We start from the raw sequence: 115343 nt of genomic DNA on the forward strand, positions 1-115343 counted from the left end.
CGGTGACCGAGCCCATGAGCCAGCCGACGAGCAGGATGGCCGATCCGGAGAGGAGGGATTTGGTGGCGGCCCAGGTCACCTCGCCGGCGACGATATCGGCGATGCTCACCGGGGTGGCGAGCATGGCGTGGAAGGTTTGTTGACGGGTCATGCGGGTGAAGCTGTTGTAGATGGACTCGAAGGTGGCGGCATACATGGAGTTGGAGGCGAGGATGCCGGCGGTGAGGTAGACCGCATAGGGGATTTCGCCCATGGTTTCCACGTAGCGACCCAGACCGTAGCCCATGCCGAGGAGATAGAGGAACGGTTCTCCGAGGTTGCCGACGATGGAGGTGGCGATGTTCTTGCGCCACACCAGGAAATGGCGTCGCCAGACGTGCACGAAGAGCGGGGAGGGGAGGATGGTGTGTCTCATGGGGGGTGCATCATGCCACGAACCGGCCCGAATGGGAACCGTGTACCGGCGGAGGTGACACGTTCTCTGGCGGTCATGGTCCGGATCCACGGCGCCGGGTGTCAAAATGCTTGCCAAAACGGATCGGGTGGGGTAGAATGTCATTTCCGGTCGGCGATTAACGATAAGACGCGATACCGATCCGAACCGGCGCGCGGAGGAGTTCCAGAGCGGTTGAATGGGACGGTCTCGAAAATCGTTGTGGGGGTAACCCCACCCAGGGTTCGAATCCCTGCTCCTCCGCCATTTAGTTTTATCTAAAATTCTTCGGTTATCGATTCTCCGGCATCCTCTGCCAAAAACTCACAATGAATTCAAAGGTTACCCAACGGTTTCGGAGAACATACCGCATCCGTTCCCGCCCTCCCATGGCCATTCCTGGCTGTCAGGCGACATGAGAAACTGACCCCCTGGCGACACGAAGAATTGACCCCCTTCCCTGGGAAGGAGGAGAGATGACATTAACCTAAAGATTCGGTTTCAATCCTTGGAAACGCGAGCAATCCTTTTTCAACTTCCAGGATGTGATTCGCACGCTGCACGACGTGGGCGGGGCGACCATCGTGCTGATCGGCGAGGAGGATCACCGCGCGCGAGCTGGCGATCCACGCCTCGACCGGTGAGGTGGCGGTGCGGGAGACCTCGGCGCGCAGGTATCTGACACGGTTGAGCAAGGCGGGATATCTGCGGCTGGAGACGGATGGTCGCTATCGGTTTCTGCCGGGCGCGGATACCGGGCCGCTGGCGCCGATGACCATGCGCACCAAGTTCGTGTTTGACCCGAACGTAACGAAATATGCGGTCCGGGCAGCGATGCCATGCGGATGGTGGGAGATGAACGGGCGGAATCTTTTGGTGGCGCGCGCCAGTTGGGGCGAGGCGATCCCGGAATGGCTGTCGCCACAACGGGATCGCCGAACACTTCTCCCCATTCGCCCACGCCACGATTACGGGTCACCAGCATGCTGCCTCGCTCGTAGCGTTTTGAAACCAATTGAAAAAACAAATAAGCTGCATTGGCTTCCAAAGGCAGATAGCCCCGTTCATCCACGATCAGCAGTTTCGGTTTGGCAAACGGGCTCATTTTTTCTTCCAGTCGTCCTGCCAGGTGCGCCTTGGCCAAAGTCGCCACCAAGAACGGCGCCGTGGTGAACAACACTGAATAACCCCGTTCAATCGCTTCCCGACCCAGGGCTACCGCCAAATGAGTTTTGCCAACACCTGGAGAACCCGGCAGTAACACCGCATCGCCATTGCCGACCCAACGGCAGGCCGTCAGTTCGCGGGTTTGTTTGGGTTCCAGGGCAGGCTGAATTTCAAAGTCAAAACCGTCCAATGTCCGCACGAATGGAAATTTTGCCATGCTGACGCTGTGAAATGGGTTCAAGTTTGACCCAAAATATTCGAAAATAACCTGATCAGAAAGCGCAAGCTTAAAAAATTTGCATATTTTACAGTCTTTGCTTGTTTCTTTTTTGGCCATAGAATAAACTTCCAAAACACCTTCACTTACAAGATTCTATAGGGATGCATCATTATGAATATCAAGATTTTTTTATTGGCAGGCTCCTTGTTGCTGGCTTCTCAGTCCGCCCATGCCGAAAACGTGCCACGCAATCTGCCCTATCCGAAGGGGACGCCCAACGCGGAAGAGGTCGCCAAACAGGTCTACTACGTCAATCATTTTTACGCCGTCAAAAATTTCTCCATCGAAAAGGGACAGAATGGCAGCATCACCGTGATCGCCTCCCGTGGCATGGGTGAGGAGCCGATGATCAACACGGTTGAACGGTATCTGAACAACGAATACAGCGATGGCGAGACCAAGGCCAAGGATCTGGCCATTTTCCGCTCCGGAAAACTTAATGGAACCGGGATGTTGATCGTGGATTTCGTGGATGACGCCAAAAGCCAGGCCTACTCCATCTGGTTGCCGGCCCTGCGCAAAATCCGCCGTTTTGCCCAACCGGCGTTCGACGATGCCTGGGGCGGCACGGATTTCACCTTCGAGGATGTTACGCTGCGTAAGCCGCACCACGAAACCCATGAACTGCTGGGCAAGGAGAGCTTCAACGACTGCCTGATGGCCATGGAGTTGACCCCTGCCCAGGCCAAGGGCAATCTGGCCAATCTGCATAAACCGGCTTGCAATCACAAGGGGCGCGAGGTCTACAAGCTCAAAAGCACCACCCAATTCAAAAACTGGTGGTACGACTACCGCATCAGTTATGTAGATACCCAGAGCTTCGCCGACTATCGCACCGAGTTCTTCAAGGAGAACAAAAAAATCAAGGTGATCGACCGCGACTGGGCCCCCATGGGACTCTCCGACCTGCGCGCCTTGAAGTGGCGTTACTGGTATGGACGCAATTTCGTCACCAATCACGAAACCATGGCCAGCATTCCGGATGATGTGGCGCAGTGGAACACTGCCAAGGAAGAGGGGCTCTGGAGTGAGCAGACCTTGAGCAAAATCAATCGATAATTCAGGCGTTCACTCTTAGGGAAGCAAGGAAGTCCACCATGAAGAAAACTCTGACTCTCTCCATGTTTTGCGCCATCCCCATGGTGACGATGGATGTTTCTGCCGGAGACGCAACCGGTGCGAACCTCTCCAAATGGGAAGTTTCCGGCTATCTCAAGAATGAAACCGCCGTTTTTCAAAAAAGCGGCCCGGTGATCGGCGAACGCAGCAGCGTTTCCGATACCCGTGAACACAATTCCGCCGAGGTCTCCAAGTTCGAGAACAGCCTGGTGATGTTCGTCAACGGAGAGTTGCTGCCCAACGCCAAACTGCATGCTCAGTTCGATGCGGTCTACGACTCCGAGGCGGTTGACGGGTATCGGGGGCATAAAAACTACTCGCAACAGGATGCGCTGCGCGAGCTGTACATCGACTCCAAGCTGGGCAATCAATTCGATCTGCGCGTTGGCAAGCAACAACTGGTGTGGGGTACTGCGGATGGGATCAAACTGCTGGACATCATCAATCCCACCGACTGGCGCGAATTCAACCAGAACACCATGGATGAGTCGCGCATGACGGTCTGGATGGCCAAGGGAGATCTCAGCCTCACCTCCAAGGATAATCTCCAGTTTGTCGTTTCCCAACGCCACGAGAGCCGCATTCCGGGTCTGAACGCCAACGGCGACGCGGGTCAACCCTTCATCATGAAGGGGGTGGATTCGATCACAGGACCGGTCAACGGCTTCCGCAACATCGTGCCGGAAATGGGGGCCATCTCCAATTCGTTTTACAACCTGGCTGATATCCAGGGCAAATTCGGAGGTGCCAAGCTCAGCCAAATCACCAACATGACCGTCAACGATTTTGCCAACACCAATAATGCCATGGGCAGTGGGACCACCGGGGCCAACGTACTCAACGGCATGGTCTACGGTCCAGCTGCGCAAGGGGGCATCAGCGGCAAGACCAACCTGATCGACGGTGGAACCGCCAATTGGGATCCCAATCATCCCAATTCGGTGTTCGAGTACATGTCCAACGCCACGTTTGCCACCTTCGACGCCTTTGTCAATGCCAAGACCGCCTATGTGCGCGACTATCCCGATGAGGTCGCCCCCAATCTCGGCCTGCGCTACAAGAGCACCCTGGGACGGGATTTCAACTACTCGCTCAATTATCTGTGGCACTACGATCCCAATCCCTACATCGAGATGAGGTGGAAAGGCGCCAACGACGAAACTCTGACCCCGGTCACGGTCGCGGGAGTGGGTGCCAATGGTCCGACCACCACCGTCACCCTGCCCGGATATGGCGGTGCGGCAGGCAAAGCCCCCACCCTGCTTTTCACCGAGAAGCTCAATCGCATCCACAGCATGGGCGCGGCCTTCGACACCACGTTTGACACTGCGGCCCTGGGTCCGGTGGTCGGACGGGGTGAATTTCTCTACCAGAAGGATACCAAGGTGTCGGTCATCGATCGCACCAAACTCGGCTATGGTGATCTGGTGGGCGGCATGCGCATGGAAGATGCCGACATGTTCAAATATGTTCTGGGCGCGGACTTCTCGTTTTTCACCAACCTGATGCTCAACGTACAGTTCATCCAGTTCATCAATCTGGACTATGTGGATGAGGGGGGCAATAACGGTGCCAATTCGGGACGTTACACCGCAGATCAGGCCTCCTTGCACCTGAGCAACGGCTTGCGCAAGGGCGCAAAATACCGGGAGTTTGTCTCCCTGTTCCTCTCCAAGCCGTTCGGTGCCGAACAGCAGGGCCGAGTCAACAACATCACCATTGCCGAAGAGAGTGGTGGCTACTGGAACCGGTTTGATGTCGAATACGGCTTTACCAATGCCGTCATCGGTACCGCAGAGGTCAACAACTACTGGGGCAATGCCGATACGATGTTCGGTCAGTTCAAGAACAGCAGCAACGTTCAGGTCGGCTTGAAGTACCTTTTCTGACATGATGTCACCCTGAGGCGCCCTTAGGGAGTTGCAGGGTCGGAGGGCGATGGGGGGCTCCCCCCATCGCGCCTGTTTCCATCCCATTCGCAAATGGGGCCGGGTGTCCGACGGCCCCTTTATGTCGATTTCCTCTTCAAAACAGGAGACTACATGTCCAAATCGATCAGCCGCCATTACGCCGAATTCGCCATGGCCCATCGACGCTCGATCTTTTGGGGTGTGCTGCTGGTCACCTTGTTTCTGGCGCCCATGATCCAGTATCTGGACATTCGCAACGATCCGGATACCTTGCTGCCTTTCAGCAACCGGTATGTTTCAACCAATCTGTACGCTGAATCCCATTTCGGCATGGGCAACCTGATGGTGGTAGGCATCGAGATGAAACAGGGGGATATTTACCAACCCTGGCTGATCAATACGGTGCAGGAGATCCACCACAAGCTGGAAAAACTGCCCAACTCCCGGACGAACAACTTTCTCTCCCTGGCAGCCCAGAAAGTGAAATTCATGGGCGCGGATGCCAATGGCTTGGTCTTCAAACGGCTGATCCCGACCTCCGGTATCGATACCAAGGATGCCAAACTCGCGGAAGAACAGCTGGCTTTTCTGAAAACCGGTCTGGAAGAGAACCCGGTGATGGCACCCATGCTGCTCTATCAGGAGGATGCCAACGGCAAACGGTGCGTCTACGGTCAAAGCGGTTGCACCACACGTGGCACCTTCGTCATCGCCGATTACGACGACGGCGTCAAAGAGCACTATCTCTCCTGGGTGCGCACGCTGCTCAAAGAGCTGGAACCCTATACCCACGATGACCGGATTCGCATCCTGGTGGCCGGCGAACCCTATTTCCTCTCCTACATGCTGCTCGACTTGGTGGATCACTGGTGGTTGTACGCACTCTCCCTGGTGATCGTCGTTCTCATGCTGCTCCGGGAGTGTCGCAGTTGGCATGGCGCCCTCTTCCCGATGTATGGCGTGCTGACCACGATTGTCTGGACCATGGGGGTCATGGGACTTTCCGGATTCCTGCTGACCACGATGATGGTCTTGACGCCGATGTTGCTCCTGGCCATCGGCATGGGTCACGCGGTCCAGGTGACCCGACGTTACATGCAGGAGCATGACGAGTGGGGGGATACCGAAGAGGCCGGGATCCGGGCGATCGAACACACCCTGATCCCTGCGGCGCTGTGCGTGGTGACCGGGGTGGCCGGTTTTGCGACCCTCGGACTGGTCGATATCTCGTTTTACAAGGACTATGCCTACTTCGGCATCTTTGGCCTGATCACCCTTCTGTTGACCACCACGACCTTGATTCCTCTGATGCTGGTCATGTTCCCCATGCGTGCAACCGGTATCAGCCAGTCGGAAAAAGAGTACAACTGGCGCAAGGAGCGCCACATCGCCAGCACCCTGACCAACTTCCTCACCAGAGGCACCCGTTGGATCCCAATCGGCGTGGTGGCAGCACTGCTGCTGCTGTCGGTTCACTATACCGGTATTCTGCACGGCACCCGGGATGACCTCATGCCTGGGGTGGAAAAGGGGATCAACTACGCCCACGCCGCTTTCAAGGAGGATTCACGGGTTATCCGGGAGATCAACCGGCTGGGCGAGATCATGCCCGGTGTGATTTCGCTCAACATTCCGATTCGCGGCAAGGATCCCCTCAAACCCCGTTGCGGACAGGATGGCGCCGCTCCCCCCAACTGCCATGACCCGGAGACCATGGGCGAACAGGGGATCTTCAACGACGCAGATGTCATGGCAGATCTGGCGCGCATGGAAGAGTGGATGCGCAAGCACCCCTCCATCGGTTTTACCGGCTCCTATGCCCAATATCTCAAACTCGTGAACATGTTGTTGTCCACGGAACCGGGCGAAAAGGCCAATATGGCCCATTTCGCCATTCCGGATACCGCCTACCTGAAGGCTGCGGATCCGAATGATACGCGCAATCCCAACGAAATGATCGCGTTGTACAATGGCCTGTTGGCAATGATGACCAGTCAGGGTGACCTGGATTCATTCGTGGACTCGAAAAGTTGGAACGAAGGGGTTTTATTGGGCTTTGTGAATACCATGGATCCGGCCTTGACCCACAAGGTGGTCCTGGATATTCAGACCTACATCGAAGCGCACAAAAACGATGTCGGCTTCCGCAAGGTCAACTTCGGCCTGCGCAACGGCGACACCTCCGGGGATACCAACGAACTGTCGCAACCCGGTCCCCAATATCTGGCTCCCGGAATCGGTGGCTTCCTGGGTGCCACCGAAGCCACCCGGGAGGTCAGCATGGAAAACTGGCTGCTCTCTCCCCTGGAGACCGGCGTGGTCATTTTTCTGATCACCGGCCTGATGTTCCGGAACTGGGCGATCTCGTTGTTGTTGACGGTGATGCTCGGCATCACCTTGTTCACCCAGTACGGACTGGCGGGTTATTTTACCGCCATGCGCAACTGGTCGGGCAATCTCCATTTCGGTAATCTGGTGACCCTGAGCATTGCCATGGGATTGGGGGTGGATTATTCAATCTACATGGTCTCAAGACTCAAGGAAGAGATGGAAATGTCCGGTGGTGAGTGGCGAGAGGCGCTGTTCAACACCCTGGCCTCTTCCGGGTCGGCGGTCATTGTGTCGGTGATGGTGCTGCTCGGGAGTCTGATCCCCCTGTTGGGTACTGAACTCGGCAACACCTGGGGTCTCGGGATTTATATTGGCGAGGCACTGGTGGTGGATGTGTTCACCTCGTTGACCGTGCTGCCTTTGCTGGTCTACTGGCTGAAACCAAATTATATCTTTCAACCTGAGTAACTTGCGAAATGGGGGGATGACCGTTCAGGTCAGGTAACCATTCAGGCTCCCACTATTTCGGGGGTCAGGGGATGGTTGCCGCCCCCAGCGGGGGTGCCGGGTGGAGCCTCACGACTTTGCCGTTACCTTGTGCGCCCGTTTACAAAAGGGCCTCGTCGCTGTTTCACGTGGGTAGCCACCCGGGAATATAAATGGACGAACGACCTTTGGGTGGGGTGGAGCCCCTGGTTACCATCGGCAAGGCGGGCCGCCGGCGGAGCCGGTTTTTGGCGGCCTGCCTTGCCGTTCGGGGGTCCGGGGGCTGAGGGCCACTCGCAAAGGTGGAGCGCCCACTTTATGCTTCCCGGGTTCCATTTGATTTCTATTGCCACAAATCAACCCACGTGAAACAGCGAAGAGCCTTAAATTTCCTGCTCGATCGGGGGGCGTTTGTCGCGAGGTTCTGCAAGGGTTGGGGAAGGCTGCCAGTTCTTGGCCAACTCCTGGGCCTTGGCGAGTTGGTCCGGGTGCATGCGTTTGGTCAGAGTTTCACGCAGTTTGATGGCTTCCTTGTCGCCACGACTGGCCGCCAGATTCAACCACATGTGGGCGTTGACATCGTCCCTGGCAACGCCCTGGCCAAGGGCATACAGGTGTCCAAGCCGGGTCTGCGCCGAGGTCTTGCCCTGATCGGCGGCCATGCGGAACCATTTGGCCGCTTCCTTGAAGTCCTTGTTGACCCCCTTGCCATGCAGGTAGATGATGCCAAGATTGGATTGAGCGGTTGCGTGGCCCTTGTTGGCGGCCAGGCGCAATAACCTTTCCGCCTCCTTGAAGTCCTGGGCAACCCCTTTGCCCTGCAGGTACATCACGCCAAGGTTGGACTGGGCCGCAGCATGGCCCTGCTCTGCCGACAATCGGAACAAACGCAGCGCCTCCTGATAATTCTGCACCACCCCTCTACCAATATAATGCAGCACACCCAGGGTGCATTGGGCCGTGGCATTGCCTTTTTCCGCGGCGCGCCGCAGGTTGGTCAGGTTATCCTCCGCATGGAGGGGAGAGATCAGCAGACCGAGCAGTCCAAGTACCGGAAGCAGTTTAAGAACTGTAGAAAGTTTCAATAGCATGGTAACACCTGGATGGCGGATCGCGGAGGTGTGGGGAGTGGAGGATTGTCCGGTTTATCAATAAACTGAAAAAAATACCGTTCGATATTTCTTCTGGCAATGGGCGGCTTTGATGGTTATCATTTAGTGAGTATAAACATACAGCCAGCTTTGACCAGTGGTCAATTGTATAGAATAAGCCATGGAAATTCAAATGATGTCAACAGGTTTCTTATAGGATATCCTGCAAAATTGAAATTATTCGTCGCTTGCATCTTAAATGGGAGGCTAAGTTAATGTTTGAGCAGGTTGTTCCGGTCAACAAAGATCGTCATGCTGGGAAAAGAGTTCGCATCATCAATGATTTCAAGTTTGCATCCAACTTCCATTTGGCATATCTGACGACCCACGAATTTGTCCGCGCCGCCCCCCTCTACCCGGTGCTCTTCCTGGAAGACAAGGCCAGCGATGAATTCCGCCCCGTGGCCCTGTTGGGGCTGGACGCGGGTGAGAATCTGTTTGTTGACAGTCAGGGCAACTGGGCTGCTCCCTACATTCCGGCCATCATTCGTCGCTATCCTTTTGCCCTGAGCAAATCGGCTGAAGAGGATCGCTATATCGTGTGTGTGGACGAAGCCAGCAGCTTGCTGAGCGATACCGAAGGAGCGCCCATGTTCGATGAGGCGGGCAATCCGACCCAGGTCATCGAAAACGTCAAACGCTATCTGGGCGAGTTGCAGATGATGGACCAGGTTACCCATGAGTTCAGTCGGTTTCTGGTGCACAACAATCTTTTGACCCCCATGAACATGCGCGTCAATGTGGCCAACCAGGTACGCAACATCACCGGCTGCTACGTGATCAATGAGGACCGTTTGAACAATTTTTCCGATCAGAAATTTTTGGAGCTGCGTCAGAAAGGCTATTTGACTCCGATCTATGCCCATCTGATGTCCCTGTTGCAAATCGAGCGTCTGGCCAGCCTGAAGAAACCAGCCGTTGTGGATGTGCCGCCAGTCGGGGCAACCATCCAGTAATGCGGTTGAGAGGCTTCTATGCGAACGACGGCCAGAAATGGAGCATGCACATGGCAATAATGAACGATAAAATGGAATCTGGCGGCAGGTGCATGCTGCTTGCCGCGTCCGCGTTGGCACTCATGGTAGGCACTGCCCCCATGAGCTGGGCTCAGACCGCCACCGGGTCTCAGGCAACCGCGCCGAGGGGCGTGATCTCGATGGGCCTTTCGGAGTTCGTCGCCAGGCTGCGCGCCAGCAACAAAACCATTCTTTCCAAAAAGAGCGAGGCGGATGTCGCCGCCACGGGCATCGATCGCGCCGCCGGCGCCTTCCAGCCCATTGGCAGCGCTTCCGTCATGCGCGGCATGAGTCGGCAAAAGAACACCTTTGAAGAAGAGTTGACCCGGCAGGGGCTGGGCGTTTATGAGCGCGAAGGCAATGATTTCAGCGTGGGCGTGACCCAACTCGTGCCCATGACGGGTGCCAAGCTGGAGGGAAAGGTTTCTCTTTCTCGCTCATTGACCAACACGGATCGTCTGGATCCCTTGCGTCCGTCGGACGCCTACAACAACCGCAGTGTGGCGAGCTTATCTCTCACCCAGCCTCTGGCCCGGGATGCGGGTGGCGAGGTCACCGAGGCGCGACTCAATGTGGCGCGTTTGGACACCACCGCGGCTGAATTGACCCAACGCGACACCGAAACCAGCGTCGTGGCCGAGGCGATCGTCGCTTATTACGAACTGGTGGCGGCCCAACTGCGCGTCACGTCCGAGGCCGAGAAGATCCGCACGGGGGAGCGACTCCTGAACGAAGCCCAGAACCTGCACCGCATGGGGCGCTTGTCCGAATCGGACATATCGGAAGTGGAAAATGCGTTGGCCCGTTACAAGGCATCCCACAGCGAGGCTTTGCAAAATCAAAAGGAACGGGAAAACCGTTTGCGCACGATGCTCCTGCTGGATGATGCCAAGCAAGGCATTCGGGCCAGCGATGCGCTGCCCACGGTCGAGAACAAACCGGTGGATGCGGATGCCACATTGCGGATCGCCCTGGAACGACGCGAAGATTTCCAGATGCGCAAGGTTCAGGTGGAGCGGGAGGGCATCCAACTGGCCTACTCCAAGAACCAGACTCTGCCCCGTATCGATTTGGTGGGCAGTTACGGTCTGAACGGCCTGGAGTATACGGCCAACAGTGCCCTGGCGGCCAATCGCATGTCCGACTACCCCAGTTGGACCCTTGGGTTGCAGTTCAGTGCGCCCCTGGGCTCCAACCGCCAGGCCGAATCCGATCTGAAGGCGGCGCAATTGCGTCGCGAAGAGGCTCTGTTGAACCTCAAGGCCGTTGAGGTGCAGATCGCCAATGATATCGACACCACGCTCGGCATGCGCAAGAGCATGGCGGAGCGCTGGAATTTGTGGGACCAGGTGCAAAAACGCGAAACCCGGCAACTGGCGGTGGAGAGGAGCAAATTTGCCGAAGGTCGCAGCGACATGCGCGAGATTCTGCTGCGCGAAGAGCGCGTGGTCAATGCGGGTCTGTCGTTGCGGGAGCAGCAGGTTGGTTTCGCCCGTGCTCAAACCTTGTTTGAGGCGGCTCAGGGAACCCTGATGGATCGTTTTCGATGAATGGTCTTTGAGGCTCGCCGTCCATGTCGCGTTCTTTGTTTACGGGGGATGTCCGGCACTCCTGGTGGACCACGGTTCTGGTCCGTTCGGTGGTACTGGTCGGTTTGGTGGGCGTGGTCGTTTTTGGGGGACGTGGCGGTTTGGCCGTCGCGGCGACTGCCGTTCAGGTGTCCGCCCCTGGCGTCACCCAGGCGCTGCGCGACATCAAGCTGAGCATGGCGGTGGCGGGTCGTATCGAGAACCTGATGGTCAAGGAGGGGCATCGCGTTCGTCAGGGTGACTTGCTGTTGCATCTGGATCGCCGACTCGAAGAGCTGGAAGTGCAACGGCGCAAGTTGCTGTTGGCGGATACGGCACGTCTCAATGACCTGCGTGACAAGGAGAGAACCCTGACCGCACAGGTCAAATCCTTGCGGAGTCTGAGTGGTTCAGGGAGCGTTTCGCGCAAGCAGTTGGAAGACGAGGAGATCGCCCTGGGGGCCATCATCTCCGAACGCAAGTCGCTGGAGGCGGCCAAACAGCGGGAGAAGGTCGAGTTGGACCTGGCGGCTGAAGCCTTTGAACGCCGACATCTGCGCGCGCCGATGGATGGGGTGGTCACAAAAATTCTGTTGCACGTCGGAGAGAGCGTGGCGGCCAACGAACCGGTCATGCATCTGGTGGATGTCAGTCGCGTGCGTTTCATGGGCACGGTTCCGGCCCAGTTCGGGGCCGAGCTGCGCGAGGATCGGCAGGTCACCATCAAGCTCGATCTCAATGATGCGGATGAAAAGCCTCTGTTGCGCGAGGCGGTCGTGGTGTTCGTCTCGCCCATCACCGATGCTGCCAGTGGCCTGGTTGAGGTGATCGCCGAATTCGACAACCGGGACGGATCGGTAAAGCCCGGCATTTCCGGGCGCATGCTGTTTTAAGGGGGTGTGTTGGACAAGGTGGCGGACCTCCTTGAAGAGGACTCCTCTCCCGCGCAAACCGGCGCTGTGTTGGCGGCTCTCGCGGGATTCGAAGGTAAGGCTGAAGCCTTCTGGTCCTTGTACCTGCAGGCGGTGGGGCAGGTGTTGGCCGCGCGACGTGTCTTGCTGCTCAGTTCGGCGCTGGGTCATCCATGGCGGGCGCGGCTGCAGTGGCCGGTTCAAGGTGGCGAGCTGCCCGGAGATCCGGATTGGACGCTGCGTTTGTTGGCCGGCATGCGCGGCGGTGCCATCGTCATCGACCGTAGTGCGGACAAACGGCTCTCCCTGGCCATGCAACCGGCCGGGATATCCGCTGGCGAGGGCCAGGTGTTGGCGGTGGTGGTTCTTGGGGTGGCCGTCGCTGGATGGGATGAATCCGTCCTGGATCAGTGGGCCCACCTGGCCGCGGCGATTCCAGCCCAGTACGTGCGGCAATCCTCGGCGCGGGCCCAGATGTCGGAACCTGCCGCGACTGGTGCACCGGCCATCCTGGATGAGGATGGAAGCCGGGATGCGTCCGACGTGCCCGCCCTGGAGAAGGCCGGGCGTCTGCACGACATCTTGCGCCTTGGCATCAAACTGAGCCAGGAGACGGCCTTCTTTCAGGCGGTTCTGGTGTTGTGCAATGCGTTGGCCTTGCGTCACGGGTGTGAGCGCGTCTCGTTGGGCTGGTTGACGGGTTCTGGCATTCGTTTGGTCGCCATGAGCCATGTCGAACATTTCGACGCCCATTCCACGGCGACCAATCTGCTTGAGGCGGTGCTGGAAGAGGCCATGGAGCAGGAGTCCCTGCTGGTTTATCCGGCTCCTGCGGATTCCCATGCCGTGGTGCGTGCCCACCAGGTTTACGCGGAGAGTCTGGGACAATCGTTTCTGACCACGGTTCCCCTGGCGAGCGGTGAGAAGCTGCATGCCGTGGTTTGCCTGGAACGAAAAAGTTCCGCCTTGAGCGAGGCCGACCTTTGGGAACTGGCGCTCATCGGGGAAGCCGTCACGCCATGGCTGACCGAGTTGCGGGCCAGGGATCGCTGGTTTCTGGCCCGCTGGTGGGACGACATCCGTGGGCAGGTGAAAGTGGTGTCCGGTCCGCGTCACATGGCGTGGAAGGTCGCGGGTCTCGGCGCGCTGCTGAGCGTGGCCGTGCTGTCGTGGGTGCCGTGGGCGTACCGGGTGGATGCCACCTTAAGCATACGCAGTCAGGGTCTTTTGTTCATGCCCGCGCCGTTCGATGGTTATCTGCGCCAGGTCCATGTGGATATTGGCGATCAGGTGGAGGCAGGGACGACCCTCGTGCAACTGGACACGCGGGATCTGCTGATCGAGGAGTCGATGGCGGAGGCCGACCTGGTACGCTATACCCGCGAGGCCGAGAAGGCCCAGGCGGGTCGGCTCTTGGCCGAGATGCAAATTGCGCTGGCGCGCCAACAGCAATCGGCGGCCAGACTGGAATTGATTCGTTACCAATTGAACAATGCTCAGGTCAAGGCTCCTTATGCTGGCGTGGTGATTGAGGGGGAGCTCAAGAAAAATCTGGGCGCGCCGGTGCGCAAGGGTGACCTGCTGCTCAAACTGGCCCAGACGACGGAAACCTACCTCGAACTCGAGATTGATCAAGCCAATATCCACGAGGTGACGGTCGGCATGACGGGCGAGTTCGCGCTGGTCGGACGTCCGGATGAGCGGTATCAAATCACCGTCGGTCGCATTGATCCGGCGGCCATTACCAAAGAGGGCAAGACGGTCTATCTGGCGCGCGCCTCGGTCCGGGGCGAGCTTAAGCCCAGTTGGCGGCCAGGCATGGGTGGTTCGGCCAAGCTTGAGGCCGGCAATCGCCCGTTGATCTGGGTCATGACGCAACGCACGGTGCGTTTCCTGCGCGAGTTTTTCTGGCTATGAATCTGGAAGATGCGGGCGGAAGAATTTTCAGCGATGCGTGGCACCGGGTCGCTGGTGTGCATGTGCAGTTGCGCGCCAGCGTCGGGGCGCACCGTCAGTTCTTCCGGGGTGAGCCATGGGTGATTCTGCGCGACAAGTTCAGCAACAACTGGTTTCGCATCTCACCGGACGCCTATGCCTTTTTGTGTCGCCTGGACCATGGGCGTTCGGTTGACGAGGCCTGGAACGAATCGCTGGCCGCCGATCCAAAACGGGCATTGACTCAGGAAGAGGTGGTGCAGCTTCTGGGTCAGTTGAACCTGTCGAACCTGTTGCAATATGACCGCAGCGATTCGGCAGCCAGTCTGTTTGAGCGCATGAGCAAGCGCAAAAAGGGCGAGACCAGGGCTCTCCTGATGGGTTTTTTGTCGATCAAGATACCGCTCTACGATCCGGATCGCATGCTTGAAAAGGCCATGCCTTGGATACGGCGGATTTATAGTCCGGTTGGTCTGGTGTTCTATCTTGTGCTGTTGCTGGCCGGTGGCAAGGCCTTGATGGAAGAGTCATCCCGTTTGTTTGAGCAAGGCTCCGGCATGCTGGCGCCATCCAACCTTGGTTTGTTGTACATAGGCTTTTTGATCTCCAAAATGCTGCATGAGTTCAGTCACGCGGCTGTATGCAAATATTTTGGTGGTGAGGTGCACAGGCTGGGCGTGATGCTGTTGATTTTTGCTCCCATGCCCTATGTGGATGCAACCGCCGCCTGGGGCTTCAGACAACGCTCACAGCGCATCCTGGTGGGTTTGGCGGGTGTGGTGGCCGAGTTGGCTTTTGCTGCTGGTGCGGCGCTGGTCTGGGCCAATACCGCACCCGGTACCCTCAATGCACTGGCCTACAACGTGATCTTTGTCGCCAGTGTCTCCACCTTGTTGTTCAACATGAATCCATTGATGCGCTTTGACGGTTACCACATCCTGGTCGATGCGCTGGAGGTGCCCAATCTCTATCAGCGCTCCCGTGAACAACTGCGCTATTTGGGCGAACGTTTCATTTTACAGTTGCCTCATGCCCAGCCAGCCGCGCGCACCGCCACGGAGAGCTGGCTTTTGCCCACCTTTGGTCTGCTCAGCATGGTCTATTGGCTGTTGCTGATGTTCAACATCATGCTGTTCATTGCAGGCGAATATTTTGAGTTGGGCGTGGTTCTGGCGATCCTTTTGTTTTTCATGTCACTGCTGCTGCCGCTGTTCAAATTTGTCAAATATCTGATGATCAGCCCGAATCTGGGTCATTACCGTTCCCATGCCGTGGGGGTTTCGGTGGGGATCGCGGTTGTCGCCACAGGGGTGTTGGGTCTGCTGCCGGCACCGGATCGTATCCGGGTGATGGGGGTGGTACAAGCCGGCCAGTCGCGTCAGTTGCATGTGGAGAGCGAAGGTTTTTTTACCGAGCTGCTCGCACATCCGGGCGCGGTTGTGCAGCAAGGGCAGCCGCTGTTGCGTCTGAGCAATCCGGATCTGGACCTGGAGATTCGGGTGGCCAGGATGCAACTCATGCAACTCAAAGCCCAGGAGATTCAGGCGATTGCCGGAGCGGTGGCCGATTTGACCCCCATCCATCGACAAAAACAGACGGCAGAAAAGACCCTGGCCACCTTGCAGGGGCGCAAGGAGGGGCTTCTGGTGGTGGCACCGGTGAGCGGAATCTGGAGTGCCAGCGAACTGGATGCCAGTCGTGGTCAATGGCTTGGACGTGGCGCGTCTGCGGGCACCATCGTGAACCAGGATTCCTGGCGATTTGTGGCTGTCCTGCCCCAGGTGGCCAGCCATGCATTCGAGGACACTATCCAATACACCGAGGTACGGTTGCGCGGACAGGAGGAGATCAACCTTCAGGCTCAGGCCACGGTGGTCATGCCGTTTGAACAGGGTCAGTTGCCTTCGCGGGCGTTGGGGATGGCCGGTGGTGGTGAAATCGCCGTCTCCAATACCGATTCCAGTGGGTTGACTGCGGCGGAGTCCTTTTTTCGCATTGAGTCCGTTCTGTCCGTGGATCCACAGAGCCATGTCCGTTTGGCTCATGGTCGTGTGGGCACGATGCGTTTGACACTCTCGGATCGTCCGTTGTTTGCGCAGTGGGAGCGCAAGTTGCGCCAACTGTTTCAGCGCAGGTTTCACGTATGAACCGGCTTCCACAGCCGTCTCCCCTGCGACAACCGCTGCCTTCGGTGGCGACTTTGCCATGGATCTCCCGAAAGAGAGATTCGCAGGAAGGGGGTGAGGGGATTCTTCCCCCATCAGGCACGTTTCTGGAGCGTTCGGCATCTCTTCGGCCTTTGGCAGCCAGGGCCGAAGGGTTGGATGCCTTGGCCCACCAGCTGATGGGCTATTGGCGTCGCTGGCGTTCGCCGGTGGGGGAACTGGCGCGACAGAGCCGGGAGGCTCTGGTGGCCTGTGAAGCCTTGTCTGACCTCACGGACGATGCGTTGCGCGAGCAACTTGATGCGTTGCGCGCTCGATTGCGTCTGGATCCCGCCGAAGGCAAGGGTTTCCTCATTCAGACCTTGGGATGTGTGGGTCAGATGGCGTTCCGTCATCTGGGTCTCAAACCGTATCCGGTCCAATTCATGGGCGCGTTGGCCATGCACCGTGGCCTGCTGGCCGAGATGGCCACCGGCGAAGGCAAGACCCTCACCGTTGGTCTGGCTGGCGTGCTTGCCGGTTTTTCCGGTCGTGCCTGTCACATCATCACGGCCAACGATTATTTGGCTCATCGGGATGCCGAAGAGATGGTGCGGCTGTATCGCGCCTGCGGCCTGAGCGTCTCCTCCATCGTCTCGACACAAGAACCGGTTGAACGAGCGATCCATTATGCCTCTGATGTGGTGTATCTCACGGCCAAGGAGTTGCTGGCGGACTATTTGCGGGATGAAATCGGTTCCGGCTCTTGGGAGCAACGCTCGCAGGCGGCTTTCATGGCCTGGCTCAAGGGCGCGGCAGGAATGCAACCTCCGGGACGTGTCCTGGTCCGTGGTGTTCACACAGCCATTGTCGATGAGGCCGACAGTATCCTGATCGACGAGGCCGTCACCCCGCTGATTCTCGCGGCACACCGCGAAAGCCGTGGTCTGGCGGATGCGGTGATGAGTGTCTCAAGGTTGGCCGATACCCTGATAGAGGGCGAGGATTATTCGAGCGACATCCAGGGCAAGAGTGTGCACCTGCATCAGTCGGCCCTGGATCGATTGACCCTGCTCGTCCGGGAGATTCCCGTTGTCTGGCGTCCGACGCCGAGGCGTGAAGAGCTGTTGCGTCAGGCGATCTTTGTGCGTCTGTTTTTCAAGCCGGGCCATCACTATGTGGTGCAGGAGGGCAAGGTCGTCCTGCTCGACGAATTCACGGGACGCATGACGCCCGGACGTTCGCTGACGGCGGGTCTGCACCAGGCCATCGAGGCCCATGAGGGGCTGGTGATCACGGACCCCAACGAGTCCCTGACACAGATGAGCTTTCAGGCGTTTTTCAGTCGGTTTCGCAAGCTTTCCGGCTGTACCGGTACAGCCTGGGAGGCGGCGGCAGAGTTGTGGCGTGTTTATGGATTGCTGGTGGTGCGCATCCCGGAGCATCGTTGCCGGCAGACGGTTTATCGCCCCCCTGTGATCACCCGGACCCGATCGGACAAGTGGCAGGCTGTGTTGGACGGGGTACTCAAAGAGCATGGGTTGGGTCGTCCGGTGCTGGTGGGTGTGCGCAGCGTCCATGCCAGCGAGGCATTGGCGGAGCGTTTGCGAAATGCCGGCTGTTCGGTGCGGGTACTCAACGCGCTGACCCATGAGCAGGAGGCGGACATTGTCAGCCAGGCGGGTCAAGCCGGGGTGATCACCATTGCCACCAACATGGCGGGTCGCGGTACGGATATTCGCCTGGGGGATGGCGTTGTCGAGCGTGGCGGTTTGCATGTGATCGTGGCGGAGATCAACGATTCGTTGCGGGTGGATCGACAGCTTGCGGGTCGTTGTGGTCGTCAGGGCGATCCTGGCAGTGTTTCGATCCATCTGAGTCTGGATGACGACCTGGCTGTGCGTCTTTTGCCGGACAGTGTTCGCGGCCTTTTTTCCCTGCTGGCTGGGCGTTTTGTGCATGGGCTGGGTTTCGTGGCGCAGCGCGCGTTTCGCTGGGCTCAATCCCGTGTCGAAGCCGAGGCGTTCGCCCGTCGCTGGTCGGTGCTCAAGTCCGATGAGTGGATGCGTTCCGCCTTGCCGTTCGAAGGGCGAGGAAGGAGCTCCGCATGACCCCTATGGAGCCTTGGCCCTGGTCGTTTTCTGCGGCGCATCGTGCCGATTTTGTCGCCGGGCTTCGTTCCGTATTGAAACAGGTGGAGGGGCTGGCCGTGGTCGGTTGGGAGACCTCCTGTCGTCTGAGTCCATCTGGACTCCGGCCAGATCGCCTGTTGCTGGGTTTCTCGCCAGCCGGTGTCGCCCCCCGACGTTTGCAGGCACTGCCCGCTGCCTTGGGCATGCCAGCCTCTCTGGCCGATTCGTTCATGGCGGCACAGGGAGAGGCCCGCCACATTCTCCTGGCCATTGAACTGGGTTCGGGAGATTTGGAGATCAAGGCCTATCTCTCCTTTGAATCCCGCCTGGGCACTGTTGAATCGGCGGATGAGGGGAGTCGATCTCCGGCCATGCGGGGCTACAAATGGCATCCCCGCGATCCGAACCGTACACGCATCAATGACTATTGGCGCATCTCCACAACGCCTCAGACGTTGTTGTCGATTTTGGAGCAAGGGGAGGGCGTCCTGCCCGCCGCCATTCCGGCTTATGCCGTGGCGGCCTTTGCGGTTCGGAACGCACTGGCGTCCCGTCCTTATTGGCATGCATGTGATTTTCTGACGGCAACCGAACAGGCGAGCGAACGTTCCTCCTGCAGCGTGCGTTTTTATGAGACCGGGCTGCAGGTGGCCGACTTGCAACCGGCCCTGAAACGTTTGCAAGAAACCTGGCTGTTCTCCGATGACCAACGTTGCATTGAGCGTCTGGAACACCGTCTCCTGGGCTGGATTCAGGTCGGTGTCGATGGATTGAGAGAACCTTTCGTAACCTTGTACTGTGAAGCATCCCGGGCCGATGCCCGCCACGCACTTTCACTCTGGGACTGACCGAAATGGGCAAAAGATTATACAAGCGTTCTTCTGACCGTCGCTTTGCCTTGAAAAAGACACGGGTTCAACTGGAACGGCTGGAAGATCGGATCCTGATGTCGGCAGACCCTTTGCTGCGGCTTAAAACCACACAGGACCAGCCTTTGACCGCTGAGAATGTGCCGTTTGATTTGCTGCAGATTCAGGCCGGTGACTCAAGCTTCGACCTGGGCAGCCTGATCGTTAGCAACAAGGCGACGATGATCGACCTGACCAAAGGGAGTTCCCAGAATAGCGGGCTCACCCCGATCAACGCCGATCTTATGAAACTCTCCAAGAGTCTTGGCAGTCTCGTGCTGGACCTTGGAGACAATGCCAACAACGTCACGCTGACGCAAGCCGAAGAGGGCATGCTGCGGATCAGTGGCGACAACATCATGGATTTGCTTTTTGCCGCGCCAACGGAGCTGGTCGGTTTGCGCGGTGGCAGTGGTGTGGACAAGGTTTTGATCGAGAACCTCGATCTGGGCAACGCCGATCTGGTGATCGAGGCCGAATCGATTGAGCTGGAGGCCGGTTTCACCCTCAGAACGCAAGGGGATGCGGTATTCAAGGGGTATGCTGGCGTGACCTCCAAGGGCGATGCGGGCCTGTCGCTGGAGGTTGACGGGTTTGTTGGTTTTTATGGCACGGCGCGCATTGGTGGCCAACTGATTCTGGATGCGCAAGTGGCTCTGGATGCCCAGATCCGACGTAATGGCGTCGAAGGTTCGGTGGATCTGGATCTGACCAGCAGTGCTGTGGCCGAAATCGGCCAGTTTGCGGATATTGCGGCCAACAGTGTCAAGGTGTTGGCCAGCACCGGCAATGAGATCCTGATCAACAGTCAAGGCGGTTTGGGCACGGTGTCGGTGGATATCACCCAGAACACCAAAGCCTCCGTTGCCCCCGGTGCCACCCTGAATCTGGCAGTGGCTGGCTCAAGCCCCAAGATGGCCTTGCTGGTTGAGGCCGTGGACCGCAGCCGGATCTCCAGCACGCTGAATACCGCCGACAGCCTGGTCACCGCCTTGACCGCCGGTCTGGACCTGGGCATCGGCACCTTGAACCTGGAGCGCAATGCCCTGGCTTTGCTGGGGGACAATACCGTCAGCAATCCGAAAACCACCACCGTCAACGCGGGCCAGGATGACAGCACCCAACAGGCCATCAAGACCGGCCAGATTCAGGTTGCCGCGGCCATTGCCGACTCTTTGTCAGGAGGGGTGACGGGTACGGTCAACTCGTCGTTGATCGGCGTGCAGACCACCACCCTCAAAGACCGGGTCTTGTCCCTGGTGGACCATACCGATCTGGCCGGCTCCTCCTTGCAGGTCTATGCCCTGAACCAGGCAAGCCACGACGCCAGCGCCAAGATTGCCAAGCAATCCTCCACCGGTTCCATTGCGGCCTTGTTGAGCGATGCCATCGTGCAGACGACGGGCGTGGTGCATGTGGTTGCCAAGGACCAGTCCCGTTTCACCACCACCAGCGGTGAATTTGTCGCCGACTCCGCCCTGCTTGGCGGCGTGCAGCTCAGTGTTTTGTCCGCCGTCAACAGCATCGATCGCACGGTGCAGGCCATTGCCAGCCATGCGACCATTTTTGCCGGTGAAGTCAGCGTGATTGCCGCAAGCCAGGCCGAGTTGAGCGTCGAGGGCCAGGCCATGACCGTGACCACGGAGGCCAACGCCACACCGCCCTCCTTGAGTCTGGGTGGCACTCTGGCCTGGAACCAGTTGAACGGCGGCACCACGGCTTCGGTGGTCGATTCAACCCTGTCGGTGGACGGTGGCGATGTGACGGTGGGGGCGCGCAACAGCTCGATCGTCAGCGCCACGGACAGCGCCGGTTCCCCGGAATCCGGCGGGGCCGGTTCGGCTGCCGGCATCTCTCTGGCCTTCAATGCCATTGGCTGGAAGATGGGCAATCCGCTCACCGCCGGCTTGAACAGTCTGCTCGGGACCGATTTTGGTTTTACCGGCGCGGCTTACCAGACTCTGGCCGAGTTGCGTGATTCCACGGTCTCGGCGGAGGGTAACCTGACGGTGACCGCCGATGATGCGATGGATATCTCTTCGATCATCAGCAACCAGATGAGTGCGGTGGCGCTCACCACGTCCAGCCTTTCGGTCGGGGCATCCGCGGTGTTGGCCAGCAATCGCATACGCTCCGAAACCCGCGCCTATGCCAAAGGTCGGGAGAAAGTGGTTCCGGTCGGCCAGGATCCGGCTGGCGACACCCTCGATCCGGATTTCGCTTTGCAGGGCACCCTCACGGTGCATGCCACGGATGATGCGAGCATTACCTCCGAGATTACCATTGTCGCCAGTTCGTCCAGTCAAGGTGGGAGCAGCGTGGCCGCAGGTCTCCTGGTGTCACGCAATGACGTGCGCAACCAGGTGGAGGCCTATCTGCTGGATGTCAAACTGAATGCAGGGGAAGATGCCGAGGTCGCCGCCAACGCCACCACACTGATCGCCGCCACCCTGAGCGGCGAAGTGATTGCCAAAAGCGAGCCGTCCGGGGCTGGGTCAGATCCTGGCGCCGATACTGGCACGGATACGGGCACCGGCACGGACACGGGCACCGGCACGGATACGGGCACCGGCACGGATACGGGCACCGGCACGGATACGGGCACCGGCACGGACACGGGCACCGGCACGGACACGGGCACCGGCACGGATACGGGCACCGGCACCGGCACGGATACGGGCACCGGCAGTGGCGGCACGACGATCGCGGTCAACGGACTGATTGCCAGCAACCTGATTCTCTCCAACACCCGCGCCTGGGTGATCGACAGCGACATGACCACGGGCGGCGATTTTACCCTGACCGCCGATGACTCTTCCGCGATTGTCGCGGAAAACCGTGCGACAACGGAGAGCAGCGGCACAGCCGTGGGGGTGACGCTGGCCTTCAACACCATCGGCTGGAAGGCGCAAAACCTCCTCTATGCCGCCGTGGATGCCCTGCTCGGCACCAGCATCGGCACGGAGCAACCGGCGACCGCCAGTGTCCTGGTGACCGGCGGTCGTTTTGACGTGGGTGGCGCCATGACGGTGGCGGCCAGCAACGAAGCGCTGATCGAGGCGGGCATCCTGAACGATACCCGTTCCACCGGGGCCAGTGCGGGCGCCGGTTTCGTCCTGGCCAGCAACATGATCAGCACCAAGGTGAACGCCAGCGTCCAACCGGATGCGGAGAGCGCAGATCTGCTTGTCGTGACCACCGGATCCGGCCTGTTTGTCACGGCAGAAGATGCGGCCAGCATCGATGCCGATGTCAACATGGTGACCGGGAGCAGCGGCGGCGTGGCGGTGGGGGGGCTGGTGGCCCGCAATGATGTTCGCAGCCAGGTGGGATCCCTGGTGGATGCCGTTCAACTCGTCTCCGGTGGCGACGTGGACGTGTCGGCGCGCACCAGCGCATCCATTGAAGTCTGCCTGTCGGGGGAGACTACCTCGGCTCCGGCAGCGGAGGGGAGCACGGATCTCGGTCTGGCGGTCAACGCGCTCATTGCCAACAATCTGGTGCTCAGCCAGGCCACGGCCACGCTCTCCGACAGCGATCTGTTCATCGAAGGCAACCTGCGGGTGGCGGGCGACAATGTCTCCACCATCACCGCCAACAACTCGGCCACCATGTCATCCGGTGGCACCGCCGTCGGCGTTGTCCTGGCTTTCAATACCATTGGCTGGAAGGCGCAGAATATCCTGTTCAGCGCCCTCGATGCCTTGCTGGGCACCGATATCGGCACCGAACAACCGGCAGAAGTGAGTGCCCGGCTGGTCAATACAGCGTTGATTGTCACGGGTGATGTCGCGGTGCTGGCCGGTGGACTGGATGAAGAACCGGGCGCCCAGACCGGCTCCGTGATCGAGGCGAGCGTGTCCAACAGCACGGAGTCTTCGGGCAGTTCGGCTGCGGTGAGTTTCATCCTGGGTCAGAACAAGATCAGCTCCCGCAGTCTGGCCTGGCTCAGTCCCGTTGCGTCGAATCCGGTGGATGCGGCCCTGCTGAACAGCAGCAATGAACCGCCGCGTCTGGATCTTCTGATCGGTGGCAACCTGACCATCACCGCTACCGACGCGGCGCAGATTGATTCCACGGTCAATCTCGAAGCCACCAGTGGTGGCGGGGCCGCGGTTGGGGGCGTGGCCTCCCGGAATGATGTGCGCACCTCGGTTCAGTCCGGACTGGATCGGGTGAACCTCGACCTGGGTGGTGACAGTGTTGTGACCGCGTTGGAGTTGGCGCAAATCCATGCCAACGTCTCCGGCATGACCGTCTCCCTCTCCGAAGAAGAGGCCGCAGCCGCCGAAGATCCGGTGGAGGGTGTTTCACAAACACCGGATGCTGGCACGGATACGGGCGCGGACGCCGGCACGGACGAGTCGCCCACGGGGCCTGGCGCCGTCTCTGCGACGGACACGACCCCGACACCGGAAGAGGAGTCGGCCACCGCGACCGAAGCGGAGACGACCGAGGCTGCCACGGCCACGCCGATTGCGGTCAATGGCCTGATTGCCAACAACCTGGTGCTCAGTTCCGGTCGGGCCACCGTGACCAACAGCGCCATTGTGGCCGGTGGCGGTCTTGCAGTCGAGGCGAGCAACGAATCGGGTATCGAGGCGGAAAATACCGCCACCATGGAATCCGGGGGGACAGCCGTGGGTGTGACCCTGGCGTTCAACTCCATTGGCTGGCAGGCGACCAATTTGCTCAAAAGCACCATTGGCGCCCTGGTGGGCTGCGATCTGGGCACCCAACAGCCTGCCGAAGCGTTGGCCAAGGTATACAACACGACCCTCGATCTGGGTGGAGATCTGAGCGTGCAATCGGCTCAGAGTGCAACCATTGGCGCCACCACCAGCAATGCCACCACGGCGGCTGCCGGCAGTGCTGCCGCCAGTGTGGTACTGGCCTCCAATGCCATGAGCACGGCGGTCGATGCTTATGTTCGTTTTCCGGATGGCACGGCAGACAAGGACAAGGTTGTCCATGTGGCCGGTGACATGCTGGTGACGGCCAGCGACGCCCCCAACATTCTCTCCGGCGTCACGGTTTCGGCCATTGCCAGCGCGCCGGAAGAGGGCGATGGGGCGTATTTTACCGTCGATTTGCGCAGTGGCGATGGCCTTCAGGAGGTCAGTTTCGGCGATCAGGTACTGGTGGCGGACGACCATGAAGCCGGGGGCGAGGGGGGCCGCATCTACCGTTACATGGGTGGCGAGACGGTGGAACTCGATTTGACCGAGACCGACTTCACCGATACCGGCTACTGGTATGAACTGGTGCCGCTGCCGCCATCCCTGGATATGGTCAACAAGTTCATGGGGCTGCTCGGCACCGAGATGCCCTATCTGGAAAAAGAGTTCACGCTTGTCAGCATTCCGATTGGCAGCCAGAGTTTTGATATCGGTTTGAAGGTGACCGCCGGGTGGGAAGATCTGACAGTCAAGGATTTTCTCAAGGGGGAGGCCGACGCTTCCGAAGGGGGGCTGGAAATTTTGCCGACAGGCATCAAACTCTCTTTGCCTGCGAGCGTCATGGAGACGCTGAATGGCATACTGGGTCCGCTTCCTTTGGTGGGGGACAGTTTGGAGTCCCCGGCCTTGACCATCGAATTGATGTTGCCTGATCCTGAACTGCCCTATTTTGAGTATGAAAAAGTTCTTGGCGATATTTGGTACGGGGGCCAGGAGTATGAATGGGGTGTGAAAGCCGAATTCGGTTGGCCGAGCACCACGTTGTTGGATATCGTCAATCTGCAGGCGCTGATCAGCGGCGACGGCTTCGCGCCTGTCCTGCCCGAACTGGTCACGGACATCTTTTTGCGTCCGGTGCAGGTGGGACTGGCACCCGGTGGGGCCGCGTGCGGTGCGGCCCGTCAAGGCGGGGAAGAGGCGGTTCCGGTGATCGACGCGGTGGATTTCATGCCCGGTCAGTTCATCTTCGAGGCCCCGTCGGCGACCTTCGATTTTCTCGGCCACTCGGTCGAGTTGAAGTTTGCCCGCATCACCATGGACACCCCCGCCGAGTTCGAACGTTATGTTGACAGCGCTCTCGATCCGTTGGTGGTCGATCTGGGCGGTTTGGATTTTGGTGATCCGGTCGAAGGTTCGCCCGTCGTGATCACGCTGCCCGGCATCCACGTCTCCGGCACGGAGGCATCCTCCCAACTGCTCACCCAGTTCAAGGAGTTGCTGCGCTTCATCCCGTCCGAGATTCAGCTGCACGATCCCTCTGTTTCTGTAAGTGTGATGGGCCATCCTTTCACCTTCGAATTGCCGGTTTCGTCGGTGATCGCCGCATTGGGGGACTCTCTCCCAAGCTTCATGCATGCCGGGGATGGTTACACCTCCTTGGAGATTGCCGATCTGTTCCCTGACAGCTCTTCCGAGGTGCTGGACTTTTTCCTGCAGTCCAAGGATGCCGCACCCCTCGTGGTGGACAGTTTTACCTTTGACCTGGGCGGGATCAGTCTGTCGGGTATTGAAGCCGGTGACAACCAGACCACGGATACGACAACGGGAGGGACCGGGGAGGAAGAGGCCGGTTTTGGTGGTCGTCCGGTCAAGAAGGTCGAAACCGGCGGGGCGGGCCAATCGGCCATCCAGCGTCTGCTGCTCAACCAGGGTGATGCAGGCATCGATTATAGCGCCGATGAGCCTCCCAGCTTTGCGCTGACGATGGTGGACCCTGACAGCGGAGAGGAGTTCACCACCGATGCCATCGAGCTGTTGCAACTCGACGTGGCGTTCAATGAAACCCAGCGATTGATTTTCATCCAGAAACCGGCAGAGGTGCGTGGGGATGGCACGGCGGGAGAGCGTGCCGGCATTCCGTTTGTTTTGAAGTATCTTCCCCCGGTGGAGGAGGAGACGGCGACCAGCACCGAGGCGCGTGCGGATGATCAAGTGGAGCGCTCGGTTGAACTGGTATTGACGGGCGACGGCGCCAATGATGCGGTCACCATCCAAACGGCACTGGTTGAATGGTTTGGTGAAAACAATGTCACGGTGACCTTCAACGCGGACGATTCGGCTGCGGAGCAGTCGATGTCGTTTGCCTCCGGCGGCATGGTGTTTGACATCCAGTTTGTGGGTGAATTGGCTGCAACCGACATGGGACAGGTCCGTGCGAGTGTGCTTGGCCATGTCAACCGTGAATTGATTGTCCGGTCGGAGACTCTCAAGGACGGGACGACCGGGGCCACAGCCGTGGAACAGGCCCAATTGATCGAAAAGGCACTGCAAGTCGCCCTGGAAGATGCGCATGCCGCCACGGTGGTGGCCGAGTCCGCTCCTGGCAGTTATCTGGTGATGTTTGGCGGTGACGCCTGGGGCACCCGGGCATTGGGGCGTCTGGCAGGGGCGGATGAGTCGGAAGGTCTGCGGGTGCGCGTGCGCACGGTGGAGACCGGCGAGGCGGCCACCTCACCGGGTTACGCCATCAAGCTCAATGATCCCGAAGGCGCCGATACGTTTGACATGCAGATCACCATCGACGATGTGCACTATCTGGTCACGGGTCTGGCGGTCAACATGACGACCTCCGAGTTGGCCCAGGCCATCCAGGATGGTGCCATCGGCGAGGATGGCAGCACCCTGGAAGATCTGGGGCTGGAGGTCAAGATCACGCTGGATACCGGATCCGATGAGTCGGACTTCTGGAAGATGCGTTTTATCGGGGATGTGGAAGCGCACGCCTTTGGCAGCGTGCGTAGCCTCTTGATTCCGGCAGCAGTGGTTGATCCTGGCACAGGGACCGATCCAGGGACCGATCCAGGGACCGATCCAGGGACCGATCCCACACCCGAACCGACCCCGGAACCGACCCCTGATCCCACACCCGAACCGACCCCGGAACCGACCCCGGAACCCACGCAGGCGCCCGGTGACGGGACAGCCGGTGACGGGACAGCGACCACCCCGGCGGCGACCGAGCCTACCCCGTCCAAATCCCTGGCCGTGGGTGGCATCATTGTGCGCAACGATTTGCGGGCCACGGCCAATGCTTACGTTCAGAACACCGATCTGACCGCCGGTTCGGTGACGATCAACGTGGCCGAGGAGGCGGTGATCCGCGCCCTGGCCGATGCCACGGCGGAAGCCACCGGCGGAGATGGACCTGGCCTGGCCGCCGGTGGTGTCATTGCCACCAACCTGATGCTCAACAGTGCCAATGCCTATATCGTGGACAGCGATGTCACCACGACCGAGGGGGATCTCACGGTTGATGGCGTCAACTCCGGTCACATTGTGGCGGAAAACAACAGCTCCATGAGTTCGGACGGAAAATCCATCGGGGTGACCCTGGCCTTCAACACGGTGGGCTGGAAGCCCACCAACATTCTGTTTGCCACCATCGACGCCCTGGTGGGCTCCCGTTTGGCGGATGAGCAGCCATCGACCGTGATGGCGTATGTCCAGGACTCCAACATGGAGGTGGCCGGCGCCATTCTGGTTTCCGGGCGTTCCGAGGCCTATATCCTCTCGAAGATCTCCAACGCGACCAGCTCGACCATGGCATCGCCCGAAGAGGCCCCGGCGACAGATACGGCGGCGACCGACGGTACGCCCGCGCCCGTGACCCCCGATGCGGTCAACCCGGCGGCGTCGGAGAAACCCTCTGGCCTGTCGGTTGGGTTTGTGTTGGCCAGCAATATGGTGAGCAGTCAGGCCAAGTCGTTCATCTCGGGAGAGGGCGGCACGGTTGATACCGGCGATGGCGGTCTCTCGGTGACCTCGGCAGACGATGCGAGCATTGTCTCCACCGTGGACCTGGAAGCGATCTCCACGGGTGAGGAGAGCCAGGCCAGTCTGGCGATCAAGGCCTTGTCCAATCTGGCGGGGCTCACCTACACCGATCGTTCGGGCGAGCAGAAACTGAAATTTGGTGATCGGGTCCAGCTGGGCGGCGCGGTTTATTCCGAGTTTGACCGTCCCGAGGAGGTCACCAAAGGCCAGAGGGTGCAGTTGATCACCGATATCGGGGGTGGTTTTGCGGGCGATACCTATGAATACATTGGCCAGGAACCTCTGGAAGATGTCCAGCTCGCCGACCAGCTGTTTACGGATACGACCCTTTGGAAACGGGTCAAGGGCGAGCTGGGCGTGACCTACATCTTCACCGGCTGGAGCGACACGGTTGATCTGGCCGAGGAGGATTTCAACGACCGGGACCGCTGGTGGAAACTTGATCTCGCCTTCTGGACCGATCTGGGCGCTACGGCGGCAGATGCGCTGTTCGGGGAGAAATCCGATGCCTCTGCTTTTGGTGGACTGGTGGTGCGCAACGATGTGCGCACCGATGTCGATGCCTTGATCGACGGTCAGACCATCACCCTTGCCGGCGACCTGAATGTCACGGCGGATCAGCGCGCCACGATTCTGGCCCAGGACAACAGTACGGTCAGCAGCGGCAAGACAGCCATCAACATCGTGATTGCGACCAACACCATCCTGTCGGATGCCCGTGCCTGGATGGAGGAGTGTGATGTCACCGCCACGGCCCAGGAGACCCCGGAGGATGCTGCCGCAGATTTCGAGGCCGAAACCGGCAGTGTGAACATCGCTGCCCACAACAGTGCGCGTATTGCGGCCCTGGTGGCCAGCAGCGTCAAGGCCAGCACCTCCGTGGGGGTGACTCTGGCCTTCAACACCATTGGCTACAAGCCGCAAAATCTGTTTGCCAACATGGCCGACAGCGTGCTGGGCACCAGCTTTGGCACGCCGCAGACCGCCAGTACGGTTGCCGGTGGAAAAGGCAACACCTTTGATGTGGCAGGCGATATGGATCTGCTGGCCGACTGGGCCGGCAGCATCGATGCCATTATCGAAAGTTCTGCCCTGGCCTTGAATGTCGATGTCAAGTCCGCGCCCACGCCTGGTGGGGACAATGGCTCCAAGTCCGCCATCACGGTGGCTCCCGTGGTCGCGATGAACAAGATTGCGGCGGATGTGCGGGCGACATTGGATGAGACCGGGAAGGTGGATGCGGGCGGCGGTATTGCCGTGCAAACCAAAAGCCGAACCGCCATCCACGCCAAGGTGGCCGCCAGCGCGATTTCGATCGCCGCCAGCAAGACCAGCAGCGCCAAGGCCATTTCGGTGGGGCTCAGCCTGTCGCGCAATGACATTTTCAGTTCGGTCGAGGCCTCCATCAAGGCTGTTGGCGATGTCAAGACGGATGTGATCGCCAGGGGGGGCGCTATCCGGATCGGCGCGTGGCGCAGTTCCGTCATCACCGCCAATGGAACGGCCACCGCCGTGGCCGTGGCCATCAGTGCCAAGGGGGGACCTGCCGTGGCGGGTGGGGGCACTCTGGCTTTCAACCGCATCAGTGGCGACACCGACGCCTTTGCCGGGTTGGTCGCGCTGCGGGCGGGCACAGAGGAAGAAGCGGGCAACGTCTATGTCGAGGCCCATGACGACTCCCTGGTGGATGCCTATCTGCGTTCCGTGGCAGCGTCGGTTTCGGTGGGCGGCGGCGGGTCCAAGGCCTTTGCTCTGGGTTTGTCGGTGGCCCGCAACATCATCGGCGAGACACCGGTCTCTGTTGAGTACGATTACAAAGCCAGCCTGTACAACGATCAGAACAAGAACAAACTTCTCAAGAAAGGCGATTATGTCCTGAATGACTCCAGCCTGCTTGGCAGGGAGATCTTCCAATATGTCGGCGAGCCCATCGACAAGGATGGGCTTGACTTGACGACTCAGAATTATTCGGACGAAACCACCTGGAAACTGGTCAGTTATGGGACCGCGCGCGCAGCCACGCTCGCCCGACTGGATCGGGCCAATGTGGATGCCACGGGCGCGTTGACCCTGACCGCCACCTCGACCGCCGAGATCAACGCCATGGTGTTGGCCGGTTCCGCCGCGGTGGGCGCCGGTCGAGGCGGGGCCATCACGGTGAGTGCCGCCGGGGTCTATGCGGAAAACCGCATTTTCAGCAGCGTGGATGCCCGCATCATGGGGAGTGATGCCGACCCGTCCACGGTAACCGCCAATGGGATCGACATCAGGGGCGAAAGTCGCGCCTCCATCAATGCCGTGGCCGGTGCGGCCTCCCTGGCGGCCTCGTTGGCCGGAGGTGGCTCCAGCATCAGTGCCTCGATCGGTTTGTCGCTGGCTTTCAACAGCATTGACGCGGATGTGCTGGCACGCGCCGAACACGCTCTGCTCGATGTGGGCGCAGGCGCTCTGACCATGCGCTCGATCTCTGCCGGTTTGGCGGAGGGGCCGGACATAGAGTGGGCCAGGTTGCAGCAGGCAGGCATCACCGCAGCGGCTTTGGATTCTGCCGCCAATGCCAATGCCAAGACCAGTTTCGACAGCGATACGGACCGGGAGTGGGATTACCTTCGCAAAGATGGTTTGACCTATCTGAAGGACGGGGATCTGGTTCGTGATGACGATGGTCGTATCTATGAATTTGATGATGATGATCAAACGATTAATCTGACCGACAGGTCGCTGCATCTGGCCAGCGATGATCGATTCGACGAGGTGGATGACACCGAGTCCACGGTCAAGTCGGGTTATACCGTGCGGGTGGACGCGTTGCACGACCCGCGACTCGGTGAGGCCGGGCGCGTCTACCGCTTTATCGGCGGATCGGTGGATCATGTGACTGCCGAGGGCATGACAACCATCTCCTCCGGGCAGAAGGTCCGGGTGTCGGACAACTTTGGCCGGAAAGGGTTTGCCGGTCGCGTGTTTGAATATGTCGGCGAGGTCGAGCAAACGACAGTCGATTTATCGACAGCCGATTACACCGACAGTGACACTTGGGATGAAGTCGAATACGAGGAGGATATCGAACTCTGGAAAGAGGATTACACCAATACCACACGCTGGGAGTTGGCCTCCGAATTTGCCGATCCGACCACGGTGGTGAATCTGCGCAACGTGTTGATCGATGCCGGTTATGAACTGGCCGATGCGGATTTGATCCGACCCACGGCGGTCTATACCTCGGGGGATGGTCTCGACTGGAGCTACAGCACGGACGAGGGCACCGTCGATCTGAAGAAGGATGATCTTGTTCTGGACGAAGGAAAGTATGACGAGGACGGCAAAGAGATCATCTACCGCTACCTGGGCAAGGAAGAGGATGAGGAGGGAACGACGACCTCTGTTGACCTGTCCCAGGCCGATTTTGAGGATGACGATCTCTGGGAGAAACAGGATCCCCAGGACAAGACCATACGCAAGGAGGATACCGTCCGACTGGCCAACACCTACCGGAACGGCGGCGTGGGCGGCGCGGTTTATCGCTATATCGGCAAAAACAACCAGGAGCTGAATCTCACCAAGGTGGACTATTCGGACACGACCAACTGGGAGCGGGTCGTGCCGGAACTGGCGGTTTCGGTGATTGAGCCGGGCAAGATCTGGCAGATCATCGACGCCGATGGCAAGAGTTTCACCCTGACCCTGGATGGTCAGGATGTCAGCATGGCCCGGAACAACATCAACGCCCTTTCGGTGGCAGCCTCGGCGGCCATTGGCCTGGCAGTCGGTGGCAGTGGAATCGCCATCAGCGGGGCGGGTGCGGTGGCCGTCAATCGACTCAGTGGCTCCACCGATGCGCTGTTGCGCTTTTCCGACGTGACCGCTGCCGAGGATGTCACGCTGAGTGCTGTCAACCAGTCGGTGATTTCCGCCACCATCGCCTCTTTGTCGATTGCCGTTGGCGCAGGCAGCAGCGCGGGTGTGGGGGCCTCGATCGGCATCGCCGTCGCCCGCAACCTGATCGGTCAGGAGGGATTCGGCGCGGTGGGTGAGGATGCCATTGCCACCGTTCGCGCTGTGGCCGAGGATACCTCCATTCAGACCGCGGGGGATGTCACCTTTACGGCCAAGGCCAGCCAGTCCATCGACGCCCTGGTTCTCTCCGGTTCGGCTGCCGTGGGCGCGGGAGGCAGTGCGGGTGTTGCCGTGAGCGGTTCCGGTGTCTGGGCCGAAAACCAGATCGGCGTTCGGGTCAGAGCCGGAACCATGACCGAGACGGCTGCCAAGACCCGGCCTGGCAGCATCTTTGCTGACAGCGTGTCCGCGTTGGCGAACAACAACTCCAGGATTACCGCCTTTGCCGGTGCCGCTTCCATTGCCGTGGCACTGGGCGGCACGGTCGGTGTTTCGGTTTCCATTGGTATTTCTCTGGCCCGCAATGTCATCGACGGCGTGGTGCTGGCCGCACTCGAAGGGGTCGAGGTGACCACTTCCGAGGGGGTGACAGTCAAGGCACAATCGGATGCCGATATCCAGGTCTTCTCTCTGGCGGCGTCGGTGTCGGCTGCCATTGGCGGGAGTGCCGGTGTTGGCGTCAGCGGCGCCGGGGCATCGGCACTCAATATCATCCTGGCCGACACCCATGCGGGTATCGACGACAGCGCCATCACCGCATCCGGCGACGTGGTGGTGGATGCGGTCTCCACCAGCCGGATCGATGCCACCATCATCTCCGCCTCCATTGGCGTGGGCGTGGGCGGTGCCGTGGGCGTGGGGGCCTCGATCGGTGTGTCGATCGCACGCAACTATTTGGGGTACGATCCCTATGCCTATGACGGTACGGTGACCTATGTGCAGGGCACCGATTCCCCCGGCCAGCTCGTGAAGGGCGACACCGTTAAACTGGGGCCCAGGTCAGGCGCGCGTGCCAACGAGGTGTATGAATATATCGGCAGTAAAACTTTGACTCAGGAGGACCGGGACAAGAACGGCGCGATGGATGACCTGATTCTTGCCCAGGACTTTTCCGACAAGGATAAATGGAAGCAGTTGCTCACCACTTCGGCCAATGAGATCCAGGCCTACGTCATCGGCTCGTCGGTCACGATCAGCGACGATGGTGTCCAAAGAGATCTTGCCGTCAACGCGCTCAACAGACAGAAGATTGATTCCTTCGTGCTGGCTGGCTCGGTGGCGGCCTCCGGTGGTGGCACCGTGGGCGCGGCGCTCAGTGGCGCTGGGGCGAGTGCGACCAACCGCATCAACACCGATACCCAGGCCTACATCTTCAACAGCACGGGCACGGGCATGGAGGTCGATGGGGATATCGTCATCCAGGCCGACAACCAATCCAGCATCGAATCATACGTGCTGGCCGTGTCGGTTTCGGCGGCCTTCGGCACTTTTGCCGGTTCTGTCTCCATCGGCATCTCCATTGCCGTCAACGAAATCGCGGGCAGCACCAAGGCCTATGCCGATCGCGTGGTCCTGGACGCCGGAGGCGATATTCTCATCACCGCTCTGGACACGCCGAGCATCGACAGCAGTTCCACCGCGGTTTCCGTGGCCATTTCGGGGGGGATCGGTTTTGCCATTGCGGGCGGTGGCGCGGTCTCGTTCAACACCATCACGACTCAGGTTGTGGCAGGGATCGATCGAACGCTGGCCGGGGCACTCCATGTTTTCGTGGAGGGGAGTGAAAACGGCTGGACCGAAGTGCGCGCCAAGGGCAACCTGACCATTCTGGCCGACAGTCTGGCCCAACAGGAGTCACAGGTTTTGTCGGCTGCGGCCAGTTTTGGTCTGATCGCCGCAGCCGCAGCGGGGACGGTCTCTGAAAATGAGATGGGCGCCCTGGTCGATGCCTATTTGTCCGCGGCGGTCGTGGAACTGTCAGGCGCCGATGCGGTTGTGTTGGTCAAGGCCAACAGCGTGCAGAACAGCTACGCGCGTGCGGACGCGCTGAGCGTCAGTTCCGGCGCCTCCATGGGTTTCTCTTCCGCCAGTTCCAAGGATATCAGCATCGTCCGGGCCGGTTTGGGTGCAAACGCCCAGGTGACGGCGCCCACGCTGCGCGTGCTGGCCGACTCCACCGACAACCTGTTCCAGCAATCCACCGCCTCCAGCGGAGGCTTGTTCGCGGGTCTGGCCGGGGCCTACTCCGAAGTGGACATTCTGGGACGGACCCAGGTTCTGGTTGGGGATGACAGCAAGGTCACCGTCAGCATGCTGGACCTGACGGCCAACCGGGAACAGAACTTTGATGCCACCGCTTTCAATCTGGCGGTCGGTGCTCTGGCTGGCAGTGGGGCGACGATGATTTCCACCCTGCTTGGCTCTGCCGATATTAAGATTGGTGAACGGGTGGAGGTCTTGGCCGACGATATTTTACTTTCGGCCAAGAACGTGGCGGACAAGAGCCTTTATTCCAACCTGGACAACTCCCTGCAATCCTTTGGCGGCGGTCTCGGAACGATCTCCGTTCTGGGTTCAACGACCACCTTGGGCACTGTGGACAATCAATTCGGTTCCCAGGTTGAGATTGGCGAGGGCAGCAGGCTGATTGCCGCCTCCTCGGCCAGCAAAGGCGGCCTGTTCCGCATCGAGACCGTCACCGATGTCTTCACGGTGGACAAGGTGCGCGTGGATGCGGTGGGGCTTTTGGCGATCAATACCGCGACGGTCGCGCAGAATGCCTTTTTGATGTCCGACGTGGTGGTGGATGGCGCCGAGCTGCGCAATCTGAACGGCGATTTGGAAATCGCGACCCAGACCAATGCCACATTGACGGCCAACACCAACAGTTTTGCGGCGTCTGCCGTCGGTGGCGCCGGTTCCAATACCGCGGTCATTCTTGGATCAGACAACAGGATTTTATTGAACAACGCCGAGTTGTCGGGCCAGGATGTCACGTTGCTCGCCGGTCAGTCCAGGGATCGCGTGGCCAACGAGTTGCACAGCACAGCACGCGCGGATATGACCACGGTGGCATTGTACGGTTTGAGCGTGCCGGTGGTTTCCAATGTGTTGGCTGAGAACAATCTGGTTGATTTGCAGGGGAGTACCAGTGTGCGTGCCGTGCGGCACGTGGATATGGTGGCCGAAAAAGGGATTGGCAGTGAGCGGGCCAAAATTGACGGTTTGGTTCTGAATGTCGGACTCATCCCTTACGGGTTCGAGCCCACCGGCACGCTCGTCGATCACAGCACCAATCTGGTCAGGATGGGTGATAAGGCCACGGTTGAGGCGGGCATGAATTATCTGACCGAAATTCAGATCCTGCCGCTTTGGGTCAATGGTGAGCGCCAACTTGCCGAAGGCCGTTTGGGCAAAACCCTGACAGATGCCGAAAAACTGGCCTTGCATCTGGACAAATCCCAACAATATGAATATGCCCCGCTGGATATGGAGGATGTCTCCATGGGGGTGAGCACCGGAACCATTGTGGAGGGGGTGGCAGGCGCTTTTGGCAAGGGAGAGGCCGGAAAATATTATGAATTCGCGCCCGGCAGTTACAAAGACGAATCGCTGATCCTCGAAAAAGAAGATTATACCGACACCCGACGCTGGAAAGTGGTGACGCCGGATCACCAGATCGAAGCCACCACAGCCAACCTGACCGTGAGCACCGGCGAGACCGTGCGCACCCAGACGGGCCTGTGGGCCAAGCGGACCGGTGTGGCCACGACGGTCAGTTCCGCCACCGATTTTTCCGGGACTGGCTGGAGCGAGATCCTGTCGCTCAAGAGTGACAAGGGCTACCAGTTTGCCATGAAGCTCAGCGATGACTTTTATGTGGTCAAACCCAAGGCCGTTGCCCTGCCCAAGCTGGTTTATGCCAACGTGGCCAACCAGTTGTTTGAGGATCGCGCCAAGATTCTGGGTTGGATGGAGAGTCATGCCGGCAATACCGAGGCGATTGCCCGGTATCAGGCCATGCTGGACAAAATCGATGGTCAACTGCTCAAAATGGGTCTGGCTGAGACGGTTGGCGGCAAGGCGGTGCCACGGGCCCAGTTTGACCAGCTGTTCCTGGAGTTGCCCACCATTACCGCATCGGGTGGGGGTGTGTTCATCAAGGCCACCACCGATCCCGGTCTCTCCCTTGGCAAGGCTTTGGAGAGTGGCCGTATCTTGGCCCACGGTTCGGCCTTGATCAACATCACCAACAGCACCCCGTTTGGCTTGATCGTGAACAACGTCTCCATCCTGGACAGCAGTCGCCAGGATATCGTGGATGGCGCGTTGACCAGCCTGGAGCCGGGTACCGTCTACTGGAATGGCAAAACTTTGGGAATGGGAGGATTGGCCGGCGAGGCGGGCGTGGGAGGCACCAGCCAGATCAAGATCATGCAGGATGCCTATCCCAGCGCCTTTTACGATCTGGGTGTCACCATACCGGATGCTCCGCAGGATCTGTATGTTCGCGGCAAGATCTCCAATGCCGACGGCGATCTGTATCTGACCAACCTGGAAGGCAGCATCAATGTGACCGGCGAGATTCGCGCCAAGGAGATCAAGCTGACGGCCTCCGGCGATTTCAACCTCTCCACGGATGACTGGTATCACACCAATCAGGATCCGCGTCAGTATGTGAACTTCAACAAGCTGTATGGCCAGAAACTCTACAACGATGCCGGCTTGCCCAAATTGGCCGCCCTGTCGGAAACCTCGGCGCAAGACGCCCCCTACCTGCTCAGCCTGCAACAGGCCATTGCCGGTGTGGTGCCCAGCACCCGCGATGAAGTCGAATCGAACGATACCCTGGCCCTGGCCGATGCGTTGTCGAACGGGGGAGAGGTCACGGCACGGCTGGCGACCTTGGGTGATGTGGATTATTACCGGGTCAAGGTGGGAGGGCCGGGCAAGATCAAGCTCGCACTCACCATCCCGGGTGGTTCTTTCAGGGTGCAGTTGCTGGATGCCAACAAAACCCAGGTTGACAGCCGTGACATCTCCGCCTCCCAGACGGTGGAGATGGATATCGCCAGGTCCGGCACCTATTTCATCAAGGTGGCCGCGATTGGCTCCGCCACTTACAATGCGGGTCCATACCGACTTCTGGCCAGCTTTGATGAAGACCGCAAGTCGATCCTGTTTGCCATGGGCGCGATTGACATCAATGCCCGTTACCTCAACATCGACGGCCTGGTGCAAAGCGGTGTTGACAACATTGAGCTGAACATCTCCAAGGATTTTGCCCCCACCAAATCGGTCAACTTCACGGATGATCAGGGCAACATCCGCCCTGGCATCTCCTTTGGTGCCGATGGCCTCATGACGGTGGATGGTGCTTTCGACGCCCAAAACAAGGTGATTGTGCTCGATCCGATCAAGCCGACTGGCGGCAGTATCAATCTGACCGGCACCATCGTCAGCACGGGGAATGGCGAGTTGCGGGTGGCCAGCGGCTACGCGTCGGTCCAGATCCACAATGAAAGCGCTTATGAACTGGCGATCGATACCATTGATTTGTCGGAAAATCGTACTGGCACCATCACCATTACCGACAGCGAGACCCTGTTGCGCGAGGTGTTTACGGTCCAGAACGGCACGTTTGATCGGGTGATGAAGCAGGGCACCCTGGTTTCGAAGACCCAAGGCGATACCGCCGTCAGCAGCATCAACTATGTGGAGGTGCCTGGATCACGCCAGACGGGGATCAATGCCGTCATGAACTCAGAGGGCTATACCCCCATTTTCTATCAGCCTGCTCCAGGTCGTTATTACACCTGGATCGAGGGGCAGGCCTTGACCCAGACGGAAGTGTTCACCTACGAGCAGAAAAGTTTCAACCTGCTTGGCTTCGATTGGGACGGCCTGGTGCCGGACCAGGCGGCCAAGGATGTGGACAAGAAATTTGCCGATGGCACGCCATTGCTGGAGTCCGAAGAGGTCACCCTGGAGAACACCGACGCCATGCTCCAGATGATCTACCTGCGCAAGGGCAATCCTGCGGTGGATGTGATCGCCAACAAGTCTCTGGTGCGGGATGTCAAGACCAACACGTTGTATGAATATATCGGCTCGGAGAGTACCGTCTCCTTCCCGGTCACGGATTTCACCAATACCGACACGTGGAAATTCCTGGAGAAGTTAAGCGGTGGTCGCCTGACGGGCGGGGTGTGGGAGAACACGGAGAGCAACCCGGTTTTGCGCGCAGATGGTACCAAGTGGGTGGCCAAAAAGGCGGACTACCGTTTGGACAGCAGTTTTGCCAACCAGGAGATCACCATCAAGGGACCGACCACCACCGGCGGCGGTTGGTTGCGGGAAAAGGTGGTCACCACCATCAAGACGACGGTCACGGGTCTGAAAGATTTTTATGGTTACAGCCTCAAGGCGGATCGTCCGGTCAAGATTTCGTCGGCGACCGGATCGGACAAACCGGTGAACCTTGACATCCAGACGACCGGCACCCTGCGTTTGCGCAGCAGCATCTCCATAGGCGGCGGACCAATCGATGAGGAGGCGGAAGATTTTCGTCCCATTGCCTTGTCGGCAGATGCCCTGGAGGTCTCCGGAACCGCCCTGTTCTCTGGCGCGTTGCCGGAGATCAAGTCCAACAGCGATGTGATCATCAAGGTCAAGGATCCTCGGGGCAAGCTCAATATCCAGGCCACCGGTCAAATCCGGGTGGAGCAGTTGGCCGGCAAGACCAACAACCCGATCAAGATCGGCCAGGTGGTGGCGGCTGAGTATACGCGGGATGGTGAACTTCTCGCTGCCGGGGCGGATACCACGGGCGCCGAACTCTCCGCGGCCTTTGATGTGCAGATTTCCGCGCTCAACGGCATCGTGGGCACCAACAACCTTTCCCGTATTGTCGGCGCGACGGTCCAGTTGGATGGCGGTGCAGGTTTGGTCATGGCGCGGGTGGATAGCGCGCTTCTGGGTACAGGCGGCGTGGCGGCCCGCGCCGCTGGCAGCATCAATATCGAAGAGACCTCCGGTGACCTGCGTCTGATCACCCCGACGGCCTGGAATGGCGATGTGTCGGTGACAACCACCGGAGATGTCACCCTGCAGGCCCGGGCCGGTGCGATTACGGATGGCTCGTTTGAGCGTTACATCCCCGATGGCAACGTGGCCGCAGCCAACATGGCCAAAGGGGGCTTTGAAAATGCCGGGTCGGGTCATTATGCCTTGGCCCCCGACCTGATTGCGGTTTTGCTGCCCCATTTGGAAACCAATGGACAAGGAGCGACCCCCACAGCGGAAAAACTCAACATTCAAGGGGCGAATATCGAACTGATTTCGCACAGTTCGACGGATCATGCCGCCGGCGTGGGTCTCTCCAGTGATCGGGTCACCATCCGGAATCCGGGAAATTTTGCTGCCTTGTCGCTGGCGGAAAAGGAGCTGCTTTCCCAGGCGTCGGCCCGGGATGTGGTCTCTGCCACCTACCAGCGTTATCGGTATCTGGGCGAGGATGGCACCCTGGATCTGGCCACCCCCTCTGCCTTCTCTGATCCCAGCCAGTGGGAGGAGATCAGCACGTATCTCATTCCCCCCGCGAACCTGCCGGTGCTCTCGTCCACGGATGGCGTGGCGGATGTCCGCCATGGCCAGTGGGTCGAGGACAAACACCGCCTGTTGAGCGTCACGATCCAACTGACCGATGACCTCAACCTGTCGGCCAGCGGCAACCTGATGATCGACAGCCAGGGTGTGGTGGCGGTCCGCGCCGAGAGCGAAATCCTGATCGCCGATGGCAGCGGCAGCGCGCTCAACACCCGTGGCATTCAGGCATTGGGTAACGTGTGGCTCTCCACCGCCGGTTCCATTCATGCCAGCAGTCAGATCTGGGTCGGCCAGGCGTTGCAGAACTGGACGCCAATCATGAGCGGTGGCGACATCACCTTGATCACCGATGGGGATGCCGGGGTCGGTTTGGGCCATGGTGGCATTTACACCACCATGGGCGATGGCGACATGGCTGTCATGCGCATCGATCTGGGTGACAAGGGGCTGAGATTGCCCGGCAATGATGGCTATATGCCCGGCGTGCTGACCGTGGACGCCGCCGGCAGGATCCTGATCGAGGAAGGGAGCGACCTGACCGGACAAGGCAGCAACCTGTGGTTGGCCACGGTGCAAAGCCGGGGCAGCGGGGAAGACGGTGTGGTGGCCTTGTCCACGCGCACCGGCAGCATCTATGCCTCGGAACGGAGCGAGCATCGCAATGGCGTGCATGTGATCGGCGAACAAGTCACGCTCACCGCCGGTGACGGTGCCAACCTGGGCAATTATCGCAATATCGGCACCGCCGATCGCGCCCTGCGGGTGGATGCCGAGACTCTGAGTCTCAAAACCATGACCATGCTGCGTTCGGTCATCGCCATCGAGGATATCAACGATCTCACCCTGGTCGATGGGGGCGTGTCGGTGGTCGCGGATTCCGATGGGGCCATCATCAAGATTCGCGCCCAGGATGATCTGATTGTGGGCAGCGATATCCAGGTCTCAAGCGATCGCGCCAGCAGCATTGCCTTGCAAGCCCGTGACGGCGACCTGTCGCTCCTCGGGGATGTGCATTTTGGTCTGGGCGCACTGACCTTGCAGGCGGGTGGCACTGTTTTTCAGGGTGCGGGCTCCCTGGTGGTCAATGCGGGGGGTCGGATCGGCGTGACCGCCGAGAAGGGTTCTCTCGTGCAAGAGGACGGGGCGCAGATTCGCAACACGGGAGCCGCCCTGGGCGTGGATGCCGGGCAGGATGTGGTCGTCTCCTCGCTGGATGCCGGTAACGGCGTATTGGATGTTTGGGCACGGTTGGGGTCGATCCGCCAGTCCGGCACGGACAGCAACGCCGACCTGGTGGCCGCGGATCTCAAGCTGCGGGCCGCGGGTTCGATTGGCACCCTGGGTCGCCGGGGGCAGGTGTTGGAAATCGCCGCCGATACCCTCGATGCCCGCGCGGGTGATGCGCTGAATTTGTTGGCCGATCATGGCTTGAGCGTGGTGGGTCTGACGGTCGGCGTGGCGCCGGTCGCACCGGCCACGGTCAGCAGCTCCCAGGGATCCGCCGTGCTGCGCACCCGCGCCGGCAGTCTGGCCCTGCTCGGAGATGTGTTGGTGTGGGGGAGCGGCAATCTGCTGCTGCAAGCCGAGGGGAGCGGCAGCAACCTGACCGTCGGCACCGACAGTGCGGGGGTGGCGGTTGCAACCTCCGGCGGCACGATGAGTCTGCTGGCAAGCGGCAGCATCCTGCTCAAGGGGAGCAGTTCACTGGCTTCCCAGGGTGGGGCCTTGGATCTCCAGGCCGAGCATGGCGCGCTTGATATGGCGGCGGGCTCCACGGCAGGCAGCCACGGTGGTGCGGTCCGCATGGCCGCTGGCAACGCGCTCTCCCTGGCGCGTGTCGATGCCGGGAGCGGCGCCATCAGCCTGTTGGCCGGCACGGGCCGGATCAGCAATGCCCTGGCCGGCACGACGGTCGTCAACCTGATCGGTCAATCCTTGCGCATGGTCGCGGGCGCCAGTATCGGGGGGGATGGCACGGGTCTGGTTTCGGAAACCAGCAGCCTGCGCACAACGGTGACGCGGCTTTCCGCCCATACCGCCAACGGCAGCATCGGTGTGGTCAATACCACCGATCTGGAGATCGGTCCGGTGGCGGATTTCCGCATCGATCGCGTGAAGGAAACCGGATTGGTCGCACCGGTGTGGGACATCGAGCAAAGCGGTTTGCGTGCCAATGGCGCCACGAGCACGATTCAGGTTGCCGCCGCCGGCACGATGACGGTCCTCCGTGATCCGGCCTTGGATGACGGAACGCCTGTTTGGGCGGGTTCTGGCAATATCACCCTGACTCAGGCCGGGGGCGCGTCTGTGCTCTTGCCGGAGGTGGTCCCCTACCGTTTCACGGGTACCGTCATTCCGCAAGTTGTTGGAGATCTGCACATCAATGACGCCTGGTTGGCAGAGAACGGGGTGACTGGCAACGATCTGATCATCAGTGCCAGCGGTCGCATCACGGTGGAGAGTCTTACCGTGGCGTTGGGCACGCTATCGTTGACGGCAGGCGAGAACATCGAGATCCATGCCACGCTGGCGGCCAATGCCTTGCGCCTGGAAGCGGGTGGGAGCATCGAGACCGGTACGAACGGTTTGTTGCAAGCCGGGCAGGTGGGGCTGTATGCCCAGGGGAACGTTGGTTCGGGCGCTCAGACGTTGCTGGTGGATCTGCAGGGGGACACTGGCGGAGTGTGGGGCAACATCGGTGGCGATGCCTTCCTGACCGAGACGATGGGCAACCTGGTCATCGCCGGACTGACGGTGACGGGCATGGCCTCGGCGACCACCCGGAGCGGCGCCATTCGGGGTCGGGCCACGGGTGGCTTTGCCGACCTCAAGGCCGGATCGGTCATTTTGAAGGCTTGCGGGGGCGGTATTGGCAAGGCGCAGATGGATACGCTCGCTGCCGAGCCTCTGGTTTTGAAGACCGCCAGCCTCCAGGCCAGTGCCGACCAGGGGGATCTGCTCCTGGTCAACCAGACGGCCTTGAGCGTGGTGGGTGACGGTCTCATGACCGGCGCCGGTGCCATCTTGCTGGATGCGCGTGGCACCGTGACCCTGGATGCGGACATTCATTCGGCAGGCGGGGCGATCAGCCTGTTGACCCGTGGCGCGTTCCAGCAAGGGGCGGGCACGACCATTGCCAGTGCGGGTGGCGATATCGAAGTGCGCAGCGTGCGTGGGGATATCATCCAGGTTTCCGGCAGTTTGATGGACAGCACGACAGACTCCGACAATTCGGGTCAGGTGAGCCTGGATGCCGGTGGCGCCCTGCACATCGCCCAGGTGCGGGCGGGTGACGGGGCGGTGGCCTTGATTGCCCGTGCCGGATCGATCATCGATGCCGATGTCGGTACCACCGACACGCTCGACGTTCAGGCCGGCAGGCTCCTGTTGTTGGCCAGCGAAGAGATCGGCGCCACGGTGCAGGCCGGTGGTCTGGTGGCGACCACGGGGCTCGCGCCCAATTCCCTGGAGCTGGATGTTGGCCATCTGGCCGCCTCCAGCGGTGGCGGCATGCGCCTTGTGGCCACGGGTACGCTTGCCATCGACGATGTTTCCGTGACGGTGCAGCGGGCTGGCAGTGACCATTCGACGATCTGGGATGGTCAGGGCATGGCAACCACGGATGTGGGCGACATCTTCCTGACCGCAGGCTCGGCGGACGCATCGGATGTGGTCGTGACGGTGGCCCAGGATGTTCATGCCGGGGGTGTCGGACGGATTGAACTGAACGCGCTTGGCACGCGGTCGCGCATCTGGTTGCAAGACGATGTGGTGGCGCAAGAGGGGGAGATCCATCTGTTGGCCACCGACAGTGTGGACAAACAAGATGCCGCCGTGATGGCAACCGATGGCAGGATGGTCATCACCGCTGCCAACGGTCTGCGTCTTGTCGATGCAACCGGTGCTCTGGCTGCCGGGACCATGGGCCGCGCGGCGGGCACAACCCATGGCGTTCTTCGCATTGAAGGGAATCAGACCCTGGCGTCTGGACAGACCCTGGCCTTGCGCCTGGGTGATCCCGATGCGGGTGACCATGACACCCTTGAGGTCACGGGAACCTTGACCCTGGCCCAGAACGTTACGCTCGATGTGGTGATCCCCGCGTTCACGGATCACACCGGATTCAAGCCGCAATTGCGTGATACCTTTGACGTGATTCAGGCGGGCAGCCTGACTGGCCTGTGGCGTCAGGCCAAGGGTCTGTTCGGTTATGACGCTGGAAACACCGTGCTTGCGATCAAGCAGAGCACCACCGGGCTGGTTCTCGATACGGTCAAGCGGGCGGTGGCCGAGGCGGTCACCATTGTCGCGCACAGCAAAACAGACGCCGACGCCCTGGGCATGTTCTTTAACGCCGACTATTTCACCAATACCAGCGCCTTCTCGGTGGGGATGACCCTGACGAGCAGTCAATTCTTGACCGTGGATGGCCGGTTCCAGGTCTCCAACAGCCTGGTGGATGGGGTCAGGTTGTCGGATGGCACGACCGTCCAGACCCGTCGCTGGCTGATTGGTGGCGACAATCTGCACGCCTTCGTGGGACTCAATGGTCCGTATCGTCTCGATACCGACCACGACAACGATCTTTCAGACGAGACCATCAACCCGACAGCCGCCGGTTTTGAATTGACCGGTCTGGATATCGGCCTGGCACTCTACATGGAGCAGGCGCCCGCCGGTCAACCGGAACTGGATCGGCCCCGCAACTGGGTGAGCCTGAGCGCGACCTCGGAGACGGCCACCGAGTATGGTTTGTCCCTGGTCGAAGCCACTGCCGGCAACATGGCCGTCTCCATCAACGTGGGGACGGATGGTCGAACCGTGGTGGATTATCAAGGCGCGCCTCTGGCCATTGAAACCGGCCATGGCAGCGAAACCAAAACGCTCGATTTTCTGGGTGCCTCAGGCACGATGATCAAGGCCTCGGGCGAGATCTCCCTGACGGTGGGTGAGTTTTTCTATGTCGGGGGTTCTCTCGGGTTTGAGAAGAGCAGTCGTGAAGTGGTCCTGGCCGACGGCAGCCAGGTCAAAACCGACACCCTCGCCTTCGGTGGCGAGGGGCTGTATGCCTTTGTCGGCGTGGGTGGACCGTACTGGGGCGCCGTGGATCCGGTCACCCATGCCAGAGAGCCGTTGCCAGGGAGTGGGGCCGTGGGTCTGGCCCTGGAAGATGCCGATTTTGCCCTGCTGCTGGCATCGGCCAAACCGGGCCAGGGCAATGCCGACGGTTTGAGCTGGGTGGCATTGTCGGCCACAGCCGGCAGTGTCGGCCTGGTGGGTGTGGACAACATCACCATGCAGGTCAGTGATCTTGCGGTGGATCTGAACCTGGTAAGCGGCGTGGGTGCCGGTTTCAGTGCGGACAGCAAGGTGATCGACTTCACTGCCGAAGGGGGGCAGGTGGATATCATCACCGGCACCGGCCACACACGCACCTTGGATATGGATGGCGATTTGGGTGTGCTGGTGCGGGCGTCGGCCTCGGGTCAATTGAAGGTCGGCGATTTCATCGACATCTCCGGATCCATGGGGTTTGAGCGTCGTGTGCAACAGGTTGTGCTGGCGGATGGCACCGAGGTGCAGACCCAGATGGTCAGCGTGGGCGGCACCGGACTGACCGGTTTTGTGGGTCTGGGTCCCTATGCCACGGACAACGACGGCAACGGCGTGATCGACCGGGACGCCAACGGGGTGATTCTCACCAGCGAACTCAATCCGGCAGCGCGCGGCGTCGCGGTCCGGGGGGTCGAGTTTGGTCTGGGGCTGTTCCGTTCCACGGACAGTGGCTACAGCAACACCCGTTGGACGGCACTGACCGCCAGCATCGGCCATGTGGACACCCTGGTGGGTCTGCCCGACGATATCACCTTCCAGATACGGGATCTGGGGGTGGATATCAACCTGGTCAGCGGCTTGTCTGCGGGCGTGGATGCCAACGACAAGGTGATCGATTTTTCCGGCACCCGGACGGTGGATGGCGTTGAAACCAGCAATGCCGTGACCCTGATCACCGGAACCGGCAAGAGTCTGGATCTCACCCATGCGGGTGACCGCGGCCAGATGGTGCGTGCCTCTGGCGGCATGACGCTGGATGTCGCGGGCTTTTTCATGGCCAGCGGCACGATGTCGATGGAAAAATCGTCGCATCAATTCACCCTGGCCGATGGCGCCCACGTCGATACCGATATGCTGACCCTCGGGGGCACGGGCCTGAATGCCTTTATCGGTGTCCATGGTCCATACCGCCGGGATACCAATGGGGACGGCGCGATCGATCTGGATGATGAGGTCAACCTGAACGCGGTCGGCCTGACCTTGACGGAGGCCGAGTTTGGCCTCGCCTTGATCTATGAGAAAACGGGAACGCGCAACTGGAGCGCTCTTGAAGCCAGTGCCGTCGAAGTGGGTCTGGTGGGTGTGCCAGGGGTTACGGCCACGGCGCAGAACCTTTCGGTCGGGATCAACCAGGTGTACGGAGTCGCCACCGGCAGTGACGCCGATACCCAGGTGATCGATTTCAGTGACGATAAGGGGCTGGCGGTTTACACCGGTTATGGCAAGACCATGACCATCGACCTGGCTGGCAGCAAGGGGGAGTTGATTCAGGCCTCCGGCGATTTCGCCCTTGGCATCGCCGATTTCGTCACCGTGCGCGGTTCCCTGGCCTTTGAGAAATCCATTGGCACCATCCAGGTACATGGCGAAAGCCATATCGTGGACACCATTCGTGTCGGCGGGACCGGCATCAGCGCCTTTGCGGGCGTGGGCGGTCCCTATTTTGTGGACAGCAATGGGGATGGCCGGATCGTGGTCGCCGGGGTGGACGCGGATACCCCCAACGGCAACGCCACCGGCTTTGCCCTGACCGATGCCACCTTTGCCCTGGTGCTGGCCTCGACCCCGGAGGATGCCACCCGATTGACCGGCGTCACCTGGCTCGGTCTGGAACTGCAGACCGATTCCGTGGCCTTTGTCGGGGTGGATGCCATCACCATGTCGGTGAGCGACATTCTGGTGGAGGTCAACCAGGTCTACGGTCTGGCGCCCAATCTGGAGCCGATCCACTATGTGGCGGCCTTCGACACGATGGCTGATCCGGCCAATCACCTGACCCCGATGACGGTGACCACCGGTCCGACCACCTCCCGTACCCTCACGCTGGACGGCGACAAGGGGCCGCTGGTTCGCGCCTCTGCCGATGTTCAGATCGGCGTGGGCGGTCTCTTTTACGCAGGGGGATCGCTGGGATTCGAAAAATCGGTGCGGACGTTGAAACTGGCCAACGGCGCCCAGGTCTCGCATGATGTGCTCACCGTTGGCGGGCACGATTTGCAGGCCTTTGCGGGTATCAACGGCGGACCGGTGGAGAGTCTGGGTGACGACGCCGTCGGTTTCCTGCTCTCCGGCGTGGAGTTCGGTCTGGTGGTGGCGTCCGAGCGGGAGGTGTTGACCCAGACCCTCGTCGAAGACCGGACCTGGAAAGGTGTGGCGGTTTCGGACTACCGCATGGTCGATGGGGTACGCATCGAGGGCAGTCGCCAGGTTGCCATCTCCAACGGCTCCTCCGGCAGCAACATCTGGATCTCCGAAGACCAGGGCTTGAGTTGGAACGAAACGCCCCTGGGTGCGCACGGGTTGAGTTTCAGTGGGGTCACCATCTCCGCTGACGGCCAGGAGATCGTTCTCGTCGTGGCCGAAGGCGGCTTGTTGACCTCGCGCAACGGTGGCCGCGACTGGTTTTACGACACCACCATTGTTGACAGTTATACGGCGGTGGCCTTGACCGGGGATGGCGAGATCATCACCGCGGACCAGCGTTCCAAACGTCAGTTTGACGTGCTTTCGATTATGCCTGGCCGGAATGGTGGCGGCTTCGCTCTGGGGGATACGCTGACCATCAAGGGATTGTCCACGTCGGATGTGGTCTACACCGTGGTGGCCGAGGATTTGACCTCCGACGGAGCCAGTTCCACAACCGCCGCCACGGTCAAAGAGGCTTCAACCAATGTTGCCAAAAAGCTGGCCAAGGCCTTGAATGATGCCGCAGGCGGCGTGGCCACCGCCACGGCCAATGGGATCACCATCGAGTTGGTGGCCAAGGGAACCGGCAGTCAGGCCGGCTGGTATGGCGTCGGGGGAGGCATAAAGTCCTACAATCGTCTCTCGTTGATGCTGTTGAACGGCGAGGCTGTGCCCAGTCGTGGCATCGGGCAACGGGATGTCTTCAAGATCACCGGCAGCTTTGCCGTCGGTGATGTGATCGCCATGCATGGCATTACCGATGACGGTTCGACCCTGCATTACACCGTCCAGGATATCGATCTCAAGGTCGATCGCAAGAGCGATGGCAAAAAGGCCACCGCCGAGCAGGCGTGGACCAACGTGATGACGGGCATCAAGGCTCTTTTTGATGAACCGGTGGAGGTGCCCAAGGCCATCCATAGACTCCAGCAAGATCTCGCTGCTCTTTATTTCTTGAATCTTTTTGGCACCATGGATGAGGAGGTGCTCCAGGCGGAAAGCGCCCTGGATGCTTTGATGACCTACCAGTCTCCGGCACTCCACAGCACCGTCATGATGGAGGTTTGGGACGGTGTGATGGTCTTTACCGGTTTCAGGGGCAATCCGCCTTACAATCTGGATATCGAACTCCTGGACAAAACCGGCAAGATCAAGAGTGGCAACACGATCCTGTCGGCGGAAGGCAACCTCATTCAACCCCAACGCGGCAATCTGCGCATCACGGCTTCTTTGCAGGATCTGGTCAACATGACAGGCCCGCTGGCGGCAGGCGATGTCGTGGTCGTGGATGGGATTACCACCGATCGGCCTGCCTTCACCTACACCGTCACCTCCGATGACCTTCTGGTCGATGGCCATGCCGCCACACAAGGGCAGGTGTGGGCGAACGTGATGGTCAGCATTCAGAGAATCTTCGCGGATCCCGCCGAGCGACTCCAACGGATCGACTCTTTGCAGGATGTATTGGATTTTCTTTCCAAGTTGAACCAAGACATCCCGATGGATCAAGCCGTTGGGTTCCTGGAATCGACCCGGAACGAGATCCTGGGGGATCTGGATGTTCTCTCCCGTCTGCCCTCCGCGCTTCCGGCGCTGGAGGCTGTGCAGACATTGCAGGCCAAAGTTCTGGGTGCGCTTGAACTCCTTGCCCATCAGCCGGCGGACCTTCAGGTGGCGGAGTTCGTGAACGGGTTGCAAGCGGATCTGGCGGAATGCCGGGATCTGTTGCAAGTGTTCCAGCCCATGCCAGGCAACACGGCAGTGAGCGAGGCGGTGCATATTCTGGGTGTAAGCCAGGATCATATTCAGAAAACAATGGATTATATGTCCCAGGGGGCGGACCCGAGCCAGTCGGTGGGTCAAATCGTGCGCGGGATGGAAGAGCGCGTGGGCGCGCTGGAAGCGGAGCGGAATGCCACCATTGGGGCGTTGGAGGTTCTTGGTGTCTTGTCTCCCAATGCCCGGTCTGGTCTTGCCGTGGAGAAATTTGCAACGGATGTCGGCAATGCCATGGCGTTTCTGCAAGGCGTCTCTCAAGACCGATCGCTGGCCATCGTCAGACTGCTTCTGGAGTTGACGATCACGGACGAAGATGCCGAACTGCAAGGGATTCTGGATGTATGCAACCTGTTGCCCGGGAATGTTTCCGTGGGTCAGGCCCTGGGCGCGTTGGAGAGCATCCAGGGCCAGATCCAGACAGCCAGGATGGGCATTCTTTCCCAATGGAATCCCGACCTCTCGGTGGCGGATGTCGTGCGCGGGCTGGAAGGGAGAGTCGGCGCGCTGAACGGGGAGCGGGATGATGTTAAGGTGATCCTGGATGTTCTGCACGATTTGCCGCCCGCTCTCCTGCCGGATGAGGCTGTGCAGGTATTGACCACGGAGCAATGGGTCATCGGGCATGCCAGGGCGTATCTTCAGAAGGTTCTTCAGAGCGCGCCAAATGGCAGCATGGTGGGTGTGGTATCCGACTTGACGCGCCTTCAGAACACGATTCTGGGAACCTTGGAAATCCTCCACGATTGGCGTCCAGACAACCAGGCGATGGAAGTCGTGCAGTGGCTCACCAAGACCAGGGACGAAATCCCCGCGGCCCTGACCTATCTTGGCAGCCATCCGGGGATGGCGGTGGGTGAAGCGGTCTTGGCGCTGCGGGGGGATCTCGATGATCTCCAGAGGGGCTTGGATGTCATCTACCGATATGCCTCACCCGAAGGCTCCTCGATGCTCCATACGATCCTGGGGGATCTGGATGTTCTCACCCGGTTGTTGCCTGCCGAGCTGTCGGCGGGTGAGGCCATGGGGCGGCTGGATGGGTTCCGTGGAAAGATTCCTGGGGCTCAGGATCTTCTCGCCAAACTGCCAGAAAACCTCACGGTGGATGCCGGCATACGCAAGCTGGAAGCGGCTGGAATCCCCGAAGTTCTGGGCGTATTCCAGTCGTATAGAGAAGATGTTTCAGGGGTTGCGGTCGTCAACAGTTTGGGCGTTTCCCTGATCAACCTCCAACTGACCTTGAACGCGCTGGACCATGTGGCTCCAGACAGAGTGGTGAGTTCCGTCGTGCAGGAGATGGAGGGCCATCTTGGGACCATCCTGGATCTTCTTGCCAATCCATTGATTGTTTTCCTTCCGGAGTATGACGCGCTTAGGGGTGACCGGGATGCCACCCTGGCGATATTGGGTGTGCTCTACCAGTTGCCGCCATCACTCAGGACGGATGAGGCGGTGCAAAAACTGGCAACAGACCGACGCATCATCGGAACGGCTCGGGATTTTCTCCAGATCCTGCCCCCGGACATCCGCATGGGTGCCGTGTTGACGGCCTGGCACCACATTCCGGAAGCCCTGGAAATGCTCCACCAATGGTATCCGGATCACCCGGTGCAGGAGGTCGTGGGATGGCTGGCCAAACTCTGGGACGATATTCCTGTGGCCAAGGATTATCTCTCCAGAATGGATTCAACCCACACGGTGGGTGAGGCGGTATCCAAGCTGGAGCGGGACCGTGATCACCTCCAGCGTGGCGCGGAGGTGATCCACTACGCCCCAGACACGACGGTGTTGGAAGCGGCAGTCAACCTGAACGCGGCTTTGCGCGCTGAATTGGCGCACCGTCCGCAAACCGAAGGCAGCGTCGTCTCTTTGAGAATCGGGCAGGAAGGGATGCTCTTCAGCAGTCTCGATGGCATGCAGCCATTCAACCTGAAGATTCATGTCGAGGGGAGCGATGGTCAGCGCAAGGCGGACAACCCGGTGGTGCAGAACACCCTCCTGCCTGTCCGGCCCTACCTGCCGGCGGGTCTGTGGTCGGATGAAAACTGGACCTCGATGGTTGCCTTCGATACCCAGGAGCCCAACGCCCCCGTGACGCACGCTTTGCTGGCCGCGGCGGGTGCGCCGGTACAGGGCAACGGGCCAAGCGGTGTGTATCTGGCAATCTGGACCGATGCCAATGCCCCCGTTCAGTGGCAGGATGTGACCCCGGACGGGACCGCCGGTACGGACTGGACCGCCGTGGCGGTCAATGGCCCGGAGAGCGGCAAAGTGCTGGTGGCGGTGGGCAAGGGGAGTCAGATTTATATCCACCAATCCGGGAAAGGGTGGCGTGCTGTTGGCGAGAGCCGCAACTGGAGTTCGGTGGCGATGGCCGAGGATGGCAGAACCATCGTCGCGGCGGCCAGCGGCGCCAGTGGCGGTATCTGGGCATCCATCGACTGCGGCGTCACCTGGCATGTGGTACACGGTTCGGAAGGGTTGGCATGGCGTTCGGTCGCCCTGACCGCCGATGGTCTGCGTCTGACGGCGGTGGCCGACAATCGGGGCATCTTCACCACCCGGATCAACCAGCCGGGGGTCGATATGCCGACCCGCGTGGCCCTGGAGGCGGAAGCCAGGGATGTCGCATTGGTGGGTCTGCCCGAAGGTTTTGAGCTTTCGGTGCAGAACGTGAAAGTGGGTGTCAACCTGGCGGACAGCGACGCCCACCAGGTGATCGACTTCAAGGCCGCCCCGTTTGATGTGGTGACCGGTACCGGCACCACCCATCAAATGTCCCTCGATGGCAAGAACGGCGAGCAACTCCAGGTGGCGGCAGATTTCACCCTGAGCCTGGATCACTATGTCTACCTCGACGGCTCCGCGGCGTTCGAGAAAAAGAGCTCGACCGTCACCCTGGCCAATCAACAGACGGTCATGGTCGATTCCCTCACCGTGGGGGCCAGCCAGGTTACGGCCTTTGTCGGCACGGGCCTGACGGACAGCAACCATGACGATCGCATCGACAGCCATGATCTGGCGGGTTCGAATGCGCTGGGTTTGTACATGGGCGAAGTGGATCTGGCCCTGGGCCTGTTCAGCGCCAAGGCCAACCCGATTGACAATTCGCTGCTGGGCATGCGCTGGCTGGCGCTCTCTGCCCAGGCCGGCACCGTGCTCCTGGCGGGTCTGCCTGGGGTGAGCTTCAGCGGTTCCGACTTCGCAATCCAGGTCAACCGCGTCACCGATTGGCCTGTCAACCTGCCCCAGAATGCGGATATCACGCGCTTCAAGGATGAACATGCCCTGAATCTCGTGGGTGAGCACGCCCTTTCGGTCCTCGCCGGTCCCAATGTCCATGTCGATCTGGCGATGGATGGTCTGGGTGAACAGCTGGCCGTGCAGGGTACGGTCGATCTGTCTGTCGCAGGTATGGTCAGTGTCAGCGGCAGTGTGCGTGTCAAGCAGACACGGGCGGATATCCATCTGGCTGGTTCAACGGAGGCGGTCGGAGCGGATCTGTTCGTGATTGGCGGTGCCAACCTGGCTGCCCGCGTTGCCGCGGGAGCAGGCAGCGATGCCCTGGGTGTGGAACTGACTGGACTGGATATGGCCCTGGTGCTCGCATCGACCAGCAGTACCACCGACAACCGGCGCTGGCTCTCCCTCTCCGGCACGGCAGAGAAAGCGGGTCTGATCGGGACGTCTGCCTATGGCCTGACCGCCGTGGGAACCGATCTGGCGTTGGATATCAACATGGGACTGGGCATCAACCCCGATGGCAGCGCCAACAAGAGCGCCATCGACTGGAGCGGCGCCCCCATGGTCGTGGCCCTGGGTGACGGCACGACCCGCGCGTTGACGTTTACGGGTGACACCTTCATGTTGGCCGGGACCATGGATCTGGCCTACCGTGATGTTTTCAAGGTCTCCGGAAGCCTTGCCATCTCCCGTGTCGAGCGTGTCATCAAGGTTGGTGGCCAGAAGATCGATGCCACCGGCTTTTTGATTGGTGCTGCGGATGTGTCTGCCGAAATGTCAGGCATTCAGGTTGCAAATATTTCGTTGGGGCTGGCACTGATGAGCTCCAGTCGGGCCGCGGCGGGAGATGCCCGCAGTTGGCTGGCCATGTCGGCCTCCGCCGAGTCGGTGACACTCAAACCGGAGGATTTTGGTCTGTCAGCGGATCTGTTCAAGCTTGAGGCCCATAATCTGGCTTTGCAGGTCAACCTGGGGTTGGGCCAGTCGGGAGGCGTGGACAATGACCAGGTGATGGATCTGGGTGGCAGCGGTCAGGGCGATACCCTTTACAACGGCGCCATCACCGTTGCCACGGGTGCGACAGCCGCGCAGACGGCTGCGATCTCGTTGAATTACGGGGCGGACGCCGGAGAGTTTGTCTCCCTTGTGACGGACGCCACCCTGCAGATTGGCGCCCTGGTCAGTATGCGCGGCACTTTGGCCTTTACCCGTGCCGGATCCCGCAGCGTGACCCTCGATGACGGCAAACGGCGCAGCATGAACCTGACCACCATTGCGGCGACCGGTGTGGATGTGCAGATCGGTCTGAAGGTGGGCACAGAGGATTTTGTGGGGGTCGAACTGCAGCAGGGCGCACTGGGCCTGATGCTGCTGCAAGACATCAAGGGTGCTGGCAGCTTCATGGGCTTGAGGGCCGGTGCCAGCCAGTTGAGCCTGGAAGGGGTTGACGGCCTGGAACTTTCCGCCCAGTCCATGCTTTTGTCGATGAACAAGGGGTTTGGAACCGGTGAGCTGGCAGGCCGTGTGGTGGATTTCACCCAGGGGGATATCGACGGCAATGGCCGCGCCGATGGGTTTACGCCACTGACCGTGCGCGGTCAGACGCTCTTTTCCCTGGACGACAACACCGCGCGTCTGGAGGCGGAAGCCTCGCTGCGTCTGGCGATTCGCGCCCCTGGCGCAGCATCCAACGCGACACCTCTGGTGCAGGGTTCCGGCGATTTCAAGGTGATGGAGTCCAACGGCGTCATGGTGCTCGCGGGTGCCCACCTGCAAGCGTCCGTGAACCTGTCGAGCGAGATGCAAGCCGCCGTGGTGGACGGGACGGTGGTTCTGGTGCTCAACGATGGCGGTTTTGCCCTGTCGACGGGTGGCACGGCCAGGCTGCCCCTGCCTGGCGCCTTTGGCATTGCGGCCTTTGGCGATTTCGGTCTGGAACTCAACCGCACGGGAGCGGATCTTTATCAGAGCGTCGTGGTGGGCGGTGAGACCCTCACCTTGAACTACGCAGACGATTATACCAGGTTTACGGTCGGGGAACTGGACGCCACGATTGGCGAGGGCCTGGCCATGGATCTGGCCGAGGAGGCTCTGGGTCTGAGCGATGCGGCGGCCAAACTGCGTCAGGGAGCCGATCTGCCGGTCATTGGTCAATCCCTCGACGAATTGTTGGACCTCTCTTCGATCCTGGGGGTGGGAGATTACATGCTGCACTATCTCCAGCCCCTGCTTCCCAAGAGTTATGAGTCAAAAATCAATGATCTGGAACCGGTCACCTACGGCAAGACGGGTGAGCCTACCTTCCGCAACATGCTGGCCTATTTGAACGATGCCTGGCTCAAGCAAAACCTGGCCAGTGGCGAGGGTTTGCAGATCAGCAAGCTCGGTGGCGACGGCTTCGCCCTCTCTTTTGACGGCGAATTCAAGCGACATGTCGGTTTTGGTCTCGATCTGGCGAATCAGATGGAGGGTCTGGGTGTTGAACTGCTGGGTCAGGCACAGGTGGCTGGCAATCTGGAGATTGGGCTGGATTTTGACCTGGGACTCGATTGGAGCAACGGCGCGCAATTCAATGTCAACGATCTGCATTTTGCGGGGGATCTGGCGGCCAGTGATATCGTGTTGGCGGCAGGTCTTGGTCCCATCAATCTGAGCATCGGTCGCAACGGCGTCAGCAATACGGGTCAGGCCTGGAAAAAAGGCTCCGCAGCGATTTCGATGTCTGGTGGTCTGAGTCTGGTGGATGGTCAGTTCAATCTGACCGCGCCCGGCAGCAGCCTCTCCCTGGATCTGCCGGTGTATGCCGCCGTGGCGGGCATGGATCTGACGACGGATGCCAACGCACTCCCGACGGTCACCATTGCCGGTGATTTTCTGGCGGGCAACCTGAGTGTCACCACCGAACATTTCGATCAGTTCAGCAAGTTGGCCAAGCTCACGTTGACGGATGTGCTGGCGGCGCTCCCGGAAATGCTCAAATATCTTGAAGGGCTGGATCCGGCGGCGTTGGGTCTGGAGTCGTTGCCATTCGTCGAGCAATCGGTTTCCAGCCTGCTGGACCTGGCCTCCGCTTTCAAGGCCGGGGTGGTTGACAAGATCGATTTTTATCGTGATCCCGTGGCCTGGGTGTCTGCGACGGGCGAAACCCAAAGCGCGACCGGCAAAGGCACGGTCTCTGCCGACGGCTCGCGGTTTGCGGGTGTCGCGGGTCAGTTTGCAGCCTCCATGACCGGTTCCTGGGTGACGGTGGGCCAGGAGACCGTGCAGATCCGTGATGTGGCGGCAGATGGCTCTGCGTTGACGGTTTCCACGGCTTTGTCTCCGAATGCGGCCCAACAGGATTATCTGGTTCATCGGGCACTCGAAAAGATCAAGACGCTGGACGAGTTTGTGGACGCGCTCAACGAATCGGGCCTGCTGGGAACCGCCATGGCGACCTTCGACGCGACCACGGGTGAGTTGCGGGTGCCGGTCCGTTTTGCCCATGCATTCGACGCGCTGGAAGCGCCGATCAAACTCGGCCTGGGTGGCGATGATGCGCCGATCTCCCTTTCCACCTCGGCAGAAGGGGAGATTGACATCAATCTCCATGCCGGGTTTGATCTGATCATCAAGCTGGGTGATGCCCTGGATGTGGCGATTGACCAGTTTGCGGCCACCGCCGATATCGGGTTGGCGGTTTCTGACCTGGAGGTCGCGGCCAGCCTGGGCTTTGTGGGGCTGACGGCGGGTGGGGCGAATACCGGATCCGGTATCACCTTGGACGCCGAAGTCAATCTGGCTCTGGACCGCACACCCGGTGCCAACGGTCTGCCCACCTTTGTCGATGCCAACGGCACATCCGACAACAGTGGCCGCTTTGCCATCACAGACCTGGGAGATGCCTTCCATTCGATTGTCGTGAATGTCGATGGCGCGGCCTCGGCCCGCATGAAGGGGTTGAGCGTTCAGGCGGGCAGCGTCGAGTTTGAGATGCCCAACGATCCTGAACTGGGCATCTATGTGCAGGATCTCCTCGATTGGGATACCGTGGTGCTCCGCCATGCCACGGATTTTGATCTTGCCGAGGAGGTGGCAGCCGGTCTGGATCCCCATGCGGTCGTCATTGTCCTGCCACCCATCGATGGTCTGCTCGATATGAGCAAACTCAGCATGGCCGATATCCTGGGCGCCATCCGCACCGGTCTGAATCTGGTGGACCAGCTGGCGGGTGACCAACCTTTTTATGTCGATCCTCTGCCCATCATCAATCACTCCCTGCAGAGCATCATGAATGTGGGGGATACCTGGCTGGGTGCGCTGGAAGATGTGGCCAGGGATCCGGTGACCGGTCTGGACGGGGCCGAACATCTTCTTGAAGAGAGCCTGGGGATCGACGACAACGCGCTGGATTTCACCCTGGATGCCGCGCACCATAAGCTCTACCTGGATCTGGATCTGGCCATGGGCCTCGACCAGAACAGTACGCTGGATTTGAACCTGGCTGATCTGGTGGCCATGGCCGGCGGCGGTCTGACCCTGCCGGAAGGTTTTGAGAAGTGGCTCGATGCATCAGGCGGGGGCGATATCCATCTGAGCGTCGGAGCGGAACTTGAATTGCGTCTGGGTATCACGCTTCCGGATGCGTCGGGCGGCGTTCAGTTGGCTGTTGAGGATTATGATGCCGTGACCGGCAAGGGGACGCGTCTGGCCTTGACGGCCCGATTGGCGGCCGAAAATGTTGCCCTCAATTTTGCCGTCGGCCCGATCGAGTTGGGGGTTGCCAATGGTGTCGTGACGTTCGACGCCGACGCTGATGCCCAGACAACGGCGCCAGCGGCTCTGCAGATTGCGCTGGTCGATGGCAAACCGCAGATCGATCTGCTGGGCGCGTTCAATGTCAGCTTGCCTTTGACAGCCAAGGTGTTGAACAGCAACCTTCCGATCGGCAAGCTGCTGGTGCAGACGGATCCGAAACTGGGCGACCAGGGGTTGGCGACCTTGATCGATCAGGGCAGTGGCCTGATCGTCAAGCTGCCTGACCTGGATTTCATGGATACCGGCAAGAGCGGTCTGATTGACATGCTCAACGATCCGAGTGTGTGGTTGGATGGTGTGGACCTGGGTCTGGGCGCGGTGCAGGATCTCTTCGAGAGTTCTCTGGCTGCAGAAATTCCCATTATCGGGGCTGGGTTGGCCGATGCCGGCAACCTGATCGGCGGGCTGCGTGGCGGTCTTTTGCAGGATCTGCGTCTCAAGCTGTCCGGTCCGGGCAAGCCGGTGGCGCTGGTGCGCGACACCCTGTTCAACGCCTTCTCGTCATCGGGCCTGAACATTTTGCAAGACAGCAACCACGATCAGTTGATCACCATCGACGATATCGACATCGCCTTCTATGACGTGGCCGGCAAGCGTCTCTCCACCTGGCAGCCGGGCCAGGCCGTGCCCCGGTCGGGCGTCGATGCCATCCGCTTTGACATGGATCTGGGGGGAACCATTCTCGATACCGGGGTGGATATTCCTCTGGATCTGGACCTTCCGGGCTTCAGCCTGAATGTTGATGGCGGTTTTTCCCTGGGCGCGGAGTGGCACTATGATTTCGGCTTTGGCATCTCCGAGGCAGACGGCTTTTTCCTGAGCTCCCAAACCAATGGCGAGGATCCGGAACTGAGTCTGGAACTCAAGGCGTTCCTGGATGGCGAACCACTCACGCCGGAGGTCACCCCGTTTTCGGGTTCCGGCTCCTTGCTGTTTTTCAATGCATCCGTCACGGACAAGGACAGCGACCAGGACTCTTCTGGTTTTCAGGGCAGCCATGTCACGGGTCTTTTGACCGTCGATCTCAAGGGCAACACTGCGGGTCGCTTGACCCTGGACCAACTTGTTTCGGCGCCGCAAAGCGTGTTGACGGCGGAATTCGGCGTCAACGCCGAGATCAACCTGGGTTTGGAGTTGAGCGCCTCCAGTCTGCCCAAATTGAAGGCTGATTTTGTGTTGGATTGGGATTGGCGTCTGGGTGATCCAGCGGTCGCGTTCCCCCACATCAATATCGAAAACATTCGCATGGACATGCAGTCCGCGCTGTTGGACTTCCTGTTGCCCATCGCCACCAAGGTCAGCTCGACGTTGGAGCCGTTCCGGGAGGTGATCGAAGCCCTGGTGACCCCGGTTTCCGGTCTGGATACGATTCTCAATCCGGCCCGCAGTGCCATGGGGTTGGCGCCGGATCCGACCATTCGCGGCCTGATCGATACCCTTTATGAGACGGTTCGGGTTGCCAAGAAACTTCCGCCGATCGACTGGTCTTTCCTGGAGGCAGCCCGTTTTGCCTTGAAGTTGCCGGACATGTTGCGTTCGCTGGTCGCCATGGGCAGTGGTTTGCCTCTGGGCAGTTTGTATGATCTGGGGACGAACAATTTTCACTTTGTGGCGGGTGAGGGGTCTTCGGGCGGTCAGCCCATGAGCGACACGGAGATGGATTCCATCTTCAGTGGCATGTCTGTTGTCACGAACAACGCTTCGGGGGGCAGCACCAGCGCAGCCGCCCGTTCCGGTTTGCAGGTTTTGCCCTATCTGACCGACATTGGCAACTGGGCGAAAATATTCAGCGGTGGTTCAGCCACCCTGTTCACCTATGAACTGCCTCTGCTGGAGTTTGCTGCCGGTTTTGACGTTACCCTGGCCACCATCCCGACGCCTGTCGGGATCAATGTGGTCATCGGGGCCCTCGGCAACCTCAACGCCTATGTGGATCTCTCCTTTGGCTTTGATACCTATGGTGTGCAGAAAGCCTTTGCATCGGGTAGTCCTCTTGACGTGGTTGACGGTTTCTTCCTGAACGACTGGACCTTGCCAGAGTTCAAGAATGGCTCAATCGTGTCTGGTACGGGTGGCAAGGAGAAACCCGAATTCGGTCTGACCCTGGAACTGGGTCTGCGCGGAGGCGTGGGCATCGGCCCAATATCCGCCGGCATTGGGGGTTCGATCACCGTCAAAGTGGCTGCCGACCTGAACGACATCAAAAAGGGTACGGTGACACGCAACCAGGATGGCCAGTTGGTCAGCGTCAGTTATGCCGGCGATGGCAAGGTGCGGGCGTCGGAATTGGTTGCCATGATGACCTACCCGGGACCGATCCCAGGCGTGCCGGGTGGTCTGCTCAACACGTTCGATCTCTATTTGCAAGGCATGCTTACGGCCTTTCTCTGGGGCAAAGTGGACATGCCGTTTTTTATTCCAGACATCGATGTCAGGATCAATCTGTTCAGTGTTACGCTGTTCAAGTCTGATATCAAGGCCCCCACCGTCATGCCGGAGTTGGGCTCTTACGACTCGAAAACCGGCGTATTGACCTTGCTGGCTGGCCCGCGTTCGGCGGATCGCCTCTATTTGAACACGCTGGATGCGGCGGAAAACTGGATTGTCAGCGGCAATAAAAGCAAGGTCGATGTCGAGTTCATGGGCTTTGTCAAGAGCTTTACCAATGTGAACAAGGTTGTGGTAGACCTGGGGGCAGGGAATGACAATCTCAACGCCTCCGCCTTGGACCAGGTGGTTGTGCAAGCCTATGGCGGAGAGGGTAACGACACCATTCTTTTGGGTGGTGGTGGCGGTACGGTCATCGACACCGAAGGCAACAACACCTTGCGCGCCCTGGCAACGGGAACGTCGGTGGTTTATCTGATTGGTGGTCGTGGTGACGACAAGCTTTCCGGTGGTCTGGGTCAAGATGTCCTGTATGGAGGCATGGGCAACAACGAACTGATCGGTGGGGGCGGTAACGATACCCTGTATGCCGTGCAGGGCATCAACAAGCTCTCTGGCGGTGACGGTGAAGACTTGTATGTCTTTACTGGAGAACTGGGACTGAATATTGTCACGGAAACCGGCAAGCAGAACTCCCGTGTCGATTTTTCGGGCGCCTTGTCCCCCGAATTGTTGGGCCTGATCGGGCCAATACCTGGGACTCCACTGGTTTCTGCGCCTTCAAACTTCACCCTGATTCGCGGCACCTCGGCACGCCTGCTGTTTTACGGCACCCCGTTCGAGGGTGACCCGAACCTGGAAACCGTGGTCACTTTGTCGATCGCCGATGGTCAGTTCAAGGCCGGTTCCATGAACGGCGTCACCGTGGATGGCAACAATACCGCCAAGCTGACCTTGACCGGCAAAGTGGCGGATCTCAACAAATACATGACTTCCTCCAATGCGCCGACCTACACGTTCACCAGCGGCGATGATGTGCGCACCCTGGCCGTTGAGATCAGGCAGAACGACAAGAGCAGCGTCGCGTATGCGGATGTCTTGGCCATGCATGTCTCCGGAACCAGTCAGGGGTGGCGTGACATGGTTCAAGCCGGTGACCTGCTGGTGGCGGTCTCCGGGGTGACTGCCGGTCAAACGGGTGTCTACCTCTCCCGCGACCAGGGGTTGACCTGGTCCAGGGCCGATACCCCAAAAGATATCTCCTACAGCATGGTTTCGGCATCGAGTCATGGTCGCGTCATTGCGGCGATGAATTCAGCCGGCAAGTTGACGGTCTCCCGTGATGGCGGTCTGACCTGGACCAACAGCACGGCCCCAGCCAACAATTATTCCGAACTGCTGGTGCTTGAGGATGGTCGCATCCTGGCATCCGACCATACCGATAGCGCACAGGTCAAATATTTCAACAATATCTTTGATTGGGGCACGAAAACCGTCTATAGCCCTGGGGAGATGCGCATTCTGAATGCGGGCGGCACGGAGTGGACAAAAGTAACCGCCATCAATGCCAACTGGAATGCCATGAGCGCCAATGCCGATGGCAGCACGTTGGTTGCGGTCAGCGGCGCTGCATCCAACAAGGGCGGCAACGGGGGCATCTACATGGCCAATCCAACGGCCAACGGATCGATCACCTGGGTCGATATCACCCGAGGGGCCGTCAGTAATGGAGACTGGGTCGGTGTCGATATGGATGCCAGCGGTACCCATATGGTGGTCGCCGCGCGCGGTGGTCAGATTTACCTGGCCGATACGAGCCAAACGGATTGGACCTGGCGTGCGACGGGCTTGACCGGACAGTGGACCTCGGTCTGGATGAGCGACGACGCCAAGACGGTGGTGGCAACGGCCAATGGCGGTTCGGGTGGCGTCTGGCTCTCCACGAATGGCGGTGTCGCCTGGACGCGGGTGGCCGGTCAAGGGACCATGGGGGTGGAAGCAGGCCGTGACTGGCGCATGGCAACCTTTGATCCCACCACGGGCCAGATGGTGGCCATCATCGATGGCGCCCCCATTTTGACCTTCGCGCCTGCTCCAACCAGCCTTGCGGCCAACATCACACTCCCAGAGCAGATGTTTGTGGGGGGCCATGATCCGACCGACATGGTGTTTGCCAAAGGAACCCTGGCCGATGGCGATTCTCAACGCCTGACCGTGACACTCGCCGCGACCAGCGGAACCTTTACCGCCCTGCCACCCGCGAGTCCGGTGGATACCAAGGTGAGTGTCGTCACCGTCACGGCATCGTCGGCCAACAGCCCCAGCGTTGAGCGGGTGTCGGGCATCGTCGATGGCAACACCGCAACAAAATACCTGAACATGGACGGTCCGGGCAGTGGCTTGATCCTCACCCTGTCGGCGGCTGAGCGGGTCACCCGTCTGGACATGACCACGCGCAACAATGACGATAATTATCAGTGGGATCCGAAAACCTATGCCCTGTATGGCTCCAACGATGACCTGGCTTGGCAGAGCGCTGACTGGGTGGCGGTGGCCAGTGGCGCGACCGGTCTGGGTAACGGTCGGGGTGTCGGCAATACGGTGACTTTCGATAACAATGCAGCATACAAATATTACAAGCTGGTTTTCCCTGAGGTGAAGGGTGTCAAAGATGGCAAGAGCTATCTGCACTTGTCCGAGGTGGCATTGTATGCACCGAACCTGACCGTTCAAGCGGGTGATGTTCTCACCATCAGCGGGGTCCAGAAGGATATCGTTGACTATCTGTCCAAGTCGGGCAACGTGCAGTTTGTGCCGGGTATGCAAGGAGCCAACGGTACGATCAGCATGGTGGTGGCGGATGGGTTGAACCGGACGGAGCAGGAGATTCCGCTGATCGAGCAGGAACCGTTTGCCATGAAGGCATCCTACGATGCCGGCAACTTTGAGATCTTTGCGAAGTCGGGCAGTGGTCTGCGATTCAATCGTGGCGCTCTGGGGGAGATCCGCCTGGGTGAGTTGTCGGACGAACTGACCGTGATGAAGCTCATGGATTCCCCGTCCATCCTGGTGGTCAACGCGACTCCAGGGGAAGACAAGGTGACTCTGTTTGCGGGGAACACCCGTTCGCAGGACGGTTCGCTTCGTACCATGGATTTGCGGGATGACAATGGCGCGTTGAACGACGACACCCTGGAGCTGCAACTCAAGCCGGTGGATACCAGTCCGAACAAGAACCTCATTCAACTGGGTTCTGGCCAGTTGATCAGTGGTGTGGAGCAGATTCTCTGGGACGACACGCTGGGTACCCTCAGCATCAAGGGGGACAGCATTCATCTGGTTGCCTTGGAGGAGGGGGAGACAATCGACCTGGGCGCCCATACGACGCTGAAGATCACGACGGAACGCCTGAGCATCGAGGGTGATGTGTATGCGGATGCGTTTGACTTGAGCGGCGTGGATCCGACGCACGTTATCCTGTCCGGCGCGCTCTATACGTATGAGGATGATGGCAGCACGGCTGAGTTCACTTTGCCAGGCAGCGTGCGTTCCGTGGCCGTCAACGAGGGGGTCGTCGATCTCTCCAAAATCGATTCCAACTACGCCTTGCAGATTGCGCCCAAAGATCCGACCACCCCAATCAGTCTGGGAGGCAATGCAGGGTCTGGCGGGGTGCAGATCAATTTGGGGGATAAATCACTGCCGTCGCTGGTACTGGGCGCGGATGGTGGCTCCAACCCGATCGATGTCGGACAACCCGGTTCCACCTTGACTCTGAATACGCCCCTGGTGCTGATGGCGCAAGGCAAAGGGGGTGAAATCGCCATAGACGGTACGCTGCAAGGCACCTCCCTGAAGGTCTATGGCTCTGGAAACACCACGACTTTCAATGATGGTAGTGTGTTGATCATGAGTCAGGAGTTGGTGTTGAACGACTCCCTGAAGATCAACGGTGCCGTCACTCTGGGTGTTGGCGCCAGCGCGGTGGCGGATATCGCGATCTCCGGTCGCATCAATGGCGGCCTGGGCGACCACGATGTACTCACCTTGGAGGGCAATGGACATGGCATTGCCATCAATGGTCGGGTTGGCGATGGTGTGGGCAGTGTGTCGATCGTTTCTGGTGGGCAATTATACAAGAGCGGTGTCTACACCAATGTCCGCCTGACCGGTGGTTCCGGCGCGTCGGCCACGGCAACCGTCACGGTGGAGGGCGGTATTGTAACCGGTGTTGTGTTGGATTCCCTGGGTGGCGGATACCAGGTTGGTGATCTTTTGAGTGCCTCCCGCTCAAGCCTGGGGGATCTGGAAGGGGTGGCATCCGGATTCTCGTTGCGTGTCGATTCCCTGGCCGATCTGGAAGGTCTGGTCGTCAAGGGCGGCCAGAACGTCACCTTCAATGATCGCGTGTATGTCGAGGGTGACATCTCCATAACGGCGACTGGTTCGGTGATCTTTACCGATCAGGTGGTCATGCGCAACGGGGGTCACCTCTTCATCAACAATGCCGCGCAAGTGCAATTTCTCGGAGGTATTCGCACAGAGGGGACAACAGAACCGGCACTGGTGTTGACCGGCACGAATGCCAATGTGGATTTCGGCAATGGTCTGCTGGTGGGTGGCAGCGATACGGTGCATTTCGGGGGTGTGCAGCGTCTGGAGTTGAGCGCACCCGTGACCGGTCAAACCGCACCCGGCATCAAAGTCAGTGGCGGTGCCTTGACCATGACCGAAATATCGGGTGGTCAGGCGTTGCGTCTGAATGTTGCCACGTTGGATCTGTCGGGAACGACACTGACTTTTTCAACCCTTGGCAGCGTGACTCAGCAGATCACGGCCAGTGATGTGCGTCTGACCTCCGAGCAGGGCATCGGCAGTCTGCTGGCCCCCTTGAATGCCACGGTGACCACCTTGTCCGCTCAGAGTGCGACCGGGAACATCTGTCTCAAGCTGGATGGCAACACCACCCTGGTGCGTCAGGGTGTGCAGGTTGCCAACAGTGGTGACATGAACATCCAGGTGACCGGAAACCTGTCCATGGAGACGGCGGCGGTACTCAGCACCACTTCGGGTAAGAGCGATGTGAGCGTGACCGGGTCTGCCACGCTGTCAACACTGGGCAGCACGAGTGGCGCGATCACGGTAAACTCTGGTGGCGACGTTTCGCTCGCCAGCATGACGAGCACCGGCGGTTCCTTTGCCGTGACCAGCAAGGCCCTGACGTTGACCGGTGCCGGTATCAACGTGGGTGGAAGCGGAACGGTGAACATTCGTGCGGATGGCGCGCTGACCATGAATGATGGATCTGCCATCAAGAGTGCGGCGGGAGAGATCAAGACGGATGCCAAATCGCTGACGATGAGCAGCAGCAGCGAGATCTCGACCGTGGCTGGCGCCATCACGGCGAATATGGACGGCGATGTCGATGTGTCGGTCATCAAGAGCGCGACGGGCAACATCACGCTGGGCACGAAGAAGCTGACGCTCACCGGCACGGGCTTGCAGACCGGCGGCGCGGGGAACCTTGCGACCACCTCGACCGGCGCGCTGTTCATGAGCACGACCAGCCGCATGACGACGGCCACCGGCACCATCAACGCGACTGCGACCGGCGATGTCGAGGTCTCCCTCATCAAGAGCGACAGCGGATCGATCACCCTGGGAAGCGCCAACCTGACGCTGCGGGATACCGGATTGCAGACGGGCGGCACGGGTCAGATCACGGTCACCGCGACCGGCGGTCTCGCCATGAGCAGCAGCAGCGAGATCTCCACCGTGGATGGCAACATTGCAGCCAACATGACCGGCGATGTCGAAGTGTCGGTCATCAAGAGCGCGACGGGCAACATCACGTTGGGCACGAAGAAGCTGACGCTCACCGGCACGGGCTTGCAGACCGGCGGCGCGGGGAACCTTGCGACCACCTCGACCGGCGCGCTGTTCATGAGCACGACCAGCCGCATGACGACGGCCACCGGCACCATCAACGCGACTGCGACCGGCGATGTCGAGGTCTCCCTCATCAAGAGCGACAGCGGATCGATCACCCTGGGAAGCGCCAACCTGACGCTGCGGGATACCGGATTGCAGACGGGCGGCACGGGTCAGATCACGGTCACCGCGACCGGCGGTCTCGCCATGAGCAGCAGCAGCGAGATCTCCACCGTGGATGGCAACATTGCAGCCAACATGACCGGCGATGTCGAAGTGTCGGTCATCAAGAGCGCGACGGGCAACATCACGTTGGGCACGAAGAAGCTGACGCTCACCGGCACGGGCTTGCAGACCGGCGGCGCGGGGAACCTTGCGACCACCTCGACCGGCGCGCTGTTCATGAGCACGACCAGCCGCATGACGACGGCCACCGGCACCATCAACGCGACTGCGACCGGCGATGTCGAGGTCTCCCTCATCAAGAGCGACAGCGGATCGATCACCCTGGGAAGCGCCAACCTGACGCTGCGGGATACCGGATTGCAGACGGGCGGCACGGGTCAGATCACGGTCACCGCGACCGGCGGTCTCGCCATGAGCAGCACCAGCGAGATCTCCACCGTGGATGGCGCCATCACGGCGAATATGGCCGGCGATGTCGATGTGTCGGTCATCAAGAGCGCGACGGGCAACATCACGCTGGGCACGAAGAAGCTGACGCTCACCGGCACGGGCTTGCAGACCGGCGGCGCGGGGAACCTTGCGACCACCTCGACCGGCGCGCTGTTCATGAGCACGACCAGCCGCATGACGACGGCCACCGGCACCATCAACGCGACTGCGACCGGCGATGTCGAGGTCTCCCTCATCAAGAGCGACAGCGGATCGATCACCCTGGGAAGCGCCAACCTGACGCTGCGGGATACCGGATTGCAGACAGGCGGCAGCGGTCAGATCACGGTCACCGCGACCGGCGGTCTCGCCATGAGCAGCAGCAGCGAGATCTCGACCGTGGATGGGGCCATCACGGCGAATATGGCCGGCGATGTCGAAGTGTCGGTCATCAAGAGTCAGTCGGGCAGCATCCGGTTGGCAGGAGGGAAAGTGTTGCTCCGTGACTCAGGTATTCATGTCCATCATGGCGCAGGTGTGGTAACCGTGAATGCCACCAACGACTGGCTGATGAAATCGAATACATCGGTGACCACCGACACCGGAACCATGACGATCAACGCAGGTGGGAGGATTCAGGTCTCTCACCTGGAGTCCTACACGGGTGATGTCGCATTGGATTCTGGCAAAAATGTCATGGTTGTCGGATCTTGGCTTCAGCCTCAGATCAAGACTCAGGGTGATTTGAGTGTCAACGCTGACGAAGGTGTCGGTGGGTATGGTTATGATCGTCTCTATGTGGACATCAAGGAGTTGACTGCCCGCAACCGTGAGACAGGAGATGTTCTGATTTCGGGTTGGAAAGGTCTGAAGGTTGCTGCGGCTGGCGTGCAGTCTGACTCCGACAAGGGTTGGTTGATCTTGATGTCTGGTACATCCGGATTGGTGACGAAGGCCGGGCAGGTGAGCGCCACGAACGGTCAGGCAGCCTGCGTAAGCGGCAAGACCATGATGATGCGATCCTCTATGCTCAATGGTCGGAACATGCAGGGTTTTGATGGCTATATCGTGCCTGAAATAAAGGGAGTGCCAGAGATCGACACGCTGGACTCCTTTAATGCCCGCCTTGTTGAGGCGTGGAGCGAACAGATTGAAGGGATGTCGGCACAGGAGCGGCTCAGTTCTGCCGCCCATGAGGTATCGATTCCGATGCAAGCTCTCTCTGACCGCAGCCTTGCAGCATTTTCGGCATCCGTGGTCCACGAATCCGGTTCGTCCGATGTGATTGCAGCACTGCTGGATGCGGCACTGCAAAAGGCCAAGAACAGTCAGCAGGAAGAGATGTTTGGCATCAATCAACCCGATTACTGGTCGCAAAGTTCGCGGGCAGCGCGTAGTGAACCTGTGCGTGACCATGCGCCTCCAGCCCAACCGGAGCAGGGACAACCGGAGAGGGGGCAACCGGAGAGGGGACAACCGGAGAGGGGGCAACCGGAGAGGGGACAACCGGAGCAGGGACAACCGGAGAGGGGGCAACCGGAGCAGGGACAACCGGAATTGGTGTCGCCGCAACCGCTACAGTCAAGGAGTACCGGCAAGCCAGATGCCAGAGACATGAACGACTCGTTCGATGTCGAAACGGATGGGAAAGAGGAATAAGCATCCTCTGCAGAGAAGGTAATTAATCATCAGTAAACCCCCGGCTCTGCCGGGGGACTCACAAAGTTTGACATTTACGGGAATCTTCCACGGTTTGTTGGTCTTTTGGTCGTGCGTATCTCAGCGCTTGGAGAAACAGGTCTGGGATGAACTCAAGCCGTTGGAATTTCCTCGGACTGTTTTTCAACGATTGCGAAAAGGCCCCTTTGAGGGGCCAGCAAGTGACACTCCCCCGGCTATGCGGGGGGAGTGTTATGAAATCAAATCTCGTGCCCCTTGCGGGAAAACTTTGAGTCAATCAAACGCAGAAATTCCAGTGGGTGGGGACAGAGTTTTTCTGTAACGACCATGAGGCTGACAAGCAATAACGCCATTTTCCGCCGAACCAATACGATTGCAACGATGCTCTGGTTGAGCGTGTGTGGATTGGTGCCTGCGCCACTTCTGGCCGCATCTTTCGGAGAGGTGCTCGAGCGTTCGATGTCCGGTGATCGGGCGCGTTCGGCGGATGGGGCGTCGGATCGGAGCGAGCAGAACGGCCAGCCCGAGTTGGATCCGAATGCGCGCCATGCTGTCAGGACAATGCCGAACGCCATGCACCGTCTCAAGGGTTACAGAACCGCGCCTGTGAATGTGCCGGGGCCGGAAGAATGGAATCCATCGGGTCGGGGGATCCGATTTCCGCCGTGTTCCTGTGGTCTTCCCCATCCGCGAGGCCTCGGGACGGGTAGAAAGGAACAACAGGATGGCCGCCCGCCCAACCCTTTGGAATAACGCAGCTCATGAGCGAGATGGCACGGGGCTCCGACTGTTCCGATCGTCTTTTGGCGCATATGGGCAAAACTTACCGCGATGAAATCATGCGCAACCGGCTCGTTCATGGATGTTGATTCACTCTTGGAATATTGAAAATACGATCAGAATGCATTCATAATCGTTGTCAGGCGTTGATTGTCAAATATTCCAGAATAGTCGGATCCCCGTGCCGTGCCGGCTCCTGCGGCATGAACCGGGGAATCATCCGCGTCCCGGTTTGCCCCGGGCCTGGGAGAAGGCCGCGGCCATCGCATTGTCTGCCTTCGGCACGGGTGACGGACGGGCGGCGACCGGACGCGGACGATCCGCTTTCACGGTTGATTGCGTGGTGGCGGGCGTATCCTCCAGCCGCATGGAAAGAGCGATGCGGCGCCTGGGTTTGTCCACCTCCACCACCCGCACCTTGACCACCGCGCCAGCCTTGACCACATTGTGCGGATCTTTCACGAACTGGTGCGCCATGGCCGAAATGTGCACCAGCCCATCCTGATGCACCCCGATATCCACGAACGCTCCGAAGTTGGTCACGTTGCTGACCACACCTTCCAGGATCATGCCCGGTTGCAGATCCTCCAGACTCTCCACCCCTTCGCGGAAGGTGGCGGTGCGGAACTCCGGGCGGGGATCCCGGCCCGGCTTCTCCAACTCGGCCAGAATGTCCTTGACCGTGGGCTCGCCGATGCGTTCATTCACGAAATCCCGGGGGGAAAGCTCTTTGAGCAGCGTGTGATTGCCGATCAACCGATCGATCGTCACTCCAACCCGGTGCAGAATCCGCTCCACCACCGGATAGGACTCCGGATGCACCGCCGAGGCATCCAGCGGTGTCGCGCCGTTGCGGATACGCAGAAAACCCGCCGCCTGCTCGAAGGCCTTGGGACCGAACCGGCTCACCTTGAGCAGCGACTGCCGGGAAGGGAAAGGGCCATGGAGATCCCGAAAGGAGACGATGTTTTTGGCCAGGGTTTTGTTCAGACCCGAGACCCGCTCCAGCAACGGCGCCGAGGCGGTGTTCACATCCACCCCCACCGCGTTCACCGCATCCTCCACCACGCCGTCCAGCGCTTCTGCCAGACGCCTGGGCGGCACGTCGTGCTGATATTGGCCCACGCCGATGGCTTTGGGGTCGGTCTTCACCAGCTCGGCCAGGGGATCTTGCAGTCGGCGCGCAATCGAGACCGCCCCGCGCAGCGATACGTCCAACTCCGGCAGTTCCTGGGAGGCGAACTCCGAGGCCGAATAGACCGATGCGCCCGCCTCGTTGACCACCACGCCCCGCAAACCCAGATCCGGCATGGTCCGGCCCAACTCGGTCACCAGCTTTTCCGTCTCCCGGGAGGCGGTGCCGTTGCCGATGCTCATCAGCCGGACGCCATGCCGACGGGCCAGCTCCGCCAGTCGCGCCATCGACTCGCGCCACTGGTTGCGCGGCGCATGCGGATGGATCGTATCGGTGGCCACCACCTTGCCGGTGGCATCCACCACCGCCACCTTCACGCCGGTGCGCAAGCCCGGATCCAGACCGATCACCGGCGTCATTCCCGCCGGAGCGGCCAGCAGCACCTCCTTGACGTTCCGGGCAAACACCCGGATCGCCTCTTCGTGGGCACGCTCCTGCGCCTGCTTGAGCAGATCGTTCTCCAGGCGCGGCTTGAACTTCTTGCGCCAGGTCTGCCGTAGCGTCTCCTCCATCCAGCCATCGCCCGGGCCTTCCCGGTTGACGAGCCGGAAATGGCTGCGGATGGCAGACACGCAGGTGACCGCCTCACCCAGGGCGTCGTCCAACTCCTCCGGATGATCCAGGGAGAGGCGCAAAATGCCCTCCTCCTGGCCGCGCAGCATGGCCAGCAGCCGATGGCCGGGCAGCTTTTTCAAGGCTTCGCCCGAGGCGAAATAATCCGCAAACTTGGCGCCCTTTTCCTCCTGTCCCTTGACCACCCTGGACCCCAGGATCCCCTGTTCCAGAAATTGCGCCCGCAGCCGCCCGGTCAACTCCGGGGATTCGGCAAAACGCTCCATCAGGATCTCCCGCGCTCCATCCAGAGCCGCCTGAACATCGGCCACCTTCTTCTCCGGATCGACAAAAGCAACGGCCAGAGCCTCCGGTGGCTGGCTGGGATCCTTCAGCAGTCGATCGGCCAGCGGCTTCAGACCCGCTTCCAGGGCCTGTGCCGCCTTGGTGTGGCGCTTGGGACGGAACGGCAGATAGAGATCTTCCAGCCGGGTGCGCGTATCGGCGGCCAGAATCGCCTGTTCCACCTCCGGGGTGAGTTTGTCCTGTTCGCGGATGCTGTTGAGCACCGACTCGCGGCGTGCTTCCAGATCCCGCAATTGAGCGAGACGTTCATGCAACTGACGCAAATGGGTATCGGTCAGGCCGTGGGTGGCCTCCTTGCGATAGCGGGCGATGAAGGGCACTGTGGCCCCCTCATCCAGCAGGACAATGGCGGCGGCAACCTGGAACTCCCCAACGCCCAGTTCCTCGGCAATCCGTTGCGAGATGGTTTTCATGGTAGGGGTTTCCTCATCGCCAATTTTTCACGCTCATCCAATCCGAGGCAGCCCTTCTCAGCCATGCACTTCAGGGCTCCCGACATCTGATTGACTATATATCAATTTGCAGGGTGGAAAACAGTCACCTTCTGTCCTGTGTTGAAAAGTCATGGAGAAGTCTTGCTACTCCTGTCGCTTTACGCCAAACCATGCGGCGTAGAGGGCAGGGAGGAAGACCAGGGTCAGGGCGGTGGCCACCACCAGGCCGCCCATGATCGAAATGGCCATCGGGCCCCAGAAGATGCTCCGGGTGAGGGGGATCATGGCCAGGATCGCGGCGGCGGCGGTGAGGATCACCGGGCGGGCGCGGCGCACCGTGGCTTCGATGATCGCCCGCCACGGATCCAGGCCCGCCTCGATTTCGTGCTGGATCTGATCCACCAGGATCACCGAATTGCGCATGATCATCCCGCCCAGCGCGATCACGCCGAGCAACGCCACGAAACCGAACGGCGCCTGAAACAAAAGCAACGCCGGCACCACGCCGATCAATCCCAACGGCGCGGTCAGAAACACCATCCCCATGCGCGAAAAGCTCTGCAACTGCATCATCAAAAAGAACAGCATCACCAGAAACATCACCGGAAACAGGGCGAACAGGGCGCGGTTGGCCTTTTCGCTCTCTTCGATCGCGCCCCCCTGTTCGATCCGATAGCCGGGCGGCAGGGAGTCCCGAATCGCTTGCAGGGTTGGCCAGATCCGCTCCGTGGCGTGGGGGGCCTGCACCCCGTCGATGACATCGGCGCGCACCGAGACCGCCATGGCGCGGTTCCAGCGCCACAACACCGGCTCCTCGAAGCCCGGCTCGATGGCGGCCAGATGCGACAACGGCACCAGATCCCCGGAGCGGGCCGGCAAGGGCAGATCCTCGAGCTGGTCGATGGCCTGCCGTTCGGCGGCTTCGGCGCGCACCACCACCTCGGTCAGCGTCTCCCCATGCCGCAGCTGGGCCACCGGCACGCCGGAAAAGAGCAGTTGCAGCGCGTTGCTCACATCCGTCGAGGCGATGCCCAGCTGGCGCGCCTTCTCCTGATCGACGCGGATCTTCTGAACCCGCACCTGATCGTTCCAGTTGAGCTGGGTATCGCGCACCAGGGGGCTTGCGCGCACCTGATCGCGCACCCGCGCGGCGATCCGTTTCACCTCGCCCGGATCCGGTCCGATCACCCGGAACTGCACCGGAAAGCCCACCGGCGGACCGAATTCGAGTCGGGTCACCCGCCCGCGCGCTTCGGGGAAGGCCTCTTCCTTGTCGAACAGTGCCATCAACTCGGTTCGAATCCGCTCCCGCGCTTCGCTGCCGGTGGTCATGAGCACGAACTGGGCATAGCCGGGATTGGGCAGTTCCGGCTCCAGCGACAGATAGAAACGGGGCGATCCGGCCCCCAGATAGGCGGTGAAGTAGGGGATATCCGGGGTGTTTTTCAGAATGTTTTCCATTCTGAACACCAGCGCCTCGGTAGCGGCCATGGAGGAGCCCTCCTTCAGGCGCAGCTCGACGAGCAGTTCCGGGCGCGCGGCGGTCGGGAAGAACTGCTGCTGCACCTGTCCCATGCCGGCTCCGGCGGCCAGGAACAGGAGCAGGGTGGCCAGGAGGATTTTTTTTCGATGGGTCAGGCAAAGATCGAGCAGGCGGCGCAGCCGGTCATGGAGGGGAGAGGCATGGGGGTCGGCGTGGGTGGCTCCGGGCTTGATTTTCGGGAGCAACAGCACGCCGAGATAGGGGGTGAACAGCACCGCCACCAGCCACGAGGCGAGCAGGGCCACGCCGACGATCCAGAAAATGCCGCAGGCGTACTCCCCGGCGATGGATTGGGCGAAGCCCACCGGCAGAAAACCGGCCACCGTGACCAGGGTTCCGGTGAGCATCGGAAAGGCGGTCGAGGTGTAGGCGAAGCTGGCGGCCCGCTCCCGTTCCCACCCCTGTTCCATCTTTACCACCATCATCTCCACGGCGATGATGGCATCATCCACCAGCAATCCCAGCGCGATGATCAACGAGCCCAACGAGATGCGGTCCAGATTCCAGTCAAAGGCGTGCATCACCACCAGCACCATGCCGAGCACCAGCGGAACCGACGCGGCCACCACGATTCCGGCACCCCGTCCCAGGGCGAAAAACGACACCGCCAGCACGATGGCCAGGGCCTCCAGAAACGATTTTTCGAACTCCCAGATCGATTCGGCCACCACCCGCGGTTGATCGGCGTATTTTTCCAGGGTGACCCCTGCCGGCAGTCCGGCCTGGATCGATGCCATGCGGGCATCGATCCGTTGGCCCAGATCGAGGATGTTGGCATGGCGGTTCATGGTGATGGCGATCACCACCACCTGACGGGCGTTGTGGCGGATCACGAACGATGGCGGATCCTCGTAACCGGGTTTGATTTCGGCGATATCCTTCAGGCGCAGCAGATGCCCCCCGGCCTCGATGGGGATCTCGCCGATGTCGGTTGCGTCGCGCGCCACCCCATCGACCCGCATGAAGAGCCGATCCCCCGGAGTCTCGGCAAAGCCCGAGGGATTCAACTGGTTCTGGCGTTTCAGGGTGTCGATGAGCGTTTGGGGAGAGATCCCCAGTCCGGCCAGCTTGCGGCTGGAGATCTCCACGAAGATCTTTTCCGGCTGGGTGCCGAGCACATGCACCTTGTTCACCTCGGCAATGGACTGGATCTCGCGTTGCACCCCCTCGGCCAGCTCGCGCAGTTCGGTCAGGCTCAACCCGTCGCCGTGCAGGGCGTGCAGGGAGAGGTAGACATCGTTGTATTCGTCGTTGAAAAAAGGTCCGAGCACCCCTTCCGGGAACTCCTGGCGGGCATCGTTGATTTTTTTGCGTGCCTGATACCAGGTTTCGTCGAGCCGCGCCTTGGTCATGCGACCGCTCATGCGCAGGCTCAACGCTCCGTAGCCGGGTCGGGAGAAGGTCTTGATGAAATCATACCCCTCCAGCTCGCGCAGTTTGCGCTCCAGCCGGTTCATCACCTGGTCCTGGACCTCCCGTGTCGTGGCGCCGGGCCAGACCATGCTGGCGGTCATCATCGGCACGTTGAAGATCGGATCCTCGGCCCGTCCCAGCCGCAGGTAGGAGAAGACCCCGGTCAGAAGGGTCGCCAGGATCAGGAACAGCACCATCGAACGGTGGGTCACCGCCCAGGTGGAGAGGTTGAATTCGCGTTCGTTCACGACCGTTTCCCGTCGTTGGCCGTGGTGGAGACGGGCAGGGGACGCTCGATGGGTGAAATGACCAGACCGGCGTCGAGTTTTTGCGCGCCGATGGTCACCACCCGTTCGCCGGGTCGCACCCCCTCGATCCAGACCCCATCCGCCGCGTGGCCGATCACCCGTACCGGTCGCGCCACCAGTTTCGACGGACTCCCCTCGACCAGCCAGACGAACGGGGGGCCATGATCCTGGACCAGGGCGGCGGCGGGCAGGTGGATACCCGGGCTGGCGTCGTGCGCGGCAAGATGCAGTCGGGCGCTCATGCCGAGTCGGATCGTGTCCGGCTTGAGCGCCGCGTCGGGCAGGGCATAGCGGGCGCGGAAGGTGCGGCTGGGAAAGGTGGCCATCGGCGCCAGCTCCCGCAGCGTGACCGGAAGCTGTTTGTCGGTTTCATCGGCGATCTGGACCGAGGCATCGTGTCCCTCCAGACCGTTCACCAGGGATTCGGGCAGATCCACCACGATCTCCAGCCGGGTCGGATCGGCCAGGCTGACCAGCGACTGGCCCGCCGCCACCACCTGACCCACCTCGAAGCGCAGCGCGGTGATCACCCCGTTCCCCTCCGCGACCAGATTGGCATGATCCAGGGCGTTGCCCGCCAGATCGAGTTGGCTTTTGGCCTGGGCCAGACGGGCGGCGGCGGCATCGGCACGCGCCTTCTGGCGTTCGTGGTCGGCCTCGGAGACGGTGTTTTCGCTCAGCAGTTTCCGAAACCGGGCCTCGTCCCGCGCCGCCTGTTGGGCATCCACCCGGGCGGCGCGCCACTGCTCTTCGGCGGCGCGCCTGGTGAGGGTCGGATCCAGCGGATCGAGCCGCGCCAGGGTTTGACCCTTCACCACCCGATCCCCCACCTCGACCTCGCGGGTGAGGATCTTGCCGTGGATGCGGAAGGAGAGTTCGGTTTCGTGACGGGCGCGCACCGTCCCGGTGAAGCGGCGTTCACGGGGGTGGTCGGTGGCCTGGATCATGGCGACGTAGACCGGTTTGGGGGCGGCTGTGCCGGTGCGCTCCTCCTGGCAGCCGGACAGGGGGAGGGCGATCAGCGGCGCGATCAGCCAGGGTGCATGGCGGTAGAGGGTCATCGAGCGGTGTCCGGCGGTGATCAGACAAGCCAATACGAGAGCGTTCAGGGTGAGAGTCTAGCAGGATTTACTGTACGGTCAAGTAAACTATTAAGCCAAAGCTTCGGGACGGGGTGCGATCAACCGTCTGGACGGCAGGCGCGCAGGAACAGGGCAACATTGGCCTGAATGCGCGTTTGGTTGGCTTCCGGGGTACATCGGCCCAGATCGAGTTGGGCCTGGATGTGCTCCAGCCCATGAAACAGGGCGAGAAACTGATTGGCCGCCAGAAAAGGGTCGTGGATGGCCAGGGTTCCGGCCTCGGCGGCGGCGGTCATGTAGGCGGACACCTGATGGACCAGTTGCAGCGGTCCGTGGTCGAAGAAGGCCTGGCAGGCGTTGGATTGTTGTCCGGCGGCGGCCATCATCAGCCGGAAGGAGGCGAGCACGGAATCGAGTTCGATGAGGTTGACGAACTGTTCGGCGATGTGCTGGAGGGCGATTTCCGGGTGGAGCGGATCGAGGGAGCCGGGGGGCATGGCCGCGAACATCGCTTCGATGTGCTGGTCCACCACGGCCTCGAAGAGCGCCTGTTTGGTGGGGAAGTAGCGGTAGATGGTGACCTTGGAGATGCCGGAGGCCGCGGCGACTGCGTTCATGCTGGTGCGCTCGTAACCGAGGCGACAGAACTGTTCCGCCGCAGCCTCCAGGATGCGGCGCGGACGATCCGGGTCACGGGGTCGTCCGCGCGGCGCGGGAGGCCTCTCCGGCAAGGTCATCCGGCGTTGTCCGGCAGCGCCAGACGGCTGAAATCGGCCAGATGCGAGAAACCGGCACGGATGGCGCCCAGCAGGGCCAGGCGATTGCGTCGCACGGCGGCATCCGGATCCATCACCAGCAGCGCATCGAAGAAGCGGTCGATCGATCCGCGCAAGCCGGCCAGGTTCTCCAATGCTGCGTCGTATTGCCGTCCGGCCAACAGGGGTGCGATCGCTTCGGTCACGCGGGTCACCTCGGCGTGCAGGGCCGATTCGGCCTCTTCGCGCAGGGCGGCGGGCGTTACGGCATGGCCTTTTTCTTCTGCCGGGGCCTTGCCGAGGATGTTGGCGATCCGTTTGTTGGCCGCGACCAGGGCCGGGAACGATTCGCGCGTCTTGAATGCCCGCAGCGCCTCGATGCGGGCCACGACATCGGTCAGATCATCCAGACGCAACACCTCCACCGCCTCGATCAGATCCGGGGCGAAGTCTCGTTTCAGGTGGCCCTCCAGGCGACCGTGGATGAACTCGAGAAGCTCCTGGGCCGTGGTTGCGGCATTCCGTTCCAGCACGCCGGGGGCGAATCCGGCATGGGCCAGTTCCAGCAGCGGACGCAGGGCCACGGCCATCCCCTCCCCATCGAGCAGCATGCGGATTACCCCCAGTGCCGCGCGGCGCAGGGCGAACGGATCCTTGGTGCCGGTGGGGACCAGGCCGATGCCGAAACAGCCCACCAGGGTATCGAGTTTGTCGGCGAGCGACACCAGCCGTCCGAGGCGGGAGGCGGGCAGGTCGTCGCCGGCCCCCTGGGGACGGTAATGTTCCTGGATGGCGCGGGCCACGGGTTCGGATTCGCCGGCGTGGCGGGCATAGTAGCCGCCCATGATCCCCTGCAACTCCGGGAACTCGCCCACCATGCCGGTCACCAGGTCGCACTTGGCCAACAGGGCGGCCCGTTCGGCCAGGGGTTTGGCGTCCGGATCGAGCCGTTCGGCCAGGGCGCCGGCCAACGTGGCGATACGTCGGGCCTTTTCGCCCACGGTGCCCAGACGGGCCTGGAACACCACCTTGTCGAGGGCGGGCAGACGTTCCGGCAACGGGATGTTGCGATCTTCGCGCCAGTAGAAGGCGGCATCCTCAAGGCGGGCGCGGAGCACCCGTTCGTAACCGCGCACCAATACCGACGGATCCGGGGCATCGAGGTTGGCCACGGCCACGAAACAGGGTTTCAGGGCGCCGTCGGGCCCTTGGACCGGGAAGTATTTCTGATGATGTTTCATCGAGGTGGAGAGCACCTCGGGCGGGATCTCCAGATAGATCGGATCAAACCGGCCCAGCATCGGGAGCGGCCATTCGGTGAGGCCGGCGTTCTCCTGGATCAGACCCGCATCGAGCCACGCCTGGCCACCCTCGGCCTCGGCCAGACGGGTCACCCCATCGCGGATCGCGGTGGAACGCGCGTCGAGCGAGAGCATCACCCGGTTGGCGGCGAGGGTGGCGCGGTAGGATGCCTCGTCGGTCACCGTGAACGGACCGGGGGCCATGAAGCGGTGTCCGCGGGTCTGATTTCCGGCCATCACGCTCTCCGAGGCGCGCGCCTCGAGCACCTGGCCATCGAGAAGAACCACCATCCAGCGGATCGGGCGCACGAAGCGGGTCTGACCGCTTCCCCAGCGCATGGATTTGGGCCACGGAAAGGCGGCGAGGATGCCGGCCATGAGTTTCGGCAGGATCCCGGTGGCCGGACTGCCCGCCTGGCGGATGGTATAGGCCAGGTAGGCGCCTTTGGGGGTTTGGAGCCGTTCGAGATCCGCCACCGTCGCGCCGCAGGATTGGGCAAACCCCTCGGTCGCCTTGGTCGGGTTGCCCTGGGCATCGAAGGCCCGTTCCAGGGCCGGGCCGCGTTTGGTCTCCTCGCGATCGGCCTGACGGGCGGCGATGCCGGTGACCGCCAGGGCCAGACGCCGCGGCGTGCCGTCGCACCATGCCAGACGGGTGGCGCCGTCGGTGAGACCGGCCTCGTTCAGGGCGGCCATGGTCGCTTCCCCGAAATGGCGGATCGCCTCGCCCAGCATGCGCGCCGGGATCTCCTCGCAGCCGATTTCCCACAACAGATCGCTCATGACCGTCCTCCCTGCTTGATGAGCGGGTAACCCAGGGCGGCCCGCTGCGCCGCGAATCCCTCCGCCGTCACCTTGGCCATGGCGCGCACCCGTCCGATGAAGCGGGCCCGTTCCGTGACGCTGATCGCGCCGCGCGCGTCCAGAAGGTTGAAGACATGCGAACCGTGAATCACCTGTTCATAGGCCGGACCGGGCAGCTCCCTGGCGGCGAGTGACAACGCCTCGGTTTCGAACATGTCGAAGAGCTTGAACAGGTTCTCGGTGTTGGCGGCCTTGAAGTTGTATCCCGAGAAGTCGCGTTCCTCCTGCTGGTGCACATCGCCGTAGGTGATGCCCGGCGCCCAGGTCAGGTCATAGACGTTCTCTTTGCCCTGGATGTACATGGCCAACCGTTCCAGGCCGTAGGTCAACTCGCCGGAGATCAACGGCAGATCGATGCCACCCACCTGCTGAAAATAGGTGAACTGGGTCACCTCCATGCCGTCGAGCCACACCTCCCAGCCCAGCCCCCAGGCGCCGAGGGTCGGGCTTTCCCAGTCGTCCTCCACGAAGCGGATGTCGTGGGCGCGCGGATCGATGCCGATGGCGGCCAGGGAGTCCAGGTACAGATCCTGGATGTCGTCCGGGGAGGGCTTGAGGATCACCTGAAACTGGTAGTAACGTTGCAACCGGTTGGGATTTTCGCCGTAGCGGCCATCCGTGGGGCGTCGCGACGGCTGCACATAGGCGACGTTCCACGGCTCCGGTCCCAGGGAGCGCAGGAAAGTGGCCGGATGAAAGGTGCCGGCGCCCATCTCCATGTCGTGCGGTTGCAGGATCACGCAGCCCCGGTTCGACCAGTAGGTCTGCAACGAGAGAATGAGGTCTTGGAAAGTCACGGTCCACTCCTTGTGGCGCATCCCAAAATGCGGGATGATGAACATAAAATGAGATGGTGAGGTATGTAACGCTTTCGCGTCGTTCTCTTCAAGGAGTTTTCGTCAAAATCATGTCCGTATTCGGCCTGACGATTCTGATTGCCCTGCTGATCGGCTTTCTGGCCGATACCCTGGTGGTTCTGGTCGATTTGCGCGCCACGCCGGCCAGGCCGCCCGAGAAAGTGTCCGGGTTCATCGATGACGCGGTGTGGGAAAAAAGCATGGCTTATGCCCGCGCCAAGGCGTGGCTCGACATCGTGGCCTCGGGGAGCAAGCTGGTCGCGCTGCTTTTGTGGTGGTTTCTGGGCGGATTCGCGTGGCTGGACCGCATGGTCGCCTCGTGGAAACTCGGCGAGATCGCCTCGGGGGTGCTGTATGTGGCCATTCTGCTCGTGGCCTTCAAGCTCTTCTCCCAACCTTTCAAGATCTACCACACCTTTGTGCTCGAGGCCCGCTTCGGCTTCAACCGCACCTCCTGGAACACCTTCATCGACGATCGCGCCAAGGGACTGCTGCTCTCCCTGGTGATCGGCGGGCCGCTGTTGGTCACGGTTCTGGTCTGCTTCCACTACTGGAAAGCGTGGGCCTGGCTCTACTGCTGGTTGATCGCCACCTTTTTCCTCATCCTGATCCAATACATCGCGCCAGCCGTGCTGATGCCTCTGTTCAACCGCTACACTCCGCTCCCGGAGGGTTCTCTCAAACGGGCCATCGAAGCCTGTCTGGAGAAGGCCGGGGTGAAGTTCTCCGGCATTTTCACCGTGGACGGCTCGCGCCGCTCGACCCGCGCCAATGCCTTCGTGACGGGTTTGGGCGCGCAACGCCGGGTGGTGCTCTACGATACCCTGCTCTTGCGCCAGCCTGAACCCGAGGTGGTCGCGGTGCTTGCCCATGAGATCGGTCATCTGGTCCTGGACCATCTGCGCCGGGTGACCCTGATCACCATCCCCTATCTGGGGTTGATGTGCGGTCTGCTCTCCCTTGCCATGCAACAGCCCGATCTGCATCGGGATTTTTTCATGGAGCGGGTGACTCTGCACGGAGGGTTCGTGTTTTTCGTGTTGCTGGCCGTGCCGGTGGACGTGATCACCGGACCGTTTTTCAAAAGGATCTCTCGCGCGCACGAGTTGGCCGCGGATCGTTTCGCCGCCACCACCCTGGAGCGGCCCGAGGCCCTGGCTTCGGCCCTCAAACAGCTCGCCGTCGCCAACCTGACCCAGGTGAATCCCCATCCGTGGCGGGTGTTTCTTCATCACGCCCACCCTGCCATTCTGACGCGCATCGCGGCAATCGAGGCGCTCCAGGATCCGGAAAAAGGGTGAAAGTTCCTGTTGATGACTGCTTTTTCTGGTCATGGCCCGTTTTTTGTGCAATAATAACGAGAAAATGGTTTCAGGTGCGACCTGACTGCAAGATGGGGGGCGTATTCGCTGATCCTGACGCTGGTTCCATCCCAACATCGAGGAGCTTTAATCAATGATGGATAACGACGAGGAAAGGAAAGAAGACGTGAGCGACAAGGAATCCCACGAATCCAAGGAGTCGAAGGAGGCCAAGGAGCCCAAGGAGCCCAAGGAGGCCAAAGAGCCCAAAGAGCCCAAGGAGGCCAAAGAGCCCAAGGAGGCCAAGGGCGATGGCGCGGTGACTCTGGAGAATACCAAGATTCCGAAGAAAAAAATGGCCAAGATGAGCGAGGAGCTCTATCTCAAGGAGTTGGCCAAGCTGCATGTGGAACTGGTGAAGCTCCAGGAGTGGATCCGGGTGAAGGGTCTGAAGGTGGTGGTGCTGTTCGAGGGTCGCGACGCGGCGGGCAAGGGCGGCGTGATCAAGCGGATCACCGAGCCGTTGAGTCCGCGTATCGTCAAGGTGGTGGCGCTGGGCACCCCCACCGAGCGCGAAAAAAGCCAGTGGTACTTCCAACGCTATGTGCCGCATCTGCCGGCGGCGGGTGAGATGGTGCTCTTCGATCGCAGCTGGTACAACCGTGCCGGCGTGGAGCGGGTGATGGGCTTCTGCACCGAGGATGAATATCAGGAGTTTTTGCGCTCCTGCCCGGAGTTCGAGCGCATGCTGGTCCGTTCCGGGATCATCCTGATCAAGTATTGGTTTTCGGTGAGCGACAAGGAGCAGGAGAAGCGTTTCCTGAGCCGTACCCAGGATCCCACCAAGCAGTGGAAGGTGAGCCCCATGGATCTGGAGTCGCGCATGCGCTGGGAGGACTACTCCCGCGCCAAGGATGCGATGTTCGCCTACACCGACATCAAGCAGGTGCCCTGGAACGTGGTGGATGCCGACATCAAGCCCCACGCCCGGCTCAACTGCATCAGCCACCTGTTGAGCCAGATCCCCTACGAGGATCTGCTCACCACCAAGGATCCGATGAAGCTGCCGCCGCGTAAGAAGTCCACCGGCTACATCCGTCCGCCCATCGACGAGCAGACCTGGGTGCCTTACAAGTATCACGGTTGATCCAAACCGGGACGGAGAGGCGAAAAATGGAACCGGGGGAGCGATCCCCCGGTTTTTTTTATCTTATTTTCAGGTGGGTCGTTCCGGGCGGGGAGAATCGTGGCGGAGAATGTGGAAGCGGTTGGCGTGCAATTTGCTTGGGAATGGTGCAGCACTCCCAGGATTCTGCTTTTGGGGGTCAATGTTTCGTCTTCTTGAAGAGGGAAAAGGCATCCCATGGACCGTCATGACCCCGTGTTATCCAAGGAATCACCGGCCAGTTCACGCCAGACCGCGGCCATCATCGCCCGGCGGGCGGGATTGATCCTGCTCGGTTGCCTTCTGCTCGCGGCGTGTGAACCAGCCAGTCGCATCAAGCAGTCCAGGGATCACTTCCTGCAACCCACCAATCCCGAGGTGGAGATCTCCGCGGCGCCGGCCCAGGGCAAAAAGGACGCCCCGCTGGCGGCGATGACCGAATCGGCTTCGCCGGAGGAGGTGTATACCATCACCGTCACGGAAATGCCGGTGAAGGATCTGCTCTTCGCCCTGGCCCGCGACGCCAACAAGAACATCGACGTCTATCCGGGCATCCAGGGCCGCGTGACCCTGAGCGCCATCGATCAGCCGTTGAGCAAGATTCTCGACCGGGTGGCCCGACAGGTGGCGATCCGTTACGAGATTCAGGATAAAACCATCGTCGTCACCCCGGATCTGCCCTATCTGAAGGTCTATCAGGTCGATTATCTGGGCGTCGAGCGGACGATGGACAGCACCAACAAGATCTCCTCGAATCTGACGACCACCAAAGCCAATGCGCTCACCAACCCGATGGCGGCCACGGACAACAACCAGTCCAACAGCACCCTGACCACCAAGTCCAGCAGCTCGTTCTGGAAAACCGTTACCCAGAATATCCAGGCGATTCTCGGCGCGGACGTGGGCATCGAGTTTCTCAACAACCAGGATCAGCAGGGCGGTCTGCCCGGTGCGCCGGGTCTGGGGCAAGCGGGTGGGGGCGTGGGTGGGCCCTCGGGTTTGAGCGCGGCTGTGGCTGGATTGCCGCCCGGTGGCGGCCTGGGTGCCCAGCCGATCCCGCAGGGACTGCCGGGTCTGGCGAAAAGGGAGACTCAGAACCAATCCATGAAGCCGGGTCTGGTGTCGGTGAACACCGAGGCGGGGGTGATGAGCATCGTGGCCACCTCGCAACAGCACGAGCGCATCCAGGAGTATCTGGACAGCGTGCTGGAGAATGTCCATCGTCAGGTGCTCATCGAATCCACGGTCGTGGAGGTGGAGTTGAACGACCGCTTCCAGGAGGGCGTGGACTGGAACATCATCTTCAACCGTTCGGCTGGGGTGGTGCTCAAGAGCGCCTTCACCGATGCGGCGGCGGCGGCGGCTGGGAGCGCGGTGAATTATTTCACCCTGGGCCATACCGGCGGTCCGAACGGCAATCCCGCGACCGATCAGGGCCCGGTGAATGCCACGATCAAGCTGTTGGAGAACTTCGGCAATGCCAAAATTTTGTCGAGTCCCAAGATCATGGCGCTCAACAATCAGCCGGCGGTGTTGAAAGTGGTCAAGAACAAGGTGTTCTTCACCCTGAAATCCAGCACCGCGTCCCGGGATGTCAGTTCTTCCGGCACCAACAACAACAATACCGGCACCGTGGCCACGCAACCGGTCTTCGACACGGAAATCCACACCGTGCCCGTGGGTCTGGTGATGACCGTCACCCCGCAGATCTCCAAGGAGGGGATCGTGAGTCTCAACGTGCGTCCGACGATTTCGCGGATCAGCCGCTGGGTCAACGATCCCAACCCGGCCCTGGTCAAGAACAATGCGCAGACCAATCTGCCGGACAACATCTCCAACCCCATCCCCGAGATCGAGGTCAAGGAGATGGAGACCATGATGCGTATTCACAGCGGTCAGGTGGCGGTGATGGGTGGTTTGATGCAGGACTCGATCAGCAACGCCACCGAAGGGATTCCAACCGTGTCGCGTCTGCCGATGGGCATCGGCTCCCTGTTCGGTCACAAGGACGAGGGGGTGAGCAAGAGCGAGCTGGTGATCTTCCTGCGTCCGGTGGTGATGACCCACGGCAGACCGCGCGAGACGGTCGCCGAGCGATCCCGGGAGATGATGCGCGAGCCGCCGCAATCCCAGGCGGCGCCATCCCAGCCGGCCCCAGCGGCCAAACCCGCCGGGTCTGAAAACGGCGGCGACGGCAGGAACAAGGCGGACAAACAGGCCAATCAGGCCGGGGACAAGAAAAACACCGCGGTGGCCAAGCCCTCCGTGACCTCGGAAACCATCGAATCTTCGACCAGGAGCGGCTCTGCGGACGCCGGTGGTCCGGGTGCCGCGCCCGCCAAGGCGGCTGCGAATCCCGAAGCGCCCAAGGCTGCGGTTCAAACCCCGCCCGCCCCGGAGAAGGCGCCGGCTCCGGTGGCTCAGACCCCCGCAACCCCGGCCCCTGCCGCGCCGGCTCCGGTGGCTCAGGCCCCTGCCGCGCCGGCTCCGGTGGCTCAGGCCCCCGCAACCCCGGCCCCTGCCGCCCCGGCTCCGGAGAAGGCTCCGTCTCCGGTGGCTCAGGCCCCCGCAACCCCAGCCCCTGCCGCGCCGGCTTCGGCCCCCGCTGCGCCGGCTTCGGCCCCCGCTGCGCCGGCTCCGGTGGCTCAGGCCCCCGCCGCCGAGGGGCAGCGCGCCAAGAGCGGATCCCAGGAAGCTCCGGCGGCCCAGCCCAAGGGTGGCGCCTCCGCCAATGCCCTGGCGGTGGGGAGCAGCTATCTGGATTTCACCAACGCGCCGGGTCAGAACGGCGGTGCGGCAGCGGGTGGTTTTCCGATGTTCCCCTCCGCGCCCCCCTCGAATCGCGCCTTTCCGGTGCGGGATGCGGATGCCCCAGCCGGTCAGGCGGGTCAGGCGTCGGGACCGGAGGCTGCGTTGAATCCCCGCACCGAATCCAGACTGTGACGGTTTGTGATTGGCCGCGACCGATCCGGCGTGAATGCCCAGGCCGTCCCTCGTGGACGGCTTTTTTTTGAGCGATCGGTGTGCTGGATTTCGACCCGGCGCGCCATCCGCAGGGGTGGTTGGGGCGCGCGGGAGGCTGGTTACGATTTTTTACCCGAAATCAATGGGCGTTTTGCTAAAATCGGGTATACTGTGCATCATTGCTTTTTTTTCGAGGAGTACCCGCAAGGGAGATCCCTGGTCGGGGGGTGAGGGGGTATCCCCTCATGCAGGCACGTTTCCTGGGTGGCGCCCTCGTTCCATGACCGTGGAACATCCGCAAGGGAGGTCCACACGGTCGGGGGATGAGGGGTGCTCTCCCCATTCTGCAAGTCAGCAAGCAAGGATTCTCGCGATCCATGAGAAATCTTCTTCGGAACAAACGGTTGGTGGCCATGGTCCTGGTCGCTTTGCTGGCGGCCCTGGGTGGTTATCTGTTGCTGATTCCGGATGGTGGTCAACGAAGCAAGCCGATCACCGTGGAACGCGCCAAGGTGGCCACACCCGACAAGAAGGGCGCCGAGGCTCCCCAGCCCAAGAGCGTGGCCGAATCCGCCGCCCAGCGTGAACCGGTCGGCACCGTCACCCAGTTCAAGGGGTTGGCCTACGCCAGCTTCGAGAGTGTGAAGCGCACCCTGGCCGAGGGGGCAACGCTGTTTCCGGGTGATCAGGTCGTCACCGGCAAGGAGACGCGCCTGATCATGAAGATGCGCGACGACGCGGTGATCGCCCTGGGTCCGGAGAGTGAATTCCTGGTGCAGGAATATCGCTTCGAGCCCGAGGAGGCGGCGGGCAACGGCGTGGTCAACATGACCAAGGGTATGGTTCGTTTCACCTCCGGCAAGCTCGCCAAAATGAAGGATCAACCCTTCAAGGTGGTCACGCCCGTGGCCACCCTGGGGGTGCGCGGCACGGAAGGGTTCGTTCGTCTGGGGGATGGCAAGGGCAAGGATCGGGAGATCGAGGTCATCACCCTGCAAAAGGAGCTGCTGGTGTGGATGGAGGAGGCGGGTCGTCCGGCTCCGAAGGCATCATCCGGCGAATTGTTCTTTTCGAAGGGCTGGTCGTTGATCAACGACGCCTGGGCCGCGGATACCAGCAAGGCGCCGCTGGCGGTCCGGCATGGCGAACGGCTCACCGGTAGCGCCAACAAGGCCCCGGAGGTCCGCAAGGCGACGCGGGAGGAGTTGCGCGGGGCCTATGGCTCGACCACGCTGCGCAAGATCTCCCCCAAGACGCGGGAAAAATTGACCAGCCAGGTGGCCAAATCCCTGGTGGACAAGGGGTTGGCCCCGGACAAGGCGACGGCGGAAGCGTTGTTGAAAAAATCTCCCCATGCCCTGGATGAGCTGGTGAGCAAGGCCGAGGAGAAGTTGGAGAAGGAGCTGGAAAAGGCGATCGAGAAAAGGATCGACGCGGACGAAAAGATCGCCGCCCTCGACGAGAAGTTGAAGGAGACCGTGGGCGCGGAGGGGGCTGCCAAGCTCCAGGAGATCGAACGTCAGCAGGCCGAACAGCTCGAAACGTTGCGCCGGGAGCGTGCCGAGCAGCTCGCCGCGATCGTGACCGATCCCGCCTTGAAACCGGATGCCGACGCGATCGTGGCCGGCCACGACGAGCGTCAGATCGAATTGCACGCCGAGTTGGGCGAGAAGATCGCCAAGGTGGAGGCGGAAGGGGATACCAGGAAGCAGGCCGAGCTGAAGGCCGAGTTGAACAACAAGCTCGCGGAGTTGGAGAAGGAGACCCGTCGCTCCCTGGAGTCTCTTCTGGGCACGGAACAGGCCAGCAAGGTCCAGGAGGCGGTTGCCGAGACGGCCAAGCGCGAGACGCAACTCGCCACCCAGATTGCCCATCAGATCGAAGCCGTGGTGCCCAAGGAGCAGTTGGAGATCGTGCGGAGCATTGAGGGGCAGAAGGGGCGGGTCGAGTCCGCAACCCCGTTCAACCTCAACGATCTGAGTCAGACCACGGCCACGACCAAGGCGCAGGAGGAGGCCATTCGGGCCATCGAGGCGGTCACCACCAGCCTGATCAACGGCGTTGCCGATGCGGTCAAGGCCGGCGTGCCGCTGGACAAGGTGATCCAGGGGCTGGACGATGCCGCCGTGGAGCGGCAGCGCACCGAGGCGACCCGTTTGGGCGTGGACCTGGAGACCGCCACGAAGAATGCCGAAGAGTTGTTGAAGGTGCTGGAAACATCTCCCCTGGCCGCGAAAAAGGGCAAGGAGTCGGATAAACCCAAGGAGACGACCAAAACCGAGGAGCCGGCCAAACCCGCCGAATCCACCGAGCCGCCCGTTGAACCCAAAAAGAGCGAGGAGCCGCCCAAGGCCACCACCACGGCCCCCGTGACCCCGACAGCCACGACCACCATTCCGGGGATCGCCCCCACGCCTTTGGATGCCGCCAGCACGCTGTCGTCGTCGGGATTCAGCTCCACCACCACGACCACCACCACGGTCACCATCAACAACGCGCCGACCATCGCGCTCCAGACCTTCACCATCTCCGAGAACGCCGCCAAGGGGACGATCGTGGGGACGCTGGTCGCAACCGATCCGGACGTGGCCGATCAGGGCAAGTTGCAATTCAGTCTGGGCGAGAATTTCGGCGGCGCCTTTGGCGTGGATTCGAGTACCGGGCAGATCACGGTGCTCGACCCGAGCAAGCTCGACTTCGAGACCAATCCGACCATCCGGCTCACCGCCGTGGTCAAGGATCTGCCCAAGAGCGGCACGGCATCGGCCACGGTGTGGGTGGTGCTGACCGACGTGAACGAGGCGCCGACCGTCACCTCCGGGAGCAGCGGGACCCTTGTCGAGAATGAGAGCGGCACGGTTTACACGGCCACCGCCTTCGATCCCGACAAGGATGACACCCTCACCTGGTCGCTTTCCGGGACCGATGCCGGATTCTTCCGCATCGACGCCACCGGCGTCGTGACCTTCCGCAATCCGCCCGACTTCGAAAATGCCAACCACGCGCCGACCTACGTCTTCGACGCGATCGCCACCGACAAGAAGGGGCTGTTTGGCTCCAAGACAGTGACCATCACCGTCACCGATCGCAACGAGGCGCCGGTGATCACCTCCGAGGCGGGGGTTCTCTTTGCGGAGAACGGGGCGGGCATCGCCTATCAGGCCACGGCCACGGATCCGGATGCGTCGGACAAGAACAAGCTCACCTGGTCGCTGTCGGGTAACGACGCGGCCCTGTTCGAGATCAATGCCCAGACCGGCGCCGTCCGTTTTCTGGCCAAGCCGGACTTCGAAAGCCCCAAGGACGTGGGCGGGGACAACGTTTACAACCTTACCGTGAGCGTGACCGATACGGGCTGGGAGGGTTCTGCGGCGCTAAGCACCTCCAAAGAGATCACCATCACGGTGGTCGATCAATCCACGGTCACGGTCACCTCCGCCGAATCGGTGACCTTCGATGAGAATGGTACCGGCATCGCCTATCAGGCCAAGGCCACGGATCCGGATCCGGGTGATGATCCGCGCATCTGGTCCATGGTGGGTGCCGATGAGTCGCTGTTCAACATCGATGCCGCGAGCGGCGCGGTGACCTTCAAGCAGCCGCCGGACTACGAAAATCCCAAGGATCACGGCAAACAGAACAGCTACCACATCACCATTCAGGTGTCGGACAAGGGTAAGTTCTTCGCCAGCAAGGCGGTGACCATCAACGTGCTCGACTTGAACGAGAAGCCGGTGATCGCCGTGTCCTCGCCTTCTGCGGTGACCTTTGCCGAGAACGGTTCCGGCAGCGCCTATCAGGCCACGGCCAGCGATCCGGACAAGAGCGATACCCTTTCCTGGAGCCTTTCGGGCGCGGACGAGGATTGGTTCACCATCAACGCCGATACCGGCGCCGTGAGTTTTCGTCTGCCCCCGGATTTCGAGAGCGCCAGCCATGGGCCGGTCTATGCCATCACGGTCAAGGTTCAGGACAAGGGCGGCTTGAACGACTCCAAGGCGGTGACCATCACGGTCACCGATGTCAACGAGGCCCCGGTGGTCAACTCCGGTGCGAGCGCCACCTTCGTGGAGAACGGCACCGGCGTGGTCTATACCGCCACCGCCACGGATCCGGACGCCAAGGATCTCTTCGGTTGGTCGGTGGGCGGTGCGGACAAGGCCTTTTTCACCATCGATCCCACCACCGGCGAGTTGCGTTTCAAGACCCCGCCGGACTTCGAAAATACCAGCCATGGGCCGGTCTATGCGATCGACGTGATCGCCACGGATCGGGCCGGACTGGCCGGATCCAAGAGCGTGACCATCACCGTCACCGATCAGCCGCCGACGATCACCTCCGGACCGAGTGCCACCTTTGCCGAAAACGGAACGGGGGTGGCCTATCAGGCGACCGCCACGCAGCTGGATGCCGGGGATGGGACGCGGGTCTGGACCCACTCCGGACTCGACGCCGCCCGATTCACCATCGATGCGGCCACGGGCGCGGTTCGTTTCGTGACCCCGCCGGATTTCGAGGCCCCGAATGACGTGGGTCGGGACAATCTCTACGAGATCAACGTCATCGTCACCGACAAGGGGAGTCTGAGCGATTCCAGGGCGATCACCATCACGGTCACCGATATCAACGAGGCGCCGAAGATCTCCGCGACCGCGCCGGCGTCGCTCCCCTTCAACGAGAATGGCAGTGGGGTCGCGTACCAGACCGTCGCCTTTGATCCGGATGCCGGAGATGTCATCGCCTGGTCACTCGGGGGCGCGGATGCGGGCTTGTTCACCATCGACGCGACCACGGGCGCGGTCCGTTTCGTGACCCCGCCGGATTTCGAGAGCGCCACCCATCTGCCCGCCTACGCGCTGACCTTGACCGTGACCGACAAGTTCGGCCTCACCGACGCCAAGGCGATCACCATCACGGTGGTGGATGTCAACGAAGCCCCGGTCATCACGTCGGCGGCAGGGGTGAATTTCGCCGAGAACGGCACGGGTGTCGCGTATCAGGCGACCGCCACCGACCCGGATGCCGGAGATGCCATCACCTGGAAACTCGCCGGTCCGGATGCGGGGTTGTTCACCATCGATGCCACCACCGGCGCCGTGAGTTTCAAGGCCGCGCCGGATTACGAGACCCCCCTGGATGTCGGCGGCAACAATGTTTACGACATCCAGCTCACCGTCACCGACAAGGCCGGTCTGTCTGCTTCCCAGGCGGTGACCATCACCGTCACCCCGGTCAACGAGGCCCCGAAGATCGCCTCGAGCGCGCCATCTTCGGTCACCTTCAACGAGAATGGCACCGGCGTCGTCTATCAGACCACGGCCACCGATCCGGACGGGGATCTGCTCACCTGGGCGCTCTCCGGCGCGGATGCGTTGTCGTTCATCATCGACGCGACCACGGGCGCGGTCCGTTTTGTGAATCCGCCGGATTTCGAGAACGCCACCCATGGCCCGACTTATGCCATCACCGTGACCGTCACCGATGGCGGCGGGCTTTTCGACGCCAGGCCGGTCACCATCACGGTGACGGATCTCAACGAAGCTCCGGTCGTCACCTCGGCGGCAGGGGTCAACTTCGCCGAGAACGGCACGGGTGTCGCGTACCAGGCGACCGCTACCGACCCGGATGCCAACGATGCCTTCACCTGGTCGCTTTCTGGAGCGGACGCGGCGCTCTTCAACCTCGACGCGGTTACGGGCGAGGTTCGGTTCAACGTCTCCCCGGATTATGAAAATCCTCAGGATGTTGGCAAAAACAACGTCTACGACATCGTTGTCACCGCAACGGACAAAAAAGGTCTCTCCAGCGCGTTGAATGTCGCCATCACCGTCACCGATGTCATCGAGAGGCCTTCGATCACCTCGGGTCCGACTGCGACCTTCCTGGAGAACGCGACGGGCATCGCCTATCAGGCGACCGCCGCCCCACCGGAGGTCGGAGATGTGTTGAGCTGGTCGCTCTCCGGTGCGGATTCCGGACGCTTCGCCATCGATTCGGTCACGGGCGCGGTCACGTTCCTGGCTCCGCCTGATTTCGAGACGCCGCTGGATGCTGGCGCGGATAACGTTTACACCATCAACGTGATCGTCACCAACAAGCTCAATCTTTCCGATACCAAGGCAGTCGCCATCACGGTCACCAACGTCAACGAGAAACCGGTAATCGATCCGAACGCGCCTGCGGCCAAGGATTTCGTGGAGAACGGTACAGGTGTGGCCTATCAGACCACGGCCACCGATCCGGATGCCGGGGATGTGCTCACCTGGACCCTGGGTGGCGCGGATGTTTCGTTGTTCGACATCAACGCGGTCACCGGCGCCGTGACTTTCAAGGCCGCGCCGGATTTCGAAAGCGCCGTCCATGCGCCGACCTACGCGCTCACCCTCACCGTGGCCGATCGGGATGGTCTGTTCGACAGCAAGGCGGTGACGATCAACGTCACCAACCTCAACGAAAAGCCGACCATCGATCCGACGGCCCCGGCAGCGAAAAATTTCGCCGAGAACGGCGTCGGAGTCGCGTATCAGACCACGGCCACCGATCCGGATGCCGGGGATACCCTCACCTGGTCGTTGACCGGCACGGATGCGGCCTTCTTCGCCATCGATCCGGCCACGGGCGCGGTGACCTTCCTGGCGTCGCCGGATTACGAGAGCGCGACCCACGGTCCGGCCTATGCCATCAACCTGGTGGTGACCGACGCCGGTGGGCTTGCCGATACCAAGGCCGTCACCCTCAACGTCACCAATGTCAACGAGGCCCCGGTGATCGATCCGTTGGCCCTTTCGGCGGTCACCTTCGCCGAGAACGCCACGGGCACGGTCTATCAGACCACGGCCACGGATCCGGATGTGCCGGACACCCTCACCTGGTCGCTGGGCGGGGCGGATGCGGCCCTGTTCACGATCAACGCCACCAGCGGCGCGGTCACCTTCCTGACCCCGCCGGACTTCGAGCATGTCCATGGGCCGACCTATGCCATCGACGTGATCGTGACCGATGCTTTGGGGCTTAATGCCACCAAATCGGTGACCGTCACGGTGACCAATGTGAACGAGGCCCCGGTGATCGATCCGACGGCCCCGGCAGCGAAGGATTTCGCCGAGAACGGCGTCGGAGTCGCGTATCAGACCACGGCCACCGATCCGGATGCCGGGGATATCCTCACCTGGTCGTTGACCGGCACGGATGCGGCCTTCTTCGCCATCGATCCGGCCACGGGCGCGGTGACCTTCCTGGCGTCGCCGGATTACGAGAGCGCGACCCACGGTCCGGCCTACGCCATCAACCTGGTGGTGACCGACTCCGGCGGGCTTGCTGCCATCAAGGCCGTCACCCTCAACGTCACCAATGTCAACGAGGCCCCGGTGATCGATCCGTTGGCCCTTTCGGCGGTCACCTTCGCCGAGAACGCCACGGGCACGGTCTATCAGACCACGGCCACGGATCCGGATGTGCCGGACATCCTCACCTGGTCGCTGGGCGGGGCGGATGCGGCCTTCTTCGCCATCAACCCGACCACGGGCGCGGTCACCTTCCTGACCCCGCCGGACTTCGAGCATGTCCATGGGCCGACCTATGCCATCGATGTGATCGTGACCGATGCTTTGGGGCTTAATGCCACCAAATCGGTAACCGTCACGGTGACCAATGTGAACGAGGCCCCGGTGATCGATCCGGCGGCCCCGGCAGCGAAGGATTTCGCCGAGAACGGTACCGGAGTCGCGTATCAGACCACGGCCACCGATCAGGATGCCGGGGATACCCTCACCTGGTCGTTGACCGGCACGGATGCGGCCTTCTTCGCCATCGATCCGGCCACGGGCGCGGTGAGTTTCCTGGCGTCGCCGGATTACGAGAGCGCGACCCACGGTCCGGCCTACGCCATCAACCTGGTGGTGACCGACTCCGGCGGGCTTGCCGCCACCAAGGCCGTCACCCTCAACGTCACCAATGTCAACGAAGCCCCGGTGATCGATCCGTTGGCCCTTTCGGCGGTCACCTTCGCCGAGAACGCCACGGGCACGGTCTATCAGACCACGGCCACGGATCCGGATGTGCCGGACACCCTCACCTGGTCGCTGGGTGGGGCGGATGCGGCCAGCTTCGCCATCAATCCGACCACGGGCGCGGTCACCTTCCTGACCCCGCCGGATTTCGAGCATGTCCATGGGCCGATCTATGCCATCGATGTGATCGTGACCGATGCTTTGGGGCTCAATGCCACCAAATCCGTGACCGTCACGGTGACCAATGTGAACGAGGCCCCGGTGATCGATCCGGCGGCCCCGGCAGCGAAGGATTTCGCCGAGAACGGTACCGGGGTCGCGTATCAGACCACGGCCACCGATCAGGATGCCGGGGATACCCTCACCTGGTCGTTGACCGGCACGGATGCGGCCTTCTTCGCCATCGATCCGGCCACGGGCGCGGTGAGCTTCCTGGCGTCGCCGGATTACGAAGCGGCCCACGGTCCGGCCTATGCCATCAACCTGGTGGTGACCGACTCCGGCGGGCTTGCCGCCACCAAGGCCGTCACCCTCAACGTCACCAATGTCAACGAGGCCCCGGTGATCGATCCGTTGGCCCTTTCGGCGGTCACCTTCGCCGAGAACGCCACGGGCACGGTCTATCAGACCACGGCCACGGATCCGGATGTGCCGGACACCCTCACCTGGTCGCTGGGTGGGGCGGATGCGGCCAGCTTCGCCATCAATCCGACCACGGGCGCGGTCACCTTCCTGACCCCGCCGGACTTCGAGCATGTCCATGGGCCGACCTATGCCATCGACGTGATCGTGACCGATGCTTTGGGGCTCAATGCCACCAAATCGGTGACCGTCACGGTGACCAATGTGAACGAGGCCCCGGTGATCGATCCGGCGGCCCCGGCAGCGAAGGATTTCGCCGAGAACGGTACCGGGATCGCGTATCAGACCACGGCCACCGATCAGGATGCCGGGGATACCCTCACCTGGTCGTTGACCGGCACGGATGCGGCCTTCTTCGCCATCGATCCGACCACGGGCGCGGTGAGCTTCCTGGCGTCGCCGGATTACGAAGCGGCCCACGGTCCGGCCTACGCCATCAACCTGGTGGTGACCGACTCCGGCGGGCTTGCCGCCACCAAGGCCGTCACCCTCAACGTCACCAATGTCAACGAAGCCCCGGTGATCGATCCGTTGGCCCTTTCGGCGGTCACCTTCGCCGAGAACGCCACGGGCACGGTCTATCAGACCACGGCCACGGATCCGGATGTGCCGGACACCCTCACCTGGTCGCTGGGCGGGGCGGATGCGGCCCTGTTCACGATCAACGCCACCAGCGGCGCGGTCACCTTCCTGACCCCGCCGGACTTCGAACATGTCCATGGGCCGACCTATGCCATCGACGTGATCGTGACCGATGCTTTGGGGCTCAATGCCACCAAATCGGTGACCGTCACGGTGACCAATGTCAACGAGGCCCCGGTGATCGATCCGGCGGCCCCGGCAGCGAAGGATTTCGCCGAGAACGGTGTCGGAGTCGCGTATCAGACCACGGCCACCGATCCGGATGCCGGGGATACCCTCACCTGGTCGTTGACCGGCACGGATGCGGCCTTCTTCGCCATCGATCCGGCCACGGGCGCGGTGACCTTCCTCGTGCCGCCGGATTACGAAGCGGCGCACGGTCCGGCCTATGCCGTCACCGTGGTCGTCACCGACTCCGGCGGGCTTACCGCCACCAAGGCTGTCACCATCAACGTCACCGATGTCAACGAGACGCCCCAGATCACCTCCACGCTGGCGGTGAACTTTGCCGAAAATGGCACCGGTACCGCCTATCCCGCCACGGCGAGCGATCCGGATACCGCCCATGGGGATCTGCTCACCTGGACGATCGCCGGAGGCGCGGACGCGGCCCTGTTCACGATCAACGCCAGCACCGGCGCCGTGACCTTCCTGACCTCGCCCAACTACGAGGCACCCACGGATGCGGGCGCGGATAACGTCTATGACCTCACCCTCACCGTGACCGATACCCTCGGCCTGTTCGACACCAAATCCGTGACCATCACGGTCACCGATGTCAACGAGCCGCCGGTGATCAACTCCGCGACCAGCGTGCCCAACGTCGTCGAGGGGACCACCACCGCCATCTACACCGCCACGGCCACGGATCCGGAGAACAATCCCTTCACCTGGTCGCTCTCCGGACCGGACGCGGCCAGCTTCACCATCGATGCCAATACCGGAGCCCTGACACCCTCCGCCTTGCTGCGCTACGGCTCGCCGGCGGATGTGGGCGCGGACAACGTTTACAACGTCACCCTGGTGGCCACCGACAACGGCACGCCGGTCCAGGCCGGAACGCTTGACATCACCGTGACCATCATCAGCAAGATCGACCTGAGCAACCTCACGGTCTACGAAAATGCCGATCTCGGCACCGTGATCGGTCAGTTGAGCGCCTTGAATCCGGAGGGAGGCGTCACCTTCTCCTTCTCGCTTGCCGCCAATCTGGAGAATCTTTTCGATGTGCAGACGAGCGGGACCAACGTCTATCTGGTGGTGGGGAGCGCGGCGGTCAAGCCGCTGGTGGTGGGCGACCACGCCGTGACCCTGCGGATGGACGATACCCTGGGACGCACCTTCACCCGTCCGGTGCTCGTTACGGTCCAGACCGTGCCGTTCGATATGACCGGCGCCCTGGTGGTGAACGATGCCACCTACAAGGCCGATGGCGAACTGGTGCTCAAGAGTATCGTCAAGGGGCTGTATCGCGCCTCCAACGATGCCACCGGGCGGACCGTCGATCTCTCCGAAACCGACATCGCCAAGCTGATCGTGGGCAAACTCGGACAGCAGATCTCCAACGTCACGTTCACAAAATCGTTGCAGGAGGTTCTGCCCATGCTCCGCGTGGAGTTGCTGCCCGCGGATGATGCGCAGATGATTCGGGTTCGGGCGCGGATTGGGGTGGTCGAGGCCATGTATGCCCGCCTGCCCGCCTCGGTGCGCACGGAGTTCGGCACCTGGTTCGACACCTTCTTCAACGCGGTGGCGCCCTATGCCACCAACTACACCACCGATTTGCAGATCCGGCTGATGCCCTATCTGCAGACCGTGCCGGATGGCGCCGGCAGTCATGTGGAGCTGTGCGTGGATCTGGCCGGTTCGACCCTGGAGGTGCTGAATCTGCGCATGGTGCCGCGCATCGGCATGGACATGGCGTCGATGCTGACCAGCTACAACGCCACCATCCGACAGTTGTTGAAAAGCGATGGTTCCCTCACCTTCTTCACCGGCGGGGGTGGAAACGGACCGGCCAAGCACTTCCTCGATCAGGCCATGAAGGAGGCCACTCAGGCCAACCAGATCGCCAATGCCCCGGCGGGGTCGGTGATTCAGAAGGGATTCAACACGCAGATCGCCGCGGATGGTCGCTCGGTGCAGGCGTATGACGCCAGCAACCACACCAGCCAGCAGATCCCGACCTGTCAGCGGATCGACTACTATCTGCCAGGCTGGATCAACGGCATCTCCATCACCTCGGGGAATGTGCAGTTGACCCGCTGAACCGCACCCGGTCATGTGTGGTTCTTACCGTTGAGAAAAAAGAGAGACTCTGGGAGATGCCTCTCCCAGGGTTTTGATGTTGATCTTGATGTTGATCTTGGTTGGAGCGCGTTCTTCGCAAAGAAGCCTTTTTCGCGGTGCTTGCGAAAAAGACGCCGCGCGCGGTCTTCGAGGGCGTCGTTTCCGTTGTTTGGGAACGACGCCCACATCCTGCTCACAGCCTTGCGACAAACGACGCATCCCAAGGCTGGCCGGCTGACTCCTCAATCCCCGAACGCGCGCAGGGCCTCGGCCAGCTCGCGGGTGACCCGCCGACCCGCCTCCAGGGTCAGATGCTCCCCAACATCCCCATACGATTCCGGATTCCGGTAGGCATGGGTGAAGTTGCGGTTCAGGTCGATGATGCCGCGCAGATTGGGGAACTCCGCGCGCAGGATCGCCATCTGTTCCAGCCACTGGCGCTGGACCACCAGGTTGTTCTCACACCCTTCCAGACGTACCGCCGGCACAATCACGAAGAACAGTCGGGTTCCCCGCGCCTGCAGGTCCGCCAGGAATTGCCGCTGGAGGGTTTTGCCGCGCTGATCCTCCAGCACGAACTCCCGCTGACAGTCGGGATCGAGCCGGGCCTGCTCCCAGATCGGTTGTTGATCGCGCCACTGTTTGTCTTTGAGTTCCGCGCGGTGCCTCTCCGCATCGGGTGACGGGGATGGCGCGGGCAGGAGGCCGCCGAAGGAATCGACCAACGCATCAGCGGGGGGCTGCCAATCGACCAGGGCGGACAGTCGTTCGGGATAGCCGCGCAGCCGGCGCAGCCAGGCTTCGGGCCCCTCCGGCAGGAAGCTCTGCGGGGTTTCCAGATTCTGGATGGTTTTCCAGGCCGCCTGTTGCCAGTAGGTCTGTTGGCTCCCCCAACGCGGTTGCGACCAGGTGCGCAGGGCGTCGGGAATGAGCAGGGCCAGAACCCGTTGGCGATAGTAGAGCAGGGGCATGGTGGCGGCGAGGGCGTCCGCGCTTTTGGCTTCCAGCCAGCGGAAGAATGCAGCGTACTGGATGACCCGCAAGGCGTGGCCCGAGGAGTTGAGCAACTGTTCGCGGATCGAGTTGGCCAACCGGTGGCGGAGTTTGAAATCCCGTGGACTCACGGAGAGAATCAGGGTCTTGGGTGGCCGGTCTGCGATCAGCCGGTTCATCAGCTCATGATAGAAGGGGAAGTAGCCGCCCCCCACCGAGAGGGAGTGGACCGTGACGGGTGGTTTGCCGGGTTGGGAGAGCGCCTGGGACAGGGTGGTCGGATCGAGGGGCTTGGAACGGGAGTTGCCGAGGATCAGATGGTCTACCTGGGGGCGTTGGGTGTAATGGTGATATTTATAGCTGAACTCGGGATCCAGGAACATCCTGGAAGGGGGAATGAACGGCTCGTCCGAGAGAATGGCCAGGTTGCCCGCCAGAAAGAGCAGCGCCAAAAGGGGGATCCACCCGGTACGCATCATCACCGCACGCCCCTAGAATTGAAAGTAGATGAACATCCGGTCCATGGATGGGGCCGTGAGATGGTAGATGCCCAGAAGTCCGAACACCAGGGCGCCCCGCCAGAGTGGATGGCTTTCACGCAGGGGCATCAGGCGTCGCTTGAGCACCTTCAACTCCCAGGTCATGGCCAGAAGATAGAAGAGGAAGGCAAAAATCATCAACAGATCCGGGGGTTGATTGATCCCGGATCCCCAGGCGATGGTGCGGAATTTCCAGGCCAGCACACCCAGGTCGGCGATCGACTCCAGGCGAAACAGAAACCAGCCGAATCCGACCAGCAGCATGGTGGAGAACCACCGGATCGCCACCGGGGTCCGTGCCGGGAGCAGGCGCCATTCGAGTCTTTCCAGGGAGAGGAGCAGTCCGTGGTAGACCCCCCAGAGCAGAAAGTTGTAACTGGCCCCATGCCAGATCCCGCCGAGGGTCATGGTGGCCATGAGATTGGCGATCGTGCGTCCCTTGCCGAGTCGGTTGCCGCCCAGGCCGACGTAGAGGTAGTCGCGCAGCCAGAGTGACAGGCTGATGTGCCAGCGATGCCAGAACTCACGCATGCTCGTGGCGGCATAGGGGTAGTTGAAATTGTCCATCAACCGCACGCCGATCATCCGTGCCAACCCCTTGGCAATGTCGGAATAGCCGGAGAAATCCCCGTAGATCTGGATGGAAAAGAACAGCGTGGCCAACAGGATGGTGGTCAGGGAGTATTGCTCCATGTTGCCAAAGACCGGATCCACGTAGGCGGCCAGATTGTTGGCGATCACCATTTTCTTGAAGAATCCGCGCAGGATCAGGGAGCCGGATTCACGCCACTCCAGGGGGATGGGGGTGTTGGAGGCGAACTGGCGGATCTGGGGCAGAAGGTGGGTGGCCCGTTCGATGGGACCGGCCACCAGTTGCGGAAAGAAGGAGATGTAGCAGAAGTATTCGCTTAACTGGCGCGAGGGTTCCAGTTCACGGCGGTAGACGTCGATGGTGTAGGCCATGGACTGGAAGGTGTAGAAACTGATGCCGACCGGCAGCAGGAATGCGGTGGCGGTGGGTTGGCAGACGATGGAGAAGAGCGAGAGCGCATCGCACGTCAAGGTTTGCAGAAAGAGAAAATATTTGAAAAAAATCAGAATCAGCAGATTGCCCCCGAGCGCGATCGCCAGGATCAATCGGTCGGCGTGACGCCAGCGGACGATGGCCAGCGAACCGTAAAAGTCGATCAGGGAGGAGAAGACGAGCAGGATGATGTAGTAGGGATTCCAGGCGCCGTAGAAGATCAGGCTGGCCACGTTGAGCAACTGGATGCGCCAGCGACCCAGATGCTTCCAGGCGACCACGAAAACGAGCATGAAAAGGAAGAATGCGTAGCTGGTGAATTGCATGCGGGCGACCTGCTGACACGATGACTGCGATGCCCTGGAGTGTACGGTATTTTCGTGGAAAGCGACACAGGGTTCTGGTCACGGCGCGGTTTGTCGATCGGCTTTGGGTGCGGGCGATGATCGAGTCGCTTCCGGGATGGGCCAAGGAAGGCAAGGGGGGGGTGGGGTTCCCCCCTTGCTGTCCATGTCACCCGCCGGTCTGGTCGGAGAGCGTTTCCGGTCAGACGGAGGGTGCGGTGTGGGGAGGATCAGAAGGTGGTGAATTCATCATCCGAGGCGCCCTGGTGGCGTGACGCGGCGGGGGCGGGCAGGGCGCGATGAGGCGCCGTCGGGGCGTGGACAAGCGCCACCTTGGCCGGCGGGTGGGCGGCGCCGCGAGGCCGGGAGGTGTCCATCCGTCGCGCGGGAGCCCGATCGTCCCGACCGGTACGGAAGAACGCAACCGAATTCTGCAAGGTGTCGGCCTGGGCGGAAAGCTCTTCCGAGGTGGCCGCCATCTCCTCCGAGGTGCCGGCGTTGCGCTGGATCGCCTGATCCATGGACTGGATCGCGCTGTTGATCTGCTCGGCGCTTTGGGTCTGCTCGCTGCTCGAGATCGAGATCTCCTGAATCAGTGTCGCGGTTTTCTGGATGTCGGGCACCAGCCGTGCCAGCATGCCGCCGGCCTGTTCGGCAATGGAGACGCTGGAGGCGGAGAGTCCGCCGATCTCGCTGGCCGCGGTCTGACTCCGTTCCGCCAGCTTGCGCACCTCGGCGGCCACCACGGCAAACCCCTTGCCGTGTTCCCCGGCCCGCGCCGCCTCGATGGCGGCATTCAGGGCCAACAGGTTGGTCTGACGGGAGATCTCCTCGATGATGGAGATCTTCTCGGCGATCTCCATCATCGCGTCCACCGCCCGTTTCACCGCCACCCCGGTCTCCACCGCATCCTTGGCCGCCTGTTGCGAGATGGTCGCGGTGGTTTGGGCGTGATCGTGATTGCGACGGATACTCTGGGTCATCTCCTCCATGGCCGATGAGGTCTCCTCGATGGCTGCCGCCTGCTCGGTGGAGGATTGGGAAAGCTCCTGGGCCGCGTCCGACAGGTGCTGGCTGCCATTGGCCACCTCGTTGGAGGCCATCTTGACCTGCTCGAGGATCTCCCGCAGACGGGTCACGGTTTGGGACAGGGAGGTGGCCATCAATCCCACTTCGTCTTTCTGGCGGATGGCGGTTTCGACCGTCAGATCCCCCTGCCCAAAGGTTTCGGTCATCGACTGCAACGCCTGCACCGGCGTGGTGATGGCCCGTCCGATGATCCAGGCCAGCAAGGCGCCCAACAGCAGGATCACCCCGCTTACGCCCAGGGCGATGCCGGCATCCTTCTGGGCTCGTGCGGAGGTCTCCTCGGAGGTCTTGCTCATGTCGGTGTTCGCCTCCTTCACCAGGGCCTCGATCAGGGGCTCCATGGCATGGCTTGCGGCCCGCATCTTTTCGGCGTCCTGGGCGAGCTCCTTGTTTTTGGCCACGAGTCCCTCGAAGGCCTGTTTGTAGGTTTGCAGGGTCTTTTCCATGGCGGCGCGATCCTCGGACGCGATGGCGGATTCGCCGATCACCTGGCGCATGGCCTCCAGACGTTTGGCCACGCTGGCGACATATTTCTCCTCCCCACGCAATTGATAATCCTTTTCATCCTTGCGCAGCTCCAGATAGAGTCGGGCCAGTCCGGGGACATACCGGCTCCGCAACACCTGTTCCATCTGATGGGCCGCTTCGCGGAACCCCTCCGTCACCCCGGCATCGCCCTTGCCGGACTGGATCGTGGCCATGCCATCCTGAAAGCTCTTCTGATAGCGGTCCGTCAAACCGGCCAGGTGCTTTTTCATCGCGTCGTTCAAGGTGGAACTGGCGATCTCCTTGCGGAAATGGTCGATGGTCTTGGCGAGTTCCTCGGCGTATTTCGACTCCCGGCGCAGTTGAAAATCTTTTTCCGCCCGGCGCATCTGTAATAGAATCAAATAGATTTCATCGGTATCGTACCGTTGGATCTGTTGTTCCATGGCGTGGGCCGCATCCCGGAACATCCCTTGCAAACCGACGTTGGGGGTGAGGCCCTTGTCGGTCTCGTTTTTGGCCACGCCACGGAAGGCCTGGGCGTATTCGTCGAGACGGTTCAGGATCTCCTGATCCAGGCGGGCGCTTTCGGCATCCTGGTTCTGGGTGGCCTTTTTGAGCATCTCGGTCACCGTGGCGTGCATGGCGGTGATGCGTTCGTTGGTGGCGTCGAGATACTTGCCATCCTTGCGCAACAGAAAATCCTTTTCGCCGCGACGGGCCTCCAGCATCTGGATGTTGAGTCGCAACGCCTGACTCTTCTCCACCTCGACCCGCTCCAACACATCGCCCTGGTAACCGTCCAGGGTGCGATGCAGGGTCTGATCGTATTGCCAGATCACCCCCAGGAACAGCAGGCCCACCAATCCGAAACTCCCGGCCACCTTGACCCCGATCTTCATGTCCCCCAGTCGCATCATGCCGAATCCCCTCGCTTGGTTGTCAACGTCATTTTGGATGGTTCGCGTTTCATCGTGAAAGTGATAGTTAAGAATTGATATTCGTCCATGAAATTCTCCTATTTGTTATAGGGGATTTTGACGCTTCTGGCAATTCGAAATCCGGTCCATGGAACAAGGCGCGTTATGCGCGTCCATGTCGGCCATCAAATCAGGACGAAAAACAAGTAGAACTGGTCAATGGATACTATTTCGCATTGGAATAACGGGGTTCGCGGGCCAAAGCGGACCGCATGGATGGCGGAAATGGGGGGCGGGCCGGTAAAAAGGGGAAGAGACAGGCGGAATCGGGGAGATCGTCTCACTCGAACGCTTGCTGGATCTCCAGGAACCCATCGAGATGGGTCAGGAACAGATCCACCAGTTCGGGATCGAAGTGGGTGCCGCGATCCTTGCGGATCTGCCCGACCGCTTTTTCGATGCTCCAGGCCGGCTTGTAGGTGCGTTTGTGGGTCAGGGCGTCGAACACATCGATCAACGAGGTGATGCGCGCGAAGATGTGAATCGCCTCGCCGGCCAGACCGTTGGGATAGCCGGTGCCGTCCCACTTCTCGTGATGCTGCAGGCTGATGATCGCGCCGGTGCGAATGATCGGCTGATCGGAGTTGCCGAGCACCTGATGGCCGATCTGGGTGTGCGAGCGCATGATGCGCCACTCCTCGTCGGTCAGGGAACCGGGCTTGTTGAGGATCGCGTCCGGAATGCCGATCTTGCCCAGGTCGTGCATCGGCGAGGCCATGCGCAACAACTCGCAGTCACGCGACGGCAGACCGGCGAACTGCGCCAGAAGACGCGAATTTTCCGCCACGCGCCGCACATGCTGTCCCGCCTCGCCGCTACGGGTTTCGATCACCTCGCCCAGGGTGAAGGTGACATCCTTCTGGGTGGCGATGATCTCGCGATGGAGCAGAAGCTGCTCGAACGAGGCGGTGACGTTGGCGGAAAACAGTTCGATCAGATCCCGATCCACCTCGCTCAGACGTCGCCCGGCATCCAGCAGCAGCAGATTCTCCAGGCCGTTGCGGGTGCGGAAATAGCCGATAAACACCTGCTCGGAGAACAATGGACGCCGCTCGCGCAACGCCTGCCAGGTCAGGGTGACCAGATCCGAGGAGAGCACCTCGTCCACGGGTTGACCGATCAGCGGCGCGTGTTGTCCGGTGGCGGCATGAATGCGGATCACCCCATGTTTCAGGGTGGCGGCAAAGGCGTCCGTGGCGGGCTGGCCGGGATTGATCACCAGTCCGAACTGCTCGAGAATGGTCTGCGCCAGCTGTCCCATGGAGTGGAACTCGTAGAGGCTCCCGGAGGCGTCGATCACCCGGTGCATGCCGCGACGGGTCTTTTCGATGGTGTCCAACAGCTTGAAGGCGCGCAAACCCGCGGTCACCGAGGTGATCAGGCTCTGGTTGCTTAAGTTCACCTTGTCCTTGTAGTCGTTGATGTCGTAGGCGGCGATCACCTCCGCCTCCGGGGCCAGTCCCGGCTGACCGGTGCGCAGGATGATGCGCACCCAGGGGTTTTCCAGGGTGTCGCGAATGTAGCGCACCACCTCCAGCCCCTCGCGATCGCTCTCCATCATCACGTCGAGCAGCAGCACCGCGGTATCCGGATGCTGGACCATCAGACGCCGGGCATCCGCCCCGGAGTAGCCGTGGATGAAACTCATGCGCCGACCGTCGAAGAGCAGATCCTTGAGCACCAGCCGGGTCAGGGGGTGCAGATCGGGATCGTCGTCGATCACCATGATTTTCCAGGCCCCCTCCGCGGCGAACGGCGGGGCCGCGACCGGGCCGCCCCGGCTGGGGATGTGTCCCGACAACAGGGAGTCCGAGGGACGCGAGGGCTGGTTCATGGGGGTGGGCTCCTGGTCCGGTCAAACGGGGAAGTGGATCCGGAACTCCGTTCCGGCGCCAGGCGCGCTGCGGGTTTCGATGGTCCCGTTGAGGCGCTGGGTCACCAGATTGTAGACGATGTGCATGCCGAGTCCACTGCCGCCCTGATTGCGATTGGTGGTGAAGAAGGGTTCGTAGATCAGTTTCACGGTTTCGGCGTCCATGCCCTGACCGTTGTCCCGATAGTGGAGGAACACCGTGGCCGGGTCGATGAGACCGGCCTCGATGTCGATGCGACCCGCCTGGCCGGCTCCGAAGGCGTGGGCCAGGGAGTTGAGAATGAAATTGGCCACGATCTGCGACACGGCGCCCGGAAAGGTGTACAGCACGATCCCTTCCGCGCATTGCACGGTGACCCGATGGGGGGCGTTCTTGAGTTTGGGACGCAGGGTGAAGACGGTTTCGTCCAGATACTCCTTGAGGTCGAAGCGGCGTTTCTCCTGGCTGGTCTGATCCACCGCCACCTGCTTGAAACTCAAGATCAGATCCGAGGCGCGCCGCAGATTGGCCTGGATCAGCCGGGAGGCCTCGCCGACGTTCTCCACGAAGGCGTCCAGATCTTCCCGGTAGAGGGTGCCTTCCCGGTAGTGGGCGAGGAATTTGTTCAATTCGCTTTCCAGATAGGTCACGGCGGTGAAGCTGGTGCCTACCGGGGTCTTGATCTCGTGGGAGATGCCCGCCACGAGTCCGCCCAGGGCCGCGAGCCGCTCGGACTGGATCAGCTGATTCTGGGCGCTCTTCAACGCGGACAGATGGTCGTGCAGTTCGGCGGTGCGTTCACGCACCTTCTCTTCCAGAAAGGTGTTCTGGTATTGCAGCGACTCCTCGAGCCGCTTGCGTTCGATCATGCTGCCCAGGGTCTGGCACATGGCCATCAGCAGCAGTTCCTCTTCGGGGTTGTAGGGCTGGCCATGGGCCAGATAGAGGGTCAACACCCCCAGCAGCCGTTCCCCGGAGAGGATCGGCACCGCGTAGTGACCATGGGGCGGCATCTGGGGAAAGGTGATTTCGTGGCGTTCGTCCACCCGGTCGGCATGCAGCGGTTGCCGGGAGAGCGCCGCCCGTCCGCATACACAGTGTCCATGGGCGACCCGCGCGCACAAGGTGAGCAGTTGGTCGTCGAGTCCCAGGTGGGCGGTCAGGCGCAGGGTGTCGGTTTGGGGTTCGTTCAAGAAGATCGCCCCCTTGGCCTGGATCGCCAGCCAGGGCACCGACAGGATGAAGGCCAAGGCCTGGTCCAACAGTTCGTCGAGCGGCACGCGGTGGTAGGAGATCTCGTGCAGACCGTTGATCACCCGCTGGAAGGTCAGGTAGTCGCGGGCCTGTTTCTCGGCGCGCAACCGTTCCGAGATGTCGCGGAACACCACCACCGCGCCGCGGATTTCACCCTGATCACGGATCGGCGTGGAGGTGTATTCGACCGGAAAGGCCGTGCCATCCTTGCGCCAGAACAGCTCATCGTTGACCACCTGGGTCTCGCCGGAGCGGATCGCGGCGAAGATCCGGCATTCGTGGCGCGGATAGGGGGATTGATCGGCATGGGTGTGATGCACCCGGTCGTGCAGGGAGGTGCCGATGATCTCTTCGGGCAGCCAGCCGATCATGCGCGCGGCGGCGGGATTGATGAAGGTGGTGCGACCGGAGGGGTCCAGACCGTAGATCCCCTCGCCGGCGGCCTCGAGCAGGAGCTGGTTGTGACTGCTCATGCGGCCCAGGTCGGCCTGGGCCTCGAGACGGGCACGCAACTCCCGGGCGACCACCTCCTGGGCCATGGCGATGGCATCGGCGACCATGGTCACTTCGTCGAGGCTCTTGTCGCGCACGGCGTGCAGGGCGTCGCGGATCTCCGGGGTGAGATCCAATCCCCTGGAGAAGGCTTCGGCCACCCAACCGAGGGTGTTGATGCGTCGGGTGATGCGGATCATCCAGGAGCCGAGGCTTTTCCAGAACAGCCAGGAGATCAGGGCGAACAGCGCCACGCCCACGATCAGAAGCTCTGTCACCGAGAAAAGCGATTCCGTGACATGGCGGATCACCAGGCGCGGGCTGTTGGGATCGTTCTTGCGCCAGGGAATGATGATCTGGTCGATGCGCTGGTTTTTGTTCCAGAAGGTCGCGTCGAGGAGGGATTCAGGGGGGGGTGACGTGTTGCCTTGCGAGCTGGCCATCACCCGTCCCTCGTGGATCACGAAGAGTTCGGTGAAGGGCAGGGTGGCGCGGAACAGGAGTCCGTTTTCGATGGCCACCAGGACGAAGATCTCCCCATGTCCGATCGGACCGAGCCAGAACGGTTGGGCGATCCAGCGGTGGAGCACGCCGGTGGTGGTGGAGACGTGCCAGCCGCTGTTGCCGCTGAATTCAAGGGTTTCCGGCAGACCGGAAAAGTGGGACGGATGGACGTGGAGCACCTGGCGCGCCTCGTCGGTGATCACCACCGCCGCGAAGGAGGAGTCGCTCTCCTGACGCAACGATGCGGTCAGCGCATCCCAGGCCCCCACCCCGCGGGCAAAGAGATCGAGCAGTTCCAGCCGGTTGTGGAGTCGGACCGCCTGTTCCTGCCACTCCTGTTCCAGCAGGACCAACTTGTCGGCATGGAACCGTTCCAGGGAGGTCATGATCTGGTGGGCGGTACGGTTCATGGCGGTGAGCTGCAACCAGAAGGCGAGCGTCGCGATCACCACGATCATCAGGAGCGTGGTGATCGCGACGCGGCTGGCCGCCTGGCGTGGCAGCACATCCTTGCGGGTCGTGACGTTCGAGGGGTTCACTCCTTGCGTCCGGCCCATTGGTCGTTGATGAGATGCTCCATGCGCACGGCGGTCGCCTCCGGGGCTCCGGCGTGGAAGAACTGGTTGGTTTCCGCGATTTGCAGGTTGGAAAAGGCCCCGTCGCGGCTGAACAGGCGCGGATATTTGCGCAGGCAGACCCGGACCACTCCTTTCTCCTCTTCAGAGAGGCCCGCCAGCTGTTCCACCACCTCTTCCGGGGTGTGTTCGACGATCCAGCGCAGGGAGCGGCGCACGGCGTTGACCAGCCGTCTGACCTTTTCCGGCTCGTTGGCGATCACGTCGGGACGGGTGGCCACGGTGGCGTGGAGGACTCGGGATCCGGCGATGTCGCGGTTGTTGTCGGGGTCGGCGAGATTGTGCAGAAAGAACCCCTTTTCTTGTTGCAGCAGCCAGGTGGCGAAGGGCTCCTCGGAGACGATGGCATCCACCTGTCCAGAGTCCAGGAGTATGGCGCGCCGTGTCCAATCCTGTCCGGTGGAGATGACCCGTGCCTCGCGTGGTTGCAGGCCGTCGGCCTTGAGGAGCATTTCGAGGAGCTGTTGGGACATGGTTTTGGCGTTGACCGCGCTGGTGTGCACGCCGACGATGCGCCCTTTCAGATCGGCGATGCGGGTGATTTCGTGCTCGAGGGACTTGCGCACCACGAGCGCGAACTGGGGCGCGTCGGAGAGGGCGGCCACGCCGACCAGATCGCCGCCGTTGGCCTTGAGGGACATGAGGGCCGGGAATCCCGCTGCCGTGAAATCGCTGTTGCGGGAGACCAGTTCCTTGATGGCCAATCCGCCGCCCTCGACATGACGGAGTTGCACCTCGATGCCTTCGTCGCGGTCCGCGCCGATGGCGGGGATCAGGTCGATGGGCAGAAAGGAGAGGTTGTGCGGTCCGACGACGCTGATGACGATTTTGAACAGGGGATCGCCGGCCCAGCCGAGGGCCGGGGCGAGCAGGAGCAGCGAGAGGAGCGGCGTGAGCAGGCGCATCACGTTAAAAACGATCATAAGGGAAAGCGCACGCTGTCGATGATTATTTGCTTTAATGGATTCCATTCTCATTTTAACGCAGATGCTCCCCGCCGTCCACCCGTATCAACTCTCCGGTCACAAAGTCATGATCCATGAGGAATTGGAGCGCGGAGATGATGTCATCGGTGCTGCCCGCGCGGCGCAGCGGGGTGGCGGAACCGATCTGGGCGAAGGTGACGGCGGAGTCGCCTGGTGCCGGCAGGATCGGACCGGGACCGATGGCGTTGACGCGGATCCGGGGAGCCAGTTCCAGGGCGGCCTGGCGGGTCAGGGTCCAGAGGGCCGATTTGGCTGCCGAATAGGCGGCGTAATGGAGACGCGGACGATCGGCATGCTGGTCGATGATCTGGATGATCTGGCCGTGCTCTTCATTCGGGAGACGGCGCGCGAAGTCGCGGGTGAGAAGAAACGGCGCGGTGAGGTTGATCTCCAGGTGGCGTTGCCACAACTCCAGGGAGGTGTCGATGAGATCCCCGCGTTCGAAGATGGCGGCGTTGTTGACCAGCAGGGTGACCGGGCGGCCCGAGAGCCGCTCCTCGGCCCGTTCCAGAAGGGTTTGAAGTTCGGATGGATCGCCCAGGTCGGCCTCGAGGGCGTGGGCCTCCCCACCCTGGGCGGCGATCTCCCGGATCAGGGCGGTGGCCGCGTGCGGGGAGTGGCCGTGATGGATGACCACGGCCAGACCCCGTTGGGCCAGGGCGCGGGAGATGGCGGCGCCGATGCGGCGCGCACCGCCGGTGACGAGCGCGGTGGTGGGTTTGGGGTGCATGCTGGGCGCTCTCCGGAATTGGGGTTGGGGTGGTTGTCGGTTCTCGCGCCGGGAGGGCGTCACGACCTCTCTATCCTGGCAGCATGGGTGTCCGGGTGCAACTTTTCTTGCGTCGGCAACTTTTTGGACGTCGCCCGGGAGCGGATTTCCCGGCGTTGTTTTGGGGTGTGCGGAGAAAAGTATGTGTTTGTTTATGCATTTGCCGTGTTGGCAGGTGTCAATTCTATGAATGGTATATAAATTGCATTAACTTAGCCATGACAACCTGTTCTTGACAACGAGGTCAACAATTGCGCATCGGGTTCATGCGAGGTATCCAGCGATGAAACTCCAAGAGTGGTCCAGGCCGATGAATGACGAAATACAGGTCATCCGCTTCGTGCCCCCGTCCGAGTTCAAGCGGGAGGCGACCGATTGGATGATGGATGTGAGCGACCAGCTCAAGATCGTGGAGGCGCGGGGGGCGGGTGCGGTCTCCACCGATCACATCTCCCGTTCCATGGGGGCGTTTCACCGTCAGGCCGCCTCACGGGGGTTGAACGAGGTGGCGGACCTGGCCTTGAGCGTGGCACGGGCTTTGGAGAGCGCCCCAGGACGTCACGAGACCGCCCGCCGGGTGGTGGCGCTGTCGCTGGCCGCGGTGAGTCAGATTCAATGGCTGCTCAATCCGTCGGTGGAAGGGGCGGGACGCAACGCCCGTCGCATCGTCCACGGTCTGTTGAGCGACTGGTGAGCTGGACCGGAAGGCTGGTGCCCACCGGGTGAGGTGGGGCGGGGGTGCGTCGGATTCGTGCTGTCAAGCGCCACCACTTGGCCCCATTCGGTTGCACCAGGATGGACAGGCCACGTTCATTTGCGACGCTCTTGGGTGTTGGCGCCGGTTTGGGATTGCGCAACCGGGTATCGGTCAGGGATATGGCGCGGTTCCTTGGTTTGCGGCGGATGTGTGTCGTGGTTTGCCTGAACCCCCGATCCGCACACGATCTTTGCACACACCAAACCGGGATGTCTGTACACACACTTGGAACAAAAAGAAGCCAGCAAATGTTTAATCTTGCTGGCTTCTTGGAGATTCTTGGAGGTCTTTGGAAAAATATGGTGCCCAGGGACAGAATTGAACTGCCGACACGAGGATTTTCAGTCCTCTGCTCTACCAACTGAGCTACCTGGGCATTCTGCGGATGGTCGTCGCGCTTGCACGCTTTCGTGACAGGCACCTTTAATACAGAATTGCGGGAGAAGTGTCAAGATGGATTGATGAGATTGTCCGTATGTGTCACAGTTTTCAGGATGGCGGTGGCACTCCTTCGGACAGGTTGATCCATTGAAAATCAGCATCGGCATGCGGCTTCAGTCTGGGCCCTGGGGGGGAGGCAATCGCTTCGGGAGTGCGCTGGGCGCCTATTTGCGCCAGCTGGGCCACGAGGTGTGCCACGACTTGACGCCACGGGACCTGGACATCATCCTTCTGGCCGAGCCGGAGGGCCGGCTGCGCATTTCCGCCTACGACCACGCCGACATTCTGCGTTATCTCCTGTTCGTCAACAAAAAGGCTCTCGTCGTCCACCGCATCAACAACACCAGCGAGGCGCGCGACGATGAATCGAAAACCTTCAACCGGTTCCGCATTCACGCCAACCGGATCGCCGACCACACGGTGTTCGTCAGCCAATGGGTGCGGTCGTGCTATCTGGCATCCGGATTCGGGGCGGATCGTCCGGCCTCGGTGATTCTGAATGGCGCGGATGCCAGACTGTGGCGCCCCGGCGATCCCGGTACCCGCGCCCATGACGGTTGCCTGCGTATCGTCACCCACCACTGGAGCACCCACGCCAACAAAGGGTGGGACATCTATCGACGACTCGATGCCCTGCAGGGCCAATCCCCCTGGAACGAATGGCTGCGCTTCACCTTTGTCGGCAGGCTGCCAGAGGGGGAGCGCATCGAGAACGGACGGCATGTGATGCCGTGCACGGGGGAGGCGTTGGCCGAGGAGTTGCGTGGACACGATGTCTATCTGACCGCCTCGCGTTTCGAGGCCGGCCCCAATCACCTCCTGGAGGGGGCGATGTGCGGTCTGCCGTTGTTGTACCTGGAGAGTGGTTCGATGGCCGAATATGGTGATGGATACGGTATTCCATATACACCCGGGACACTGGAAAACGTTCTGCTCGCGATGCGGGAAGAACGAAATTCCTGGCGGCAGAAGGTGCTGGAATACCCATTCACCGCAGATCGCATGTGCGGCGCCTACCTGGAACTGTTCGAACGGTTGTTCGCGGAACGGGCGGATTTGATGACCGCGCGTCGCTGGTCCTCGCAATGGGTCTGGATGGTTAAATGTCTGTTAAAGCGCCCCTGGAGCGGGTAAAAAACAGGATCGGGCAAGAAGACTGGCTGATCGCTCTCAGATGTTTAACATATTCTGATAGTATAATGATGCGTCGCGATACGGTTCGATAATGTATCCAACCATGAATATACAATTTTTTTGATCCCGGCATTGCGGAACCGCTTGACCCAGAGCGCGTGCGATGGTAGAAATTCCGGCGCGTCATCATGCGGCTCACCCATGAATGGCGCCTGAAGCAAAGCACGACAGCGCAACCCCTTCGTGGAGCATGGCCGAGATGCTTGAGAATTATTTTCCCATTCTGGTTTTTCTGGCCATCGCCGGCGGCATGGCCGTCGTCACCCAGGTGATGTCCTTTCTTCTCGGGCCGCGCAATCCGGATCCCAAAAAACGTGCCCAGTACGAATGCGGCTTCTCCCCTCTGAGCGGCATCCGCGTCCCCTTTGATGTCCGATTCTATCTGCTGGCCATTCTTTTCGTGGTGTTCGATCTCGAAGCCGCGTTCCTGTTTCCGTGGGCCGTCTCCTTCAGGCAACTCGGCGTGATTGGCTTCGTGGAGATGGTTCTCTTTCTGCTGATTCTGTTGGTCGGCTATGCCTATGTCTGGAAGAAGGGGGCATTGGAATGGGATTGAACGATCCGTTTGTCCAGGGCGTGGCCCAGGAGGTGGGTGAGCGCGGTTTTCTGCTCACCTCGGTGGATACGCTGGCCAACTGGGCGCGCACCGGCTCCATGTGGCCGATGACCTTCGGTCTGGCCTGCTGCGCGGTGGAGATGATGCAGGCCGGCGCCAGCCGCTACGATCTCGACCGTTTCGGCATCGTCTTTCGCGGCTCGCCGCGTCAGTCCGACGTGATGATCGTGGCCGGCACCCTCACCAACAAAATGGCCCCGGCCCTGCGCAAACTCTACGACCAGATGCCCGAGCCCCGTTGGGTGGTCTCCATGGGCTCCTGCGCCAATGGCGGCGGCTATTACCACTACGGCTACGCCACGGTGCGCGGCTGCGATCGCGTCGTGCCGGTGGATGTCTACATTCCCGGCTGCCCGCCGACCGCCGAGGCCTTCCTGTACGGTATCCTGCAACTGCACAAGAAAATCCATCGCACCCATACCTTCGATGGTGGCTGGGGTGCCAACGGCGTGCGTCCGCCCAAGAAACTGGTAGGGTGAAGCGATGACCCCCGAAACCCTCGACACACTCGAAGCCGCGGTGACGGAACGGCTGCCGGATCTGCCTCGCGAGCGGATCGGCGATGCCCTGGTCGTGCGGGTGACCCCCGAGAACCTGATCGCCGTCATGACCGTGCTGCGCGATGATCCGGCCTTGAATTTCCACCAGATGATCGATCTGGCGGGCGTCCACTATCCGGAACGGGACAAGCCCTTGGAGGTGGTCTACCAGTTGCTGTCGGTTTACAAGAACCATCGGCTGCGGATCAAGTGCGCCCTGGCCGAGGGCGAGGCGATCCCCTCGGTGACCCCGCTGTGGAGCTGCGCCGACTGGTACGAGCGCGAGGCGTATGATCTGGTCGGCATTCTTTTCTCGGGCCATCCGGATCTGCGGCGCATCCTCAACGAATACGATTTCGACGGCCATCCGTTGCGCAAGGACTTTCCGGTCACGGGCCGGATCGAGGTGCGTTACGACGAAACGCTGGGCCGTATTGTCCGGGAACCGATCTCCCTCGAGCGGGGGAATCGCGAACCCTACCGCCACACTCTCTAGGAGCCGAGACGTTGGCGATGGAAACGCAAGCGCAAAAAACCGAATTTCTGAACTACACGGTCAACTTCGGACCGCAGCATCCGGCGGCGCACGGTGTGTTGCGTCTGCTGCTGGAACTCGACGGCGAGGTGGTGGAGCGGGCCGATCCGCACATCGGCTTCCTGCATCGCGGCACCGAAAAGCTTCTGGAGCACAAGACCTACCTGCAGGGCGTGCCCTATTTCGACCGTCTCGACTACATGTCGATGATGAGCGAGGAGCACTCCTGGGTGTTGGCGGTCGAGAAGCTGATGGGGGTCCAGGCCCCGGAGCGGGCCCAGTACATCCGGGTAATCTACGCGGAGCTGACCCGTATCCTCAACCATCTCCTGTTCCTGGGGGCCCACGGTCTCGATGTGGGCGCCATGACCATGTTCATCTACTGCTTCCGCGAGCGGGAGCGGATCATGGACATGTACGAGGCGGTGTGCGGGGCGCGCATGCACGCGGCCTATTTCCGTCCGGGCGGCGTGGCGCGGGATTTTCCCGAGGGACTGGCCGAGAAGATCCAATCCTTCACCGAGGATTTCCCGGCCAAGATCGACGAGTACGAAACCCTTTTGACCGGGAACCGCATCTGGAAACAGCGTCTGGTGGACATCGGCGTGGTTTCCGCCGCCGAGGCCCTCGACATGGGCTATGTGGGCCCCATGCTGCGTGGTTCAGGGATCGCCTGGGATCTGCGCAAGGCCGAGCCGTATGACGCCTACGACCGGGTGGATTTCGACATTCCGATCGGCAAGAACGGCGACAGCTACGACCGCTATCTGGTGCGCGTCGAGGAGTTGCGGCAGAGCAACCGCATCATCGCCCAGTGTTTGAAGCAGATGCCCAGGGGGCCGGTGAAGATCGAGAACTTCAAGACCTCCTCCCCCTATCGTCAGGAGATGAAGGAGGGGATGGAGTCGTTGATCCACCACTTCAAGCTCTTTTCCGAGGGGTTTGAGGCGCCTCCGGGCGAGGTGTACGTGGCCACCGAATCCCCCAAGGGGGAGTTCGGGGTGTACATCATCTCCCACGGCGGCAACAAGCCGTATCGGGTCAAGATCCGCGCTGCCGGCTTCAACCATCTGCAATCCTTGAAGACCATCTTGAAGGGGCACATGCTGGCGGACGTGACGACGATCGTCGGAACCATCGACATCGTGTTCGGTGAAATCGACCGGTAGCTGGGATCGACGGACGGGCCGGGCCCCTCGGGGAACCGGGTCCGGTCGAGAGCTGGAATGGCCGTGGAAATCCCTCGGGGCGTTCCACGGTCGGGGGGTGAGGGGGTTTTTCTCCCATCAAGATCGTTAGTCGGGTCGTTTTGGACCATTGCATTGAGGCATCGCGAGCATGAACGAGCGGAGTCCACTCTCCACGGGCGTCACGCCCCGGTTTTCCGATGAGTCGCTCAAGGAGATCGAAACGATCTTCAAGCGCTATCCGGCGGATCGGCGCCAATCCGCGGTGATGCCGATCCTGCATCTGGCGCAGCGCGAATTCGGGGGCTGGCTCTCCCGGGAGAGCCTCGATTATGTGGCCGGCATTGTCAACATGCCGCCGATCCGGGTCTACGAGGTGGCCACCTTCTACACCATGTACAACCTGCGTCCGGTGGGGATGTATCATGTGCAGGCCTGCACCAACATCTCCTGCTGGCTGTGCGGCTCGGATCAGGTGATGGATGCCTTGCGGCGCAAGCTCAAGATCACCCCCGGCCATACCACCGAGGACAAACGCTTCACGCTGGCCGAGGTGGAGTGTCTGGGCGCCTGCGTCAATGCGCCGATGATGCAGATCAACGACGATTATTATGAAAATCTGACCGCTGACAAGGTGGTCGAGATCATCGACCGGCTTCCCTGATTGATCCGGGATCAACTCGAGCGGCGGACGCCATCACGGATAACACCTCATGAAGATCGTCTATCAGAACATCCATCTCCCCAACAGCCACACCCTGGCGGTCTATCGCGCCAATGGCGGCTATCAGGCGGTGCTCAAGGCCATTGAACTGGGTCCGGACGAGGTGATCGAGGAGGTCAAGCGGTCCGGGATCCGCGGACGCGGCGGCGCGGGCTTTCCGGCGGGCATGAAGTGGTCGTTCATTCCCAAGAACGATCCCCGGCCCCGCTACCTCACCTGCAACGCCGACGAGGGCGAGCCCGGCACCTGCAAGGATCGCGACATCATCCGCTTCGATCCGCACCGGTTGATCGAGGGGATGATCATCTGCGGCTTCGCGGTGGGGATCCAGCAGGCCTACATCTACATCCGTGGCGAGTTCTACCGCGAGACCGAACGGTTGCAGGCCGCCATCGACGATGCCTATGCCGACGGAATCCTCGGGGATAACGCCTTGGGCAAGGGGTTTAAGTTCCATCTGGCCATCCATCGGGGTGCCGGGGCCTACGTGTGTGGCGAGGAGACCGGTCTGATCGAGTCGATCGAGGGCAAGAAAGGGCAGCCGCGCCTCAAGCCCCCGTTCCCGGCCAACATCGGCCTGTACGGCTGTCCGACGGTGATCAACAACGTCGAGACCCTGGCCTCCATCCCGACCATCATCGAGAAGGGCGGAGCCTGGTACGGTGGCCTGGGCGTGGCCAAGTCGAGCGGCACCAAGATCTTCTCGGTATCCGGACACGTCAACAAACCGGGCAACTACGAGGTGGAGCTGGGCATTCCCTTGAAGACCCTCCTCGAGGAGCATGCCGGGGGCGTGCGCGGCGGCTGGAGCAATCTCAAGGGGGTGATTCCGGGTGGATCCTCCTCGCCGATCCTGCCCGCCGAGGTGTGCGCCACCATCACCATGGACTACGATTCGATGGCCAAGGCCGGCACCATGCTGGGTTCCGGGGCGGTGATCGTGATCGACAAATCGGTATGTCTGGTGCGCGCCGTTGCGCGGCTCTCCCGTTTCTACCGGCACGAGTCGTGCGGACAATGCACCCCGTGCCGAGAGGGGACCGGCTGGCTGGCGCAGATCATGACGCGCATGGAGGCGGGGCAGGGGACCATGGAAGACATCGATCTGTTGCAGGAGATCTGCAACAACATCGGCGGCAAGACCATCTGCGCCCTGGGTGACGCGGCGGCAGGTCCGATCATGGGTGCGCTCCGGTCGTTCAAGGAGGAGTTCATCTACCACGTGGAGCATGGCCGCTGCATGGCGGGTTGAGGAGCGAGC

General features: G+C 61.2%; 40 protein-coding genes and 2 tRNA genes (1 of these 42 running past the window's edge). 24 read left to right on the forward strand and 18 right to left on the reverse strand.

Translation table 11 applies throughout. From position 1 onward, the window contains the following. Positions 1-415 carry the 5' portion of an ABC transporter permease gene (locus ACOY6C_RS00740; RefSeq protein ID WP_420903561.1) on the reverse strand. 359 nt of this gene lie to the left of the window's left edge, so 415 of the gene's 774 nt are visible here — the first part of the coding sequence; it begins with the start codon at positions 413-415; its stop codon lies off the left edge, out of view. A 195-nt stretch (positions 416-610) separates the two neighbouring features. Between ACOY6C_RS00740 and ACOY6C_RS00745 the strand changes: the two genes are divergently transcribed. Next, a tRNA-Ser gene (locus ACOY6C_RS00745) sits at positions 611-700 on the forward strand. A gap of 337 nt (positions 701-1037) precedes the next feature. On the opposite strand, the gene ACOY6C_RS00750 is transcribed toward ACOY6C_RS00745, so the two are convergent. After that, positions 1038-1937 (reverse strand): ATP-binding protein, encoded by a 900-nt coding sequence (locus tag ACOY6C_RS00750; RefSeq protein ID WP_420903562.1) that lies wholly within the window; start codon positions 1935-1937, stop codon positions 1038-1040. Between the two features lie 54 nt (positions 1938-1991). Here ACOY6C_RS00750 and ACOY6C_RS00755 point away from each other — a divergent pair, with 54 nt between their 5' ends. From ACOY6C_RS00755 to ACOY6C_RS00765, 3 genes are all read left to right on the forward strand, one after another. Then, the gene (locus tag ACOY6C_RS00755; protein ID WP_420903563.1) at positions 1992-2939 is read left to right on the forward strand and encodes an outer membrane lipoprotein-sorting protein; all 948 of its coding nucleotides are present in this window, start codon (positions 1992-1994) and stop codon (positions 2937-2939) included. 38 nt (positions 2940-2977) lie between these two features. Further along, complete coding sequence (locus ACOY6C_RS00760) at positions 2978-4888, forward strand: DUF1302 domain-containing protein (RefSeq protein WP_420903564.1); 1911 nt, start codon at positions 2978-2980, stop codon at positions 4886-4888. A 153-nt stretch (positions 4889-5041) separates the two neighbouring features. After that, on the forward strand, positions 5042-7708 hold the full coding sequence (locus tag ACOY6C_RS00765) for an efflux RND transporter permease subunit (protein ID WP_420903565.1): 2667 nt from the start codon (positions 5042-5044) through the stop codon (positions 7706-7708). Positions 7709-8109: 401 nt separating this feature from the next. Here the strand turns inward: ACOY6C_RS00765 and ACOY6C_RS00770 are convergent, their stop codons facing one another. Continuing rightward, entirely contained in the window at positions 8110-8817 is a 708-nt protein-coding gene (locus tag ACOY6C_RS00770; protein WP_420903566.1) for a tetratricopeptide repeat protein, read from the reverse strand. Between the two features lie 248 nt (positions 8818-9065). Between ACOY6C_RS00770 and ACOY6C_RS00775 the strand changes: the two genes are divergently transcribed. The 8 genes from ACOY6C_RS00775 to ACOY6C_RS00810 all read left to right on the forward strand — a co-directional run bounded on the left by ACOY6C_RS00775 (position 9066) and on the right by ACOY6C_RS00810 (position 67658). After that, positions 9066-9833, forward strand: a complete 768-nt coding sequence (locus ACOY6C_RS00775) for a SapC family protein (RefSeq protein ID WP_420903567.1) — start codon at positions 9066-9068, stop codon at positions 9831-9833. A 140-nt stretch (positions 9834-9973) separates the two neighbouring features. Then, on the forward strand, positions 9974-11443 hold the full coding sequence (locus tag ACOY6C_RS00780) for a TolC family protein (RefSeq protein WP_420903568.1): 1470 nt from the start codon (positions 9974-9976) through the stop codon (positions 11441-11443). A 23-nt stretch (positions 11444-11466) separates the two neighbouring features. After that, complete coding sequence (locus ACOY6C_RS00785) at positions 11467-12354, forward strand: efflux RND transporter periplasmic adaptor subunit (RefSeq protein ID WP_420903569.1); 888 nt, start codon at positions 11467-11469, stop codon at positions 12352-12354. An 18-nt stretch (positions 12355-12372) separates the two neighbouring features. Further along, positions 12373-14289, forward strand: coding sequence for an efflux RND transporter periplasmic adaptor subunit (locus ACOY6C_RS00790; RefSeq protein WP_420903570.1), 1917 nt, complete (start codon positions 12373-12375; stop codon positions 14287-14289). Continuing rightward, positions 14286-16454, forward strand: coding sequence for a hypothetical protein (locus tag ACOY6C_RS00795; protein ID WP_420903571.1), 2169 nt, complete (start codon positions 14286-14288; stop codon positions 16452-16454). The genes ACOY6C_RS00790 and ACOY6C_RS00795 overlap by 4 nt, the downstream gene beginning before the upstream one ends. 182 nt (positions 16455-16636) lie before the next feature. Then, the gene (locus ACOY6C_RS00800) at positions 16637-18562 is read left to right on the forward strand and encodes a preprotein translocase subunit SecA (protein ID WP_420903572.1); all 1926 of its coding nucleotides are present in this window, start codon (positions 16637-16639) and stop codon (positions 18560-18562) included. 224 nt (positions 18563-18786) lie between these two features. After that, the gene (locus ACOY6C_RS00805) at positions 18787-19431 is read left to right on the forward strand and encodes a hypothetical protein (protein WP_420903573.1); all 645 of its coding nucleotides are present in this window, start codon (positions 18787-18789) and stop codon (positions 19429-19431) included. Between the two features lie 146 nt (positions 19432-19577). Then, positions 19578-67658, forward strand: a complete 48081-nt coding sequence (locus ACOY6C_RS00810; protein ID WP_420903574.1) for a hypothetical protein — start codon at positions 19578-19580, stop codon at positions 67656-67658. A gap of 260 nt (positions 67659-67918) precedes the next feature. Here the strand turns inward: ACOY6C_RS00810 and ACOY6C_RS00815 are convergent, their stop codons facing one another. The 7 genes from ACOY6C_RS00815 to ACOY6C_RS00845 all read right to left on the reverse strand — a co-directional run bounded on the left by ACOY6C_RS00815 (position 67919) and on the right by ACOY6C_RS00845 (position 79069). Then, positions 67919-68254, reverse strand: coding sequence for a hypothetical protein (locus ACOY6C_RS00815; RefSeq protein ID WP_420903575.1), 336 nt, complete (start codon positions 68252-68254; stop codon positions 67919-67921). Between the two features lie 421 nt (positions 68255-68675). Continuing rightward, the gene (locus tag ACOY6C_RS00820; protein ID WP_420903576.1) at positions 68676-70985 is read right to left on the reverse strand and encodes a Tex family protein; all 2310 of its coding nucleotides are present in this window, start codon (positions 70983-70985) and stop codon (positions 68676-68678) included. A gap of 165 nt (positions 70986-71150) precedes the next feature. Next, the gene (locus tag ACOY6C_RS00825; protein ID WP_420903577.1) at positions 71151-74210 is read right to left on the reverse strand and encodes an efflux RND transporter permease subunit; all 3060 of its coding nucleotides are present in this window, start codon (positions 74208-74210) and stop codon (positions 71151-71153) included. After that, positions 74207-75364, reverse strand: a complete 1158-nt coding sequence (locus tag ACOY6C_RS00830) for an efflux RND transporter periplasmic adaptor subunit (RefSeq protein WP_420903578.1) — start codon at positions 75362-75364, stop codon at positions 74207-74209. The genes ACOY6C_RS00825 and ACOY6C_RS00830 overlap by 4 nt, the downstream gene beginning before the upstream one ends. Before the next feature lie 86 nt (positions 75365-75450). Further along, complete coding sequence (locus tag ACOY6C_RS00835) at positions 75451-76089, reverse strand: TetR/AcrR family transcriptional regulator (protein WP_420903579.1); 639 nt, start codon at positions 76087-76089, stop codon at positions 75451-75453. After that, complete coding sequence (gene glyS / locus ACOY6C_RS00840) at positions 76086-78191, reverse strand: glycine--tRNA ligase subunit beta (protein ID WP_420903580.1); 2106 nt, start codon at positions 78189-78191, stop codon at positions 76086-76088. The genes ACOY6C_RS00835 and glyS overlap by 4 nt, the downstream gene beginning before the upstream one ends. Beyond that, positions 78188-79069: a glycine--tRNA ligase subunit alpha gene (locus ACOY6C_RS00845; RefSeq protein WP_420903581.1), complete on the reverse strand. Its 882-nt coding sequence runs from the start codon at positions 79067-79069 to the stop codon at positions 78188-78190. Before ACOY6C_RS00845 ends, glyS begins: the two co-directional genes overlap by 4 nt. Positions 79070-79179: 110 nt before the next feature. Between ACOY6C_RS00845 and ACOY6C_RS00850 the strand changes: the two genes are divergently transcribed. The 4 genes from ACOY6C_RS00850 to ACOY6C_RS00865 all read left to right on the forward strand — a co-directional run bounded on the left by ACOY6C_RS00850 (position 79180) and on the right by ACOY6C_RS00865 (position 96120). Beyond that, the gene (locus ACOY6C_RS00850; protein ID WP_420903582.1) at positions 79180-80430 is read left to right on the forward strand and encodes a M48 family metallopeptidase; all 1251 of its coding nucleotides are present in this window, start codon (positions 79180-79182) and stop codon (positions 80428-80430) included. A 157-nt stretch (positions 80431-80587) separates the two neighbouring features. Beyond that, complete coding sequence (ppk2, locus tag ACOY6C_RS00855; RefSeq protein WP_420903583.1) at positions 80588-81577, forward strand: polyphosphate kinase 2; 990 nt, start codon at positions 80588-80590, stop codon at positions 81575-81577. 216 nt (positions 81578-81793) lie between these two features. Then, positions 81794-84538, forward strand: a complete 2745-nt coding sequence (gene mshL, locus ACOY6C_RS00860; protein WP_420903584.1) for a pilus (MSHA type) biogenesis protein MshL — start codon at positions 81794-81796, stop codon at positions 84536-84538. Between the two features lie 398 nt (positions 84539-84936). Then, on the forward strand, positions 84937-96120 hold the full coding sequence (locus tag ACOY6C_RS00865; RefSeq protein ID WP_420903585.1) for a cadherin domain-containing protein: 11184 nt from the start codon (positions 84937-84939) through the stop codon (positions 96118-96120). A gap of 263 nt (positions 96121-96383) precedes the next feature. On the opposite strand, the gene ACOY6C_RS00870 is transcribed toward ACOY6C_RS00865, so the two are convergent. The 7 genes from ACOY6C_RS00870 to ACOY6C_RS00900 form a co-directional block, all read right to left on the reverse strand. Then, positions 96384-97613 carry a hypothetical protein gene (locus ACOY6C_RS00870; RefSeq protein WP_420903586.1) on the reverse strand — a complete coding sequence of 410 codons (1230 nt, stop codon included), beginning with the start codon at positions 97611-97613 and terminating at the stop codon, positions 96384-96386. Positions 97614-97625: 12 nt separating this feature from the next. Then, positions 97626-99023, reverse strand: a complete 1398-nt coding sequence (locus ACOY6C_RS00875; RefSeq protein ID WP_420903587.1) for an MBOAT family O-acyltransferase — start codon at positions 99021-99023, stop codon at positions 97626-97628. 248 nt (positions 99024-99271) lie between these two features. Continuing rightward, positions 99272-101536 (reverse strand): methyl-accepting chemotaxis protein, encoded by a 2265-nt coding sequence (locus ACOY6C_RS00880; protein ID WP_420903588.1) that lies wholly within the window; start codon positions 101534-101536, stop codon positions 99272-99274. A 340-nt stretch (positions 101537-101876) separates the two neighbouring features. Continuing rightward, positions 101877-103430: a DUF3369 domain-containing protein gene (locus tag ACOY6C_RS00885; RefSeq protein WP_420903589.1), complete on the reverse strand. Its 1554-nt coding sequence runs from the start codon at positions 103428-103430 to the stop codon at positions 101877-101879. A 21-nt stretch (positions 103431-103451) separates the two neighbouring features. Next, positions 103452-106238 (reverse strand): PAS domain-containing sensor histidine kinase, encoded by a 2787-nt coding sequence (locus tag ACOY6C_RS00890; protein WP_420903590.1) that lies wholly within the window; start codon positions 106236-106238, stop codon positions 103452-103454. Continuing rightward, positions 106235-107257, reverse strand: a complete 1023-nt coding sequence (locus ACOY6C_RS00895) for an ABC transporter substrate-binding protein (RefSeq protein WP_420903591.1) — start codon at positions 107255-107257, stop codon at positions 106235-106237. The genes ACOY6C_RS00890 and ACOY6C_RS00895 overlap by 4 nt, the downstream gene beginning before the upstream one ends. 55 nt (positions 107258-107312) lie before the next feature. After that, positions 107313-108050 carry an SDR family oxidoreductase gene (locus ACOY6C_RS00900; RefSeq protein ID WP_420903592.1) on the reverse strand — a complete coding sequence of 246 codons (738 nt, stop codon included), beginning with the start codon at positions 108048-108050 and terminating at the stop codon, positions 107313-107315. A 349-nt stretch (positions 108051-108399) separates the two neighbouring features. On the opposite strand from ACOY6C_RS00900, the gene ACOY6C_RS00905 reads away from it, so the two are divergent. Continuing rightward, entirely contained in the window at positions 108400-108783 is a 384-nt protein-coding gene (locus ACOY6C_RS00905) for a hypothetical protein (RefSeq protein WP_420903593.1), read from the forward strand. A 363-nt stretch (positions 108784-109146) separates the two neighbouring features. Here the strand turns inward: ACOY6C_RS00905 and ACOY6C_RS00910 are convergent. After that, positions 109147-109222, reverse strand: a tRNA-Phe gene (locus tag ACOY6C_RS00910). 152 nt (positions 109223-109374) lie between these two features. Between ACOY6C_RS00910 and ACOY6C_RS00915 the strand changes: the two genes are divergently transcribed. The 7 genes from ACOY6C_RS00915 to nuoF all read left to right on the forward strand — a co-directional run bounded on the left by ACOY6C_RS00915 (position 109375) and on the right by nuoF (position 115334). Beyond that, positions 109375-110421: a glycosyltransferase family protein gene (locus ACOY6C_RS00915; protein ID WP_420903594.1), complete on the forward strand. Its 1047-nt coding sequence runs from the start codon at positions 109375-109377 to the stop codon at positions 110419-110421. Positions 110422-110680: 259 nt separating this feature from the next. Further along, positions 110681-111037: an NADH-quinone oxidoreductase subunit A gene (locus tag ACOY6C_RS00920; protein ID WP_420903595.1), complete on the forward strand. Its 357-nt coding sequence runs from the start codon at positions 110681-110683 to the stop codon at positions 111035-111037. Beyond that, positions 111028-111576: a NuoB/complex I 20 kDa subunit family protein gene (locus ACOY6C_RS00925; RefSeq protein ID WP_420903596.1), complete on the forward strand. Its 549-nt coding sequence runs from the start codon at positions 111028-111030 to the stop codon at positions 111574-111576. Before ACOY6C_RS00920 ends, ACOY6C_RS00925 begins: the two co-directional genes overlap by 10 nt. Positions 111577-111580: 4 nt before the next feature. Then, positions 111581-112132 carry a complex I 30 kDa subunit family protein gene (locus ACOY6C_RS00930; RefSeq protein ID WP_420903597.1) on the forward strand — a complete coding sequence of 184 codons (552 nt, stop codon included), beginning with the start codon at positions 111581-111583 and terminating at the stop codon, positions 112130-112132. A gap of 17 nt (positions 112133-112149) precedes the next feature. Beyond that, the gene (locus ACOY6C_RS00935) at positions 112150-113340 is read left to right on the forward strand and encodes an NADH-quinone oxidoreductase subunit D (protein WP_420903598.1); all 1191 of its coding nucleotides are present in this window, start codon (positions 112150-112152) and stop codon (positions 113338-113340) included. A 169-nt stretch (positions 113341-113509) separates the two neighbouring features. Then, a complete protein-coding gene (gene nuoE / locus ACOY6C_RS00940; protein ID WP_420903599.1) occupies positions 113510-114022 on the forward strand; it encodes an NADH-quinone oxidoreductase subunit NuoE in 513 nt (170 codons plus the stop codon). Positions 114023-114071: 49 nt separating this feature from the next. Then, on the forward strand, positions 114072-115334 hold the full coding sequence (gene nuoF, locus ACOY6C_RS00945; RefSeq protein ID WP_420903600.1) for an NADH-quinone oxidoreductase subunit NuoF: 1263 nt from the start codon (positions 114072-114074) through the stop codon (positions 115332-115334). Positions 115335-115343 lie beyond the last annotated feature (9 nt).

The organism is Candidatus Magnetaquiglobus chichijimensis, assembly GCF_045865675.1.
GTDB lineage: Bacteria > Pseudomonadota > Magnetococcia > Magnetococcales > Magnetaquicoccaceae > Magnetaquiglobus > Magnetaquiglobus chichijimensis.

Bases quoted from the DNA above. Each gene is read 5' to 3' on its own strand.
- ACOY6C_RS00750 (WP_420903562.1), bottom strand. From the start codon at position 1,937: ATGGCCAAAAAAGAAACAAGCAAAGACTGTAAAATATGCAAATTTTTT.
- ACOY6C_RS00755 (WP_420903563.1), top strand. From the start codon at position 1,992: ATGAATATCAAGATTTTTTTATTGGCAGGCTCCTTGTTGCTGGCTTCT.
- ACOY6C_RS00760 (WP_420903564.1), top strand. From the start codon at position 2,978: ATGAAGAAAACTCTGACTCTCTCCATGTTTTGCGCCATCCCCATGGTG.
- ACOY6C_RS00765 (WP_420903565.1), top strand. From the start codon at position 5,042: ATGTCCAAATCGATCAGCCGCCATTACGCCGAATTCGCCATGGCCCAT.
- ACOY6C_RS00770 (WP_420903566.1), bottom strand. From the start codon at position 8,817: ATGCTATTGAAACTTTCTACAGTTCTTAAACTGCTTCCGGTACTTGGA.
- ACOY6C_RS00780 (WP_420903568.1), top strand. From the start codon at position 9,974: ATGAGCTGGGCTCAGACCGCCACCGGGTCTCAGGCAACCGCGCCGAGG.
- ACOY6C_RS00785 (WP_420903569.1), top strand. From the start codon at position 11,467: ATGTCGCGTTCTTTGTTTACGGGGGATGTCCGGCACTCCTGGTGGACC.
- ACOY6C_RS00795 (WP_420903571.1), top strand. From the start codon at position 14,286: ATGAATCTGGAAGATGCGGGCGGAAGAATTTTCAGCGATGCGTGGCAC.
- ACOY6C_RS00805 (WP_420903573.1), top strand. From the start codon at position 18,787: ATGCCAGCCTCTCTGGCCGATTCGTTCATGGCGGCACAGGGAGAGGCC.
- ACOY6C_RS00815 (WP_420903575.1), bottom strand. From the start codon at position 68,254: ATGGCGTTCGGCATTGTCCTGACAGCATGGCGCGCATTCGGATCCAAC.
- ACOY6C_RS00820 (WP_420903576.1), bottom strand. From the start codon at position 70,985: ATGAAAACCATCTCGCAACGGATTGCCGAGGAACTGGGCGTTGGGGAG.
- ACOY6C_RS00835 (WP_420903579.1), bottom strand. From the start codon at position 76,089: ATGACCTTGCCGGAGAGGCCTCCCGCGCCGCGCGGACGACCCCGTGAC.
- glyS (WP_420903580.1), bottom strand. From the start codon at position 78,191: ATGAGCGATCTGTTGTGGGAAATCGGCTGCGAGGAGATCCCGGCGCGC.
- ACOY6C_RS00850 (WP_420903582.1), top strand. From the start codon at position 79,180: ATGTCCGTATTCGGCCTGACGATTCTGATTGCCCTGCTGATCGGCTTT.
- ppk2 (WP_420903583.1), top strand. From the start codon at position 80,588: ATGGATAACGACGAGGAAAGGAAAGAAGACGTGAGCGACAAGGAATCC.
- mshL (WP_420903584.1), top strand. From the start codon at position 81,794: ATGGACCGTCATGACCCCGTGTTATCCAAGGAATCACCGGCCAGTTCA.
- ACOY6C_RS00865 (WP_420903585.1), top strand. From the start codon at position 84,937: ATGAGAAATCTTCTTCGGAACAAACGGTTGGTGGCCATGGTCCTGGTC.
- ACOY6C_RS00870 (WP_420903586.1), bottom strand. From the start codon at position 97,613: ATGATGCGTACCGGGTGGATCCCCCTTTTGGCGCTGCTCTTTCTGGCG.
- ACOY6C_RS00875 (WP_420903587.1), bottom strand. From the start codon at position 99,023: ATGCAATTCACCAGCTACGCATTCTTCCTTTTCATGCTCGTTTTCGTG.
- ACOY6C_RS00880 (WP_420903588.1), bottom strand. From the start codon at position 101,536: ATGATGCGACTGGGGGACATGAAGATCGGGGTCAAGGTGGCCGGGAGT.
- ACOY6C_RS00885 (WP_420903589.1), bottom strand. From the start codon at position 103,430: ATGAACCAGCCCTCGCGTCCCTCGGACTCCCTGTTGTCGGGACACATC.
- ACOY6C_RS00895 (WP_420903591.1), bottom strand. From the start codon at position 107,257: ATGATCGTTTTTAACGTGATGCGCCTGCTCACGCCGCTCCTCTCGCTG.
- ACOY6C_RS00900 (WP_420903592.1), bottom strand. From the start codon at position 108,050: ATGCACCCCAAACCCACCACCGCGCTCGTCACCGGCGGTGCGCGCCGC.
- ACOY6C_RS00905 (WP_420903593.1), top strand. From the start codon at position 108,400: ATGAATGACGAAATACAGGTCATCCGCTTCGTGCCCCCGTCCGAGTTC.
- ACOY6C_RS00920 (WP_420903595.1), top strand. From the start codon at position 110,681: ATGCTTGAGAATTATTTTCCCATTCTGGTTTTTCTGGCCATCGCCGGC.
- ACOY6C_RS00925 (WP_420903596.1), top strand. From the start codon at position 111,028: ATGGGATTGAACGATCCGTTTGTCCAGGGCGTGGCCCAGGAGGTGGGT.
- ACOY6C_RS00930 (WP_420903597.1), top strand. From the start codon at position 111,581: ATGACCCCCGAAACCCTCGACACACTCGAAGCCGCGGTGACGGAACGG.
- ACOY6C_RS00935 (WP_420903598.1), top strand. From the start codon at position 112,150: ATGGAAACGCAAGCGCAAAAAACCGAATTTCTGAACTACACGGTCAAC.
- nuoE (WP_420903599.1), top strand. From the start codon at position 113,510: ATGAACGAGCGGAGTCCACTCTCCACGGGCGTCACGCCCCGGTTTTCC.
- nuoF (WP_420903600.1), top strand. From the start codon at position 114,072: ATGAAGATCGTCTATCAGAACATCCATCTCCCCAACAGCCACACCCTG.